Source organism: Corallococcus sp. bb12-1, assembly GCF_026626765.1.
Lineage (GTDB): Bacteria > Myxococcota > Myxococcia > Myxococcales > Myxococcaceae > Corallococcus > Corallococcus terminator.
On the sequence record NZ_JAPNJZ010000037.1, the window covers coordinates 1 to 115,343 of the forward strand.

Consider the following 115,343-nt stretch of genomic DNA (forward strand, 5'->3'; position numbering starts at 1 on the left):
ACGCATCCTCACCGTCCGGGACGCCATCCTTGTCCTTGTCCGTGTCCGTCACGGGGCAGCCGTTGTTGGCCGCGGTGCCGGGCTCGTTCGGGCACTTGTCCTCGTCATCCGGGACGCCGTCCTTGTCCGAGTCAGACGCAGGGCAGCCGTTGTTGGCCGCGGTGCCGGGCTCGTTCGGGCACTTGTCCTCGTCATCCGGGACGCCATCCTTGTCCGAGTCGGACGCAGGGCAGCCGTTGTTGGCCGAGGTGCCGGCCTCCTTCGGGCACTTGTCCTCACGGTCCACCACGCCGTCGCCGTCCGAATCCGTGTCCGGGCAGCCGCCGTTCTCCGCCGGGCCGGCTTCCAACGGGCACTTGTCCTGGCCGTTGCGCACCGAATCGCCGTCGTCATCCTGATCCGGGCACTCGGCCGGCGTGTGGCTCCGGCCGCTCTGGCACTTGTCCTCGCGCGGGGGCTTGTGCGCGTACGCGATGCCCGCCGCGAACCGGAGCGACGGCGTGCCAGGGATGTCCGTGAAGCCGTGGCCACCGATGGCGAACGCCTCGAAACCGGAACCCCCCAGCGGCAGGCGCACGCCGCCCAGCAGCTCCAGCGCGAAGTCTGACTCCACCAGGGACTCGGCGGCCTGGAGCGCGACCTCGGCCCGCAGGCCCGTGCCACGCGTCGCCACCACCACGCCCTGCTCCAACTCGGTGCCGACATCGCGACCGGGTTCCACCTCACGCGAGCGGATCCGCACGCCCGCGTTGGCTCCCAGGACCACGGGACCCACTTCGCGGCTCACGGCCACGCGGGGGGCAATCTGGAACCCCGCCCAGCCCTGCTGCCGGCCGAACGCGTCCGCGGTGCCACCCGGAATGCCGATGTCCAGGCCCAGGCCGAGGAACACCGGGTCTCCGTCCTCGCGACGCAAGAGCGCGTACCGGGCACCCAGCTCCGGCGTCCCCAGACCGAAGGACTTGGGCTCCGACACGCCGACCAGCGACTCCGCGCCATGTCCTGCCTGGTGGATGATCACCGGCAGCTTCGCGGACAGCTCCAGGTTCTCGATGGGCGACCACGCGCCCGCGAGCCAGCCGGAGGTCCGGTAGTGGATGATGGAACGCTCCAGCCCGTCGCTGCCCTTCAAGAGCAGGATGCCGCGCTCGTGGTGGGCCATGAGGAGCAGGCGGTAGCCGCCCTCGGGGAGCACGTTGCCGGTGTCCACCAGCATCGAGTCCGTGGCCCCAGGCGTGAAGCGCAGGCGCTCCAGGTCCAGGGGGACGAGGGGACTGGTGGTCTGGCCGAAGGCGGCGGGGGCGACGGCGGTGGCCAGCAGCGCGGCCAGCGCCCATCTCTGAGCCTGTGTACGCAAGGAGAGGTCCATTCGAGAAAGGAGGGTGCGTGCGAGACGTTCAGGTCCGGTGCGCATGATTCAGTGCACCCCGCTGACGGTGCGGCGGCGACGCAGACCGCTCCAGGACGCGAGCCCCGCGAGGAGCGCCAGCGCGGGCAGCGCGCCGTCGCCGGTGCTCTGGCAGCCACCACCGGCGATCTCCACCACGGTCGCCTGGACCCGGACCTGGAACGTGCATTGAGAGGAATTGCCGGCCGCGTCCGTGGCGGTGACGGTGACCTGCGTGTCACCCGCCCGGAAGGCGCTGCCCGACGCGGGCGACGACGTGATGGTCGGCGGGGACGACACCGCGTCCGTGGCCGTGGGCTCGAACGACACCGCCGCTCCGGACGCGCTGTCCGAGGTCACCGTCACATTCGAGGGGCAGGTGACGACGGGCGCGGTCGTGTCCTCCACCGTGACGCGGAAGGAGCACGCGGTCTGGGTGCTGGGAATGGTCGCGGTGACGACCGTGGTGCCCAGGGGGAAGCGGTTGCCCGACGCGAGCGAGTAGTCCACCGGGGTGCCCACCTGGCTGGGGACGGCGGGCGGATACATCACGATGGCGCCGTCCGCTCCGGTCGCTTCGGTCACGACATCGCTGGGGCAGGCGAGGGTCGGGCCGGCCGTGTCCGTGACGTTGATGGTGACGATGGCGACGTTGCTGTCCTGGGCGCAGTTGCTGGCCCGGAAGCCGAAGCTGTCCGAACCCACGTAGCCCGGCGTCGGCGTGAAGGTGAGGTTGGGCGGGGTGCCGCTCAGCGTGCCGTGCTGGGGCGGCGCGGTCACGGTCCAGGTCGCGACCGGGGAGTTCGCGGTGAGGGTGACGAGCACGGGCGTGTCCTTCGCCGTGGTGACGCCCTGATCCAGCGCCGTGGGCGCCTGGTTGGCGATTACCTGCACCATGCGTCCACCGGGGATGGCGTTGGCGAGGACGGAGAGCGCGTAGGTGCCCGGCGGAACGCTGGCGGGGACGCTCACCGTCGCGCGGGTGGAGGACGTGTTGCTGCTGGGGAGCGTCCAGAGACGTCCACCCTCCGCGGCCGTCAGTCGCACGAGCGGGAAGTCAGTGGGGGAGTCGCCGATGTTGCCGCCGCTCGCGCCGGAGATGCCCCGGAACAGGAGCCCCTCGAGTTCGGTCGCGCAGGTGGCCACCAGGGAGTCCGGACGGGTCACCACCGGCTTCCATGCCGGCTGGGCGCCGGTGCCTTCGAACAGCTCGGCGTTGGGGTTGCCCGTACCGCCCGCCACGAGCACCTCACCGGAGGCGAGGGTGATGGACACGAGTCCGCCCCTCACGGCCGGCGCGTTGGCGGTGCTCCAGGTGCCGAGCGTCGGATCATAGAGCTCCGCCGAGTCGGCGAGCGCGCCCGCGAGGGTGGTGCCGCCCGAGACCAGCACCTTGCCGGAGGGCATCAGCGAGGCGGTGTGGTGCCAGCGGGCCTGCGCGAGCGTCCCCGCCGGGGACCACGTGTTCGTGCCGGGGTCGTAGCGTTCCGCGGACGTGAGCTCCGCGGCGGCCGCGATGCCCGCCGTCGCGAGGACCTGACCGGAGGGCAGCAGCGTCAGCGTCAGCTCCTCCCGGGCCTGCGCGAGTGACGCGGCGGGGGCCCAGGTGTTGGACGCGGGGTCGTACAGCTCCGCCGTGGCGAGCGCGGCGCCACCGGTGCCATGGCCACCCACGACGAGCACCCTTCCATTGGGGAGCAACGCGGCGGCATGGCCCGCGCGGGCGGCGGCGAAGGGGGGCGTCACGGTCCAGGTGTCGGTGGCGGGCGCGTACACCTCCGCGGTGCCGAGCACCGTCGCGTCGCGCTGACCGCCGACCACGAGCACCCGTCCGTCGGGAAGGAGCGTGGCGGTGTGCAGATGGCGCGGCGTGGAGAGCGAAGCCGCCGGGGTCCAGGTGTTGGCGGTGGGATCGTAGCGCTCGGTGGTGGCTCCCGAGACGGCGGCATCGCGGCCGCCCACGACCAGCACCTGACCGGAGGCCAGCAGGGTCGCGGTGGCGCGTTCGCGCGGCGTGGAGAGGGCCGGCGCGGGGCTCCACGCGTTGGTCGTCCGGTCATACAGCTCCGCCGCGGCCGAAGAGCCCGCGGTGGCGAGGCCTCCCGCGACGAGCACCCTGCCCGTGGGCAGGAGCACGGCCATTGAATCAGACCGGGGCGTGCCCATGGTGCCGGCCGGGGACCACCGATTGACGGCGGGGTCGTACAGCTCCGTCTCCGCGATGCCGATGCCTACCGACGCGTCCTGTCCGCCCGCGATCAGCACCTTGCCGGAGGGCAGCAGCGTCGCGGTGTGGTTCTCGCGCCCGATGATCATCGCGGGTGCGGAGGTCCACAGTCCGGTCGCGGGGTCGTAGATCTCCGGGACGGTGCGCGCCACGTCGAATCCGACGGAGCCGCCCGTGACGAGGACCCTGCCATCGGGCAGCAGCGTGGCCTCGTGGTTCGCGCGAGGGAACGCGAGGTTCGCGGTGGCCGTCCAGGTGTTGGCCGCCGGATCATAGAGTTCGGATTGGGCGAGCGCGCCGGCGGTGCCGAAGCCACCCGTCAGCAGCACGCGGCCATCCGGCAGCAACGTGCTGGTGGCGTAGTGCCGGGGAACCAGGGGCGCCGCGGCGGGCGCCCACGTGCCGGCCGCCGGGTCGTAGAGGTCCGCGCCAGCCACCTCACCGCTGGAGGTGAAGCCGCTGACCGCGAGCACCCGACCGTCCTTCAGAAGCGTCGCGGCCTGCGCGTTGCGGGGCTCGGACATCGCTCCGGTGGAGAGGAACGTGTTGGTCGTGGGGTCGTACAGCTCAGCCGAGCTGAGCGGGGCGTTGCCAGGGCCCGTACCGCCCGCGATCAGCACCCGTCCCGAGTTCAGCAGGGTGAGGGTGGGGAGCGTGCGGGGCTGGGCCAGGTTGCCCGTCGCGGACCAGGTTCCCGACGCAGGGTCGTAGCGGCGTCCCTCAAGCTCCCCGCCAATCACGACGAACGCCTGCCCGTTGGGAAGCAGCAGTCCCTGGGTGACGTTGCCACTGATGCCGGGGGCGCCCGTGGCGCGCCAGGCGCCGGTGGCCGGATTGAAGAGCTCCGCCGCGTTCAAGAAGGTGGCGCCGTCATCCCCGTTGACGACCAGGAGCTCCCCGGTGGGCAGCAGCACGGCGGCGTGTCGGAAGCGCCCAGCGCCCATGGAGGCGGTGGCGGCCCAACCCGGGGGGGAGGCGAGACCGGCGTTCGTTGCGCCCGGGGAAGCCCCCTCGCCCGTGGGGTGCTCCTTCGTGCCACAGGCCAGAAGACTCAAGCCCGCCACGAACACCAGGACCCTGCTCCAGACAGCGTGCTGTGACCGCATCGAACAAACTCCGATCCGCGAGGGCCGGCACGACCAGGACCGCGTCCGCCCGCCGTGAACAACCTGGGAGCGCCTTACCAGTGGGGTGGGTGCACGGGCAACGCGTGAGAAAAATCCTTCACGGCTGATCCATGGGTTGCCCCAGGTGGACCTACACGGTCTCGTGGCCTTCCGGGGCCCCTCTCTCGAAGGCGGCCCGTCCCCGGAGCGCGTCGAATCAACCCTGGATTTGTCGACAACCTGCCCTTGGCTTCCTCACGGTTCGTGGGGCACGCGGCGACGCCAGAATTCCTGCTCGGGCCAGCGGCGCTCCAGCGCATACCAGGCCGCAAGATTGCGCCGGTACGCTGAGTCGATGTTGGCCAGGGTCCCGGCGTAGTCGCGCGTCGCGGTCGGGTCGCCGCAGAGTGCTCGGTCCGTGGCCTCCGCGGCGGCGAGGCCGGTGAACAGGGCATTGAACAGGCCCTGGGAGGAGAGGGGGTCGAAGCTCAGCGCCGCATCCCCGACCGCGAGCCAGCCCTCGCCCACCGGGGACGCCAGCACCGAACCGTGGGCGGTGATGACTCCGGGCGCGACCGTGGCATCGAAGCGGGTGTCCGCAAGCTGTTCGCCCAGGGTGGGGGACCGCGCCGCGTGGCCCAGCAGGGCGGACGCGGTGCGCAGGGCCTCGGCCGCGGGAAGGTCCGCATCCGTGTGCCAGGCCAGCACCCGGCGGCCGCCCGGCAGGCGCGCGGTGTACCACCAGCCGTCGGGCGCGGACTCCGTGTAGGTCATTGCGCCCCCGGTGCTTCCCTCCGTCCTCGCGCCGTGAAGCCACCCACAGATCAACCGGTCCCGGGCCCGCCTGTCTGCGCCGAAGGGCTTGAGCAGTCCCGACGTCCGACCGCCGGCATCGATGATCCACCGGGTGGCCACGTCCAGCACCCGGCCGCCGTGCTCCAATCGCAGACACCAGCCGTCCCCCGCGCGCTCCAGTCCCACGGGAGAGGCGGGCGCGAGCAGGGCCGCGCCCCGTGCGACGGCCGTGCGCCGCAATCGCTCCTCGAACCGGCGACGGTCCAGGTGCCAGCCCGGTCCATCCAGGTTGGCGAGCGCGTCTTGCTCCGAGGGTGTCTGTGTTCCCCAACGGCTGCGGGAGACGTGACAGGGGCTGTGACCGTCCGCGAGGAAGTCCGTCCAAAGGCCCATGTCGCTCAAGAGGCGCCGGGCGGCCGGGGCCAGGGACTCACCGATGCGGTCGGTGGGTTCGGGCCTCCGGTCCACCAGCAACACCCGGCGGAAGGGCGCGAGGTTCAGCGCGGCGGTGGCACCGGCGGGACCGGCGCCCACGATGACGACGTCAGCGGGCAGCATCCGGGGCTCAGCGCCGCAGGCCGCCCGGGAAGCGGCGCACCTTCTCGATGCCGCTCACGTCCACGTTCTCCGCGGAAGCCGCCTCACCGTGATGCACCCCCACCGCGCTCCCTGTCGCTGTCCCGAGCGACTTCTTCCGGTCGTCGGTGGGGATGACGTCCGGGATGGGCTTGTGCTGGTCCTCCACTTCGATGACCGCCGGGAAGGCGTCGGTGTCCGTCGGGCCCTTCCTCGCCTCGACGACGCCCAGGTGGTCGAAGTGTCGGACCATGTTGTTGATCTGGTCGGTGTAGCTCGTCGCGCCCAGCGGGTTGATCCAGGCGGCACGGTTGGCGAAGGCGGCGCGGCGTTCAGCCAGCGGCTTGTTCGCGTCCATGACGATCTTGTAGTTCTGCTCCGTCAGGACCTCATTGGGGACCCGCGCCGGCCAGAAGGACGGGACATAGGGATCGTAGGTCTTGTCGTAGCCGGAGCGGCAACTGGCTGTGTCCGTCTGCCAGGGCACCGCCATCCACCGCGTGATGCCTCCGGGCGGCTGGCCATACAGTGGGCCGTTGGGGATGGTGACATTGTCGGACGTGAGCACCTCGCCCAGGCCCGGCTCCTTCCAGCCGGGCCGCTGGTGGGCGAGCCGGAAGGGCTGCATGTACATGGATGCCTGGCGCATGGGCCAGGTCATCTCGCAGCCGGGATGGAACGCGTCCGCGAGGCAGAACTCCAGCGCCGCGCGGGTGAGCATGTCTCCCTGGTCCTCCAACGGCACGTCGGCGATCCTGGCCGGCGGCTTGCGGTCCGGCTCATGGTCGGCCACGAAATGGCCGATGGACCACAGCTGGAGCATGAAGAGCTGGGTGTCCGTCAGCGACGCGTACTGCCGGGGCGTCTGCGCGGGCGGGATGTTCATGGCGTCCCCGTACAGCCAGGGCCACGGGGTGGGCGACCAGGAATCCCTCGCGAAGTGCCTGAACTGGTTTGCCACCACGTGCCGATACTCGCGCTCCGCCGGACTGGGGTCCCCCAGGCGGGCCAGCACCTTCGGATCCGTGAAGTCGAAGCTCCCCTTCCAGCCGAAGCCCGCGGCGAAGCCCGCGTTGACCCATTGCAGACCGGCCAGACGCTGGAAGAGGGGCAGGATGTCGTGCGTGAAGGACGGCCAGAGCGGCAGCGGCAGCGTCCCCGCGCGGATGGACACGTCGCGCATCAGGTCCCACATCGTGCGGACCGACTTGCGCTGGGGCCCGTAGTTCGGGGGCGCCACGACGACCCAGGCGGGGACGACCTCCAGCGGCTTTCCGTCCAGCACCACCTCTGCGGTCACCGGGCCGTCCGACACGTCGTCGTACCAGCCTTCGTTGTTCGCGAAGGTGATGGCATACGTGCCGTCGTACGAGCGGGAGACGCCGTGACCGCCCAGCACCACCAGCCGTCCGCTCTCGTCGGTGCGGATGTCCCCCAGGTGGACGTCCAGGTCCATGAAGGTGCCATCGAAGCGCTTGGGCCGGGCATTCACCCCCTGCACGGACTGCGCGGCGGGCGTGATGGCCAGCCGCGAGCGGTCCGCCACGGCCGCGTTGCGCAGCGTGGTGGGCGGGGCCGACGACGCTTCAGGGATGTCGAGCGCCAACTGGAAGCCGTACCAGGCGGCCTTGGTGTTCGCCAACTGCACGGACCAGCGCACCTTCGCGCCGGACTTCGGCACCGACAGCTCCCGGAGGATTCGCCCCTCCGCGTTGACGCCGTAGACGCGGAAGCGCGCCGCCTGCCGTTTCAGCCGTCCCTTCGCATCACGGTAGAAACCCTTGTCCTCGGCGGGGGGCTCCGTCACCTCGGGGCCGATGAAGTACCCCTCCGGACTGCTGCCGACGCGAGCGACGCCGATGGACGGGTAGATGACCGCCTTCACGATGGTGTCATCCGGCATCGGGGGCCGGGCGCCGGGCTGGGGAGCGATGGGCCGGGGTTCGGGAGCGTCCTTCAGGGGCTGGCCGTTGGCGCGGTGCCGGGCCGCGGCGCCCGCGGCGTAGACCGCCTTGCGCACCACCGCGATGGAGGACGCGTCGGAGGGTGCGTTCTCCGGAGGGGTGCGCCAGATGTTGAAGGACAGGCCCTGGCCGTAGTCGGCCTGTCCGCGCTCACCGATGTCCTGGCGGGGCAGCACCAGCGTGGCGATCTGCACGAACGGGCTCTGCTTCTCCGACCAGCCGTCCATGGCCCGGTCCAGGGGCATGGTGGAGGGGTGGGTGCGGCGCTGGATCATGAACCGGAAGCGGTAGCCGTCCCGTGAAAGCCGGTGGGCCATGTCCGTGGCCAGGTAGTCCGGGGCGTCATCCGGCACGTTCTGGGGCGCGGTCTCCGGCTCCAGTCTGTATTTGACCACCTCCTTGCCCAGCTTGAACGGGAGGATGGCCCAATAGGTGGCGGTGAGGACGCTGCCCTGCGGCGCCGTCATCGCGTCCAGCACGGCCTGGGTGTCGGGATGCTGTTTGAGATAGCTGGGATAGTCCTTGAGGACGACGCCCGCATAGGTGAACTCACACATCGCCTTCGCGTCCTGCACGAAGAAGCGCGGGAAGTTCTGCAGGATGAAGTCCGCGGTGGTGCCTGGTTCGCCCAGCCCGTCCGAGCCGGGGACGCCGAACAGCTTGATGCCCACGCCCAGCGTGCTGCCCAGGTCGGGCAGGGTGGGGGAGGTGTCGCTGGAGAACCGCACCCAGGCTTCCAGCCGGTCCTGGGCGAAGATGCCCACCCGCAGCTTGCGGTCCACGCCGGGGAGGATTTCGAAGTGGCCATGCGCCACGCCGTGCAGCTTGCGGAACACGGAGCGCTCGGCGGGAGTCTGGCCCAGTTGGATGCGCTTCTCCTGCGTCATGCGCACGAACATCTCGATGAGGCGCTCGGTGGGCTGGCCTTCAAAGTCGAAACAGTCGGGAGGAGCGCCCTTCTCTTGCTTGGACACGGTGTTCCTCGGAGCGTGAGCAGGATTGACGGGGCGTGAAGACTGTCAGGCCTCCCGGCGCGCGGCAATCAGGGGGACCCCTGACGGGATTCCAGTCCATGACTTCCGCCATCTTCAAGGTGAGCGACAAGGCGCGTGACGCGCCCGTTCAGTCGAGGAAGCGGCGCCACCAACGCCGGGTTTCCTCTTCGGTGAAGTCGGACCAGGTGTTGAAGGGGCGGAAGGGTTGGAGCCAGGGCTCCAGGACCCGGGCGAGTTCACGGTATGCCAGCAGGGGGTTCGGTTCATCCAGCTTCGTGTCTCCCGCCAACGGGGCGGCCCCCAGGCTGACCAGGGCACGTCCGCCGGTGAGTTCCTGGACCGTGGTGTCAGGATTGCTCAGGCGCGAGCGAAGCGTCTGGGCACCGCCCACGGCTTCAAGCACGGAGGGACCCAGGAAGTTCAGCCAGTGCACGCCGTCGAGCTGGTTGCCCAGGTGCATCGTGGTGCCTGCGAACGGTACGTCCCAACCTGGATGCCGGATCAGCTCATTCTTGATGATGGGGAGGATCCTCGACTCTCCCCGGATAAAGGAGAGCGACAGTCCTGCATGGCCCGTCGTGAAGGGAAGATGCTCCGCGAGCGCCAAGGCGAGTTCTCGTACCTTGTCGGGGCCGTGGTCGGCGAGGAATCGGATCGGGACACTGACGCTCAGTCTACTGTGTTCGGACGACGTCTCACGCCATTGCAACCGGGCGCGGTAGCTGAATTCATAGCCAGAGGGATCAAATGTATCCCCGGCCAAAAGCATCCAGGTGTCATACCCCCGCTTGGTCAAGATGCGGAACCAGATGGAGTCCTCGTCCATGTCATCCACGAATCCAAAGCGAGAAGTTCCCAGATGCTTGCGGATGCTTGCCCAAGTGGGAGCTGTGAGTGGGAATGGAGCTTCGTCGATGTCGGAACTGTGGCCCGTCGTCAGTTTGTTGCCATCATTTCCAATGTGCTGGAGGTAGATGTCGAGCAACTCCCGCATGAACGGGGCCAATGCCCTGTGGTCATGCGGCAGGTAGAAGACGATTCGTATCACGAGCTGCACCCGTGGGAGCTGATCGGCGAAGTGTTCCGATGAGGAGTATTTATTCACGAACGACTCCTAGTTGAGGTGTGACAATCGCGGGATTGCACTTTCCTTTGAGTTGCTTGTGGAGAGTGATCTGTTCTCGTGTCTCGAAGTTGGAGAACGGATATTCTTTTTTGGATTTGATGCATGGAAATTTGAAGTCGTATACGCATTGGACCTGCCCAGGCTGTCCTGCGGCGTGAGTGACGATGTCGGGCTTCATTGAACCCGCCCATTGGTTCGTCAATGCGTATCCACCCGATTTTCCATGTGGGCCATAGCGCGGTTCGATGGAGATGTTGTCGGGAAAGAGTCGGAGGATTTTCTGCTGGACGCACTTGAACGCACGCTCGTGTTTCATGCGGCCCAGTTCCGTCTGCTGGAGGATGGGATCGCCCGCTTTGTCCTTCCCGACCTCTCGCAGGCACTCGGCATCGTCTGGACTCTTTCCCTCCCCATACTCCCGCTCGTTGATCTTGAAGTGCGCCTCCTTCGCGCACTCCACCAGCAGGTACTCAATCCGCGCCACGTCCGCGGCTTCCAGGACGCGCTGGGTGGCATGGGCCGCGGTCGCAGCCCTCGCGGCACGCCCCACCCAGGGCAGGATGGCGTCATTGCCCGTCTGGGAGTAGCAGGCGGGATTGCGAAAACAGACGTTCGTCGCGGAGTCCGCGGTCTGTTTGTACTGACCCGGTCCCGAAACACAGGACAGGCAGAGCAGGGCAACCCACCCACCCATCCACCGGCTCAAGCCTTCAATCATCCTCTTCGTCCATGTCATGAGCGGCCGCGTTGAACAGGCCAAACCCGCCGGCCTCCTCCCGCGTGATTCCCGCCCGCCGCAGCGCGGGTGACTCCTGCGTCTGTCCCACCGCCATCCAGCGCGGCGCGGCCAGCAGCACGCCATCCTTCGGCAGCACCGGCAGCAGGTGCTCCAGGTCGTCGATGATGAACTCCGCGTGCCCCACGCCCTCCGGCTCGCGCAGCCCCTCCGGGGAATGCCAGGGCCCCCCATCCAGGTGGCCGAAGGGAAAGCTCTCCGTCCCGCTCGCGCCCCCGTACCCGCCCTCCAACAACATCCGCACCCGCTCCGCGCTCCCCGCCACCGTCGGAAGGCAGACGCGCGTCAGCCAGTTCCACGTCGCGGAGCCCTCTCCCACGGGCCAGTCCAGCTCCACCGCGTCATCCGCCTTCTCCAGCAACGCGTCGATGTACGCGCACGCCGCCCGCGGCCCCAGCACACCGCCCCGCCGCGCCTCCTCCGCCGCCGCCTCCCACAGCTCCTCGCGGTAGTAGTGCGCGAAGTAGAACCCGGGCTCCATCAGCTCCGCCTTCGCACCGCGCGGAAGCTTCGCGAGCACCAGTCCGCTCGACAGGTACGCCGGCCCCGAGGCCCGGGGATGGAACTGGCTGAAGGCGGACCGGAACGCCCGCACCGCCACGCCCGCCTCCTCCGTGGACTCCATCCCGTCCGGACACCCCGCCCGCAGGTGGAAGTCGTCGAAGCGCAGGAACACGTCCACCCCGATGCCCGTCGCGTTCTGGCACAGCGACTCCAGGCACGCCGCCAGCGGATGCCCCGCGCCCACGCTCGCCGGGGCCTCCCACGCCGAAGCCGTGATGGCTCGGGACTCCGGCTCCACCCGGAGCGACAGCCGCACCCATCCCCCCTCGAACGGCGCCTCTCCATGGCGCACGTCCTCCCCTTCAAGCTGGCCCCGGTGTTCCTGCGCTGGAATCGTCATGCTAGGCAGCCATCCTTCCGCACCCGCCCCCTTCCAGGCCAGGAACCCGCGCCCCATGTCCGACCCATCGAACCCGCGCGACGGCGACTTCGAACTCGTCACCCTGCGCAACGGCCACCGCGCCGTGCGCCACCTGGGCCATGGGGAGGTCATGCACCCCGCCGTGGGCCCGTGGCAGGAGGCCCTGGGCCTCTACGTGGATCAACCCCGCCTCACAGACCGCCTGCGCCAGCCCGGCCCGCCGCTCGTCATCCTCGACGTGGGCCTGGGCGCCGCCACCAACGCCGTCGCCGCGCTCACCCGCGCCCGCGAATTGGGCACGGAGCGCGTCCGCGACCTGCACGTCGTCAGCCTTGAGGTGGACCTTGCCCCGCTGCGCCTCGCGCTCGCGGACGCCGAAGGCTTCCCCTTCCTCCAGCCCTTCCGCGCCGCCGCCGAAAGCCTCATGCGCGACGGCACCTGGGAGGAGCCCGGCATCCAGTGGACCCTGAAGCTGGGCGACGCCGTGCCCTTCCTGGACGGCGAGCTGCCCGTGGCCGACCTCGTCTTCTTCGATCCGTTCTCCCCCGCGTCCAACCCGGACATGTGGACCGAGTCCGTGCTGGCCCGGGTGCGCCGGCACTGCCGCGAGGACGGGGAGGGGGCCCTGCTGATGACCTACAGCGCGGCCACGCCCACCCGCGTCACGTTGCTGCTCGCCGGCTTCTTCGTGGGCGCCGGCGCTTCCACCGGCACCAAGGGGGAGACCACCGTGGCCTCGACCCGCCTCGAATCCCTGGTTTCCCCGTTGGGGGCCCGGTGGCGCGAACGCTGGGAGCGCTCGTCCTCGCGGGCCCCGCACGGGGCCGAACTCACGCCTGAGGTCGAGCGTCGCCTGCGGACCCATCCTCAGTGGCGCTGAGCGCCCCCTCGGACGGCGCTTCACTCCAGCGCAGGTGGAACGTGGCCGCCGTGCCGTCGAACTCCTCCGGCAGCGCCACCACCCGCCAGCCTCCGCACAGCGCCACCGCGCGCGCCAGCAGCCCCGCCGCGAACGTCGGCTGATCCGCCAGCACGTCGTTCATCCAGAGCTCTAGCGAAGTCGCGCTGCGCTCCACGATTTTGATTTCACTGAAGTTGTTGCCGGCGCGAAAGCCGAGGTCCGCGCGCAGCAGCATCCGGCGGGGGCCGGCGAGCTTGCCCACGCCCAGGAGGGCGCGGCCAAAGAAGGTGCCGAAATAGGCATCCATGAAGCGCTCGCCCAGCGAGTAGTACGCCGCTTCCGCGGGCACGCCGCCGTAGACGTGGCCGGCCGCGATGCGCAGGAACTCCCGCCACTGCTCCAGGGTGTAGGTGCGCTCCAGCTTGGCGTCGAGGTCCAGCCCCGCCCGCTTCAGGTGCTCGACGCACGCGGGCGTCAGGCGGTTCTCCAGCGCTCGAACGAACAGCGCGTCGACGGTCTGGGCGAAGACAAGCTTCTCTGGATTCATGGGCTGCACCCTACACGATGCCCCCCATGCGATGCTCCCCCACCTGTGCACTTGCGTTCAGTGTCGCAGCCCCCGAGTGTCAGGAACCCGGCGTGCGCCGCACGCGTCGTGAACTCCGGGTGTTTCGTGACCCCGCAGGCGCCGCACCCACGGCGCGCGCGACGAGCCCTCGCAGCCACTGGTGGGCCGGGTCTCCGTCGAACCGTTCGTGCCAGACCTGGATGGTGTCGAAGGAGGGGACAGGCAGAGGCGGGGGGAACACCTGGAGTGCATACGCTTCACTGAACGCGGCGATGAGGCGGCGCGGCGCGGTGAGGACGTAGTCGGAGCGTGTCACCACCAGCGGGGCGATGAGGAAGTAGGGCACGCGCAGGGCGATGCGGCGCGGGGGCAGCCCCCGCTGGGCCAGGACCCGGTCCACCGCGCCCACGCCGTCGCCGCGCGGGCTGATGAGGACATGGGACAGCTTCAGGTACGTGTCCAGGTCCAGCGTCTTGCGCACCAGCGGGTGGCCCTTGCGCACCACGCAGACGAAGTCCTCGGTGAAGAGCTTCTTCTGGCGCAGGCCGGGCCCGGACTCCACCGGCGGCGTGACGACGACCACGTCCACCTCGCCACTCTCCAGGAGCGCCGGGTAGGTGGTGCTCTCCACGTGTAGCACCGACAGGTCCACGCCCGGCGCCTCGCGGCCGAGCAGCTCCAGCGCGGAGGGCAGCAGCACCGAACCGAAGTAGTCGCGCGTGGCCACGGTGAAGCGGCGTGACGCGGTGGCGGGCTCGAAGGCGGGTTCGTTGCGCAGCGCGCGCTGGAGCTCCACCAGCCCCCGTCGCAGCGGCGCGGCGAGCTGCTCCGCGCGCGGCGTCAGCACCATGCCGCCCCGGCCCCGGATGAGGAGCGCGTCGTCCAGCAGCTCCCGCAACTGGCCCAGCGCATGGCTCATCGCGGACTGGGTGAGGCCCACGCGCGCGGCGGCGCGGGTGACGTGCGCCTCCTTCAGCAGCGCGTCCAGCGCCACCATCAGGTTGAGGTTGATGCCCGCGAGGTCCACCTCGTCGGGAGCCCACTTCCGGGTTTCATGAATGCGGCGCATGTGGCCATGCATAGCATGAGGTGGCCTCATGAAAGGCGCGGGGGCACTGTTGCGCCATCTCGCTGTCGCTGGAGGCAGTCCATGTCCATCGTCGTCAACACCCCGAATGGCAACATCGGTCGTCCCCTCGTCGAGAAGCTCCTCGCGGCCGGTCGCAAGGTGACCATCATCAGCCGCAACCCGGAGAAGGTGGCGGACCTGGCGAAGCTGGGGGCGAAGGTGGTGGAGGGCTCCATCGACGAGAAGGCCACGCTGGACGCGGCCTTCCAGGGCGCGGAGGCGCTGTTCTGGTTGTCGCCGCCGCTGGCCCGTCCGGACTTCATCACGTGGGCGCAGAACGCGGGGACGCAGGCCGCGGCGCTGGTGAAGGCGCACGGCGTGAAGCGCGTGGTGGTGCTCTCCAGCGTGGGTGCGCAGAACGGCCCCGGCACCGGCCCGGTGTCCGTGCTCAAGCCGGTGGAGGAGGCCTTCAAGGCCGCGGCCCCCCACGTCACCAGCCTGCGCGCGGGCTTCTTCATGGAGAACCTGCTGCGCGACGTCGCGGCCATCGCGCACGCGGGGGCCATCTACACCTCCACGCCGCCGGACAAGGCCTTCCCGATGGTGGCCGTGGCGGACATCGCCAGCAAGGCGGCCGAGGTCCTGCTCGACGCGTCGTGGACGGGCCACCGGAACCTGGGCGTCCACGGCCCCAAGGACATCACCTATCCGGAGGCCGCTGCCGTCCTGACGCAGGTCCTGGGTCGGCCGGTGAAGTACGTGCAGGTGGGGCTGGAAGACATGCGCAGCGGGATGAAGAACGCGGGCCTGCCGGAGTGGATGGCGGACTCGTTCACGGAGATGTACGCCGCCATCAAGGACGGGCGCATGGACGCGGCCGAGCCCCGCTCCCAGGACACCACCACGCCCACCACGCTGGCGCAGTTCGCGACCACCGTGCTCAAGCCGGTGGTGGAGCAGGCTCGCCCGGCGTAGCCGCGCTTCGCGCCTTCCAGGCCGTCGCTTGAAAAAGCACCCGGCTCCTTTCGCGGCTCCGGGTCCGCTCGCGCCACAGTGCCTCCGGCCCGGGGCAGCGTGTGCGCGAGCGTCTGGCTTCGGGCGTGTTTCCATCCGCCGGGGCTGGCTACGAGTACCAGCGCAATGGAGCAGTGAACCTCTTCGTCTTGCTGGACGTGCATCGCGCCTGGCGCCACGTCGAAGTCACGGACCAGCGGACCGCCAAGGACTTCGCGGTGCGGATGCGCGCCTTGGTGGATGTGCATTACCCGGAGGCGGAGACCATCCGAGTGGTACTCGACAACCTCTCCACGCACAGCCCTGGCGCCCTCTATGAAGCCTTCCCGCCCCAGGAGGCCCGGAGGATTCTGAAGAATCTGGAGTTCCACTTCGTCCCCAAACACGCCAGTTGGCTGAACATGGTGGAGATTGAAATCAGCTTGCTCACCCGCCAATGCCTGGACAGGCGAATCTCTGTGCCGAGGTACCAGCCGAGGGTGGCTGACTCAGCAGGCCGGAGGATGGTGCTAAGTCATTTCAAGCAGGCCGATTCGCTCATCAATGCTGGCGCGGCACACGGCGGAGCAGGGAAAAAATGGCGGGCGAACCTGCCCAACCTGCAAAGTTGAGGTTGAGGTACCGCCCAACTCCGGGAAGCCACGAGACTGGCACAACAGCCACCCAGGAGAGCCCTGGCATATTCGGTTCAAGCGCATGAGAGGTTCTGGAGCAACCTGGCAGGAACGAGCACCTGCAAGATCAAGACGTTGCCAGAAATGAGAAGAGGGGCTGATGGAAAATCCCCATCAACCCCCTTCTGATGATGCGAAACGAGGAACGACCAGCCTCGACAGCTGGCGTCAAAACGCCAGACGACTAACGCGCCTTCGGGCCGCCGCGAACGTGGATCTTGATCTTCATGTGGTGCCTCCTTTCGATTTGAACGCTACGTGTACTCAAAGCTGGATGTCAAATCGAACCAAAGAACAATGTGCGACGCATTGCGGCGATGCGGACGAAGTCCCGCGTCGCATCAAGGTGCCTGTATTCATGCAATGGGAGCGTGAATCACGAAGCAGTGGCCGAGGTGTTGACACGGCGCGACCATTAAGGCGACCTTGGTTCGCGGACCATGGCATATCCCTTCGAGCGGACCCTTCGTTCCCTGAACTACGAGTCGGACACGCGCCTCGTGTTCGTCGCTCTGATGGTGTTGTGCGCTGGCGGGCTCATCGTCTGGTCGCTGTTCGCCAAGGTCCCGCTCGTCAAGGCCAGCTCACAGGCCCGGATCGAGCCACACAACGCCGTCCATCGCATCGAGCCGCCCAGCGCGGGCAGGGTCGTGCTCTCGCTGCTCAAACTCGACCAGGAGGTCAAGGAAGGCGACCTTCTCATCGAGTTCGATGCACGGGTCGAGCGCCTCGAGCTCGAGCGGAGCAAGGCGACGCTCGCCGCGACCGAGAAGGAGCTCGCCATCATCCGCCAGCAGATCACCAACAAGCGCGAAGAGGCGGCTTTGACGGCACGGGTGGACGAGGTCGCAGTCAAGGAGGCGCTGGGGAGGGAGCAGGAGCTCGCGCCCAGGCACCGGCTCGCGGTGGAACGCGAGCAGCTGGCCCTCAAGAGCCCGACGGGCTCGGTTTCGGAGATGGAGAAGCTCGAGCGCACAACGGATGTCGACGCGCTCCGCTTCGCGCAGACGGCGCAGGGCCTGGCGCTCACCCGACTGCGGCGCGAGCAGAACGTGCGCCGTCAAGCCCTCGCCGCGCAGTTGCTGGAACTCGAGCGCGAGGAGCTGGGCGCCGAGGGGCGGATCCGGGAGCTCCAGGGCACCATCGACCGCCTCGAGTACCAGATCGAGCGGAAGCTGTATCGGGCGCCGGCCACGGGCCACCTGGTCGACGTGGCGGAGCTCGGCGCGGGAGCGTTCATCGCCGACGGGCAGCGGGTTGGCACCATCGTCGCGAGCGATGCCGAGGTGCGGGTGCGCGCCCGTTTCCCGAAGGAGGTCGTCGGATTGATCCAGCCCGGTCAAACGGCGCGCCTCAAGCTCGACGGCTACCCGATGACCATCTACGGGACGGTCCCCGCCAGGGTGACGGCCGTCGGGACCGAGCCCGGCCAGACCGCCACGCCCGAGGCCATCCCCGGTACGGTGCGCGTCGAGCTCAAGTTCGCACCGCCGGACGATCCGCGCATCCAACTGCGCCACGGCATGACCCTGACGGTGGAGGTCGAGGTCGCGCGGGCGTCGCCTGTCGCGCTGCTGATGCGGGCGGTCGGCGAATGGAATCCGCAGCCTGAAGAACAGCCCACGACCGAGTTTCGGCCCGAAGCCGAGGCCCGCTGACCATGACTCCTCCCAGGCGCCGGCGCTCGATCATTCCCGAGGTGATCCAGATCTCGGCGACGGATTGCGGCCCCGCTTCACTCAAGAGCCTGTTCGCGGGGATGGGCGCCGAGCTCAACTATCGCGTCCTTCGCGAAGTGTGTCAGACGGACGTCGATGGCACCTCGATCGTCACCTTGGATGAAGTCGCGAACCAGCTCGGGCTCGACGCCGAGGAGGTGATGCTTCCGCTCGATCACGTGGTGGTCCCCGAAGCCAAGGCGCTCCCCGCCATCATCGTCACGCTCAGCGCGGGAGGACGGCCGCACTTCGTGGTGCTGTGGAATCGCGTCGGCCCGTTCATCCAGGTCATGGACCCGGCGGCGGGCCGTCACTGGACCCGGATTTCGACGCTGCAGAGCCACCTGTACCAGCACACCACGTCCGTTCCGGCGACCGGCTGGCGCGAATGGGCCGGGTCCGAGGAGGCGGTCGCGACGATCGAGCGCCGCCTGCTGAACCTGGGTGCGACGCAGGCGCGGGCGCTGGTTGCCCGGGCGCTCGAGGACCCCGGGCATCTGTCGATCGCCAGGCTCGACGCCGCGTGCCGGGCGTCCGAAGCGATGATCCGCGCGGGCGCCGTCCGGCGAGGCCGGACGGCGGCGGGTCTGCTGCAATCCATGATTGCGAAGGACGATTCCGGCGAAGTGCCCATTCCCGCTGCCTATTGGTCCGTCCGCCCCAACCCCGAGGCGGAGGGCGAGCTGTCGATGACCGGCGCGGTGTTGATGCGGGTTCGCGGTTGGCGCGAGGCTTCGCGCGCAGGCGAAGACGCGCCGAGAGCCGTGCTCGCGAGCGACCTGGCGACGGAGCTCGTCGCCAAGCAGGTGAGCCCGGCGCGAACGCTGCTCCGCCTGCGAGGCGAAGATTCGTGGGTCGTTCCGGGCCTGATTGCGGTGGGACTGGTGTTCGCCACCTTCGGGCGGATCCTGCAAGCGCTGATGCTCCGTGGCGTGCTCGACCTGGGGCGCGACCTCGGCACGTTCGCGCAGCGTGCGACGGGCATGGCCGTTCTCGCGGGCGTCGCGCTCTGCTTCATGCTCATCCAAATCCCCGTTTCATTGGGATTGCTCGGCATCGGCCGCCGGCTCGAGGTGCGGCTGCGGAAGGCGTATTTCGAGAAGCTCCCCGAGATGGAGGACCGCTATTTCCAGAGCCGGCTCGCCTCCGACATGGCGTCTCGCACGCACCACATCCAGGCGATGCGGTCGCTGCCGCTCCTGCTCGCGCAGGCCTTGGTCCTGTCGCTCGAAGTCGCGAGCATCACTGCCGCGCTCATCTGGGCCGCACCGCACGCATGGCACATCGTGCTCGCGCTCGCGGCGGTCACGCTGCTCGTGCCCCTGGTCGCGCAGAAGCTGCTCTTCGAGCCCGACCTGCGCGTGCAGATGCACGCAGGCGCGCTCAGCGGATTCACCCTGAACGCGCTCGTCGGGCTCACGCCGATCCGGATTCACGGCGCCGAGCGGTCGCTGCGCCGCGCGCAGGAGACCTTGCTCGTCAGTTGGACCAAGGCGCGCTATTGGCTCCAGACGCTGTCGGTCGGGTTCGAAGGCGGGCTGATGCTGGTGAGCTACGGCCTCGTCATGCTGCTCGTCTATTCGTACCTCGCGGGCACCGATCGGGCTTCGCTGGTGTTGTTGGTCGTCTATTGGGCGCTGCGGTTCCCCATCCTCGGCCAGCGGTTGATGGTGCTGAGCCGCGCGTTCCCGAATGCGATGAACCGGGTTCGCCGGCTCCTCGACGTCATCGGCGACATCAAGGATCCGCCGGCCCGGCCCGAGGCGCCAGTGCAGGAGCCTGTCGCGCCCGCGGACGCCGCGAGCGGCGTTTCGATCGTGATGGAGAAGGTCCGCGTGAAAGGCGGCGGTCACACCATCCTCGACAAGGTTTCCTTGAACATCGCCCCCGGCGAGCACGTGGCCGTGGTCGGTGTCTCGGGAGCAGGCAAGTCGACGCTGGTCGGCCTTTTGCTCGGCTGGCTCCGGCCGGCGCGCGGCGAGATCAAGGTCGACGGGCAGGTGCTCGATCAGGCCGCTGTCGAGCGGCTGCGGCGCACCACGGCCTGGGTGGATCCGGCGATCAGTCTCTGGAACCAGAGCCTCATCGACAACCTCCGGTATGGCAACGACGGCGCGCACGGCTGGTCACTGTCGGGGGCGCTCAAGGGCGCCGAGATGCTCGACATCCTCGAGGCGCTTCCAGACGGGCTGCAGACGTCGTTGGGCGAAGGCGGAGGGCTGGTCTCGGGCGGCCAGGGTCAGCGCGTGCGCCTGGCGCGCGCGATGCTTCGCTCCGGCGTGCGCCTGGCCATCCTCGACGAGCCCTTTCGCGGTCTCGATCGCGACCGGCGCGCGCGGCTCCTCGCCGAGTCCCGGCGGCTCTGGGCAGACATCACGCTCCTCTGTGTCACCCACGACGTCGAGCACACCCAGGAGTTCGATCGCGTGCTCGTGATCGAGAACGGTCGGCTCCTCGAGAACGGGCCGCCGAAGGAGCTGCTCGCGAACAAAGAGTCGCGGTACGCCGTGCTCCTTCGCGCCGACCAGGAGAATCGCACGCTGCTCTGGGGCGGTGGGCGCTGGCGCCATTGGTGGCTTTCGGACGGCCAGCTGGTGGAGAGGCCGGCGCCGAAGCCGGTGGAGACGCCGGTCGCGGAGCCCGCCGCAGGCGAGTTGGAGCTGGTGGGATGACGCGCTCGCACTCCGACCTGTTGTGGCCGGTCGAGCGACTGCCCGACGCGCTGGAGCAACTGGCGCAGAGGCAAGGCTATGGCAGGGCTGCGGGCGAGATCGCTCCGCCCGCGGCGGCCGTCGAGCCGAGCCGGGTCTGGATGTTCGCGCTCGGAGATCGACTCGGCGTGGAGCTCGAGCCGATCACGCCGCTCTACCACGAGCTGCCCGACGTCCTCGAACGCGCCGCGCCCTGCATCCTCCAGGTCCGGCGAGACGGCGTCCCGTCCTATCTGGTGCTGCTGGGTGCGCGGCGCGGGAAGCTGCGCCTGCTCGCGCGCGACGCCACGGCGGTTTCGGTCCAGACGAAGAGCGCGCTCGCGCTCCTGCGCGAAGAGCAGGAAGCCACCGTCGCCGAGGTGGACCAGCTGCTCGGCGGCGTGGAGATGTCGCCCCGTGCGCGCGAGCACGCCCGCTCACAGATGCTGCTGCAGCGGCTCGGCCAGGCGCAGCTGCGCACCGGCTGGATCATGCGCCCCAGGCGCACCGCGAGCCGGCGGACGCTGCTCGGCGACATCCCGTCGCTCGCCGCCGGCATCCTCGTGAGCCACACGCTCCTCTCGCTGGTGCTGGCTGGCTCGTTCTGGTTGCTCGGTCGCGCCGCGCTCCAGGCCCACCTCGAGACCGGCTGGTTCCTGGGGTGGATCGCCGTGATCGCGTGCGCGATTCCGCTGCGCATGCTCGAGGTGTGGTGGCAGGGCGTGTTCTCGATCCGGCTCGGAACGCTGCTGAAGCAGCAACTGCTCGCGGGAACCCTCAAGCTGACCCCCGACGAGGTGCGGCTCGACGGCATCGGCCGCCATTTCGGCCGCGTCGCCGAGGCCGAGGTCGTCGAGCAGCTTGCGGTCGGCGGCGCCCTGCTCGCGGTGTTGTCGCTCGTCGACTTGATCCTGGCGGGCGTCATCCTCGTGCTCGGGGCGGGAGGGTGGCCCCAGGCGATGGTGCTCGTCCTGTGGGTCGTGGTCGCGTTCGTCCTCGCGCGCCGCCACTACGGCGTCCAGCGGGCGTGGTCGAGCGCGCGCGTCGAGATCACCCACGACCTGCTCGAGCGCATGCTCGGCCATCGAACGCGGCTGGCGCAGCTTCCACTCGAGCGCTGGCATGATGGCGAAGACGTCCGTTTGAGCGCCTACTCCGAGATCTCGAAGGTCATGGATCGCCGGACCATGCAGCTGACCGCGCTCCTGCGCGACGGCTGGTTGGTGCTCGCCCTGCTGACCTTGCTGCCGACGTTCAGCAGCGGTACGGCCAATGCCAGCGCGCTGGCGGTGTCCGTGGGCGGCATCTTGCTCGCGCTGCGAGCCTTCGACGAGGTCGCCGTCTACTTCCAGCAGGTCTCCCAGGCGGCGGTGTCGTTCGAGCAGATCCGCGACTTGTTGCTCGCGGTGGGCCGCCCCGAGCTCGAATCGAAAGTCCCTCTCGAAATGGAGGGAGGCAAGCCCACCGACGCCGCCGGCGGAACCCCTCATCCAGGCGCGGGGCGTGACCTTCCGGCACGACGCGCGCACCCGGCCGGTGCTCGAGAACTGCTCGTTCCAGATCGCGCAGGGCGACCGCATCCTGCTGGAGGGCCCATCGGGCGGTGGCAAGTCGACGCTGGTGTCGCTGTTGACGGGCCTGAGGACGCCGCAGGGCGGTGTGATGCTGCTGCACGCTTTGGACCGCGCGACGTTCGGCGCCTCGGGCTGGCGCAAGCGCATCACCGCCGCGCCGCAGTTCCACGAGAACCACGTCCTGTCCGGCAGCTTCGCGTACAATCTCCTGCTCGGGCGCGAGTGGCCGACCTCGCCCGAGCTGCGGACCAAGGCCGCCGCGCTGTGCAAGGAACTCGGGCTGGACGAGCTTGTCGCCAAGATGCCCGCCGGCCTCGAGGAGATGATCGGCGAGACTGGCTGGCAACTCTCGCACGGCGAGAAGAGCCGGCTCTACATCGCGCGCACGCTGCTGCAGGGGGTCGAGCTGGTCATCCTCGACGAGAGCTTCGCCTCCCTCGATCCCGAGACCATGCGGGTCGCGCAGCGCTGCGTCCTCAACCACGCGAAAGCCCTCGTGGTCGTCAGCCACCCATGAGACTTCGATTTACGCTCGCCCTCCTCGCGACGATCTGCTCCGGTTGCGAGCTGATCCGTCCCGTCGTCGTCGAACCGCCTCTGGCGCCGAGCAGCTACTCGACCGCCGTCGATCTGCGCACCGAGCCGCCCCAACCGTCCAGCGCACCCGAGGGCGGGGTTCCAAGCCCGCAGCCGTCGAAGGAGGGCGTGCCCGCGCAGCCAGCCGAGCCTGTCACCCAGGACGCAGTCTGGTGGACGGCGTTCGCCGATCCGGCTCTCGACACCGCCATCCAGGAGTGCTTCGGCGACAACCTGGCCCTGCGCGACGCGCGGGAGCTGATCTACGAGAACCAGCTCGACCCCAACGTGCCGCAAGGTTGGTGGTACCCGCTCCAGGTCGGCATCCTGAACCCGGCGGGGCTGCGTCATGTCGTTGCCAACCTTCCGCCCGCGCCGCCAACCCGGACCGAGTACAGCGTCGCCAACGTCGGTCTCGGCGTGGCCTACCAGGTCGACCTGTTTGGAGCCCTCGGTGCGCAGCGGCGCGCGGGATTGAACTTCGCCGAGCAGCAGCGGCAGCTCACCGAGGGCCGCGTCCAGGACCTCGCGGTGCGGATCACCCAGATCTGGTTCGACATCCTGGAGGCCCGCGCGCTCCGGGACCTCACGCTGCGGCAGATCGACTACAACAAGGAGCTGCTCCGGCTGATTCGAGCGCGGTTCGAGCAGCACCTCACGCCCCGGCTCGTGGTGCTGCAGCAGGAGCAGCTGCTGGTGAACCTCGAATCGCAGGTGCCGCTGATCGCCACCCGGAACGCGCTCTTGAATTCGGAGCTGAAGGCGCTGCTGGGCCGGGTACCCAGCCCCGCCGACGACGTCGTTCCACTCGATCGACAGCTTCCCGATCTCCCGCCCCCACCGAAACTCGGAACGCCGGGCGACCTGAACGTGAACACGCCCGAGATGCGGCTCGCGGAGCTGCGCGTCGCCGAGGTCGAGCACCGCATCAACGCGAACCTGGCGAGCTGGCTTCCGACGATCGAACTGGTGGGCAACGTGGGCGCTTCGAAATACGGCCTCTCGGAGCCGGTCCTGGGCGAGTCCGTCGTCGGGGTGGGCCTGACCTGGGCCCTGTTCGATGGAAGGCGAGTCACCGAGTACTTGCGACTGCCAATCCAGCTCCAGCGTCGCCATGTCCAATACCAGCTCGCGCTGCACACCGCGATCGGACGGGTGCAGGATGCCGTGGTCCAGGAGGAGAACGAGGCGACGAGCCTGCGCAGCCTGCGTGCGCAGGTCCAGCTCGGGCGGCAGCTCCTGGACGAGGCGAGGCGGCTCTTCGAGCAGGGGCAATCGGACTATCTGACGGTGCTCACCGCCCTGACGAATCTGGTCGGGCTCGAGCGCGCAAGTCTGCAAGCGCAACGGCTGCTGCTCAACCATCGCGTCGGGGTCTATCGCTCGCTCGGCGGCACCTGGTCGCGCGACGTCACACTGGAGCGGGAGTGAGAAGCCATGGCACAGCTGCAAGCGGATGAGATGCTCTACATTCCCAATCGAAGGCGGCTCACGCACGACCGGCTCGACGCAGGGAATGGCCAGCAGGTCCTGCACCTCTTCTATGGCGAGGTGGAGCTCATCTTCGACGAGCCGGACATCGCGCCCTTGGGCGAGAAGCTGCTCCAGGTCGAGCAATTTCAAGCCTCCGACGCCATGGCGTGGTCGGACGGCGCGCCCCATTCCTGGGACAAGATCCGGGACCTGCTCGAAGCATTGATCGAACAGCGGGTGTTGAGGCGGGTCTCGGATGCGCCCACGGGCCGCACCGCGGTGTCCTTCCCTGAGCGGTTGGGTGAGGTGCCAGCCGGGCGTGAGCCGCTCACGTTCAGCGCCCACGACAATCGTTGCCCCGTGCTGACCGAACAGGCGTTCGGACGGGCGTTCGAGCTCTCGAACCTCGAGGTGGTCGTGCCGGTCTACCGCGTGGCGCATCCGGCGCTCGACGGTGACGGCCGGCAAGTGGGCGAGAACAACGTCGCACCGCGCACCTTGTTCCTCGATCTCCCAACCGTGCGCAAGCAGTGCCAGTACGCGGGGAGCCGGTACCAGAACGAACTCCCGATGAACGTGACCGCGATGAAGGCCATGGCGCGTCAGTGGCCGGACCTGCTCTCGCTGACCGAGCAGTTCCGCAAGGCCTTCCTCGCGCGCATGCCGCCCCGGACCCCGGGCGTGCTCACCGCGGGCGAGCTCCACATGATGGTCGTCTGCACGCTCGCGTCGGTCGGGTACGTGCTGGTGAGGGGCACCCATCCGGTGCCGAACGGAGAGCTCGACAGCGGGCTCGCGGCCATGTTCCGGCTGATCGACGGAGTTCGCCTGGTCACCAACGACCTGGTGCGCGACGCCCCCGAGCAGCCCGTCACCGCGCAAACGATCGTGGACTATGCCGAGCGTCACGCGGTCTTCCATGGTCCGCACGGCGTGTGCGCAGGGCCGCCGGCGCTGATCAGCGAATATCTGCAGGTGTTGACCGGCTCGGCCCCGGCACCGATTGAGGCCCAGCCCGACATCGCAGCGCGCCTCGGCGATCTCGACGCCGCGATCGATTACGGCCTGCTCGGGCAGCGCGTCGAATCGGTGGTCCGCTTCCTCGGCGCGACCCAGGGGCTGCTCCACGAACGGCTCCGGGCGGCGTTCGCCGGACACCTCCCGCGCACCGCGCTGCAAGAGTGCGTGGAGGCGCCGATCGATGTCGCGCACTACCCGTTGCTCCGGGACGATTTCCCACTCGCAGAGACCTACCAGCGCGAGATCAAGCTCAGCCGCTGGTTGTTCGCGCGCATCGGCGAGGCGTTCCCCGGCACGCCACAGGGCACCTCGCTGGACGAGCTGGCGAAGCTGGATCCCGCCGAGCAGGCCACGAGCCAGCGGCGGCTGGCCGAGCTCTTCGCGCACCGGCTGCCGGGAGACGCGGTCGTGGCGGAGCCCATCTGCGGCGAGCTCGCTGGCGTCGCTGCCAGCGCGTTCGCCCTTGAGCGCCGGTGCCTGCGCGTCGTCGAGCGCGAGCAAGCGATGCTGAACCAGCGGCTCCGGCGCCCGGATCACCCCCTGACCGGCACAGACCTGGCTGTGTTCACGCGGCCGCGCAATGGCCCCCCGTTGGCGGAGACCCTCGCGCGCGGCCTGGGCGTCTCGGTCACCAGCGACTCTGCCTCGACCGTGCTGGGCTACGGTGAGAGCAGCCTCACGTTGAAGGACTAGAGGATTCGATGCATCCAGAGCTCGTCCGCCGCTTCCACGAACCGATTCGCGATGAGGCTGCGCGCCGGTATGGCCTGTCGCCCGAACAGCTCACCGAGCTCGCGGCCTTCGAGAACTTCGTCTACGAGGCGGAGAACGACGACGGCGAAGGCCTTATCTTGCGCATCTCGCACAGTACGCGGCGAACGATCGACTACACGCTGGGTGAGGTCGAGTTCGTTCGCTATCTGGCCGCCGCGCGCATTCCAATCGCCTCGCCGATCCTCTCCGATTCGGGGCAGTTCGTGGAGCGGATCGAAGACCGCGAGCCCGGCAGCTACTTCGTCGCCACCGCGTTCGAGCGCGCGCCGGGCATCGTCTTCGACGACGCGCCTCCGCTCAAGGAGCGCTACTGGAAGCCCCCCCTGTTCCGCGACCTGGGCCGGCTGTTCGCGCGGCTCCACAACCGCGCCGAGACCTACGCGCCTTCGAGCCCCAGGCTCAAGCGCCAGGAATGGCATGAGTACGACGTGGTCGACATCGACCGGTTCGCGCCCCCCGAGGAGAAGCTCGTTCGCGAGCGCACCGCGGCGATCATCGCGCGATTGAACCGGCTACCGCGAACACCGGAGAGCTACGGGCTGATCCACGCCGATCTCCACATGCACAACTTCTGCTTCGCCGAAGGGAAGATCACCGCGTTCGACTTCGACAACTGCGAGTACGCGTGGTTCGTCAAGGACATCGCGGTACTCCTCTTCTACATCGCGCGAGGCGAGGCTCGAGAGGCGCGCGACGAAGCGGCCGCTGCGTTCCTGGGGCCGTTCCTCGAAGGGTATCGGGAGCTCCGACGGATGGAGCGCGAGTGGCTCGCGGCCGTGCCGGACCTGCTCGCGCTCCAGCGCTCGATGAATTACGCGCTGTTCCACCAGTATCGCGACCCGGCCGTGCTCGACGAGAGCACGCTCGACCGGTGGGGGCGGTTCCGGCGCGACATCGAAGCGGACACACCCATCCTGCAGATTGATTTCAGCGTGTAACGGGCACCTCTCCAGCCTGCCGTGGAAGAAGGACCTGGCCCACCAGCTCGCCATCTGGCAGGGCGGCAATCACGACTGGCCCGTGTGGCGGGAAATGACTCAGCAGTACCTGCCCTGGTAGGCCCCGGGCCTTGGAGCCCGCTCAGGTCTCGAGCGGGCGCAGCGTGCCGGCGCTCACGCGGTGGAAGCGCCAGAGCAGCGCGAAGGCCACCGCGATGAGCCCCGCGCACAGGCCCCACCAGATGAGCTTGCCCGGGAAGGCTCAAGACGCTCACTCGGACACTCCTGGCAATCTGCTCGTCGGTGACTCCGACATGGGCTGCCAGCAGAATCTGCGCACGCTTGACGTGGCGCACCCGCCCAGTGCCGCAGCTCACCAGCGCCTCCAGCTCCGACTTCTCCTCGGCGGCCGACGCGCCTCTCTCCGCGGCGTGTTTGATCTGCCGACGTGCGGGATTTGGAGGGACGAACCTCCTTGTCAAAACGACGAGCGGTAGGCCGCTCCACGTCGCGCTGATGCCCGGCCAGCAGCCCGTTGACGAAATGCCCGGTCCACCGGATGTCTCTTGCGTGGGACGTCTGGTCGGCCGCCTGCTTCCAATACAGGACGAGGGGCCGTCCGCCGCGACGGCCCCTTCCTTCCATCTGGTGCACGATGGGGTCCGACCGGAAATTGAGCCTGAGCATGGCCACCCCACCGGAAGACGAGCGCACCATGGACGAGCAGCGCCCCCCCAAGGCCCCGGCACGGACGGACCCCTCCATCGACCTGCTCCACCAACGCGCCCGTCAGCCGCTGGAGTCGCTCTTCTCACCCCGCAGCGTCGCGGTGGTGGGGGCAAGCGAGCGGGCAGGCAGCGTGGGCCGCACCGTGCTGTGGAACCTCATCAGCAGCCCGTTCGGCGGCACCGTCTACCCCGTCAACCCGCAGCGCCCCAACGTGCTCGGCATCAAGGCGTGGCCGTCCCTGCGCGCGCTGCCGGAGGCCGTGGACCTGGCCGTCATCGTCACCCCCGCGAAGTCCGTCCCGGCCATCATCCGCGAGTGCGCGGAGGTCGGCGTCCGGGGCGCCATCATCATCTCCGCGGGCTTCAAGGAGACCGGGCCCGAAGGCGTGAAGCTGGAGCAGGAGGTGCTGAGCATCGCCCAGGCCGGGAACGTCCGCATCATTGGACCCAACTGCCTGGGCCTGATGCGCCCCACCACCGGCTTCAACGCGACGTTCGCCAAGGGCATGGCCCGGCCGGGCAACGTGGCGTTCATCAGCCAGTCCGGCGCGCTGCTCACCGCCATCCTCGACTGGAGCCTGCGCGAGTCCGTGGGCTTCAGCGCCTTCGTGTCCGTGGGCTCCATGCTGGATGTGGGGTGGGGCGACCTCATCGACTACCTGGCCGAGGATCCGATGACGCGCTCCATCCTGCTGTACATGGAGTCCATCGGCGACGCGCGCGCCTTCCTGTCCGCCGCGCGCGAGGTGGCCCTCACCAAGCCCATCATCGTCATCAAAGCCGGCCGCACCGCGCAGGCCGCGCAGGCCGCCGCGTCCCACACCGGCACGCTCGCCGGCAGTGACGAGGTGTTGAGCGCCGCGTTCCGCCGCGCGGGCGTTCTGCGCGTGGACTCCATCGAGGACCTGTTCCACATGGCGGAAGTGCTGGCCCGCCAGCCCCGGCCCTCCGGTCGCAGGCTCACGCTGCTCACCAACGCGGGCGGCCCCGCCGTGCTCGCCACGGATGCGCTGGTCGCGGGCGGCGGAGAGCTGGCCACGCTTTCCGCCGACACGCGCGCGCAGTTGGATGCGTTCCTGCCGCCGCCGTGGAGCCACGGCAATCCGGTGGACATCCTGGGCGACGCGGACGGTGAGCGCTACGCGAAGGCCCTGGAGGTGACGGGCGCGGATCCGAACAGCGACGGCCTGCTCGTCATCCTCACCCCTCAGGACATGACCGAGCCCACCAAGACGGCCGACCGCCTCAAGGGCTACGCGAAGCTGCCCGGCAAGCCCGTGCTCGCGAGCTGGATGGGCGGCTCCGAGGTCGCTGCGGGCGAGCGCATCCTCAACGACGCGGGCATCCCGACCTTCGGCTATCCGGACACCGCGGCCCGCGTCTTCAACTACATGTGGCGCTACGCGGACAACATCGCGGGCCTCTATGAAACGCCCACCCTGGCGGAGGAGCCCACCGGGGGAGGCCGCGACGTCGCACGCGCACTGATCGAGGAGGCCCGCGCCGCCGGCCGCACGCTCCTGTCGGAGTACGAATCCAAGCGCCTGCTGGCCGCCTACGGCATCCCCACCGTGGAGACGTGGCTCGCGACCTCCGAGGACGCGGCCGTGGAGAAGGCCCACGCGCTGGGCTTCCCCGTGGTGCTCAAGCTGCACTCGCTCACGGTGACGCACAAGACGGACGTGGGCGGCGTGCGACTGGACCTGCGCGACGAGGCCAGCGTGCGCCAGGCCTTCCAGGCCATCCGCGACGCGCTCATCGAGCGGGGCCTCCTGGACGCATTCGACGGCGTCACCGTGCAGCCCATGGCGAAGCTGGACGGCTATGAACTCATCCTGGGCAGCAGCCTGGACGCGCAGTTCGGGCCGGTGCTGCTCTTCGGCGCGGGCGGCACGTTGGTGGAGGTGTTCCAGGACCGGGCCCTGGGCCTGCCGCCCCTCAACACCACGCTGGCGCGGCGGATGATGGAGCGCACGCGGATCCACCACGCGTTGAAGGGCGTGCGCGGCCGGGCCCCGGTGGACCTGGGCGCGCTGGAGCGCCTGCTGGTGCGCTTCAGCCAACTGGTGGTGGAGCAGCCCTTCATCCGCGAGCTGGACATCAACCCGCTGCTCGCCTCCGCCGAGCGCATCATCGCGCTGGACGCCCGCGTGGTGCTGCACCCGCCGGACACCGCGGCCGCGTCGCTGCCAAGGCTGGCCATCGAACCGTACCCGCACCAGTACGCGGAGTTCTTCACGCTGAAGAGCGGCGAGCAGCTCATGCTGCGCCCCATCCGCCCGGAGGACGAGCCCGCGATGACGCGTTTCCACCAGGCGCTGTCCGAACAGACGGTGTTCATGCGCTACGCGGGCCTGATGAAGCTCAGCCAGCGCGTGGCCCATGAGCGGCTGGCGCGCATCTGCTTCAACGACTACGCGCGGGAGATGGCGCTCGTCGCCGAGCGGCGCTCACCGGACCTGAAGGATGGAGGCGAAATCCTCGCGGTGGGCCGGCTCACGCGCCTCAGGGGCACGAAGGACGCGGAGTTCGCCATCACCGTCAGTGACATCGCGCAGCGTCAGGGCCTGGGGGCGGAGCTGCTGCGGCGGCTGGTGGAGATTGGCCGGGACTGGGGCCTGCAGCGGATAGTCGCGGACATCCTCACGCGCAACCGCGGCATGCAGGCCGTCAGCAAGAAGCTGGGCTTCAGCATCCTCGAGAACGAGGAGCTGGCCCCGGACATGGTCAAGGCCGTGAAGGTGCTCGGCTGACCGTGCCCGGGGCTTGAAGGCCCCTACGGCATCACACGTCGTCGCAGGGCGTGCCCAGCCGCGCGCCCGTGTAGACGCCCAGCTCGTTGTAGATGAAGGGCAGGTTGTCGCCCACGGGCACCGCGCGCAGCTTCTGGCGCTTGCTCTTCACCACCCAGAAGGACGCCTCCTCACGGTCCACCACGAGGCGCAGGTCGCCGCCCTGGGTGGAGAAGATTTCGCCCTGCGAGTCGGTGACGACGTTGAGCATCTTCTGCGGCTTCACCTGGCCGCGCTGGCCCGTGAAGATGCGGAAGGACTTGTTGTCCTCGCCGATGCCGCGCTCCACCAGGTAGTACGTGCCCTTGTCATCTCGCAGCAGCGCGTACGGCTGGAACTTCATCGGGCTGGCCGCGAAGGTGGACTTGCGCAGCAGCTCCTTCGCCTTCTCCGCCTCCAGCGGCTGCTGGGGCAGGGCGCGGTCGCCGCAGCTGAGCGTGCACGTCTTCGAATCCTCGCTGAGCGCCAGCCGCGAAATCACCCGGTAGTCCACGCCGCGGAAGTTCGGGTTGGACTTGGGGGCGAAGAAGCGCGGCTCGAAGAAGTCCGCCTGCGTCGAGCTGTTGCTGCCGACGTTGGGCACCTGGACGAAGGACTTGCCGTCTCCGTAGTAGAGCTGACCGTCCGCCTCCGGGGTGGTGGGGACGAGGACGGAGTAGTGACCCTTGCCGTCCGTGCACACGCGGGTGGACTCCAGCACCATGCGCTCGCGCAGCTTCTTCTCCTGCCCCCAGGGCGGATCCATTGCGAGCGCGGCTTGCGGGGCGATGACGAACCCCAGGGCGATGACCATGTGTCGAAGTGACATGTTGTTCTGGGCTCCGGCCTAGAGGTTGTCGGTGAAGAAGGTGGTGGTCGCGTCGGGCTGGATCGTCTCACCCGACTTCACGGTCCAGATGACCTTCTGCGCTTCCAGCTTCAGCGCCGCCGCGGCGTCCACCCGGCACTCCACCGTCTGGACCTTCTGCTGGACGGTGCGCTTCGCCTCTTCGGACCGGGCGCACAGCTTCTGCAACGACTCCAGCGGGCCCGCGCAGTAGCTGGGGACGGACAGCTCGTTGAGGACCGGATCCGGGATGGTGTCCCACGCGATGGTGGCGGCCATCTTCGTGCCGCACGCCTTGTTCGCCTCGGCCAGGTTCTCACCCAGCTCCTTCTCCGCCTGGTCCGTCCAGAACTTCCGGTCGAAGGCGATGAAGGGCTTCAGGTCGCCGTCCTCCTCCGCGTCCTCGTAGCGCGCGAAGACCTTCTCCACCTTCAGCGCCGCGGTGCGGCCCGTGTCCGGCTTCAGGTGCGTGTAACCGGAGGCGCCCGCGGGGCTGAGGATGAGGTCCTCGAAGCCGCCCCGGTCGTGCACCGTGACGAAGCGCTGGGTGCGGCCGCGCCACTTCGTCCAATACCCGGTGCCGCGATCGCGATCCACGCTCGCGATGACGACCTTGCCGTCCAGCTCGCTCTTGGTGCCGTTGAACTCGAGCAGCGCCTTCTTCGAGTCGTGGGGCTCCAGCGGGATGATGGTGACCTGCTCACCGGCCTCGTTGGAATACACCTTGCCGGTCGCGGGCTTCATGCCCGCCACCGCGCTGTCGAGCCGCACGCCCCGGGCACACCCCAGGGACAAGGCCACGACGCTGACTGCCAGTAGAACTCTCACAGGGACTCCTTGAATGGGGGCGCGCTCGCCTTCCAGCTCCGCGCGCCAGGGACGACCTCAGAGGTCGATTTCGTACTTCTGACAGTATTGTCGGACCTTGGGACGCTCCGTTGCCGGCACCCGGGTCCAATTGGCCCGCGTATTCGCCAGGTCGCGCTGCTGGCAGTACACGCGGGTGAGCAGTGAGAACGACGCGCCGGTGACCTTCGTGCGCTGGCTGCGGCGGATGTGACGCAGTGCTTCCGCCGGGTTGTCCGCGTCCAGCGCACGCTGCGCCGCGGTCAGGTCCTCGCGGACACTGTCGGGCATCTTCTCCACGGCCTGGGACGTGGGGGGCTGGCCTCGCGTCACCTTGGCCTTGGTGCCCACGGGCGTGTCCATTGCGCCGATCGTGGGGTTGGGTGGATCCGCGTCCGGAACCGGCGTGGTCGAATTTTCGGGGTCCGCATCTGGCTTCTTCTGTTCCGGAGGCGCGGTCACCACGGCGACAGGCGGCGGCTTGACGTCGTCGGGCGGCGTGACGGCCACCGGGGGTGTCTGCACGGGGGGCGGCACCGTGATGGCCGTAGTCGTGCCCGCGCCGCGCCAGAAGAAGGCGGTGGTGAAGGCCGCGATGACCACGACGCCCACGGCCACGCCCACCAGCCACTTCGGTCGGGAGCGGGGCAGCGGCTGCGCGGCCAGCGACTCCGTGCGGGGACCCTGTGCTTGCGGGGACTCGTCCTGCCCGGCGTGGGGGCGCATGCCCACGGTGGGCACATGCTCCTGCGAGGGGGGCATGGGCGTGGGCACCGCTGACGGCGCGGAGGACACGGGGGCGGCGGTCTTCACGCGCGCGGGCTTCACTTCTCCCAGCGTCTGGAGCGTGCTGCCCGTCAGGTCCAGGATGAACGCGCCCACGTCCGGGTAGCGGTCCGCCGGACGCTTGGCCATCGCGCGGGTGATGGCCGTCACCACGTGCGGTGGCGTGTTGGGCGCCAGCGTCAGCAGCGGCGCGGGCTCCAGGTGGACGATTTGGTAGATCAGCTCCGCGATGTTGTCGCCGGAGTAGGGCGGCTGGCCGGCGAGCATCTCGTAGATCATGCAGCCGAACGAGAAGAGGTCCGTCCGCGAGTCCACGTCGCTGTTGTGGCCCATGGCCTGCTCGGGCGCCATGTACTGCGGCGTCCCCATCAGCACCGAGTCCAGCGTCTGCACCGTGCGCGAATCGATGAGCTTGGAGATGCCGAAGTCGAGCAGCTTCACCCGCTCGCTCACCACGCCGCCCGCTTCGGTGGGCACGAGGAACACGTTGCCCGGCTTCAGGTCGCGGTGCACCACGCCCGCGCGGTGTGCCGCCTGGAGCGCCGCGCCCATCTGCCGGGAGATGGAGAAGACCTCCTCCAGAGGCAGTTGCTTCCGCTTGCGCAACCGGCGCGACAGGCCTTCGCCGCGCAGGTACTCCATCACCATGAAGGGCGTTCCGTCCTCCAGGGTGTCGAAGTCCAGCACCTCCACGATGTTGGGGTGGCCCAGCCGGGAGGCGATCTCCGCCTCACGCCGGAAGCGCACCGCCACCTCCGGCGACAGCTCCTCCGCGCCGTGCAGCACCTTGATGGCCACCTGCTTGCCCGGCAGGCGCAGGTGGCGCGCCAGGAAGACCGCGCCCATCCCGCCCTTGCCCAGGACGGTGCCGATCTCATAGGTGGCGTTCAATATCCGCCCCGTGGTGAGGGGCTCGGACTGGGCGGAGGTGGGTTCGGTCGGCTTTTGCATCGGCGGTCCTTTTTCCTACTAAACCGGGCCGACATGATTGGAAAGCACCTGGGTCGAATCCTCCCCATCAGGTCGCCTGGACGGTCCTGAAGTCGCAGGTTCTGAGAGGGCGAGTCGCATTTTTCCCGGTGGGCGTAGAGCCCACGTCCTAGAGTTCGCCGGTGATGGATTCTTCCGATACTCGCGCCCCGCTCGCCGCCCTGTTGCCGAAGCCCGGCGAGCCCCCTCTCGACGCCGATGAAATCCTCAACCGCTTCGTGGGCTACGTGGCCACCAACGGGTTGAGCCTGTACTCCGCCCAGGAGGAAGCCATCCTGGAGCTCCTGAGCGACAAGCACCTGTTCCTCAAGACGCCCACGGGCTCCGGCAAGTCGCTGGTAGCCATGGCGCTGCACTTCAAGGCCATGGCCGAGGGCAAGGTGTCGTTCTACACGTGCCCCATCAAGGCGCTGGTGAACGAGAAGTTCTTCCAGCTCTCCAAGGCCTTCGGCCCGGAGAACGTGGGCATGCTCACGGGCGACGCGAGCATCAACCGCGAAGCGCCCATCCTCTGCTGCACGGCGGAAATCTTGGCGAACCTCGCGCTGCGCGACGCGTCCGCGCGCGTGGACGCGGTGGTGATGGACGAGTTCCATTACTACTCCGACAAGGAGCGCGGCACGGCCTGGCAGATTCCGCTGCTCGCGCTGCCGAAGACGCAGTTCCTGCTGATGTCCGCGACGCTGGGGGACACGCACATCATCGAGCAGAGCCTGGAGCAGCTCACCGGCCGCGAGGTGGCCACGGTGCGAAGCTCCGAGCGCCCCGTGCCGCTGGACTTCGACTACCGCGAGGCGGCGCTGCACGAGACCATCCAGGACCTCATTGCGCGCGGGAAGTACCCCATCTACCTGGTGAACTTCACGCAGCGCGCCGCCGCCGAGCAGGCGCAAAATCTCATGTCGGTGGACTTCAACACCAAGGAGGAGAAGGAGGAGCTGCGGCAGGCGTTGATGGACGCGCCCTTCGACACGCCCTACGGCAAGGACTTCCAGCGCTTCCTGCGCCACGGCATCGGGATGCACCACGCGGGCCTGCTGCCCAAGTACCGGCTGCTGGTGGAGAAGCTGGCGCAGCAGGGCCTGCTCAAGGTCATCAGCGGCACGGACACGCTGGGCGTGGGCGTGAACATCCCCATCCGCACGGTGCTCTTCACGCAGTTGTTCAAGTTCAACGGCGAGAAGCTGACGACGCTGAGCGTGCGCGACTTCAAGCAGATTTCGGGACGCGCGGGCCGCAAGGGCTTCGACACCGAGGGCAGCGTGGTGGCGCAGGCGCCCGAGTACATGGTGGAGAACATCAAGCAGGCGGCCAAGGAGGCCGCGGGCAAGAAGAAGACGCCCAAGGCGAAGCCGCCGCAGAAGGGCTTCGTGCAGTACGACAAGAGCACCTTCGAGCGGCTCCAGAACGGCATGCCGGAGCCGCTGGAGTCCCGCTTCGAGGTGAGCCACGGCCTGCTGCTCAACCTGCTCCAGAGCGACAAGACGGAGGGCAGCGGCGGCTACAAGCGGCTGGTGCAACTGGTGCGCCGTTCGCACAATTCGGAGTACACGAAGAAGAAGCTCCTGAAGGACGCCGCCATGTACTTCCGCACGCTGCGCGAGGCGGGCATCGTGCAGGTGGTGCAGTGGGAAGGGCGCTCCTCCACCGTGGAGGTGGCGGGCGAGCTGCAGCGCGACTTCAGCCTCAACCACACGCTGTCGCTGTACCTGCATGAGACGCTGGAGCTGTTGGATCCCGCGCTGGAGACGTACGCGCTGGACGTCGTCACGCTGGTGGAGTCCATCCTGGAGAACCCGGATGTGGTGCTCTACGCGCAGTTGCACCAGCTCAAGGGCGAGAAGATCCAGGAGATGAAGGCGCAGGGCATGGAGTACGACGACCGGATGGAGGAGCTGGAGAAGCTGGAGTGGCCCAAGCCCAACCGCGACTTCGTCTACAGCACCTTCAACGCCTTCGCGCGCAAGCACCCGTGGGTGGGCGAGGAGAACATCCGGCCCAAGGCCATCGTGCGCGACATGTTCGAGCGCTTCATGTCCTTCCACGACTACGTGCGGGAGTACGGCCTGCAGCGCAGCGAGGGCGTGCTGCTGCGCTACGTGGGAGATGTCTACAAGTCGCTGACGCAGACGGTGCCGGAGCGCTTCCGCAACGAGGAGGTGGACGACATCATCGACCACCTGCGCGCGACGCTGCGTCAGGTGGACTCCAGCCTCCTGGACGAGTGGGAGCGGATGAAGAACCCGGGCGCGCCCGTCGAGGCGAAGCCGGTGGTGGACCTGAAGCCCAAGGAGCTCACCGAGGACCCGAAGGCCTTCGCCGCGCGCGTGCGTGAGGAGCTGCACCGGCTGCTGCGCGCGCTGGGCCAGCGCCGCTACCTGGACGCGCTGGGCATGCTGGACAACGCCCTGGGCGAATGGACCGCGCCGAAGCTGGAGCAGGCGATGGCGCCGTACTTCGAGGAGCACAAGCTGGTGGTGCTCACGCCCCAGGCGCGCAAGCCGGCGAACACCCAGCTCAAGGAGGCTGGCACCCGTCAGTGGGAGGCCCAGCAGCGCATCATGGACCCGGAGGGCCACGGGGACTGGGTCATCGACGCGGAGATTGATTTGCGCGGCCGCCGCATGGACGACGGCCCCATCCTGATGCTGCGCCGCATTGGCGGCATGAGCGCGTGGACCTGACGGCCTGACGGGCGGCTGTCAGCTTGTGGGCGGCCTGGAGTCCCGGGCCGCCGCGCGCACGGTGTCCGCCGCCGCGTCCACCTCCGCGAGGATGCGGCGCGCGTGGTGGAGCAGGGCCTCTCCGGTGGGCAACAGGCGCATGCCCCGGGGAACGCGCTCGAACAGGGGCGTGCCCAGTTCGTCCTCCAGCGCGAGGATGTGACGGCTGAGCGGCGGCTGGGTGATGTGGAGCCGGAGCGCGGCCCGGCCCACATGGCCCTCTTCCGCCACCGCGACGAAGGACTGGAGGTGCGTGATGCTCACGCGCCCCAGGCTAGCGCGAGACCTGCGCGCCGTGCACGTGGCCGGACGATGCCAGAACAGCATTGGACGTTGCGAAGGGGCGGATGCCACCTTGCCCGCCATGGGCATTCCACTCTTCAAGGGCACCGAGGTTGAACGGCTGCGCCTCGCGGGACTCGCGGCGGCCGGCACGCTGGCGCATGTCGCCGGCAAGCTCCAGCCGGGCGTGACGACGGCGGACATCGACATGTGGGTTCGCGAGGACACGGCGCGCCGGGGCGGCACCCCCAGCCAGCTTGGCTACAAGGGGTTTCCCGCAACGGTGTGCACCAGCCGCAACCACGTGGTGTGCCATGGCATCCCGCGCCCGGATGAACACCTGAAGCCCGGGGACATCGTCAACGTGGACGTGACGACGTGCCTGGACGGCTTCCATGGGGACACCTCCGCCACGTTCCTCATCGGCGAGGTGTCCTCCGACGCGAAGCACGTCGTGGACGTGGCGCGGCGGTGCCGGGACGCGGGCGTGGCGGTGGTGCGACATGGCGCCCGGTTGGGGGACATTGGCGCGGCGGTGATGGCGCTGGCGAAGGCGGAAGGGTGCAGCGTGGTGGAGGAGTTCGGCGGCCACGGCATCGGCCGGCAGATGCATGGCCCGCCGCATGTGTCCCACGTGGGCAAGGCGGGGACGGGCATCACCCTGCGCTCGGGGATGGTGCTCACCATCGAGCCCATGGTGAACCTGGGCCGCCCGGACATCCGGATGATGCCGGACGGGTGGACGGTGGTGACGGCGGACGGCAGCCTGTCCGCCCAGTTCGAACACACCGTGCTCGTCACCCGGGACGGCTGCGAGGTGCTGACCCCGGGCGAGCTGTCCCTCCACATCCCCGGCGGGTGTTGAGAAGGGGGCGCTTGCGTCCGCCTGTCTGGCTGCGTGTCGAGCGGTTCTCGTTGGCAGCGTCAGGGCCGGTGATAATTTGCCGGCCATGAAGAAGATCCTGGTCGCGCTCCTGGTGCTCATCGTCCTGGCGGTCGCGGGCGTGGCGGGAGTGTATTCGTACGCGCAGAAGGCCGTCACGACGCCGCACGCCTCCGAAGATGCCACCCCGAAGGAATTCATCGTGAAGAAGGGCGCGTCCGCGCGCTCCCTGGGCCAGCAGCTCCAGTCCCAGGGCTTCCTGGACGACGCCCGCATCTGGCGCTTCCACCTGTGGCGCCGGGGCAGCCTCAACGTGAAGGCGGGCCGCTTCATGCTGAGCCCGACCTCCTCCGTGGAGCAACTGGCCACCGCGCTGGAGGGCCCACCGCTGCCGGAGGACGTGCCCTTCGCGATGATCGAAGGCTGGCGCCTGCGCGACACCGACCAGGTGCTCGCCGCGCAGGGCCTGATCAAACCGGGCGAGTACATCGCCGCGGCCAGCCGCTCGGAGCGCTTCACCGCGCCGTTCCCCCTGCCCACGCGCGGGCTGGAGGGCTACCTGTACCCGGAGACGTACGGCATCGTGGTGGAGGGCTTCAAGGTGGAGGCCTTCATCCAGCGGCAGTTGGAAACCTTCCGCGCCCGCTTCTACGACGCGCACAAGGCGGAGATCGACAAGAGCGGCCGGTCGCTGCACGACATCGTGGTGATGGCCTCCATGCTGGAGCGCGAGGAGCCCACGCCTTCGCAGCGCCCGCTCGTCGCGGGCATCCTCTGGAAGCGCGTGGACAAGGGCTTCGCGCTGGGCGTGGACGCGACGAGCCGCTACGAGCTGGCGGAGTGGAACGATCGCAAGGAGTTCCTCAAGAGGCTGCGCGACAAGTCGGACCCGTGGAACTCGCGCACCCGCATCGGTCTGCCGCCCGGCCCCATTGGGGCACCGACGGTGGACTCGCTGCTCGCCGCGCTGCGGCCGACGAAGAGCGACTTCTTGTACTACCTGCACGACGCGCAGAGGATCCTCCGCCCCTCGCGCAACGCGCAGGAGCACGAAGCGCTCCGCGCCAAGTACAACGTGTACTGAGCGCGCCACCACGTTCGAGGTGGAGCTGCCGCTCCAGCAGGCCTGACGGACCCGGGCGCGCTGGCTAGGGCGCGGGTTCCGGCGTCTTCTGGAACTTCTGCGCGAGGATGCGCTCGGCCGCGTCCGCGAGCAGATCGCGGGCCATGCGCGTCTCCTCGCCGAAGATGCCCGTGGACGTGCGCGCGTCCAGCACGTGCGTCGCGAGCAGCGAGAAGGCCGCGGCCTCGTCGAACGTCGCCTCGGAGGACAGGACGCGCTTGCCGGGATGGGGGTCCTCCTCGTGGAAGCGGCCCTCCCAGCTCTCTCCCAGCGTGATGGCGAAGTACTGCGTCGCCACGTTGCCGGGTCGCGACATGTGCGAGGCGGCGACCACCGCCCGGAGCTGCTCGCGCTCGTCGGACGTCATCTGCTGCTTCCACGCTTCGACCGCCGCGTGCATGGTCTCAATCTGATCCCTCGCCGCGTCCTCCGCGTTCTTCAGCAGGTCGGGCACCTGGGCGTGGATGAACGCGGAGAGGTCCTCCTGGGCCACGCGGTTCGCGGCCAGCACGGCGTCCACGAGCGCCTGCGAGGCGTCCAGTACGCGGTGCTGCCGCTCCAGGGCCTTGGCGGGAAGGCCCCGCGCCGCGAAGCTGTCGCGCACCTCGGTGATGAGCCTGCGCAGGGGGGTGAGCCGGACGCGGGTGTCGTCGTCGAGCGCATCCTTCAGCGGGGCCAGCAGCAGGTAGAGCGCGAGCGGGACGTGGGTGACGGCCTTGTACACGTGGTAGCGGCGCGTGCGCGAAGGCGCTTCGAAGCGCTGGCCGCCCTTGCGCAGGATGAGCAGGTCGTCGATCTGCGCGATGACCGGCCCCATGCGCGACAGCACCGCTTCCCGGCGCGCGGCGTACGCGTCCCGGAACGCCTGGTTGAGCACGGAGAGCGGATCCGCGGCCTCCAGCGCTACGGTGCGCGCGACCTCGGAAGGGGGCTCGGGGGGAGGGGAAGGGGAGGAAGGGCCTACGGGGCACTCGGCCATGGCGCGCACGCTAGCGCTCCCGGAACGCCCTTCGCGCGAGGCCCTTCGACGGGTGTCGGGATTCCTTCAACCGCGCATCCGCCATGCGACGAAGGCCGGCCCCGCGTGGATGCGGGACCGGCCTCCGGATTCAACGGTTCAGCGGGTCGCTTCAGTCAACCGGACGCACCTGCACCTGCATCACGGTCCCGGCCTTGTTCTCGCTCAGGACCTCGATGATGGTGCCCGTGGGGGGGACCTTCACGCCGGCGTACGGCTGCGTGGCGTACCAGAAGGTGTTCAGGTCGTTGAACACCGGCACCGCGGGCTGCGAGACGTAATCGTTGCGCGGGAAGCCACTGGGCTTGAGGGACAGCGGGAAGCTGGGCTGCAGGCCGAAGGTCGCGTCGTGCGTCTGCACGCGGCCGGACCAGTAGCGGCCGTCGCTGCGCTGCAGGGGCTGCGGGCGCGAGTCGATGGGCAGGATGCGGCCCTCACCCGGGTGCACGGACACGCGGTTGTCCGGCACGGACGTGTCCCAGTAGGTGATCAGCAGACCGGGGTTGTAGGCGTAGCGCTCGGCGTAGTCGATGAGGCCCTCCGCGCTGAAGCCGAAGTTGTACGGACCGGTCTCCAGGCCCGTGTCATAGCCGCGGAACTGTCGCCACTCGGCCAGGTAGTAGTTGTCGTAGTAGGTCTGGGTGCCGTCGTTCAGGAAGAACGTGGCCTGATCCCAGTACTTGCCGCCGTTCTCCGCGTCGTCGCCGAAGACGTACTTGTTCTTCGCCCAGAGCTGGAAGCCGTCCACCAGGAAGCCCCGGCCGAACTCCGCGCCGTCCGTCTTGTAGCGGATCTTCAGCGTGACCTTCTTGCCCGCGTGGGCGGACAGGTCGAAGGACAGCGGCACCCAGCCGTCGGACAGGCCGGTGATGCCATTGCCCAGGTTGTTGCCGAACGGATCCGACGTGCGGCTCACGGGGCTGGGCAGGTTGACGAACGGGCCGTCCTCCACCGCGAGCGCGACGTAGGCGTAGTCCCAGTCCTCCTCGATGTCGAACCACGTGGAGAACGTGAACGTGATGGGCGTCTTGTTCGGCAGCTTCACCGTCTTGAGGAGCACGCGGTCCAGGTTGTTGCCCGCGCCGCCCTGCCACGAGAACTGCCCTTCGATGGGCGCCACCGTGACCTGCGGACGGGGCTTCGCGGGCAGGTTCACCACCAGCGCCTGCTTCGCGTTCTGGGACGTCACGCCCGACGGACCCAGCTTGTGGTACGAGTACAGGCCGTGGGTCGTGGTGGCGTGATCCAACCAGCCCAACTGCAGCTTGTCCCAGGCGAAGAAGTCACCCGGCCGGCTGCCGATGTCCGTGGTGCCGTCGTTCAGGTACGAGCCCGACGACATGATGGTCCAGAAGCCCGTCCCGTTGTCCGCCGCGTTCGTCGTGTCGTAGTGGTCCGGCAGGCCCAGGTCGTGGCCGTACTCGTGCGCGAACACGCCCAGTCCGCCGTTCTCCGGCTGGATGGTGTAGTCGCCCACCCACTTGTCCACGTTCGTGCCGAAGCGCGTGCCGCCGTTCGGGTTGTTCGCGGGGCCCGTGCCGTCCGCGCTCAGGCCCGTGCTGTAGGCGAACCAGCGGTGGCTCCACACCGCGTTGGGGCCCTGCGCGCCGCCGCCCGTCTCCTCGCCCACGCCCGCGTGGACGATCTGGAAGTGGTCGATGTAGCCGTCCGGCTCGTCGAAGTTGCCGTCGCCGTCGTGGTCATACCGGTCCCACGTGTCGAACGTGTCCAGGTACGCCTTGATCTCCGCGGGCGTCTTGCCGGCGGCCACCTGGCCCTGCGTCCACGCCTTGATGGCGTCGCTGATGAGCGGCCACACGGAGTTGGAGCAGCTGGAGGAGCCGCACAGGTTGTTGCCGTAGCGCGCGGCGTTGTACGGCACGCGCACCCATTCAGACACGGCGCCGTTGACGATGTAGCGGCCCGACGAAGCGGCCTTGTAGAAGTTCGCCACGGAGTCCGCGCCGGGCGTCGTGTCGAAGTAGAGCTTCTCGTAGTGCGCGCGGTCGTAGTCCGGCTGCCAGATGGTGGTGTTGTCCACCGCCCGGTCCGGCTCTTCAATCAGGTTGTGCAGCGGCCCGGGGATGTTGCCGCCGGGGTTCGTGGCGGGGTTGCCGAACACCGGGTGGATCTGCGTTCCGTACTCCACCAGGATGACGAAGATGCGGTCCGTGCGCTCCAGCTCCAGCTCCACGAACTTGCCGTTGCCCAGCTTGTGCACCTTGCCCGGCTGACCGCGGCCTTCGATGCGCTCCTGGAGCGCCTGGGCCTTCAGCTCCTTCTGCTGTTCACCCAACCGGTGTGGCAGATCATCGGACACATCCTCCACGGCCACCTTGCGCAGGCCCGCGGACGGCGACGCGATGTCGGGTTGCGGCTTCTCGTACCAGGCGCGCTCCGCGTACGCCGATGGGGCGATCGCGAGCAGGCTCCAGGCAAGCCATGACGGGGGTTTCCGCATTGCCACTCCTTGGAAGGGATCCCGGTGGGGTCCGGGATGACCGAGGTTTTAGTGGAAGCGCGGGGAGCATTGGAAGACCGGGACGTTAAAAAATTCCCACAAGGACGGAGCGGGTTTCCGTCCTGCGGTGGGCGAAAAGCAAAGAATGGGTAGGTGGCGCTCCGCGTCGAGGGACTACGTTTCCGGTCGCTATGGCGCGTATTCGTCCCGTGGATCCCCCGCTCCGGCGGGATGTCCGGCTCTTGGGCCGGCTTTTGGGAGAAGTCCTGGTCGAACAGGAGGGGCAGGCCCTGTTCGACAAGGAGGAGGAGGTGCGCCACCTGGCCATCCAGCGTCGGCGCGGGCCGGTGGCGGGGCGGCGGGCGGCGGCGGCGGAGCTGGCGGCGGTGCTCCAGCGGCTGCCGTCGGAGCAGGTGGAGCCGGTGCTGCGAGCCTTCTCCGTCTACTTCCAGTTGGTGAACCTGGCGGAGCAGCACCACCGCCTGCGCCGCGCGAGGGCCCACGCGAGCCCCACCTCCACCCGGCCGCAGAAGGGGTCGCTGGAGGCGTCGTTGCTCGCGCTGAAGGCCGCGGGCGTGAGCGCGGACAAGGTGCGGGAGACGTTGGGGACGCTGAAGGTGACGCTGACGTTCACCGCGCACCCGACGCAGGCGGTGCGCCGCACGTTGCTGGAGAAGCTCTACCGGCTGGCGCAGCTTCTGGAGGAGCGCGACCGGGTGACGCTCACCCCGCGCGAGTCCGCCGCCAACCTCACGTCCATGCGCGAGGAGATCACCGCGCTCTGGCAGACGGACGAATTGCGCCGCGAGCGCCCCACGGTGGGCGACGAGGTGAAGAACGTCCACTGGTACGTGGAGGAGATGCTGTCGGAGCCGGTGGCCCGGCTGCCGGAGGCGCTGGACTGGGCCTTCGAGCGCGCCTACGGCGAACCGCTGGGAGTCCTGGACACGCCCGTGCGCATCCATTCGTGGGTGGGCGGCGACATGGACGGCAACCCGCTGGTGACGCCGGAGGTGTTCGAGGACACGCTGCGCGCGCACCGCGCCCGGGGCCTGCGCCTGTTCCTGCGCGACGTGGAGCTGTTGGGCGGCATGCTGTCGCAGTCGGAGCGGCACGCGCGGCCCACGCAGGAGTTGGAGCGCTCGCTGGAGGAGGACGCGAAGGCGCTGCCGGACGTGGCGAAGGCGCAGGGCCCGCGCACCTCCGGTGAGCCGTGGCGCCGCAAGCTGCGCTTCATGGAGGAGCGCCTGTCGCTGGCGCTCCAGCACGTGCTGGCCCGGCGCGAAGGCCAGCCGTCGAAGCTCGCGCCAGAGGCGTATCGCTCTCCGGAGGCGCTGGGCGACGACCTGGCGGTGCTGGAGCGGTCGCTCTTCGCGGCCCGCGCCGAACACGCGGGCCTGCGCGAGGTGCGCCGCATGTCCGAGCGCGTGCGCGCGTTGGGTCTGGGGCTGGGCGAACTGGAGGTGCGCGCGCCCGCGGAGGACGCGGTGAGCGCGGCGGCCTCCTTCAACGGCGGCCCTGCTCCCACCGAAGGGGGCACGCGGCTGCTGGCGGTGCTGGCGAAGCTGCGCGAAGGCCAGGACGAAGGCGGCGAATCCGTGTGCCGCACGCTCATCCTCTCCATGGCCTCCACCGCGGACGACGTTCTGGCGGCGTTCCAATGCCTGAAGCACGCGGGGCTCTGGGACAAGGAGCGCCAGTGCGCCACCGTGGACGTGGCGCCGCTGTTCGAACAACTGGGCGCGCTGGACTCCGGACCGGAGGTGCTGCGCACGCTGTTCGCGCATGTGGAGTACCGCCAGCACCTGAAGGGCCGGGGCGTGCAGGAGGTGATGGTCGGCTACAGCGACTCCGGCAAGGAGGTGGGCCTGCTGGCCGCGAGCGCCGCGCTGTACCGCGCGCAGGTGGCGCTCACCCACGTGGCGGACGAGCACGACGTGCCCCTGCGCCTGTTCCACGGACGCGGTGAGACGGTGGCGCGCGGCGGCGGTCCCGCCCAGACGGCCATCCTCGCGCTGCCGCCGGGCACCGTGGCCGGGGCCTACAAGGCCACCGAACAGGGCGAGGCGATGGACCACAAGTACGCCCGTCCGGAGCTGGCACAGCGCACGCTGGAGCTCGTGGTGGGCGGCGTGCTGCTGCACACGCTGGACGCGCAGCCGCGCCCGTCCCCCGAGGACGAGACGGCCTTCCGCGCCGCGTTCGACCTCCTGGCGGAAGAGGGCCGCAAGGCGTACCGGGCGCTGGTGTGGGACGATCCGCGCTTCGTGGAGTTCTTCATGACGGGCACGCCCGTGGAGGAGATCTCCGCGCTGCCCATCGGCTCGCGCCCCAGCAAGCGCAAGGCGGGCGGGCTGGACACGCTGCGCGCCATCCCGTGGAGCTTCGCCTGGACACAGACGCGAGCCATCGTCCCGGCCTGGTACGGCGTGGGCACCGCGCTGGAAGCGTACGCATCCACGCCCGAGGGCGCTGGGCTGCTCCAGCGGATGTACAAGGAATGGCCCTTCTTCCACACGGTCATCGACAACGTGACCATGGTGCTGGCGAAGACGGACATGGCCATCGCGGCGCGCTACGCGAAGCTGGCACCCGCCTCCACGCGGCCCCTGTGGCTGCGCATCCAGCAGGAGCACACGCGCACGCGCCGCGCGGTGAAGACGCTCACGGGGGAGGGGAAGCTCTTGGACAACAACCCGCAGCTCCAACGCAGCATCGCGCTGCGCAACCCCTACGTGGACCCCATGTCCTTCCTCCAGGTGGAGCTGCTCAAGCGCAAGCGCGAAGGGGACGCGGCCTGCGACCGGCCGCTGCTGCTGGCCCTCAACGGCATCGCGGCGGGGATGCGGAACACCGGTTAGAGAAGAGCCTCAACCCCTCAGTCAGGAGCGCGCGGGATGGCCCAGGAGACGTTCACCGTGGAGGAGATCAACCCGAAGCACGGCTTCGCACGCCTGCGTCCGGAGACGGGGCAGGGGATGCTCCACACCGCCCTCTATCCGGATCCGGAGCTCACCCACGCCCCGCCCTTCCAACTGCGCCAGGGCGACCGGGTGTCGGGCGAGCGCCGGGGGCAGACGGTGTCGGAGGTCTCCTGGGTGACGCGCGTGGAGCCGCCCTGGGAAGAGGTGGAGCGCGTGGCGGAGCTGCTCGCGCTCCTGGAGCGCTGGGAGATCCGCATCCCCTTCGAGGCCCGCGTCCTCGCTGAATATTCGTGGCGTGAGAGCAGGGAGGACCCGCTGCGCGACGAACTCCAGGCGCAACTGCCCACCTTCTTCGACTTCGACGGCGCCCATCCCTTCGAGGACCCGTCCCTGCTGGAGCGCCTGTCCGCCGCCATGCAGCCGTACCTGCCGGGCTTCTCCGTGCAGCCGGTGCAGGGCCAGCCCGCCGTGCGCGTGGAGCCCGGCGCCGTGGAGATCGTCGCCGGGGTGGGCAGCTGGGACATCCCCCAGCCCACCTTCGCCCCGATGATCGCGGAGGTGAACGCCCGGCTCGCCGCCGCCCAGGCCCCGGTGCGCTGGGTACCCACCCGCGAGGACTGGATGCTCGCGCCCCCCGCGCTGGCCGCGCTCCTCCAGAAGCACGGCCTGCTCGAAGGCACCTCCATCCCCACCTAGGGCTGGCGGGCGGTCCCGCTGTCACGCCGTACCATGGCGCGCCGCACCATAGTACAATGGGAGGTCAAACGATTATCTGATAGAGGACGGAGACATCATGGGTCTCCGTCACCTCGCCTCTGTCTTCGTGGGTTTTCTCCTCCTCGTCGGGTCCGCCTGTGGGCCCGAGCGCAGGCTGGAGGAGGCGGTGCTGCCCGCGCGTCCGTTCGTCTCCATCGACGGACAAGAGCCGGCGCAGCAGCGCCTGTTCGGCAGGGTGTCGAGCGACGCGGGCGTACCCCGGGTGGAGGTCTACGAGGACGGCCACTTCCTGGGCTTCGCCGACGTGAAGGCCGGCCGCTGGAGCCTGCCGTGGTGGCCGGGCCGGCGCGCGTTGACGTTGGAGGTCGTGGCGAGAGATCCGCTGGGCGACACGGCACGGGCCCGCGTGGACTTCCAGCACCTCGCGTTCGACGCGAGGCCCGGGCTCTACCAACCGGAGACGCTGCTGGTGTTGCCCACGCAGCAGGGCGTGCGGACGTACTTCACGCGGGACAGCTCCACGCCCACGCCCGCGTCCGCGCTCTACACCGGTCCCATCGCGCTCTTCGCCCGCGCCAGTCCGCCCGTGACGTGGGCCTTCGTTCCCACGACGCCCCCTTCCGCGCTGGAGGGCATGCGGTGGGACGCGCCCCTGGAGGAGCTTCCGCAGGCCTCGGTGGTGCGCTTCCGACAGTACGTGGGCGCGGAGCCGGTGGGCCCGGTGCGCACGCGCACGTTCGTCATCGGGCGGGGGCCGTACACGCTGCCGGTGCTGTCGCTCGTCACCGACGCGGCGAACTTCTTCGCTCGGGACCTGGGCATCTACGTCCCCGGCCTCGTGTGGGAAGCAACCCCGGAGGATCCGTGGGTGGGCAACTACACGCAGGACGGCAAGGAGTGGGAGCGCCCCGTCCACGTGGAGTGGTTCGAGACCTCCGGCGCACGCGTGCTCGCGCAGGACGCGGGCGTGCGCATCCACGGCTCCGGCAGCGCCGTGCTGCCACAGAAGAGCCTGCGGCTGTACGCCAAGGAGGACTACGGCCCGAAGACGTTCGCGGGCCCGGTGTTCCCTGGCTCGCCGGTGACAAGCTTCACGCGGCTGCTGGTGCGTGCGTCCGGGCAGGACCAGGGACAGACGCGGCTGCGGGACTGCGCCCTGCAGGGGCTGCTCGCCCAGACGCGGCTGGCGCTCCAGGCCTGCCGTCCCACGCTCGTGTTCCTCGATGGCGAGTACTGGGGCCTGCACGAGCTGCGCGAGCGCTACGACGAGTACTACCTCGCCTCCCACTACGGCGTGGACCGCAAGAAGGTCGTCATCCTGGAGCGCGACGGAGAGCTGGACGTGGGGGAGGACGGAGATGCCCGGCCCTACCAGGAGCTCATCGACTACGTGCGCACGCATGACCTGGCGGTGCCGGAGCACTACGCCCACGTGAAGGCGCGGATCGACGTGGAGGACTTCATCGACTACCAGGTGGCGCAGCTCTACCTGGGCAACCAGGACTGGCCCCAGAACAACGTGAAGTTCTGGCGGCTGCGCACGGGCGCGCCGGGCGCGCCCCACGGACAGGACGGTCGCTGGCGCTGGCTCTTGTATGACCTGGATTACGCCCTCCGCCCGGAGCCCGCCTTCGACAGCCTGGGGCGGGTGCTGGAGGATCCAACGCTGGAGGCTTCCACCGTCCTCTTGCGGCGGCTGCTCCAGGCCCCGGAGTTCAAGGCCCGGTTCGTCGAGCGCTTCCTCTGGCACCTGGAGCACACCTTCACCCCGGAGCGGGTGGTGGCGTACGTGGACGCGGTGGCGGAGCAACTGGCGCCGGAGATGCCCGGACACGTGGCGCGCTGGCTCCAGCCGGCCTCCGTGGACCTGTGGAGCGTGACCGTCGAGGAGCTGCGCGAAACGGCGCGTCAGCGGCCGGCGCTCATGCGCCAGTTCCTGGCCCGGCACCTGGGGCCGCTCTAGGGGTTCTTCTTCTCCGGGACTTCGCTGCCGTAGCTGCCGCTGCGCACGTCCACCAGCCGGCCGTCGCGGAAGATGGCGACCTGCATGAGCCGGTGGGGGCCGAAGTTGTAGGTCCACTCCTCGATGGTGGACGACGAGCCCACCTCCGTGGAGACCTCCTCGTGGGGCGACTTCTGCTTGTACCGGGTGCTGGCGTACTCGGTGCGCGTGCGCCGGGACATGGGCTCGCCGCACTTGATCAGCGCGTCGTCCGTGGTCGCGCCCTCGGACACGAGCTTGTTGTCGCAGCGCAGCGACGAGGCGTGGACGAGCGAGGGCAGGGCGAGGCAGGCGACGACGAGGCTGGCGGACAGGGCACGCATGAAAGGCTCCGGGAGAGAAGCGGAACGGGGGCAATGCTCGGACGCTGGGACCCCGAACCTATTCAAACGCGTCCTGTCGATTCCAGTCCGAGCCCCCGCCCGGGATTAAAGACCGCCCTTCGCCTTGAGCACGCGCACCACCTCGGCCGCCATCACCCGGTGGCCCTCCATGGACGGATGGATCTGGTCCACATCCAGGCCATCCAGGAACAGGTGCACGTTGCCCGGCTGGCGCATCACGGCCTCCAGGTCGATGACCTCCGCGCGCGTCTGGGTGCGGATCCACGCGTTGAATTCCACGCGCTGCGTCTTCACCACTTCGTAGTCGCCGTAGTTCGTCTTCTCCTTGGGCAGCAGCGTGCTGACCCACAGCCGGCACCGGGGCTGGAGCTGATCGAACAGCTGGGTCATCCGCTGCTCCAGCTTCTCCACCGTGATGCCTTCGGAGGCCAGGTCGTTGGTGCCCAGCAGCACGATGCAGTCGGTGAAGCCCTGCATCGCGAGCACCTCTTGCGGCAACTGGATGTTCGCGTCCCAGAAGCCCTGGCCGGACACGCCCGAGTTCGCCACCGGCAACCCGAGCCCCTTCTGCACCAGGAACGACCACGCGTTGCGCGTGTCGTTGCGCGTGTCGATGTAGCCCTCGGTGATGCTGTCCCCGATGGTCACGAACGCCCGGCCCGGCGCGCCCTCCACGTCCACCGTCGCGACGCCCAGCGCGTACTCCCAGGCTTGTCCTCCCAGCGCGCCCTGCGTCGTCGCGTACGCACCCGAGCGCGAGTAGCTGCCGGGGAAGGCCTGGATGAGGCTCGCGGCGATGTCGCCCCTGGCCTCGAAGGAGATCGCCACCTCGTCCTGGAACTCCACCGGGAAGTCCACCGGATCCGACGTCACCAGCGTGCGCGCGTTCGCGGTGAAGCCCGCGTGGCCATTGAAGGTGAGGGCCACCGGCGCGGAGGCCAGCGCTCCGTTGGCGCCCGCCTTCGCCACGGAGGCCCGCTGCAACGTCATGGCGCCGTCGCCCGAACGGAAGGTGATGCGCACCCGGCTGCCCGCGCGCCCCATGGGAATGCGCATGCGGTAGGTGGTGATGCTCCCCGCGTAGGTGTTCTCACGCAGCGCCTGGTGGAAGCCCGGCTGGAACATGATGGGTGGAGGCGCCGGGGGCAGAGGGGCCTGCACCGTGCGGCCATCATGCAGCGTCAGCGTGGGCGCCGCCTCCAGGGAGGGCGCGGGCGCGGTGACCTTCGAGTCCGTGCTGCCCGCACCCATGGAGGCCTCCGCACCGGGTTCCTCCACGCCGCCACAGCCCAGCATCAGGCCCAGGGCACCCACCCAGCCAAAGCGCAGCGCCTTCGTCAGACCCATGCCATCACCCTCCCGGCGCAAGACAATGTGCACGACTCCCGTTCCTGGCGACCTCGTGCTTCAAGGGGTGGGCCAATCGCCCGGGAGTCCCGAGTGCCGCGCGCTGGGAAACGGAGCCGGACGACTTCCGCCGCAAGGGTGGGAGGCCAGGGCACCCTGGCCCGTGGCCCTCCCCATCCGGGGCGGGAGTCTGCCGCCCCTGGGAAAACCAACGCCTTCCCCACGGACACGCGCCCGCTTCAGGGGACGCAGGCCCCGACGTCGCCGTTGTTGGTGAGCGCCCGGCAGGTGCCGCTGGAACAGGCGGGCGAGCCCGGCGGAACGCGGCACAGCGTCCGACACGTGCCGACGCCGTCGGACACCGCGCAAGTGCTCCCTGGTGAACACTGGTTGCTGAACTCACACGCGGCGCCCGGAGCCAGCGTGCCGCTGCCCGCGCACACCGGACCGTTGGTGGCCGGGTAGCAGCCCAGCGGACCCGCGCAGTCCTGGGCGAACGCGTCACACGCCGCGGACGGCGGGCCGCACACCAGCGGCAGTTCGTCCGTGCCGGCCAGGCGCAGCACCGTGTTGCAGTCGCCGGACGCGCAGTCGGACGTCGCGTGGCACAGCTTGCGGCAGAAGAAGCCGGTGCCGCCGTCGTTCAGCGCGTCGTCCTTGCAGAACAGGCCCGCGGCGCACGTGTCGTAGCGCTGTCCCGCGGGCGCGCTCGCCGCCTGGGTGCACGGCGCGCCTTCCGTGGCGGTGCCCGCGGCCACGCACTGGCGTTGCGCTTCCCCGCCGTCCAACGTCACGTAGGTACAGCGTTGCCCCGCCGCGCAGTCCTGCCGCACCGGATCACACGTGCCCGGGAAGCACTTGCTGCCCGTGCCGCCATCCGTCAGGTCCGTGTAGTGACAGCCCTGTCCCGCCGCGCAGCCTTCCTGCTTCACCACGTTGCAGGTGAAGTCCGAGCGGCCACCCCCGCCACCGTCTCCGGCATCGACAGTCCCGGAATCACCGGTGCTCGTCCCAGAATCCACGGCTGTCCCCGCATCAGGAGGAGGCACCGTCTCTCCATCGTCGCAGCCCGCCACCCAGAGCCCCATCAACAGGGCGCCACCCAACAACACGAGACGTGAAGACATCCGGAAACTCCTGGTGTGGAAGTAGTCTGGGACTTACACGAGCCGTTCCACGTCACGGGGCCCCTTGAACCGGGCCTGGAAACCAGCCGACACTTCCAGGCTCAGGACCGAGGGGGGTCAAGGTGCGCATGAACACGAAGTTGGATGAGCCATTGGAGCCAGACCCGTATTTGAACCGCCGCGCCGAGGAGCGCGTGGCGGCGCGGTTCGAGGTGCGCTTCGAGCAGGCGGAGGACGCGGCGCGCGCGCTGCGGGCGTACTCGCTCAACCTGTCGGCGGGTGGACTGTGCCTGCGCACGCGCAAGTCCTACGACGTGGGCTCGCAGGTGCGGCTGGCCATGATGGTGGACGGCGAGGAGTTCCACCTCACCGGCGTCATCGCCTGGGTGCGCGACGAGGCGGAGGCCATCGGCGTGCGCTTCATCGACGTGAGTGAAGAGGACCACGAGCGCCTGCGCCGCGTCATCGCGAGCTTCAAGCGCTGACCGGGCCGTGCTGCTCGAACCCGCTCCCGCGGTGAGGGGCGCCCGCGAATCGGGCCCCCATCCCGCGAGCCGGGAAGCGCGCTAGCGCTGCGTCTCGCTCTCGGCGTGACGGAACACGCCGGAGTCGCCTTCGACGTACCCGCACGCCTTGTAGAACGCGCGCGTCTCGTCGGTGACGTTGAGCGGGGCGATGAGCTGGAGCTGCTTGACGCTCAGCACCTTGCCGCGCTGCGCCACCTGCGCGAGCAGCGCGCGGCCCACGCCCCGGCGGCGCCAGCCCTCGGACACGACGAGCTCGTCCACGGTGGCCACGCGGCCGCGCAGCCGCAATTGCGGACGGTGGGAGAAGGACACCATGCCCACCGCGCGGTCCTGCGGGTCACCGGCCACGAAGATTTCAATCTCCGGATGGCTGATGACCCAGTGCACGGTCTGCTGGTCGGTGCCCTGGGGGTAGCCCAGCTCGCGAAGGAGCAGTGCCATGACCTCGGCATCACCTCGACGCGCGCGGCGGATACGGAAGGCGTTGGCGTCGGGAGCGGGGGTCATGGTGCGAACGATGGGCTGGGACAAGGCATCCGCGATACTAACGACAGGGCCGTCGGACCTCCAAAGAGGAACGACGGCCCTGGAAGACTTCACGTACGAATGCGCCGCCGCCCGGTGTGGGCAAGTGCCATCAGGGCTGCTCGCCGGCCAGTGAGCGGATGGCGGCGGTGATGTCCGCCTGCTGGGGCACCGACGCCATCTCCAGCGCGTCCGCCAGGCCGATGCCCGGGACGAACTTGCCGGCCACCAGCCGGGGCGGCGCGAGCAGCGAGTAGAACAGCTCCTCCACCGTGCGCCGGACCAGGTGCTCGCCGAAGTTCGTCACCTCGGTGTCCTCGTTCACGTACAGGACGCGGCCCGTCTTCTGGATGGACGCCTTGATGAGCTCCCAGTCGTAGGGCCACAGCGAGCGCAGGTCGATGACCTCCACGCTGATGCCGTCCTCCTTGAGCTGGTCCGCGGCCTTCGCGCACAGCGGCAGGGTGCGGCCGTAGCTGACAACGGTGAGCTGCGTGCCCTCGCGCACCACCTTGCCCTTGCCAATGGGCACCGAGAACGCCTCCAGCGTCGGCCACTGGGGCTTCCACTGCGAGCGGTCACCCAGCGGCGCGTCGATGAGCTTCGACAGCGCGCGGTCGTCGTCGGGCTCTCCCGGGATGCGCTCGTCGCCCTTCACGCGCAACAGCGCCTTGGGCTCCAGGAACATGACGGGGTTCGGGTCCTGGCAGGCGGAGATGAGCAGGCCGTACGCGTCCAGCGGGGTGGAGGGCATCACCACCTTCCAGCCGGGGATGTGGGTCATCGTCGCGTCGAAGGAATGCGAGTGGTACATCGACCCGCGGATGCCGCTGCCCACCGGCGTGCGCACCACCATGGGCAGGTTCCAGTCACCGTTGGTCGCCCAGTGCGTGTTGCCCGCGATCTTCAGCAGGTCGATGGTGTTGTAGATGTAGTCGCAGAACTGGATCTCCGCGACCGGACGGTTGCCCGCCATCGCGAGGCCCATGGCCGCGCCGATGATGCCGCGCTCGTCCAGGGGGCTGTTCCACGCCGTCTTCAGGCCCTGGGTGCAGGTGAAGACGCCGCCCAGCGGGGCGCCCACGTCCTCGCCGAAGATGTCGGTGACGCCCAGGTTCTCCTCGGCGTAGTGAAGGGCCATGCGGATGGCCTGTGCCATGTTCGCCATGGTTATTTCTTCTCCGCGTAGATGTGGTCCCAGATGCTGTCGCCGGAAGGTTGCGGTTCGTCCCGCACGGTGCGCGCCGCCGCGGCCAGCTCCTCGCTGTAGCGGTTGCGCACCTCCTCCATCTGCTCCCGGCTGAGGACGCCTTCCTGCTCCAGGCGCGTTTCGAACAGGCGCAGGCAGTCCTGCTCCTCGTTCACGAAGTTGGCGCCGGACGCGGACGAGTGCCCGTACAGGCGGGAGACCCGCGCTTCGATGAAGTACGGCTTGCGCTCCTTGCGCACGTACTCCATCGCCGCCTGGATCTCCTGGTAGGACTCCAGCGGATCATTGCCGTTGATGGTCTTCGCCGGGATGTTGAAGGCGCGCGCGCGGTCGCTGATGTTCGTCTCGCCGTGCTGGCCGTCCGAAGTGGTGGAGATGCCCCACTTGTTGTTGGTGACGATGATCAGGATGGGCAGGGGGTTGGCCGGACGGCTGCTCCACACGAGGCAGGTGGGGAAGTCACCCTCGGCCGTCCCCGCGTCGCCGCCGGTGACGATGGTGATGCCCTCGCCGCCGTGGCGCTTCTGGGCCATCGCCGTGCCCGGCGCGATGGAGTACTGCACCTCGATGGGCGAGGTGATGGGCGCGATGTTCTTCGAGCGCCGGGTGAAGTGGCCCGCGAAGTTGCGGCCGCCGGAGTAGGGGTCCGTGGCGGTGTTCTTCATCTGCCGCAGCGCCCCGATGGGCTCCTCGCCCATGGCCAGCAGCGTCGCGGACTGGCGGTAGTGCGCGTGCAGGTAGTCGTAGTCCAGGCCCTCGCCCACCTTCATGAGCAGGCCCAGGGGCACGTTGAAGGCCTCCTCACCGGGGCCGCCAATCCAGAAGTAGCCGTGGCCCTGCTTGTACATCTGGATGAGGCGCTCCTCGAGGACGCGCGCCTTCACCATCAGGTCGTGGATGCGGATGAGCTGCTCTCGCGCGAGCGAAAGCGGCGCGGAGTTGTCTTTGATCAGCCGGGGCCGTGACACGCGCGGAGGACCTCGAAAAAGGGAAAGGGGACGCCCCTATACTCCGAACGACGGCCCCCGACTCAAGGACCCTGTGGGGGGCGGTGTTGTCCGTCCTCCGTTCCGGGCCCGGGTGGCGCGACGCGGCAATGAGCACAACTCATCCAGGACCCTCCCATCCCCCTCGCTGATCCGCCCCGGCTCCCCCGCCGGGGGCCCGCAAGGGGCTGGTCGCCTGGACGGGAAGGGGAGGGGCGGACCGGGTGGAGGGCTGGAAGGTGGACTCCTCGCGTCAATGAGGAAGTGCGATACAGTCCGCCCCGCCCCGCCCGTGTACTCCCCCAGCGGGCCTCCCCAGGTGTGCCTTGTCCCGTACGAACACGCGCCTCGACCCCGCGCCTGATGCCTCCGACGCGTCCTCTGACGCACCGGCGGGGGCCACCCCGCCCCCACCCCCTGAGTACACCGGCACGCACTCCCGGGAGCTCACCGTCATGCCCGGGGAGCACACGGCCACCCGGATGACCGGGGCGGTGGGCGTGCCCGTGGACGGCACCCACACCCTCATCGCGCCGCTGGAAGCCGGAGAGCTGCCCAACGTGGCGGCCATCCGCGGGCTGCGGTTGGATCAACTGCTGCTGCTCACCACCGGGGCGATGGTCATCATCATCGTGGGCCTGCTGGCGGCGCTCTCCGCGAAGACGACGGAGTCGCAGCTCACGGAGGCCTCGGACCGCTTCACCCAGCGGCTCCAGTCCCAGGCGCGCGAACTCGGGCAGACGGTGAGCCACACCCTGGCGCTCACCTCCGCCACCAGCCTCCGGGACAACAACTACGCGTTCCTCACCGAGGTGGCGCGCTCCATCATCGCGGACAACCGCAACATCCTGCGCGTGCAGATGTTCGACGCGGACTCGCAGTTGGTCGCGGACAGCGACCCGGCCGCGAAGCTGGGCTCCTCCGGGGGCCGCACCGCCGAGCGCCGCTGGGCCAGCGCCTTCTTCAACGGGCAGCCCGTCTTCGAGTTCCAGGAGCCGCTCGACTACGGCGCGCAGGCCGGCAAGGGCGTCGTGGTCATCAGCTACTCGCTGGAGGAACTGCAGAAGCAACTGCACGAACTGGAGGAGGCCAACCACGCCGCGGTGCGTGCGAACACGCTGCGCATCGTGGGCCTGGGCCTGGGCTTCGTGGTGCTCGCGGGTGTGCTGGCCGCGTACCAGAGCCGCCGCATCACCAAGCCGCTGGGCGTGCTCACCCACCGCGTGATGCAACTGGCCGCCGGTGACCTGGGCGCTCGCGCGGGCACGGCGCCTGGCGCGGGCCGCGAGGTGACGACGCTGGGCGTGGTGTTCAACCACATGGCCGAGCGCATCAAGGTCCTGCTGGAGGACGTGCGCGCCAAGGCGCAGTTGGAGCGCGAGGTGTCGCTCGCGCGCACGGTGCAGGAGACGCTGCTCCCCGGCCGCGAGGCGGTGACGGTGGGGCCGCTGCGGCTCGCGGGGCTGGTGGTGCCGGCGGACGCGTGCGGCGGCGACTGGTGGTTCCGCGCCGCGCTGGATGACCGGCGCGTCGTCATCGGCATCGGGGACGTGACGGGCCACGGCTTGTCCACCTCGCTCGTGGCCACCAGCGCCACCAGCGGCTTCGCCTCCGCCATGACGCTGCGCGAGCCGTCGCAGGTGCACGCGCAGATGCTCATCACCGCGCTCAACGTGACGCTGGCCAACGTGGGCCGGGGCGAGCACCAGATGTCCAGCGCGCTCGCGGTCATCGACGTCTACAACGGGCAGATCGACTACGCGGCCGGTGGCCACCCCGCGGCGGCCGTCTTCAACCGCACCACCGGACAGATGGCGTCGCTGCCGGCGCGCGGGCCGCTGCTGGGCGCGAACGTCGCGGCGGAGTTCACCTCGCGCCAGGCGCAGCTGCGGCCCGGGGACATCGTCGTCTGGTACACGGACGGCCTCACCGAGGCGCGCGACGGCACCAACCGCCTGTACGGCACGCAGCGCCTGGCCGCCGCGCTCCAGGCCAACGCCCACCTTCCCGCCGACGCCCTGCGCGACGCGCTCCTCGCGGACGTGCGCGCCTACAGCGCCGGCCAGCCGCAGCGCGATGACATCACCGTCATCGTCGCCGAATTCAGCCCCGCCCCCTCGCCGTGATGAATCGCATGCGCCCATCCTCCCGCTCTCCGCGCCGCGTCTCCACCGCGCTCGTCCTGCTGGCCTCACTGGCCGGCCCGCCGACGGCGCTCGCGCAGTTCCGCCCGCCGCCCGCCACGGAGGCCCAGCGCCAATCGGAGCAGGGTGAACAGGCCCTCGTGTCCGCCAACGCCGCCGCCGCCAAGGGCGACAAGAAGGAGGCGGAGGAGAAGTTCCGCCGGGCGCTCCAGCTCTTCGAGCAGTCCCTGGCCCAGGAGCCCCAGTCCGTGGCGACCGCCGCGGGCCTGGGCAGCGCGGCCAACGCGCTCCAGGACTTCCAGCGCACGGTGGCGCGCGTGCAGCCCGTCTTCGCCCAGAATCCCGGGGAGCTGTCGCTCGCGTATCCGCTGGGCACGGCGTACTTCAAGCTGCGCCGCTTCAACGAAGCGGTGCCGGTGCTGGAGCAGGTGGCCGCCGCGGATCAGCCCGACCACCTCATCGTCCACTACTACCTGGCCAGCTACTACCTGTACGTGCAGGACGGGAACAAGGCGGTGACGCGGCTTCAGCGCTACCTGGCCCTACGCCCGGAGAAGCTCGCCGGCAACGACTTCCAGATCCACGAACTGCTGGGCAAGGCGCACCTCTTGCGCCGGGACGCGCCCGCCGCGCGCGCCGCGTTCGAGAAGTCGCAGGCGGGCCGGGCGGAGTCCGCGCCCGCGCAAATCGGCCTCGCCGCCGTGCTGGAGATGGAAGGCCGCGTGCCGGAGTCCCGCGCGCTGCTGGAGCGGCTGGTGACGAAGTTCCCCCAGGTCGCGGAGCCGAAGGAGCGCCTCGCGCGGCTGTACCTCTCCGCGGGGGACGTGCCTCGCGCGGAGGCCCAGGCGCTGGCGCTGGTGAAGCTGGGCGCCACGCCCGCCGCCCACCTGCTGCTGGGGGATGTGCGGCTCGCGCAGAAGCAGCCCTCGCAGGCGGAGGCTGAGTTCCGCAAGGTGCTGGAGCTGCAGCCGGGACTGCTGCTGGGGCAGATCGCCGTGGGCAAGGCGCTCCAGGCGCAGGCGCGTCATGAGGAGGCCATCCAGTTCCTGGAGACCGCGGTGAAGTCGGGCGGCGGCAGCCTGGAGCTGTGGGCGACGCTGGGCTCCGTCAACCGCCGCGCCGGCCGCTTCCAGCGCGCGGTGGAGGTGCACCGGCGCGTGGTGGAGATGGCGCCGCGTCAGGCCCTGGGCTGGATGCTGCTGGGCGCGGATCACTTCGCCACCGGCCAGTGGGATCAGGCCATCGAGGACTACGGCAGCGCGCTCCAGGTGCAACCCAACCACCCCGGCGCGAAGCAGTGGCTGGCCCGGGCGCTGGCCCACCGCGCGCGGGATCGCGCCGGCACGCAGCGCCTGGACGACGCCGTGCGCGACCTGCGCCGCGCGTACGACCTGGACCGCTCCGTGGCCATGGGGCGCCGCCTGGGCGCGGTGCTGCTGGAGAGCCGTCAGTACGCGGAAGGGCGCAAGGTGATGGAGGGCGCCGTGACGCTGCCGGGCGCGACGTGGCGTGAACACCTGCTGCTGGGCTACGCCCGGCTGGGCAGTGGCGACGCGCAGGCCGCGCTCGCTTCCTTCACCCAGTCCGGTGAGGCCACGCAGGAGCCGGATCAGCGCGCGGAGGCTTCCGCGGGCGCCGCGCTGGCGGAGGTGGAGCTGGGCCAGGTGGACGCCGCCGTGCAGCGGCTGTCGGACGCGGGCCCGTCCAAGAGCGCCGCCAAGGTGGCGGAGGCGAACCTGCCGCGCGTGCTGGTGCGCCGGGCCCTGGCGAAGCTGGAGGCGGGCGACCCCGCCGCGGCGAACCGGGACCTGGACGCGGTGGACCGGCTGGGCACGGGCAAGCGAGGGGACCTGGCGAAGCTGGCCACCTTCGCCCGGGCGCTCACGCGCGCGGAGGAGGGGAAGTTCGCGGAGGCCTCGTCCGGACTCAAGCGCGCGCTCACCCCCGTGCCGGAGTGGGCCTGGCCCAACACGCGCACTCTGGCGGACGCGTGGGTGCTGTACCGCCAGGGCAAGGTGGCGCCGTCGCGCAAGCTGCTCACCACCGCCCAGAAGAAGCCCATGCCCGGGCAGCCCCGCTGGATGGGCGCCCTCACCGGCGCGCTCTTGCGGCGCGAGGCGGCGATCGCGTACGCCTCCGGCAACATGAAGGCGTCGGAGAAGGCGCTGAAGGCCGCGCTCGCCGTGACGCCCGACGACGCGCTGGTGCAGCACAACCTGGCGTGCGTGGACTGGCGCCAGGGGGACGCGTCCGGCGCCGTCGCGACGTGGAAGCGCCTGGAGCCGAGCGTGGCCGTCGCCTCGCTCAACCTGGGCATCGACGCGCAGGAGCGCCGCCACGAGCCCGCCGAGGCCGTGGACGCCTGGCGCCGCTATCTGGCGGCGGGCGCGGGCCCCCGGGCCGCCCAGGTGCGGGAGTGGAAGGATCGCCTGCAGGGACTCTACGGACTGGGGGACGCCTCCGGCGCCGCCCCGGCCGGGGTCACCGCGGAGGAGACGCCGTGAAGAAGACGCCAACGCTTGTCGCGCGGTGCGGCCTCGTGCTGTTCGCCGCCGTGCTGTTCCTGAACGCCACCCCCGCGTCCGCGGCGCCGAAGAAGGCGACCCTGGGCGTGTTCCTCGCCACCACGCTGTCGGATGGCCAGGAGCGCTTCCAGTACGCCGAAGCGCTCGCCCAGAAGCTGGAGGCCAGCCTGGGCCGTCCCGTCGCCGCCCGCAGCTTCGGCCGCTACGAGGACTTCTCCAAGGCGGTGGGGGAGGGCCTCATCGACTTCGCCGTGGTGGACGCCTGGGCCGCGGTCCAGTTGGGCGCCAAGGCCCAGCCGGTGGCGTACGCGCCCCGCGCCGGTGAGACCCAGCAGCGCTGGGCCATCATCTCCACCCAGAAGGGCTCCGTGAAGGACCTGGCCGGCAAGCGCATGGCGCTGGTCAAGGGCGCGGGCCCGTCGGATCCGAAGTTCGTCTCCCACGTCGTCCTGGGCGGCGACCTGGACGCCCAGAAGCACTTCAAGCTGGTGCCGGTGCCCAACGTGGAGTCGGCGGTGAAGATGCTGGAGGCCAAGGGCGCGGAGGCCGCGCTCGTGCCGGTGGCGCACGCGCCCAAGGAATTGCGCGTGCTCTTCCGCAGCGGCCGGGTGCCGGGCGCGGTGCTGGTGGAACTCAAGGGCTCGGGGGATTCGCTCTCCCAGTCCCTGTCCGCCGTGGGCGCGGTGGCCCCCTTCGACGCCTTCGCGGCCATCCCCGGCCGTGAATTCGAGGACTTCCGCAAGCTCGTCACCCAGGGCCCGCCGCGCCGTCAGCCCGTCCTCGTGGACGCGGCCGACCTGCGGGTGGAGACCCCCGTCCTCGTGCAGTCCGAGTCCCTGGGCCCCGCGCTGCCGCCCTTCACCGACGACCTGGCCGTCACCTCCGAACAGCCGGATGACTGAGCGCGGCACGGTGATCCGCGAGCCCTACCCAGCGTGTCTTGCGACACGTTTTACCGGATCGACAGCCGCGACTTGGCCTTAGGCCAGTTATTGCGGTAGTTTGAGAAGTCGAGCGGAACGCTTCCGTTCAGGGGTGGAAACTCGCCCCTGCGGACGATTGCCAGTCGCAACGGCTCTGGACCCTGGCGAACGGAACCGCGGACATCGCTGCTTCCCCTCGTGGAATTGAGAACGATGGACTCGACTGTGTACGGTGTGCCGCGAAACAATGCGGTGAAGAGGTTTCCGGAGCGTCTGGGCGCGCGAGCGTGCATGACGTTGGTGGTCTGCGTCCTGGCCCTGCTCACGGTGGACCGTGCGGAGGCCCAGGAGGCAGCTCAGGATCCGGCGCCCAAGACGACGCGCACGAAGCCCGTCCGCAAGCGGACGACGCCCGCCGCGGGAGCCAAACCACCTCGCGTGGCGAAGCCCCGCAGGGGAGCGAAGCCGCCCGCGCCCGTGCCGGAGCCGGACGCGCTGCCGGCGGGAACCGGGCCCGTCACGGACGAGCCCGCCCTCGCCTCGGAACCGCCGGCCGATCCGCCGTTGGGCGGAAACCCGTACGCGTTCCCGTCCGTCGCGGAGCCGGCGCCCGTCGCGTCGCCGGCGTCGCCTCCGACGTCCATCCCGGCCGGTCCGCTGCCGTCGGATGCTCCGTCCAACCCGCAGCCTCCTGCGGCGTACGGGAATCTTCCCCTCCCTGGCACGCCGACGGACAACGTGCCGGATCGCGCGCCGTTCACGGAGCCCACGTCGGACCGTCCGCTGCCGCCCCCTTCCGGCCTGGCGGACCTGGACACGCTGACGCCCGACTTCGAAGACACCGTCAACCAGGTGCTGAGCGAGGCCGTCGTCACCACGGCCGGCAAGCGCAAGCAGCGCATCTCCGACGTGCCCCTCACCGTGTCGTGGATCCCCGCGGAGGAGCTGGAAGGCACCGGCCAGTTCTCGCTCTGCGAGGCCATCCAGTACTTCCCCGGCATGGAGTGCCGCCGGGGTTCCATGCGCAAGGCGGCGGTGAGCGCGCGCGGCCTGGGCTCCAACTACCTGTCCAACCGCCTCCTGCTGCTCAAGGACGGCCGCCCCTTGACGGATCCGTGGACGGGCCAGTTCTACGCGGATGAGACGACGCCGCTCGTGAACCTCAAGCAGGTGGAGGTCATCCGCGGTCCCGGTTCGTCCCTCTACGGCTCCAACGCCTTCAGCGGCGTCATCAACATCATCGAGCGCCAGCCCGGCGACCTCATCGCCAAGGGCCAGAACGTGGGCGCCGACGCGCGCATCCTCGCGGGCCAGGACAAGACGTGGCGCCTGCAGACCAACGTCGCCGGTCGCGGCGGTCCGGTGGAGGCGCTGCTCGGCTACTACGGCTTCGGCTCGGACGGCCCGCAGCTCTTCAACAACCAGCAGCTGGGCCAGACGGACACCAACGAGGACTCGCTGGTGCACCAGGTGAACGGCAAGGTCCGCGTGGGGTCCTTCGCGCTGGACGCGGACTTCACCGACGCCAACATCGGCCGTCCGGGTGGCCAGAACATCTCCACCGTGGGCAACTGCGGCCGCTGCCACTACACGGCGCAGGACAACGAGCACGTCCAGAACCTGAACGCGTCCATCCAGTTTGATCAGCCGGTGACGGACAACGTGCGCGTGTTCGCGCAGGCCTACTCGTTCTTCAAGCGCCGCGACGTGGCGCTGGAGAATGAGCTCACGGGCGCGCTGGAGAACACGCTGGGCAAGCGCAGCCGGCTGGGCGGCGAGGCGCGCGCCCTGTTCACGCTGGAGAAGCTGTCGCTCACCGTCGGCGGCGACGTGAAGGCCGACCAGGTGAACAACCAGAACGTGCTGCCGGGCCTGGGCCTGGACGACACGAAGCAGACCATCCTGGGCGGCTTCGTGGACGCGGAGTTCCGCGCCACGGACCGGCTGGTGTTCGGCGCGGGCGCCCGCTACGACAACTACCAGATCCCCGAGCGCGTCTGGGAGGCCCGCACGGATCAGATCTCCCCGCGCGCCAGCGTCGTGTTCCACGCCATCCCGGAGCTGCTCACGCTGCGCACCAACTACGGCCGCGCCTTCCGCGCGCCCACGCTGGCGGAGTTGGCCATCAACCAGCAGATGTACGCCGCGACGCTCCTGGGCAACCCCGGACTGCGCGCGGAGACGCTGGACACGGTGGAGGCCGCGGTGGACTTCTGGCCGTTGGATCGCCGGGTGCGCCTGACGGGCACGGGCTTCTACAACCAGGCCAACAACTTCATCAACCAGGAGCTCCTGTTCGGCTCCACGTCCCAGTTCAAGAACCTGGGCGACGCGCGCGTCGTGGGCTTCGAACTGGAGGCCGCGGCGCAGGTGCCGCAGCTCAACTCCTCCTTCGACGTCGCCTACCAGTTCCTGAACGCCAAGGCGCTGCCCCTGGATGGCGGTCCCAGCTACCCGCTGGACTACGCGCCCACCCACCGCGTGTACCTGCGCGGCCGGACCAACATCGGCAAGTACGCCTTCGTGGAGCTCTACGGCCTGTTGGTGGGCCCCCGCTTCGACCCGGGCTTCGTGGTGGACGAGAACTCCGGCACCTCCACCCGCGTTTCACTCCCCAGCTACATCACCGCGACCGCGCGTGTGGGCTTCAACGTCCACGAGCGCGTGGCCGTCTCCCTGCTGGGGACGAACCTCTTCAACGCGAAGTATGAAGAGTCCCACGGCTTCCCCGCACCCCCGCTGGGCGTCTTCAGTGAAGTCCGGCTGCATTACTAGGGCCTTGTTGGATACCGTTGCCCCCGTGAAGGACACCCCCCTGAAGTTGACGCCGGACACGTCGATGACGCCGGAGGCGCTGGACAAGGCCTCCGGGGTGCTCGCGCGGGACGGCCTGTTGCTGGGGCGGGGCGATGTCGCCGCGCCCCAGTTGGTGCTCTTCGACGGGCGCCTCACGCCCGCGCACGCGGAGCTGCTGGAGCGCAGGCCTCCGGCGCTGCTGCTGGCCACGCGGGATCCGGGGGGACAGCCGTCCCCCTGGGAGGTGCGGCTGTTGGGCGCGCTGCTTCGCGGCGGGGCGCTGCTGCCGCCGGAGGCTTCCGTGTCGCGCGAGGAGCTGGGCAGCGTGGCGGACGTGACAGCCGCGGGCGAACGCGCGGCTGAAGCGGTGATGCAGTCGGGGGGCTCGAAGGTGGCCGCCAGCCGGGTCGCGGATGTCGTGCATGAAATCGGCGTGAACGCACTGCTGGACGCGCCGGTGGACGACGCGGGGCAGCCGAAGTACGCCCACCGACGGGGACAGGTGCAGAGCGTGGCGGACGAGGATCGCTGCCTGTTGTCGTGGGCGGTGGTGGACGGCCGAGCGTGGCTGGAGGCGACGGACCGCTTCGGCCGCCTGACGACGTCCCCGCTGGTGCGGGTGGTGAAGGCGTGGGGTGAGAAGGCGCAGGTGGACGCTTCCGGCGGTGGCGCGGGCCTGGGCCTGCGGCGCATCCTGGAGCACAGCGACGCGGTGGCGGTGCGGGTGATCCCAGGGCAGAAGACGCAGTTCGCCTGTGGGGTGGACCTGGGGGATGCGCGCCGCAGGGCCGCGCAGCCCAAGTCGCTGCTGTTCTGTCTGGAACGAGGGTAGGCGGGTGGAGAGCCAAGCTTCCAATGCCAGCATCACCTCCCTGCGCGTGGGCAGCCTGCTGCACGTGCGCGTGGCCGGGGTGATCGACGAAACCTTCCCCCTCACCCCGTCCTCCAAGGGCCTCTCCGGCCTCGTGGTGGTGGACCTGGGCCTGGTGGAGCGCATCAGCTCCTTCGGGGTGCGCCGGTGGATTGAGTTCGTGGGCCACCCGCCGCAGGGCGTGGCGGGGCTGTACGTCATCAACGCGCCGCCGGTGGTGGTGGATCAGCTCAACATGGTGGAGGGCTTCGCGGGCGTCGCGCGCGTGCTCTCCCTGCTGGCGCCCTACACCTGCCGCTTCTGCAAGGAGGACCGGCTGCGGCTGGTCCGCCTGGTGGAGGAGGCGAAGATGTTGGATCAGGCGGGCGCCCCGGAGCACCACTGCCCGGTGTGTTCGCAGCCGTTGGAGTTCGCGGACGAGCCCACGGAGTTCTTCGACTTCGCGCGCCGCCAGCAGTTCTCCGCGGTGGACCCGGCGGTGCTGCGCTACCTGCGCTCCAGCATCCCGACGGAGCCGTCCGAACTCTCCTCGCACCTGAAGATCGTCCAGGACGACATCACCTTCATCACCCTGGCCAGCGTGCTGAAGGGCGACCTCAACGTGCGCCGGCTCGCGTCCGGCCTGGAGGGCCGCGTCGCGTTCGACTGCTGCCACGTGAGCACGGTGGAGCCGGAAGCGCTGCCGCGCATCGAACAGGTGCTGGAAGTCGCCGCACAGGGCGCGCAGGTGGTGCTCTGCCGCGTGCCGCCGCCGATGCTGGCCGTGCTGTCGAAGTCCACCAAGACGCTGCCGGTGAAGCTGGCCACGCTGTGGCTGCCGTGCGACTGCCGCAACTGCGGTCAGGTCACCCACCAGCGCATCCAGACCTCCGAGTACCTGGAGGTGCTGCGCGCCAAGGGCAGCATGGAGCGCGTGTGCCCCATCTGCGGCGGCAACGCCCGGGCTCCGGCGCTGGCGCAGTTCCAGGGCCTGCTGGCGCGTACGCCGCTCACCGACAAGGCCCACGACGACATCGAAGCGCTGGAGCAGCGCGCGCTCAGCCAGTACCTCTTCGGCGCCACCAACTCCGACCCTGGCAGCAAGAACACGTCGCCCACGGACGTGCATTCGCAGGGCAGCGGCCGGGTGCAGATCATCCGCCGGCTGGGGCAGGGCGGCATGGCGGAGGTGTTCCTCGCCAAGCAGCAGGGCGTGAAGGGCTTCGAGAAGTTCGTGGTGATGAAGAAGATCCTCGCGCAGTTCGCGGAGAACCCCGAGTTCGTCGACATGCTCTTCGCGGAGGCCCGCGCCAACGCGCGCCTCACGCACCCCAACATCGTCCAGACCTTCGACGTGGGCGTGACGGACGGTGTCGCGTACATCCTGATGGAGTACGTGCGCGGCCCGGACTTGAAGCGGCTGCTCACGGAGCTGCGCCGCAAGGGCATGGCGCTGCCCCTGGAGCACGCGCTGCGCATCGTCGCGGAGGTGGCCGCGGGCCTGCACTACGCGCACAGCTACGTGGACCCCTCCGGCACGGCGCACCCGGTGGTGCACCGCGACGTGTCCCCGCACAACGTGCTGGTGTCGCTGGACGGCGCCATCAAGCTGTCCGACTTCGGCATCGCGAAGGTGCAGGGCGAGGAGCAGACGCAGGCGGGCGTCATCAAGGGGAAGATCTCCTATCTCTCCCCGGAGGCCGCCAGCGGCCGCCCGCTGGACTGGCGCAACGACGTGTTCGCGCTGGGCGTGGTGCTCTTCGAACTGCTCACCGGACAGTTGCCGTTCCGCCGCGACCATGACGCGGCCACGCTCGCGGCCATCGTGCGTGAGCCCGCGCCGGTGCCCTCGCAGCTGCGGCCGCACATCCCCCAGGACGTGTCCGACCTCATCCTGCGCGCGCTGGTGAAGGACCCGGCGCGCCGCACGCCCACCGCGGCGGCGATGCGCGAGGAGATCGAAGCCGTCATCACCCACCACCGCCTCTCCTCGTCGCCCGCGTCGGTGGCGCAGTACTTCAAGGAGACGCTGGGGGACCGGCTGGTGGAGTACGCGCCTTCGACCGCCAGCGGCTCGGGAACGGGCTCCAACCCCCGGTCGCTGATGCCGGGCACGGGCTCGCACCCGAAGCCGCTGGGCCCGGGGTCCAGCTCCGGCTCCGGTTCGGGCGCCATGCGGGCTCCGTCGGACCTGTCCCGGCCGCCCGTACGCGGCTCGGGCAGCATGCCGCGCATGGAGGCCGAAATGCGGCCGCCGCCGCCGGTCGCCGCGCCGGACGCGGAGCGGGGCACCGAGGTGGTGTCGGTGCACTCCGAGCCGCCGCGCCCGCCGCCGGTCGCCGCGCCCGCCCCCCGGCCGTCGCGTCCCGCGGGCACGCCGCCGCCGCCGCCCGTCTCGCCGCTGCCGGCGCCCTCCCAGGTGCGTCCGCCGGCGTCCGCCAACGTGCCCACGCGTGTGGCGCCCATGCCGCAGCCGCCCGTGCGCCCGTCGGTCGCGGTGCCCTCCGTGGCACCCCTGGCGGCCGCGCCTCCGACGCCCGTGGCCCACGTGCCCCCTGTCGAGGCCCCCATCGCGCCCTCGCCGGTGCGCCCGGCCGTGGACAAGGCGCCAGTGCCGCCGCCCGTCCATGCCGTGCCGCCGGTCCCGCCGGTGGCCTCGCGTCCCCCGCCCGCCGCCGAAGCGCCTCCCGCGTCCGGCAAGGGGCTGACGCCCGGTCAGCGCAAGGGGCTGGTGGTGGGTGGAATCGGTGTGATCCTCGCGGGCCTGGCGCTGGTGTTCGTGCTGCCCGGCGGAGGCGTGGAGGTGCGCAACGCCCAGGCCGGCGAGCGCGTCTACGTGTCGGGCGTGCTGCTCGCGGCGGACCACTCCCTGCCGGAGAACCCGGGAGGGTGGCTCATCTCCACCGCCGTGGATGGCCGGCTGCACCGCTTCGGCAAGGTGTCGAAGGCGGAGCACATCGACCTGCGCACGCTCGCGGATGCCGCTCCCCAGGCGGACGCCAAGGGCATTCTCAGCGTCACCGGCCCCGCGGGTTGCCGCGTGGCGCTGGGCTCCCAGGTGCTGGAGAGCGCGACGCCGCTCGTCAGTTCGATGCCCGCCGGGCGCGAGTTCGAGGTGCGCGTCACCTGCGGCGGCAAGCCCGACGTCGTCCGCTGGGTGATGGCCGTTCCGGGCCAGAGCGTCGCGCTCGACGTGCCCTGAGCCGTACGCCGGCCCTGAGGGTCAGGGGCTGCCTCCATGAGGCCCCCCTTCGCCCTTGCGCCTGCGTCTACAGCGTCCGCAGCAGGTAGCGCTTGTAGTCGCCGTAGGCCGGAAGGTCGCTGCCCAGCGACCCGTCCACCTTCGCCTTGAGGGTCAGGGTGCCCCCCGAGAGTTCGAGCGTGTAGCCGGGGTCTTCCTTGTGGATGACGTGCACCGTCTTGATGCCGTCGCGCACGGCCTCCTTCCCAATGGTGTCGCCGCAGACGGCCTTCAGGTCGTCGATGAGGCGGTCGAAGATGCCATTGGAGATCATCTGGATGGCGGCCACGGAGGTGAAGCTCGCCTCATCGAGGGTGACCTGGAGGTCCGCGCCGCCCGCGGCCGCCCTCAGCTCCTCCAGCTTCGGCGCGAAGGACTCTTCCCTGAACGCCGCCAGCTCCTTCCGTTCCGCGAGACCCATGGTGCCGTTGCTCCGTGATGTGTCCGGGCGGAAGTGCCCGACGCCCCGGGACCGTCCTGGACGAGACCCCCGGCTGTCAACGCCCGGAAGCGGCGGGAGGCGTCCCGTCCTTCCAGGTCGCAGGAAGGGCGGTGCCCTCAGTCGTGCTTGCCCACGTGCAGGTCGCCGTGCTGCACGCAGACCCAGTGGAAGGCGCAGGAGCACGCCACCGCGCGCGCGTGCGTGCAGCAGCGGCCGCCGAAGTGCTCCGGCAGGGGCTCCCGTTCCTGCGCGGGCGGTTCCGGCAGCTCGCGCGGCGCGCCCCGGCCGGAGTCCGCGGGCACGGCGCCGCAGCAGCCCTTCGGCAGGCAGTCAGGGCACAGGGACAGCTCGCAGTGGGCGCACCAGTCGAACACCTCACCGGCGGTGCCACGGCGTTCACAACCTCCACAGGCATCGAACATGGGCGTCCTCCAGGCTCACTCCCAACGAAGGTAGAGGAGGGGTCCGACATCACGGGCCGTGCGAAGCAGAACAGGCGCTTCGGGCGGGGTAGGCGATGGATGGCCAACGCTCCGACCGCGCACCTTCCACGGGTGGACGCGACGCAGGCGGTACGTCGGTCCGTGATCCCTTGCGTCACGGGTTGGGGATTCGCATGGAACATAGGTCGTAGACGTGTTCCGGATATCCGGGGAGGACGCAGACATGCGCAGACACCGCCGTATCATCGGAGTGTTCGGCTCCGGAACGGAGGCCCATGAGGAGTGGGTCATCCCCCTGGCACGGTGGATCGCCGAGGCGGGCTTCGACCTGCTCACCGGGGCGGGTGGCGGCGTGATGAGCGCGGCGGCGGGGGCCTTCGTCCAGGTGGAGGGGCGGCGGGGGGCGTCCATCGGCATCATCCCCGGCACGGTGGGACCGGAGGGCCTGTACCAGCCCCGGGCCGGCTACCCGAACCCGGACATCGAGCTGCCCATCTACACGCACCTGCCGCTCAGCGGGGAGCAGGGCACGGACCCCATGAGCCGCAACCACATCAACGTGCTGACGCCGCACGCCCTGGTGGCACTGCCGGGGGGCGCGGGCACCGCGGCGGAGGCCGTCCTGGCGCTGCGCTATGGCAAGCCACTCATCCTGCACGGGCCACCCGAGGGCTTCCGGCGCTTCCCGGCGGAGGCCGAACGCACCACCTCCCTGGAGCGGGTGGCGGAATTCATGCTGGCGGCCACCCGGTAGCAGGGGGCCGCCAAACCCCTACAGGAGCGAGCAACCCGCCAACCCCGGACGGGGGGCTGGGGGAAGGCACCCCAAGGGGTGGGAAAAGATTTAGGATGCGAACGTGGGGCAGGGTGTGCCCAGCAAGCGGATGCCCAGCCGTTGCCACGTTCGCCACCATGATCAACCCCGACTATCCGTTGGCCAGCTGGTTTCTCGCGCTCTCCACGTCGCTCTTCCTGGTCGTCTACGCACTGCCGTTGCTGTTCGTCCCGCTCCGCTGGGCGCGCTGGTTCGGGTGGGAGCTGCCCACGGGGAACAACGACCTGACGGTCTACTTCGCGAGGTGCCTGGGCGGCCTCGCGCTGTCCGTCATCATCGCGGTGGTGCAGTTCATCCCGGATCCGAAGAGCCACCTGGTCATCTTCGAGCTCATCGGCCTCATTGGATTCCTGATGACGGCCGTGCACGTGTGGGGCGCGATAAAGAAGCAGCAGCCCTGGACGGAGACGGCGGAGATTCCCCTCTACGGAGCGGTGTGCGTGGCGGCCCTGTGGCTTCGCTACGCCTCGCTGTCCTGAGTCCAAGGCCCCGGGATGCCCTCCGAGCAGCACATCGATCCAGTCGTCGCGGCGCTGGCGCCCTACATGCCGGCGGCCATCCTCGCGCGTCTGGCGACCCATGAGGCGGATGCGCTGCCCCGGGTGGAGCCCGTGCGCGGCGCCATCCTGCTGCTGGACATCGCGGGCTTCACGCCCATCGTGGTGGGGCTGAGCGGCGCGGGGCCTCGCGGCATCGACGCGCTCCAGCGGCTGCTCACGAACTACTACACGGAGATGATCGACGTCGTCCGCGACCACGGCGGGGACATCTACCAGTTCGCTGGCGACTCCATCCTCGCGTGCTTCGAGGCCGCGCCCGCGGAAGCGGACGGGGACGTCGTGCAGCGCGCCGCGGTGTGCGCGCTGGGCGTGCAGCGCAGGCTCGCGCGCTTCGCCCGGCTGGAGCTGTTGGGCCAGCGCTTCGGCGTGTCGTCGCGCATCGGCATCGGCTTCGGTGAGTCGAACCGCATCGTGATGGGCGCCTCCGGCCTGTGGATGCACCCGGCGCTCGTGGGCGAGCCCCTGGCGCAGGCGGTGGGCGCGGAGAAGCAGGCCACGGTGTCGGAGGTCGTCCTGAGCCCCCGCGCGTGGAGTTCGCTCCCGGAAGGCGCGCGCAAGGGCGACGCGCGTGCGGGTGGCAACCACCGGCTGGCCCTGGACGCGCCGGTGGAGTCCATCAAGCGGCCCCTGCCCGCGGCGTCGGGAGGCTCGGAGCTGGTAGGGCGGTGCGCGCTGCTGCTGCACCCGGTGCTCTTCACGAAGATCACCACCGCGCACCAGGAGTTCTCCGGAGACTTCCGCGACGTCACCTGCTTCTTCGTGCGCTTCACGCACGCGCCCGCGGATGGGGACGCCACGTCGTTCACGCGCGACCTGAACGCCTACTACGAGTTCGTCCAGCGGGAGAGCGCGCACCACGGCGGCGTGCTGCTGATGACGGACTTCACGGACAAGGGCAACGTGCTCTACGTCCTGTTCGGCGCGCCCACCGCCCAGCAGAACAAGGAAGTGCTGGCGTGCCGGCTGGCCTGCAAGCTGCTCAAGTCGCGTGAGGCCTTCCCCTTCCTCGGGGATTTGCAGATCGGCGTCGCCACCGGCCACGCGTACTGCGGGGACATGGGCTCGCCATGGCGCAAGGGCTACTCGGCGCTGGGCGAGGTCGTGAACATGGCGGCGCGCCTGATGACGCACGGGCGCGGCGGCTCCGTGCACATCTGCGCGAACACGCAGGGCCGGCTCCAGCAGGGCGGCTTCGCCACCGAGTTCGTGGAGGACGCGAAGTTGAAGGGCGTCTCCCGCACGGTGCCGGTGTACCGGCTGTTGGGTGAGACGCGCCGCAGCCTCTTCATCAAGGGGCGGGGCGACATCATCGGCCGCAGGCGTGAGCTGGCCGTGCTGCACGAAGCGCTGGACGCGTCGCTCAAGGGCCGGGGCAAGGTGTGCGTGGTGTCCGGCGAAGCGGGCATCGGCAAGTCGCGCCTGGGCGCGCGCGTGCTGGAGGACGCGGAGGAGAACGGCGCCGGAGCGCTGTACGGCATCTGCTACTCCTACGAGATGTTCACCCCCTTCTTCCCCTGGAAGGAGGTGCTGCTCCAGGCGTTCGGGCTGCATGACTCGGACGACCTCGCGACGCAGATGGAGCGGCTGTCGGAGGGGCTGGACGGCCTGGTGGACGTGGGGCCGGAGTGGATCCCCGTGGTCGCGGGCATCCTCGGCATCGCGCTGGAGGAGACGCCCGACACGGCGTCCATGGACGCGCGGCGCAAGCAGCAGAAGGTGTTCCAGATCGTCCACCAGCTCCTGGAGAAGCTCAGCCTCGCGCAGCCGCTGCTGCTCTTCTTCGAGGACCTGCACTGGGCGGACAACATCTCCCTGGATCTGCTCCAGTACCTCGCGGTGCGCCTGGGCTCGCACCGCATCATGGTGCTGGCGACGATGCGTCCGGGCGATCAACTCCGGGGGCTGCGCGAGCTGCCGGAGTTCTGCCCCGTGGAGCTGTCCAGCCTGGACGACGACGACACGCGCGAGATGCTGCGCGCGCACCTGCGCCTGTCGCCGCCGGACCTCGCGCTGGAGGAGCGGCTGCTCGCGAAGGTGCAGGGCAACCCGTTCTTCATCGAATCCATCGTGGACGGCCTGGCGGAGCAGGGCTACCTGGGGCTGGCGGAGCCGGGCTCCACGCGGAGGGAGCTGAAGCGCGGCCTCCAGGACCTGCTGCTGCCGGACTCCATCCAGGACGTGGTGCTGTCGCGCATCGACCTGCTGTCGGAGACGGAGAAGCTGGTGGTGAAGGTGGCGTCCGTCATCGGGCGCGTCTTCACGCTGGATGCGGTGTCGGCGCTGGTGCCGGGTTCGCTCGTGAGCTCGAAGGTGCGCGAGGCCGTGGACACGCTGACGCGCCTGGGCCTCATCCTGCTGGAGACGGAGGAGCCCTACACCTGCCTCTTCAAGCACATCGTCATCCGCGACGTGGCCTACAACACGCTGCTGGTGTCGGCGCGCGAGGATCTGCACCGCAAGCTGGCGCGCTACCTGGAAGCGCGCGCGAACGACAACCTCGTCGGCTCCGCGGGTCTCCTGGCGTTCCACTTCCTCGCGGGCAACGTGGAGGACAAGGGCCTGGAGTACACGCTGATGGCGGCCCGCAGCGCGCGCGCCCAGTACGCCAACGACGACGCGCTCTACCACTACAACCGGGGCCTGGAGCTCTTGGGCACCGTCGTGCCGTTGGACCCGGAGGCGATGCTGCTCAAGACGCGCCGGGTGATGCAGGAGCTGGCGGAGACGCTGCTCCAGGCGGGCAACTACGCCGCCGCCATCATCATGTTCGAGCAGTGCCTGGTGGACGAGGAGGAGGTCCCCCAGCAGGCGGAGCTGCACCTGGGCCTGGGCCGCGCGCACCAGGAGAAGGGCGAGTCCAGCCGCGCCACGCACCACCTGGAGCAGTCGCTCATCCTCCGGGGGCGCAGCCTGCCGCGCAACCTGCCCGCGCTGGGCCTGCGCACGTTGGGCAACCTGCTGCTGCGCGGGCTGGCCACGCTGCTGCCCTTCATCCTCCGGCCCATTCCGGCGGCGCGCCTGCCGCAGTACCTCCAGCAGCTGAGCACGCTCAACTCGCTCATCCGCATCTACTACTTCGCGGACATCACCAAGCTCACCTGGGCGACGCTGGTGTCCACCAACATGGCGGAGCGCTCGCGCAGCGACTACGCCATGAGCATGGCCAGCGGCTACTACGCCACGCTGCTGTTCGGCGCGGGGCTGCTCAAGCGCTCGCGGCACCATGGCGAGCGGGCGCTGGAGTACGCGCGGCGCTCGAAGGACCCCGTGGCGGAGGGGCTCGCGCTCAGCCGCCTGGGCATCCAGGCCTTCTTCGCCAACGAGCTGAAGCGCTCGCGCGACTTCCAGGAGCAGGCCGTCTCCACGTTGCGCGTGGTGGGCGAGCGCTGGGAGCGCCAGACGTCCCTGATGATGCAGGCGACGGGTGAGTTCCTCTGCTCGCGCTTCAAGACGGCCGAAGAGCTCTACGAGCAGATGAAGACCATTGGCGTGGAGCTCAACGCGCTGATGCACCAGGGCTGGGCGCACTCCTGGGCGCCCATGTGCCGCTACCTGCTGGGCGAAGGCGACGTGGGCGAATTGTGCGCGGAGATGGAGCAGGGCCTGCGCATCAGCGAAGAGGTCGCGGACCTGGCCAACCAGTGCGCGAGCCTCAACCACCTGGCCAACGTCACCGTGCGCGAGCACCAGGTGGAGGAGGCGGCGTTCGTGGCGGTGCGCTGCTTCAAGAGCATCTGGAGCTATCAGGTGCTGGTGCCCTTCCTCCAGGTGGGGCTGGTGGACGCGGCGGAGGCGGCCCTGTTCGCGCTGGAGGAGGGCGCCACGGTGGTGCCGCGCAAGAAGCTGCTGCGCATCGTGCGGCTTGCCTGCATCAAGGCGCGGATGATTTCGAAGCTGTACCCGTACCTGAAGGGCCCGGCGCTGCGCGTGACGGCGCGCTCCCTGCGCCTGCGCAAGGGACCGAAGGCCGCGGAGCCGGTGTTCCTGGAGGCCATCGCCATCCTGGAGGCAAGCCCCAACCGCTGGGAGACGGGCGTGGCCTACTTCGACGCGGCGGTGGCGCTGCCGCACCGCCGGGACGCCTTCCTGGCCCGCGCGAAGGAGATCTTCGTGGAGGTGGGGGCGCTCGCGGAGCTGCGCCGCATCGACCGGCTCCAGGCCTCCGCGCAGGCGCTGCTGCCGGGCGCCACCTCGCGCCCCCCGCTCCGCGACGCGGTACGCCGAGACCTGAGCGTGATGTGAGCGAAGGCCTCCCGCACCTCGGGTGAGGCATAAGGCGGACCGTCAGTCAGCGCGGCAGGGGCGCTTGTACCGTCAGGCCCGGCTCCTACACTGGCCCCTTCCTCCTTGAACCTACACCGGGCCATGACTTCCGTTCCTCTCCGCTTCCAGGCCAGTCCCGTCATCGTTGGATACATGCTCGTGGTGCATGCCCTGGCCGCGCTGGCATTCTTGTTGCCCTGGCCCCCCTACGCGCTGCCGGTGGGGCTGGCGGTGTACGTGAGCGTCGGGCTGGGCACGACGGTGGGGCTGCACCGCCTGCTGTGTCACCGCGCCTTCGTCTGTCCTCGCTGGGTGGAGTACGCGCTGGTGACGGTGGCCATGCTGACGGCGCAGGGCAGTCCGCTGCTCTGGGCCGCGACGCACCGGCTGCACCACGCGAAGGCGGACGCGGAAGGGGACGTGCACTCGCCCCAGCGCGGCTTCTGGTACGCGCACATGGGGTGGATCCTCAACGAGGACTCCACCGACGACGACGGCTGGCGCTCGTGGTGCCGCGACATGGCGGGGGACCGGTACTACCACTGGCTCCTGCGCTACCGCATCGGGCCGCAGGTGCTGGCGGTGCTCTTCGTGGGGCTGACGTTCGGCTGGCGCACGGTGCCCGCGTACTTCTTCCTGCCGGTGGTGTGCTGGATGCAGAGCACCTACGCGGTGAACTCGGTGTGCCACGCGAAGTTCGGCTTCCGCGCCCACGACACGCGCGACAAGAGCCGCAACGTGTGGTGGGTGAGCGTGCTGGCGCTGGGTGAAGGCTGGCACAACAACCACCACGCCTTCCCCGCGTCCGCGCGACACGGCTGGGTGTGGTGGCAGTGGGACCCGGGCTGGCTCTTCATCCGGGCCCTCCAGTCGCTGGGGCTCGCGTGGGACGTGCGGCTGCCGTCCCGTTTGCGCTGAAGTCTCAGGTCACGAGCTGGGGCTTCAGTCCCAGCCGGGCCATCTCCCGCACGTCCCAGTCCTCGATGGCGTCCAGGCCCGCGATGTAGCGGCGCGCCGTGTTCTTCACCGGGTTGCGGATGCTGACGATCTCCGGGCCGGAGAAGAGGATGGTCTGCTTGTAGCGGGGCATGTCGCTCATCATCAGCTTGGACGCGTAGTGCTTCGCGATGTTGGGCAGGCTGCCCAGCGTGCGGCACAGCCGCAGGAAGTGCTCCACCACCTCCGACGCGTGCAGTTGCTTGGGCCGGTGGCACAGCGTGTAGCCGTCGTAGTCGCGGCTGGTGGTGCCGGGCAGCAGGCGGTCCTCGGCCTGCAGTTCGCGGAAGAAGGGCGTCTCCGGGTACGGGCACACGATGCCCAGGAAGGTGACGGAGAAGTACTTCAGGTCCGCCAGGTACTCCGGCAGCCGGTGCAGGTATTCGTTGGTGTCGCCGTCCGAGCCGACGATGAGCCCGAAGGACAAGAGGATGCCGGCGGAGAAGACGCGGCGGATGACAGCGTCTACTTCCGACAGCTTGTTCTGGCCCTTGTTCATCGCCTTGATGGAGTCCGGGTTGAGCGACTCCAGGCCGGTGTAGACGTAGCGGCAGCCCGCCTTCGCCATCAGCCTCACCAGCGACTCATCCTTGAGCACGTTGAAGGTGAGCGCGCAGCCCCACGTCTTCTTCAGCGGGATGAGCGCTTCGCACAGCTCGCGCAGGTACTTGGGCGAGCCGCCCAGGTTGTTGTCCAGGAAGATGAACGCGTCGTCCATCATCCCCATGAAGTTCGGGTTCCAGCGCATGCGCGTCTGGATTTCATCGATGACCGCGGGGATGGGCCGGAAGCGGTAGCGCTCGTTGCCGGTGAGGACGCAGAAGTTGCAGGAGAAGGGGCAGCCGCGCGACGCCTCGATGCCCGGCAGGCGCACCTTGTTGTGCTCGAAGTTGATGAGCTCGTAGCGGTACGGCCGGATGGCGGACGCGCCCAGGGACGGGCGGCTGTAGCGCGGCTGGAGCTCGCCCTTCTCGAAGTCGGCGACGAGCGCGGGCACGTTTGCCTCGGGCTCGCCGGTGATGATCGCGTCGAAGAACTGGGACGCGTCGTCGGGGAAGTAGCCCGCGTGACGCCCGCCCGCCACCGTCGTCATCCCGCGCTGGCGGAAGAGGGTGGAGAGCACCTTCGTGTGCTCGTAGTACGAGTGCAGGTACGAGAAGAAGACCAGGTCCCAGTGCCGGTCCAACGGGATGTCCGCTTCCTTCTCGTTGAAGATCTCCACCTCCGCGTGCTCCGGGCACAGGCCGGCGATCAGCTCCGGCACGGAGGACTGCATGATGGAAGGCTCCTTGATGCGCAGGCGGGTCGGATGCGTGTACGTGGCGATGATGGCGATTCGCATGCGTGCGTTTTCCGGAAGAAGACACGGAAGGAACGGCACGCGCCCGTTCACGAACACACCTGCAGGACTGCGTCCCCCTCCGTGTCCGAAGAATCACCCGGAGTCCTGGCGGCCGTAAAGGACCTCCCGCGTACACGACGCACTCCGCGTGCTTCCGGTGGCGGCGGACGCCCCCCTCGTTTCAGGAGGCACGACGCAAAAGAAGCGGGCCCCTCGTTCCGGATGTCACCGGACGAGGAGCCCGCCTGGAAGTGAAGCGCCCGTTGGGGCGAAGTCGCGCGCTCAGCCCACCAGCCGGACCACGGCCAGCGTGAGGCCGTAGACGAGGACGGACACGAACGCGGCGGCGGGGATGGTGAACACCCACGCCCAGATGATGCGTCCGGCGGTGCCCCACTTCACCGCGCGCCAGCCGCGCGTGGAACCCACGCCGACGATGGCGCCGGTGATGGTGTGCGTGGTGGAGACGGGGATGCCCAGCTCCGCCAGGGCGATGATGGTGACGCCGCCGCCGGTCTCCGCGCTGAAGCCGCCAATGGGCGCGAGCTTCGTGAGGCTGTGGCCCATGGTGCGGATGATGCGCCAGCCGCCGAAGAAGGTGCCCATGGCGATGGCGGCGTGGCAGGAGATGATCATCCACCAGTCGATGTGGAACGGGCGGTCGCGCCAGATGGTGCCGAAGAGCACCACCGCGATGATGCCCATCACCTTCTGAGCGTCATTGGTGCCGTGGCTGAAGGAGAAGATGGCGGACGACACCAGTTGGAGCCTGCGGAACCAGGTGTCCACGCGCAGGGGCGTCTGCTTGTGCACCGTCCAGGTGCTGATGACCATCATCGTGATGCCCAGGAACATGCCGATGAGCGGCGACAGCACGATGAAGGCCGCGATGCGCGCGATGCCCGAACCCACCAGGCCCTGGAAGCCCAGCACCGGCAGCGTGGCGCCAATCATCCCGCCCGCCAGCGCGTGGGACGACGACGAGGGCAGGCCCCACCACCACGTGAGCAGGTTCCAGGTGATGGCCCCCATGAGCGCGGAGAAGATGACCATCAGCACCGCGCTGGGGCCGGCGGCGCGGAGCATCTCGAAGTTGATGATGCCCTTGCCCATGGTGTTGGCGACATGGACGCCGCCCGCGAACGCGGCCACGAAGTTGAAGAACGCGGCCCAGGCCACGGCGAGGTTCGGCGACAGCACGCGCGTGGAGACGACGGTGGCGATGGAGTTCGCGGCGTCGTGGAAGCCGTTGATGAAGTCGAATACCAGCGCGACGATGACAATGAGGACGACCGCGGCGAGCAGCATTTCAGGAGTGCTCCAGCACGACGCCTTCGATGACGTTCGCGACACCCTGGCACTTGTCGGTGGCGGTCTCGATGAGGTCGTAGATCTCCTTCCACTTGATGATGGTCAGGGTATCCACGCCGCTCTTGAACAGCCGGCTCATGCCGGAGCGCAGCACTTCATCCGCCTGCGACTCCAGGCTCTTGATCTCCTTGCAGCCGGCGAGGATCTGCTCCGGCTTCTTGATGAGGCGCAGGGCCGCGACGACCTCCTGCACCTTCAGGGTGGAGAGCACCAGCAGGCGCGCCAGCTCCGCGGCGTCCGTCCGGGTGGAGTCGATCTCGTAGTACAGCAGGCGAGCGGCGGCCGCGTTCGTCAGGTCCAACACGTCGTCGATGCGCGACAGCAGCGAGTGGATCTGCGTGCGATCAAACGGGGTGATGAACTGCTGGTGCAGCCGGTTGAAGGCCGTGTGCGTGACGTCGTCGCCTCGGTGCTCCACGTCCTTGAGGGCCTGGACGCGCGCGGGCACGTCCCGGTAGTCGCTCAGGAGCTCATGGAGGATCTTGGCGCCTTCGACCGTGCGAGCGCATTGGGCGTCGAAGTCGTCGAAGAACTCATCCGACTTCGGCATCAGCTTTTCGAGCATGGGATTCCCTCGGCGCCTGGAGCGACAGGCGCGGTCCGCCGCGGGAGGTGGTTGCGCGAGGGTGTTGCCCTCCCGTGACGCGGCGTGACTACCCTACTTTCGGAGTTTCGCCAGTGTTCCGTGTAGAACTTCACGGATTCCAGAGGGTTGGGGACGACCGCGCCGGCTTGCCCGGCGGGCGCGCTTCTCCCGGAAGAGGATGACGCAGGGGCCTGTTCCGGATGGGGCTCCACGTCCTACAGTTGGAAAATCGGCAATTCGTCCCTGGTCCCTCTTGTCGCGGAAGGCGCATGACCCTGTTCCGGCACCCTGAAGATCGCATCCCGGTCCTGTTGTTCGCGTGCGTGTTCGCGCTCGATGTGACGGTGTTTCTCACGGCGAAGAGCTGGTGGTTCCCCGTGTTGTGGTTCGGCCTGGGCATCATCCCCAAGGGGTGGATCTGCTCCTGGAACCACCACCACCAGCACCTGACGATGTTCCGGCACGCGATTCCCAACCGCCTCCTGGAGATCATCTTCGCGTTCCAGACGGGCGTGACGTCGCAGGCGTGGTTCCTCCACCACGTCGTGGGCCACCACCGCAACTACCTGGACCAGACGAAGGACGAGTCCCGCTGGAAGCGCGATGACGGCACGACGATGGGGGAGATGGAGTACTCGCTGAAGACGATGCTCACCGCGTACCCGCGCTCGTACGAAGTGGGCCGCAAGCACCACCCGAAGGCGCTGCGCCTGTTCGTGGCGATGGCCGCGCTCCAGGTGGTGTTGCTCGCCGGCCTGTTCTGGGTGAACCCCTACAACGCGCTGTTCGTCTTCCTGCTGCCCATGGTGGCGTCGCTCTTCGTCACGGTGTGGGCGACCTTCTTCCACCACGTGGACCTGAACACGGCGGTGCACGCCGAGGCCTCGTACAACATCCTTCACCGGGGCTACAACCTGATGACGGGCAACCTGGGCTACCACACCGCGCACCACTCACGGCACGGCCTGCACTGGTCCAAGCTGCCGGAGCTGCACGCGCAGCTGGCCCGCGACATCCCCGCGCACCTGTACCGTCAGCCGGGCATCCCGTTCGTCTGGCTCGGCTCCGAAGCGAAGCTCGTGCTGAGCGAGCATGAGGTGGAAGCGCTCGCCGCTTCGACCGCGAAGGCCAAGGCGCCCGCGTCCGCGCCGGCTTCCGGCGAAGAGCTGGCGGCCTAGCTTCACGGCCCGCTGCCGGGCTCGCCCGGCTCGGCTGCCCGCTTGCGCGCCAGGTACTCGCGCACCTCTGCCGGAAGGGCTTCTTCCGGCAGGGCGAAGTGCTGCGTCACCACCTCCAGGATGTTGAGGTACTGGGGCAGCTCGAAGCCGTAGAACACCACCCGCCCGATGCGTGAGTCCTCCCGGGCGGACAGGTGGGTCTTCAGCGTCGTGCACGCCAGTCGCACGGGGTCGTTCACGCCCAACCCGCCGGTGCCCGCGCCCAGCGCCACCATGGCCACGGAGAGCGGCGTGCCGTCGTCCGGGAGCGACTCCAGCGCGTTCCACAGGTTCACGCAGCAGACCTGGATGCGCGCGAGGCTTGGCGCGGAGTTCGCGGACAGCCCGTGGCGGTAGTCCATCACCGCCACGTGCGCGACCGACTTCGCCCTCGGGTGTTCACCCGCATCCGTCACCAGCACCTGTCCCGGATCCATGGGTCCGCGGAAGCGGGCCTGGAGGGCCTCGGTGATGTGCTCCTGGTAGTCGGGGCCACACGCGAGCCGGATGGCCCGGGAGACCCCGGAGCCCAGCTGCACGTTCGTGTTGGAGGCGTTGACCAGCACGCGCTCGGAGCCGTCCGTCAGGCTTCCGAGCGCGACGTCGATTTCCGGGAGGGGCGCGCTCATCCTCCCAGTCTAATCACGGCTTCTTCGGCTCGGCCGGCTCGGTCGTGCGGTTGGCCGCGATGTTGATGACGTTGACCATCAGGTCCTTCACGCGGCGCGGCTTCTCGCCACCGTTGTCCTCGATGATCTTGTCGATGTCGTCATCCTGCCGGTGGTACTCGGGGATGAGGTCGCCGCCGCCGTTGGGGTTGGACAGGCCCTCGAAGAGGAAGAGCACGTCCTCGCCCTTGCGGCCAAAGGACGCGCCGTCCTGGCGGTCGCGGTACACGTTGATGTCGCGGTTGATGCGGTCGAACGGATCCGCCAGTTGCTGGTTCGCCTGGTCCACGACGTCCCGGAAGTAGTTGGGCTGACCCTTGGTGTTGGTGTCCACGACGGACAGGCGCTGATCATCCCAGCGACCCACCATGTCCGTGTTGATGACGCCGGCGATGTTCTTCAGCTCCAGGCCGGGGATGGGGTGGTCCACGAAGTACTGCGAACCCACGAGCCCCTTCTCCTCCGCGCCCGTCCAGATGAACAGGATGGAGCGATCCAGCTCGCCGCGCTTCTGGGCCTCCGCCAGCTCCGGCACCGCCGCCATCAGCACCGCGCTGCCGGACGCGTTGTCGTCCGCGCCGTTGTACGCCTTGCCCTGACGGTCCACGCCCACGTGGTCCAGGTGGGCCATCACCACGATGACCTCGTCCTTGTGCGGGCCGGTGCCGGGCAGCATCGCCATCGTGTTCACGGCCTGTCCCGTCGCCGTGGCCACCTGCCGCAATTCCTCCACGCTGCGCTGCGTCCCGGAACGGGCCGGCACCAGTGCCTGCCCGGAGGCCTTCATCGTGGACTCGTACTGGCGGTTGAGCAGCGCCAGCGTGTCCTTGGGCATCTTGTCGTCCAGGTAGAAGCCCTCTTCGAACGTCTTGTGCCCGAACTCCTTGTGCGCCCCGTGCGCCGCGCCGTGCGCCGCGCCCTCCGCCTGCGCGCCCGCGAAGGAGAAGACGTTGAACTTCTGCTGGAAGGGGTTCTCCGGGTTGTTCGAGTTCGGGCCCACGAGGCCGTACTTCTTCACGTGCTCCTGCACGTAGGCGGACGCCAGGTCCAGGCCTTCCGAAGGGCTGTTGCGGCCCTTGAGTTCATCGGAGGCCAGGTACTCGAGGTACTTCATCGGATCCGAGTCCGAGGAGACGGGCGGCTCGGTGGGCTTGGACGGGTCCGTCGGAGGCAGCGGCGCCGGGGTGGTGGGCGCGGGGGTGGTGGGCGCCGGCAGCGACAGCACCGGAGGCGGCGCGGGCAGGCGGGGCAGGGTGGAGCCGGGACGCGCACCGGACGACTCGAAGCCGTCCTTGAAGGAGATGGGGCGGTTCTTGGCCTGCGTCTGCGGGCCCCGGGCGTCCTGCGTGGACAGCCGCGAGACGGACGCGAGGGGGCGGGGGCTGTCGGGAATCTTCGTGGCCATGGTGGGGGAGTCCAGGGGAGGAACCGCGCTCCCCAGATTATCCGACCGAGCCGGTCATAAGTTGTGCGCCGCGGCATCTTCCCGCGCCGTCGCGGCCCATTCCTTGAATCCAGGTTTCAGGTTCGCGTCAGCCTGCTGCCCGCGCCGTCACCCCGTGTGACCCGCCTTGCTACAAATCCGCTGTTTCATGTGACGCCCGGTGCTACTCCTGGTTTCTCATTTCATGAAACACACGAGTGAAGACAGACATTCTCGGGGTGTTGGCGCAAGCGGTGCAGGGGTGGGCGGTGCAGTCCACCCCACGACGAGGTAGTGCATGCACCTGAAGATGACGGGCACCCTGCTGGCTTCCATGCTGCTGAGCATGGCGGGCTGCGCTGGCGGCGCCGACGACACCCAGACCTCCGGTTCGCTGAACGCTCAGGAGTCCGCTGCGGAGTCCCAGTGCATCAAGCAGTTCGAAGGCATCAAGAGCTGCGCGCTGGGCAGGGCGAAGCTTGCGTCCGGGAAGGAGGGCCTGTTGGTCTCCGGTCTCGCGACGAAGGCGGACGGTGTCGCCAGCACCTTCACGAAGGCGGTGAAGTGGGAGCAGCGCAGCGCGGTGAGCCTGGGCGCGAACGGCGGCCTGCAACTGGCCGCGCGTGACGGGGATCAGGTGGTCAGCACGCTGAAGATCACCCCGGGTCGCGAGGCGAACACGGCCATCATGACGCCCACGTTCACGGGCTCGCCGGGCGGTTCGCGCTACTCGATGAACGTCTATCTGGGCGGCGTGCTCCAGGGCTCTTCTCCCCAGCCGGCCGGCATGCAGATCGTCTTCACCAACTGGCGGGACTTCCTCCGCTGGGCGGAAATGCACCAGCACTTCCTGAACGACTACGACATCGACGGCCTGTCGAAGCGCGCGGCGTCGGACGTGGGCGCGTGCGTGTGGCGCGTGGGCGCGGTGAAGAACACCTTCACGGTGGACGTGAATGGCAAGCCCGTCGTCGGTGACGAGGTGGAGTTCGTGGAGACCATCGCGGATGGCGCCTACCCGTACCGTCACTTCACGGGCATCGACGTGAACGCGGTGGCCAGCGAGCTGATCATCCGTTCCGAGTCCATCACGCAGCCCGAAGGCGCGAAGTAGCACCTCCCGCCACACCCCTCCAGGCGCCGGACGGGACGTTCATTCCGTCCGGTGTCGAGGGGACGCCGTGGTAGCCTCGGGGGCCATGGGAAACATCGGTCCTGTCGGCAGCCGGGGCGTCACCCGCCCTGTTTCCAATCCAGCGGAGGACGTGGCGGAGGCCCGCCCCGCGGCGTCCGTCCCCCCCGCGTCCGCATCCGTCCCGACGGATCAGCAGGTGGCGCTCCAGCAGGACGGCTTCGAGCCGCCCGGAGCTCCTCCGCCGGTGGACCTCACGGGCACGGAAGGCCCTCGGCCCCTGGGACAGCGTGAGCGGGCCCTGGAGGTGACGCGGCAGAGTCCTCCGGGCTCCGTGGGCGCGGCCATCCGTCCGCTGCTGTCCGGCGCCATGCAGACGCTGGGCGCGGTGGGCTACGGGATGGGCGCCGCGCCGAGCGCCGCGACCCTGGCCGTTCCGGGAATGGCCGCGGCCCAGCCCGGCCTGCTCGAACGCGCCGCGGAGAACGGACGCGCGGGACAGGCCGCGGGCCGCGAGGTCGCCGCCGGCCAGGTGGGCGACTTCTACGAGTCCCAGCGGGAGCTGCTGAACCGGCCCGCGACCATCAGCAACATCATGGAGTTCGCGCAGCGGGAGACGGACTTCTTCCGCCAGCAGCCGCTCAGCGTGAGCGCGCCCGCGTCGGTGATGAGCGCGTCCACGCGGGCCTCGCTGATCATGACCAGCGCGGTCGCGCAGCGGATCATCCCGTAGCTCCGCAAGCGGCTGTCCGGCGTGAGCGCGCCCTCGTGGGTGATGGGCGCGTCCACGCGGACCTCGCCGCGTGGTGGCGCGGACCGCGATGCGAAGGGCCGGGAGGCAGGGCTCCCGGCCGGAAGCCCTACCGCCCCCCGGAGATGGAGGAGGTCGGCGTCGCCACGTTCCTGCCGCTGCCGCCGGTGCCCGTCGCTGGGCTCACCTTCGGCACGCGCGCGGCCTCCAGCGGGACCTTGCGCGCGGGCTGGAAGGTGGTGGGGACCTCATTCGCGTAGAGCAGCTTGTAGGCGCTGTAGCTGCCGAGCACGCGCTTGACGTAGTCGCGGGTCTCCTCGAAGGCGATGTGCTCCACCCACTCGTCCAGCTCCGCCTGGGGCAGGGCGCGGCGCCAGCGCTCCACCGCCGCCGGGCCCGCGTTGTAGGCGGCCACCGCGTAGGCGGGGTTGCCATCGAAGTGCTTGAGGAGCTGGCCCAGGTAGGCGGCGCCCAGGCGGATGTTCTGCCCGGGCTGGAGCAGGGACGCCTCGTCCACGCCGGTCATCTTCAGGGACTCCGCCACCTGCCGCGCCGTCGCGGGCATGAGCTGCGCGAGCCCCAACGCCCCGGTGGAGGAGCGGGCGCGTGGGTTGAAGCGGCTCTCCTCGCGGATGAGTCCCTGCAGGAGGTCCGGATCCACGCGCGCCGAGCGCGAATGGCTCTGGATGAGCGGACGGAACGCGAGCGGCCACGTGGCCTCCCACACCGGCCGCGACGCGGCGCTCAGGGGCCCGGAGGCTTCCTGGCGCAGCGACACGCGCGCCACCTGCCGCGTGGCCCGACCCCGGCCGGTGCGGCGCATCGTCTGGTAGAGCAGCCGCGCGGGCGCTTCCGCGAGGCCGCGCGTGTCCACCGCGAGCAGTTCCTCCACCACGCCCGGCTGGCCCAGGCGCAGCAACTCCACGCCCGCGGCGAAGCGGGCATCCTTCTGGAGCGGGCCGGGAGGCAGGGGCCAGACCTCGTCGGAGCCGGGGACCTGGGTCGGCACGTTCGAGACCGCCTTCGTCACCGCAGGGGCGGCGGAGGCCTCTGACAAGCGGGCGATCCGCTCCGGGGCTTGCTGCGCGAGCCGCGTCCGGGACAGCAGGCCGTACCACGCGGTGGGGCGCTCGGTGGCGATGAGCTCGTAGCGCGACAGCGCCTCCTCCTTCGCCCCGCCGGTCTCCTGGACGCGGGCCTGCCAGTAGCGCGCGCGCCAGAGGGCGTCGTCGGTGCGCGCGGTCTCCGGAAGCTGTTCCACCGCCATCAGCGACGCCAGGCCCTGCTGCGTCTCACCCTTGCGCGAGTGCAGCCAGAAGGCGCGGAACAGGGCCTCGGCGGCGAAGTTGCCGGCGGGGTAACGCTTCGCCAGCGCCTCGTAGTTCTTGAGCGCGTCGTCCGCCTGGCCCAGGCGCTGCTGCGTCCAGGCCTCGAAGAACAGCGCGTCGTCCGCGTAGCCGTGCTCCGGGTAGTCCTTCGCCAGCGTGGCGTACGTCTCCACGGCCGCCTCGGGGTGCACCACCGACTGTGAGTACGCCAGAAGGTAGAGCGCCTGGGGGCGCTGTTCGGGCGACTGGCACTCGCGCGCCACCGGCTCCAGCACCTGGATGGCGCGGCGGTGCTGGCGCTCCTTGCGCAGGGCGCGGCCCAGGGTGAGCTGGGCGCGGCAGGCCAGCTCATCCGGGAGCTCCGTGCGCGGACCCGAACGGGACAGGAGCGTCATGGCCGCCAGGTTCTGGTGCACCTCCACCAGCGCTTCGGCCCGGCGCACCCGCCACTTCATGGGCAGGGGCAGATCCCTCAGCATCGCCCGAGCGCGGTCCGCCGCGGGCGACATTGGCGCGGTGGCCCAGACCTCCAGCAGCGCGCGGTGCTCGGCGTTGTACTGGCCCGCCGCGCGAGCCAGGTCGCAGTACGCCAGCAGGGCCTTCATCCGGAGCGCGTCCGGTCCACGCGCCTGCCGGTTGTCGATGAACTCCTGCAGCGCGGTCAGCGCTTCCGGGATGCGCAGTTGTCGCTTGAGCACGCTCGCCATGGCGAAGCGGGCGTCCGGGTAGAGCGGGGAGTTCGAGGACACGGCGCCGTACTGCTCCGCCGCGCGCAGCGGCTTGCGCAGGCGCTCATGGGACTGCGCGGCCCGCATCAGGCAGTGGTCGCGCAGCGGCGTGTAGTCCTCCGCGAGCGCCGTGAACTCCTCGGCCGCGGTGGTGTAGTCCCGCGCGAGGAACGCGCTCTGGGCCTGGAGGTAGCGGCCGGGAAGGGAAGGGGGCGCTTCGGTCGCGAGCAGGGCCCGCGCGGACTTGTACCGGCCCCGGTCGAACTCCGCCCGCGCGCGGGCCAACAGCCCTTCGGCGAAGTACGAGGTCAGCTTCTCCGGTCCGAACGCCTCCGCCGTCAGCTCGTCCTGCGACGGCTGCGCGCTGGGCGTGTCGAGCAGGGCCTCCAGCTTCTCCTCCGACATCATGTCGCCGGAGTCGTCCTCACCCGGAGCCTGGGCCCATGCGGCGCCCGGCCCGAGCACGCTCGCGCATGCGAACAAGACCACCGCTGTTCCTCGAAGTGCGTCCATGCCAGCCCTCGTTCGTCCGCCAGGGACCCCGATGGATTGGCACTGCCGGTACGGTTGGGACCTGCCCGCCTGTTCGCCCGACAGGCACGCGTTGGCGAGTGGATACGCCGGGAGGAGCCCTCCACGGCGAATGCACGAAAGCCAACGCCCCGCCCGACCCGGAACTGGCACCGGGTGTGTCAGGACCTCCGGAAGCGGAGGGTGGGGTGCGCTATGGGACGACGCTCAGGTCGGACGGCGCGCGGGGTGCCACCTCGTACGTGGTCTCGTACTGCGCGGCCAGGCCCACCACGCGCAGCCGCTGCCCCACGGTGAGCGCCTGCAGCGCCGCCTTGTCGAAGCCGGCCGAAACGTGCACGAACACCTGCACCTCGCCGCTCCCATCGTTGATGTAGAGCTTGTAGCCGTAGGGCGAGTCGTCCTGGAACGCCTGGGTGATGGCGCCGGTGACGCTGATGAGTTCGCCCTCCACGGACTCGTTCACGCCGCCGGTGGTCACTTCCGCGGCGGACACCTGCTTCGTTCCGGAGAGCAGCTTCACGTCCCCGGCCACGGCCTTGAGGATGCGCAACTGGTTCTGCTCATCCAGCGTGCCGCTGACGCGCACGTGCGCGCCCAGACCGAAGGACTGCTTCGGATCCAGCTTGACGTAGATGCCGCCCGTATCGTCCTGCAGCGCGAAGCCTTCATCCCCCAGCGCGGAGACGAACGCGCCGGGCTGCATGGACACGTAGCCCTCCACCGTCACTTCCGCCCCGGTCCCCTGGTCGCGCGCCTCGGCGATGGGCGTGGCGTCGCTACAGGCGCCCAGCGCCAGCGCGAACACGCCTAGCAGCGCGAGGGCACCCCGGCGCGAAAGGGGTGAGGGGGAACGCATGGGCAGGGAAGGGGTTCGGTTCATGGCCGCCTTCTATCAGTCCGCCATCGACAAATTCCAGCTTGTCTTGTTTTTGTAGAATTGCAGATATTGGGTCGTGGCGGGTGGATGTCTTTTCCGGGTTTGTTTTGACACATGCTCCCAGGGCGCCGCCCTGCGGCGAAGGCCGGATGACGCATCCGGATGAAGCATGTGACAGGCGGACCCTGGGCCGGAAATGGATGTTATAAGATTTTGCTGATACGCGAATATTGTGCTTGGATCGTGAGGCAGCAACCCGCCCCCCGCCGCTTCCTCCCTCTCCATGAACCCACAGCTTTCGTCGACGTCTCCAGCGCTGCTGGAGGCGACGCCGTCCATGACTCGCGTCTGGTGGTTGGCCCTCCGCCCCAAGACGCTCATCGCTTCCATCGCGCCCACGCTGCTGGGATGGGCCTTCGCCTCCTCGGAGGGGAGCTGGAGGCCGGTGCCAGCCTTCACGTTCCTGATCGGCTTCGTGCTGATGCAGATCGTCAGCAACCTGGTGAACGACTACGCGGACTTCGAACGGGGCGCCGACACCGACGCGCGACTGGGCCCCGCGCGGGTGACGCAGAAGGGCTGGTTGAGCGCGCGTGAGGTGGCGAACGCCGCGGCCCTGGCCTTCACCGGCTCCTTCCTGGCCCTGCTGTTCCTGACCTGGGAGGGAAGCTGGCAGGTGTTCGCGGGCGGTGCCTTCTGTCTCGCGGGCGCGGTCCTCTATTCAGCGGGCCCCGTGCCGCTGGGCTACCTGGGCCTGGGGGACGTGCTGGTGCTGCTCATCTTCGGCCTGTCCGGGGTGTGCGGCAGCTACGTCGTGCTCTCCCACCAGGTCACGCGGGAGGTCGTGCTGGCGGGCCTGTCCATGGGACTCATCGCGTCCGGCATCCTGGCGGTGAACAACCTGCGCGACCGGCATACCGACAGGGTCGTGGGCAAGAACACCCTCGTCGTGAGGTTCGGCCGCCGCTTCGGGCAGTGGGAGTACACGCTGGCGGTGGCCGGCGCGTTCCTCCTGCCCGGCCTGGCCTGGCTGCTGCTCCCCGAACACCGCTCAGGGTCTCTGCTTACCCTGGGCGGGCTGCCCCTGGCGGCGAGGCAGATCCGGGCCATCTGGACGGAGGACGGCGGCGCGCTGAACCCGCACCTGGGAAAGACGGCGGGACTCGGGCTGGTGTTCTGCCTGCTGATGTCCGCCAGCTTCCTGCTGTAGCCCTACCTGATACGCCGGTGGACCGCGAATTGCGCGGACTCTCATAATGTGGTCAGTTCGGTCCGATGAGGTGTTCTCCTCCCGACCTTTCCCTGGGCTTCACGTCTTCGCGCCGCGAAGCACGGGGGGCGTGTGGGCCGGCGGGACGTGTGGGCCCGCGCGTGAGAGCACCTGGTTCCTTCTCCCCCCTGTCTGATCCCGGCCTCGTCTTCCATGATCCGCTCAATCCTGCTCAAGAGCGCGTGGTGCGCCCTCGTGGTGCCCCTGCTGTCGTGCAACCTCCTCAAGGTCACTGACGACGAGGGCTCCACCACCGGCCGCGGCGCCAAACGGTTCGACCCCTATCAAGGCCTCAATTCCGGAGCGGTCCGGCTGAGCCTCCAGTACATCAACGGCTGCGCCTTTCTTCCCAACGGCCAGATGGTCGCGGGGAACGGCACGCCCAATGTGCTGGCGGACGGCAAGCCCGGCCCGGCGTATCCGGGCATGTGCATCACGCCGCTCGGTCAGGATCCGCTGACGCTGTCGCCGCCCACGGGCACGCTGCAGATCCTGGCGGACACCCAGTACTTCCTGAACCAGTTCTCCGTTTCGGAGACCGTGGTCAACCAGCACACCAACCCCACGGACCTGAGCGGCGCCCTGACGTGGATCAAGACCCAGACGGCGTTCTCCGGCCTGGACTGGGGCAACGTCAGCCAGGGCCAGGACGAGTGGAGCTTCTACAGCCTCGCCGGCGCGGTGGAGGAGTGCTGGACGCGCGAGGTGCACTTCGGCAACGCGAACTGGCAGAAGGTGGCGGACGACACCATCACCGTGGAGGTGCTGGACGAAGCGGGCACCCCGCGCGCCAGCCAGACCTACCTGCGCTCGGAGCTGCTCGCGTCGTCGCCCTACGCGGGCCACTCGCGCTTCGCATGGCGTTCGGAGAACCTGAAGCCGCCGCGCTTCCCCGGTGACAGGGACCCCGGCACCGTGACGGGCATCGCGGGCGGCATGGCGCAGCCCGCCACGTACCGCACCGTCGCGCGCGTGGACATGGTGGGCAGCACCAACCCCTTCAAGGTGCTGCGTGTCCCGCGCCTGTCGGGTCCCGGCGCGCTCCGGGCGACCTGGAGCCAGCTGCCCAACCGGCCGTTCTTCTTCCCCGTCACCTACGTGCTCCCGGAAGACCGTCCCTCCACCTGCACCGACGACGCGGGCCAGCCCGTGCAGTGCAGCCCGGGCCTGGATTCGCGGCTGACGTTCGCGCCCCCGACCGAGGGCAGCTTCTACAAGCCCGGCGAGCCGGTGAGCATCTACGTCGACCTGCGCGACAGCGCGGGCAACCACCTGCACTCGGCGGATCTGCTGCCCAGCGCGCGGGAGATCATCAGCAACCAGTCCAACGGCATCATGACGTTCGTCCCGAACGTCATCGGCACCGTCATGGAGAACGACTCCATCTCCAACGTGGCCATCGCCGGCCCCATCCAGAACTTCAAGGTGCTGGGTGACCCGAGCGACAAGCCGCAGTTCGCGGCCCGTCCGTTCCCGTTCGCCTTCATCGATGACGCGACGCTGACCGGCCTGACGCCGGGGCTCGCGGACTTCAAGTGGCCCACGCGTCAGACCTTCACGCTGCCCGCGGACGCCCAGCCGGGCACCTACGTGGCGCTGGTGAAGTTCAACCGCGCCTCCATGGGCGAGCGCGTCGCCAAGCTGTCGCCGTTCTTCTTCCAGGTCGGCCAGGACGAGGCGACGTCGTACCCGGGCAACGTGGGCAACTGCCAGATCTGCCACCGCGGCGTGAACTCGCTGGACAACCTGCGCCACGGCCTGTCGGTGGACCACATCGAGAGCTGCAAGGTGTGCCACCACTACGACACCGACACGGTGGGCCGTACGCAGGAGATGGTGCACCGCATCCACATGAACTCGCCGCGCTACCCGGCGGACCGCGCGGACTGCACCGTCTGCCACCTGACGCGCAAGAGCACCGAGCGCCCCAGCCTGGCCCTGTGCGGTTCGTGCCACCCGTCGCAGCACGGTGACGAATACTTCCAGACCGCCTTCAAGCAGCGCGGCGCCGTGAACAAGTTCGGCAACTGCGCGCAGACGTGCCACGGCGGCGATCAGCTTCCCTCCAGCCACATCCTCCCGGCGAAGTAGGGGATGCGACGAGCCATGCAAAAGTCACTCTTCGTTGGAACGCTCCTCGGAGCGAGCCTGTTGGGCGTCGGCTGCCAGGAGTCCGGCACGCCCGCGTCGTCGACCTTCGTCCCTCGCCCCGTGTACGTGAACCGCGAGCCGGCGGGCCTCACCACCCGGTTGACGGGCTTCACGGTGGACCCGGAGGCCTACTTCATCAACCTGGCGATGTGCTCGGAGCTGTACGGGCCCGTCGTCAACGGCCGCAAGCAGTGCCCGCTGCCGCCGCTGTACGCGGAGTTCAGCCCGCTGTTCCAGCGCTCGACGGTGCGCCAATCGCTGGTGACGGTGCTGGACACGGTGCCGGACGCGACGGGCCAGCCGCCCCCGCCGCCCCCGCCGGTGATGGCCAGCACGGCCGGCCTCTGGACCATCGAGAAGGTGCCCACGCGCCCCTGGCCCAAGGGGCCCTTGCAGGGTCCTCCCCCCATCTACCTCGTCCTCTCGCTGGGGCAGGGCGCGCTGGCCAACGACGCGCTGACGCCGTTCCCGCTGCCCCCTGTGGCCGTGGGCAACTACCTGCCTACCGCGGCCGCACGTCCGGTGGTCACCGGCCACAGCGCGTGCGTGGGCCTGGAAGCCATCCAGGTGAGCGACAAGGGCATCGTGGAGGCGGTCGCGAAGTTCCTGAGCACGGAAGGCACGGCGGTGACGGTGGACGACCTGCTCAACCCGGCGAAGTACGCCGGCGTGACGGTCTTCTGGCTGTACCGTCCCGGCTTCCCCGTCTTCCGCGTGCCGGGTGAGAACACGACCGTGGAGGCCTCCGCGGGCCGTGTGCTGACGTTGGAGTGGGCGCCTCCGGGCGCGCCGCTGCCGCCTCCGCTGGCGGCCATCCAGTCCACGCGCGGCTTCTTCGTCGCCCCGGGCGCGCCCGTGAGCAGCCTGGGGCTCGTGGCCATCGTCCATCCGCCGCTGATGGGGCCTCCGGTTCCCGTGGTCTACACGCCGAAGGATCTGACCACGAGCACCGTGGAGAACCGGCCCTGGAAGACGGATCCGCTCGTGCTTCCCCCGACGCCGGGCGTCGTCACGTTCGCGGGACTCCAGTTGGCGGACGCGGTGCCCCTGAATCAGCCGAACATCCCCCCGCCGACCACCTGCGTTCCGTTCCAGTAGTCGCAGTCCCTTGCCACCAACGCCTCCCGCTTCGCCATCTCCTTCACCGGGGATGGCGAAGTGCTGAATCCACGCCGTACGGAGCAACGTTCCCCATGATGAAGAAGATCCTGCTGGCCGTCGGAGTGCTGGTCGTCCTGGTCCTGATTGGTGCCGGCTCCGCGATGGGCCTGGCCACCCACAAGGTGAATAAGACCTACGAGGACGTCGCGCTACCCAACATCACTCGCGATTCGTCGCCGGAGGGCATCGCGCGCGGCGAGCAGGTCTTCCGCGCCGTCTGTGCCGAGTGTCACGCGGGCGGAGGCAACACGAAGCCCGTGGGCGTGCGCATGCACGACTTCCCGCCAGATCTGGGGACGTTCTACTCGGCGAACATCACGTCGGATTCGGAGAAGGGCGTGGGCGCCTGGTCGGATCAGGAGATCGCCCGCATGGTGATCAACTCCATCGACCGCAACAACAAGTTCCGCCCCATGCCGCCGTTCCCCAACATGGGTGACAAGGACCTGGCGGCGGTGATCGGCTTCATGCGCTCCGGCCACCCGGACTTCGCGCCGGAGAAGGCGCAGCCGCCGCGCTCCGAGCTGACGCCCCCGGGCCGGATGGTGTTCTCGTTCGCCATGGGCATCAACGACAAGTCGCGCACCGCGGAGGTGCCGGTGCCCGCGAAGGCGGCGGACTCCGTGGAGTACGGCCGCTACGTGTCGGCCAGCGTCTACGACTGCGTCTTCTGCCACTCGGCCGGCTTCGGCAGCAGCGCGGAGAAGATGAAGGATCCGGCGACCGTCCTCGGCGGCGGCTTCGAGTTCGACATGACGCCGCTGGGTGGCGAGGGCAAGCTGCTGTCGCCGAACATCTCGCCCAGCGAGACGGCCGGCATCGGCAAGTGGACGCTGGATGAGTTCATCCTCGCGATGAAGAGCGGTGTGACGCCGGACGGCCACCTGCTGCGCGCGCCCATGCCCAAGTACCGCTACGCGGACGACGTGGAGCTGACGGCCATCTACACCTTCATCCGTTCGATGAAGCCGGTCGACAAGGTGGTGCCTCCTCCCGCGGGCGGCCGTCCCAAGGTGGATCCCGCCAACAGCGACCCGGAGAAGATGTTCAGCGCCCTGGGCTGCGCGACGTGCCATGCCCCCGGCAAGGCCTACGAGGCCAAGCTCCAGGGCGCGAAGGGCAAGCCCGTGGAGGAAGTGGCCAAGTGGATCCGCAACCCGGAGGCCTTCAAGCCCGGCACGCAGATGCCCACCTACGCGACCCTCGTGGACGAGAACAACGCGCTCGCGCTGGCCAAGTACGTGCTGGGCCGCACGGGTGGCACGGTCAGCGAAGGCACCAACCCCTGACCGTCGTCGTGCTCATGCCGGGCCGCTTCTCCTGAGGAGAAGCGGTGTCGCTCCCGCCGCCCCGACCTCGTGCCCCACGCCGCTGCTGGCCTGGAGGACCGGAGTCGGGGCGGTCTTCTTTGGGCCAGGGCCCGGACCTGGGTTGACGAATCTGTACACTTCCGGTGAATAAATGCGCGGATTCGACGTGGAGAAGGGGCAGCGGCGATGACGCCCAACGGTCGGGCGAACCCGCTTCCACCTCAAGGAACCTCCATGAACCCGATTGTCCGCGCCGTGCTGGCCTCATCCCTGTTCGTCTCGTCCGTCTCCTTCGCCCAGGGGGCGGAGATCAACATGCAGGTGGATGTCGATGATCAGGACATGCCTGGCGCGCGCATCCACGTGAAGGCGTCGGGTCCGGACGGCGAGGAGGGCGCCACCGTGAAGGTGCGTGGCGGTGGGACGCGCATGGACGTGCGCGTGACGGGGGGGATGACGACGACGGAGACGCACACGGAGACCCGGACGGAGCGGAACACGGAGTACGTGGCCCCCGTGCGTGAACGGGAAGTGCGTGAACGGGAGTCCGGGCCCTCGTTCCGCGACTGTGGCACCGGGTCGGACGAAGGCTGCACCACACGCCGGGACGGTCAGCTCCCGATGGATGCCAGCACGTGGAGCGGCTTCTACCAGTCGCTCAAGAGCGAGCCCAACGAGATCGTCCGCGAGGAGAAGGCGGAGAAGATGCTCAAGCGCGTCTACCTGACGGCGGCGCAGTTCGGCAAGGTGTTGGACCTGTTCCCCAATGAGATCACCCGCCTGGACGTGGCGAAGGTGGCCGTGCCCCACGTGGTCAATCCGCAGCACGCGCTGGGCTTCTCCTCCAAGTGGAGGAACTCCATCAGCGGCAGCGAGTACACGGACCTCATCACCGAGTAGTCGGCGCGAAGGCGCCACCCGGCCGACGTGAAGGGCCCCCGCGCCTCGTGAAGGCACGCGGGGGCTCGACACCGGGTGGACGCTACGGGACTACTTCCACGTGTCGTTGAGCGTCACGGTGCCGCTGGCGGGCGTCGTCGACGCGCGGTTGGCGCCGCTCTCCCAGACGACGTTCCCGGCGGCGTCCTTCTTGATGTACTTGTATTCAAACGCGGTGGAGCCGGGCAGGCCCACCGTCGCGTCCCACGTCGGGTAGTTGGCCGGCGAGAGCGCGATGGCCGCCGCCGGGCTCCAGCTTCCCAGCGCGGCGAGGCTGCCCACCACGAAGACGTTCTGGCCCTGCACGGTGCTCGCCGTCGAGCGGAAGGTGACGGCGGCCCCGCTCGTCGCGGTGGTGACGCTCAACGCGCTGCCCTGCGCGGAGGCGTTGCCGGCGTTGTCCCGGGCGCGCACGGTGTAGCTGTAGGCCGTGCCCAGGGTGAGGCCCGTGTCGGTGTACGCCGTCGAAGCGGGCGAACCCACGAGCGTCCCATTGCGATACACGTCGTAGCCCGCGATGCCGCTGGCGTCCGTGGACGCGGTCCACGTCAGGCTCACCGTCGTGGCCGTCTTGGACGGAGCGGTGAGGCCCGTGGGGACGCTCGGGGCGGTGGTGTCGGTGGAGGGCGCGCCCGCGGTGATGACGCCCGCGGTGAACGTGGAGGTGCCCTCGGGCAGGAAGTAGTTGAGCCCACCGTTGTTGTCCCACGTGCCGCTGCCGTTGTTGAAGACGGCCTCCAGTTGCGTGGCGCTGCCCAGGCTGACGGTGAGCTTCGCGTAGCCTGTGACCTCCGCGTTGGGCATGGCCACGCCCGGGGTCGTCGTCCACGTGCCGCCCGCCGGGCGGTAGTGCATGTACGGCGTGGTGAAGCCCTTCTTGTAATAGACGGTCGCGGTGCTGCCCGTGCTGGTGGTGACGGACAGCGCGGTGCTGGCCGCGGACGTGTTGCCCGCCGCGTCCTTCGCCTTCACCGTGTAGCTGTAGGCGACGTTGCTGGACAGCCCGGTGTCCGTGAACGCGGCGCTGGTGGGCGTGCCCACCTGGGTGCCGTTGCGGAACACGAGGTAGCCCGTCACGCCCACGTTGTCCGTGGAGGCCGTCCAGGACAGCGACACGGACGTGTCCGTCTTCGACGGCGCGGTGAGGCCCGTGGGCGTGGTGGGCGCCGTGGCGTCCACCACCGGTCCGCCCGGGGCGATGGTGCCGGCGTTGAAGGTGGAGGTGCCCGCGGGGAACAGGTAGTTCAGGCCGTTGTTGTTGTCCCACGTGCCGCTGCCGTTGTTGAAGACGGCCTCCAGCTTGTCCACCGCGCCCAGGTTGACAGTGTACTTCGCGTAGCCGGCCACCTCCGCGTCCGGCATGGCCACGCCGGGCGCCACGGTCCACGTGCCGCCCGCCGGGCGGTGGTGCAGGAACGGCGTGGCGAAGCCCTTCTTGTAATAGACGGTGGTGGTGTAGCCGGTGCCCGTCGTCACCGAGAGCGCGGTGCTGGCGGCGGACGTGTTGCCCGCCGCGTCCTGGGCCCTCACGGAGTAGGGGTACGTCGTGGAGGAGGACAGGCCCGTGTCCGTGTAGGTCGTGCCGGTGACGGACGCCACCTGCACGCCCTCGCGCGACACGAGGTAGCCGGCGACGGCGTAGTCATCCGTGGAGGCCGTCCAGGACAGCGCGACCGAGGAGCTCGTCACCGCTCCGGACGCAAGTCCGGTGGGCACCGACGGCGCGGTGGTGTCCGGAGCCTTCGTGGTGACGGCGAGCGCGCTGCTGGCGGCGGACGTGTTGCCCGCCGCGTCCCGCGCCTTCGCCGTGTAGCTATAGGCCGTGTTCGGCGTCAGGCCCGAGTCCGTGAAGGCCGGCGTGGTGCTGGTGCCCACCTGCGTCCCTCCCCGGAACACGAGGTAGTCCGCGACGCCCACGTCGTCCGTGGAGGCCGTCCACGTGAGCCTCACCGAGCGGTCCGTGCGTGTGGCCGCCACGAGCCCCGTGGGCGTGGAGGGCGCGGCGGTGTCCACCACCAGGAAGGGCGCGGTGCCCACCACCGTGCCGTTGATGTCCTCCACGTACTTGCCGCCGGTGAGCGTGTAGCGGCCCGCGCCCACGTAGACGGATTGGATCTCGCTGCGGGTGACGTTGCCGCGCGTGTCGGTGGCTTCGATGTAGTAGTCGAGCAGCTGGTCGCGGTAGCTGCCCACGGTGACGTAGTAGAGGTCGCCGGTCTCCTGCGCCGGCACCTTCGCCATCACCGCCAGGTGCGCGGGCTGCCAGGACACGCCGTTCATCGACGGGCGCAGGTCGCGGCGCTTGAGGGGGAAGTCCACCCACGCGCCCACGCGCGCGGTGTCGATGTTGGGGATGCCCGCGGCCTTCAGCGCCGCCGGATCGTAGACCTTGTGCGTGTTGTCCGTGGGGTCGATGGACTTCGCCGTGTGCACGCGCACGCGCGCCTTGATGCTGGCGATGCCGCTCACGTCATGGGCGTAGGTGTAGAGGCCGAACACGTTGTTGAAGTGATGCAGCGTCCAGCCCTCGGACTTGTCCGTGTTGGCGCTGCCCGGGTTGTACGGCCAGCGATTGGGCCACCACACGGACGGGCCGGTGCGGTCCTGCGTGAGCCGGTCCTGCACGTAGGGCTTGGAGAAGTAGAGCGACTGGTTGAAGGACAGCGTCGGCTTGACGATGTCGTCCACGTTCTCGTCGTAGTAGCCGAAGCCGGAGTCCATCGCGGGCAGCAGGAAGTACCAGGACAGCTCGGCGGGGTTCGCGCCGCCGGCCCAGTCATTGGCCGCGTCGCCCTTCACCGGGAACGAATACATCCACGGGTTCAACTGGTTGCCCGCGTGCGTCACCTGGCTGTCGATGGCGGTGGTGGGCTGCCAGTGGTTGGGGTGCGCGTCCAGCCAGATCTGCTCGGCCGTCTTCGCGTAGTTGAGGGCCGCCTGGAGCTGGGCGAAGTTGCGCTCCAGGTAGTGCCAGCCGTGCTCGAAAGACACGGTCATCCCTTCCTGCAGGCCGCTCAGGTTCGTCTTCGGCGCCAGGTTGAGGCCGGTGGCCGCGTTGAACGCGGGGAACTGGCCCTTCCAGATGCCCATGGGCAGACGCCAGTGGTGCCACTGCGGATCCGACGACGAATCGCGCGTGTCCACCCAGGAGCCGTCCTGCACGTGCACCACGTCGCTGGCGACCGGGGGGTGGGCCGCCAGGTATTCGCTGATGCCCAGACACTGCACGCCACCGGCGCAGGTGGCGCTGCGGCCGTTGTACCAGGTGTCGGACGAACCGGCCCGGCCGCCGCTGTTGTCGCCGTCATGGGCAATCACGAAGAACTGCCGCTGCGGCACCATTCCCTGGAAGCTCTGGAGGTTCACGACGTCCACTGTCGCGGAGCCCTCCCAGCCCTCCAGCCAGGAACCGTTCTGGTTCACCGGGATGCCCACCACCTTGGACTCGGCGCCCGTGGCGGCGTCCACGTAGCGCACCCAGTGCGGCGTGGAGGCGAAGGGGTACTTGTTGCGGATGGTCTGCTGCTCGTGCGCCATCTGCGCGCTCACCCAGCTGCCCACGTTGCTGGTGTTCCGCAGGTCCGCGCGGTTGGGCGGGGACACGAGCGTGTCCGAGCCCGGGTCGTTGAGGAACGGGTAGTCCTTCAGCGTGCGCGAGAAGTGGTTGTCACCGATGACGGACCACTGGATGCCCAGCTTCGCCAGCGTGGGAATCAGCCGTTCGGAGAACCCCAGCTCCGTGGGAAAGAAGCCCGGGGACGCCTGGAAGCTGCCGCCCAGGAAGTAGGGCTGGGCGAGCGTGGCGCTCTGGTAGACCAAATCCTTGAGGAAGTAGTCGTTGCCCACCAGCGGCCCCATGCTGTGGTGGCCGGTGAAGTGGATGAGATCCAACGTGCGCTTGCCGGTGGGCGTGCGCAGGGCGTCGTATTTCGCCTTCCACGGCGAGCCCCACGACGCGTTGTCGTAGCCCGCCACGTTCTTGCGCGTGGACAGGTCGTTGACGTTGTTCACCACGGCGCCGGACATCGTCACGTGCACCTGACCGGTGGACGCGTTGGTGCGCATGTCCTGCGCGACGTCCGGCGGCCAGTACAGGTACGCGCCCGTCTTCGCGTTGTGCGAGTAGTACGTCACCAGATCGTCGTGCGGCATGGGCGCGCCCGACGGCAGGAAGTACGTGTAGTTCGCCGGGGGCGACTGTTTGATCTGGATGACCTGCGCGTCGTAGGCGTAACGGATGGGACCGCCCACAGGCGTCGTCGCGTATTGCGAGACGTCGTAGTACGGCCAGAAGTTGGGCATGTGATTGTGATACACGTGCGCCGCGGCGATCGACTGCGACTGCGCACGTGTCACACCGGGGGACACAACGGACGTCACCGCCGCGAGCAACGCGACGGCCTTCAATCCACGCATGGGGGAGCCCTGTCTGGGAATCGCATGAATGCCGCGAATCCCGGACTTGTTCTAATGCGGTTCCCGCGTGTCTCAAAACAGGGGGAAGGAAATGGATTATGCCGGGACGCCCACTGTGAGGGTGGCGACGTAGCCCTTCGCCACGCTTCCCGTGACGGTGGCCATCTGGAGTTCCGTCCCATCGCTGAACACGTTGTCGGAGGAGAAACTGATCCGCGACAGGTTGCTCACGCTGGCGCTGTAGCCCGGTGTCGCGAACACCGTCTGGCAGACGTCCGTGGGCAGGGCGATCTGCGACGTCTTGATCTTGTTCTTCGACGAGGTGGCGGTGGAGAGGTTGGGGTAGGCCTCGAAGTGCAGGTGCGGCATGCGGCCGGAGTAGCAGGCGGGGAAGATGGAGGTGAAGGTGACTGTGCCCGTGCTGTCCGTCTCCTGCACGCCCCGCAGGTAGTTCTGCTGGGGGAGGGTGTACATGGAGTACTGGCCGTCCCGGTCGCAGTGCCAGAGATAGACGGCGTAGCCCTCCAGCGGCGCGCAGGTGCCACCGCTGTCCACCAGGGTGAGCTTGAGGGTGAAGGGGACGCCTTCCGCGGTGCCGGAGAGGCCCGCGATGCTGGAGCGGATGTCGCCGCGCACGATGCCGGAGAGCACGAGCGCGTTGGCCCCGTTGGAGCCATCCCCCGGATACGGTCCGCCGGTCTCTTCGGGGACGGAGGACTCGCAGGCGGAGCCGCTGCCCTCACTGCCTCCGCCACAGCCGACGAGCGGGAGGAGGGCCGCGCCCGCCATCATCCACTTCAGGAGCTGCCTCCGGTCCGTCCTCGCGGCCAGGAGCTTCAGGTCGTATTCGAGGCCCCGGTCGTGGTCGTGATTGTCGTCGCGCATGCTGCCTCCCAGTGATGCGCTGGAAGGTAGACGGACAATCTTGAGCAAGTCTTAAGCTCTGCCTGGCCTCACGCTCCGGGCGGCTCGATGCTGGTGGTGTAGGCGACCTGCCAGTCAGGGTGTCCGAGCGGGCTGACGTAGTTGAAGTCGCCTCCCAGCAGGGGGTTCAGGCCCAGCATCCCCAACTCGTCGGCGTTCGGCGCGCCCCGCAGCTGGCTCAGCGGGCCCGCGCCGAAGTAGCGCCCCAGGTCCCAGTCCGTGTCGTGGGCCATGGCGATGCGGCTCGAAGCGCCCGGGTACAGGCCCGTGGGGATGATGTGGGGGCCATTGCCAGCGGTGCCTCCGAAGGGATCGAACCGCACCTTGGACATGGGGGCGACTCGCGGGTGCGGCCCGGCGAGGGACCGGGGTGAGGGCATTATCGCCCCGGCGCGCCTGGAAGTTGACGGGCCGTCACGGTTCGTCCCGGAGGGGCGCTACGAAGGGGTGACGCCCGCGACCAGGTAGACGCGCAGCTGCCCGGAGTTGACGCCGTAGGCCACGTCCACGCCCAGCAGCGGCAGCACGACGTTGCTCAAATACAGGCGCAGGCCCGCGCCCACGCCCTGCGCCACGGTGGCGTTGTCGAGCCCGGACTTCGACTCCGGCAGGTAGCCGCGGATGACGCGCCCGTTGGCGTCCGTCAGGGTTCCATTGTTGGGCAGGTCGCGAAAGGCGATGACGCCCGTGTCGGAGAAGCCCACGCCCCGGAACGCCAGCGATTTGATGGAGAAGAGCGGGAAGTGGTACTCGGCGGTGAAGGTGAGCCGGGTGTCGCCGCGGAACTGGCGGTACTGGAAGCCGCGAAGGGTGTTGCCGCCCATCACCAGCTCCTGGTGGAAGGGCAGGTCCTTTCCCACGGCCAGCTCGCCGCGCAGGATGAGGTTCTGCTCGGTGAAGAAGCGCAACCCCTGCCGGTAGAGGACGCCGAACTTGCGGTAGCGGAACTCGCTCCACACCCCCGGGACGGACACCTCGTAGGAGCCCTCCAGGTTGAGGCCCTCCGTCACCGCGTGCAGCGTCTGGCGCGAATCCAGGCCCACCATGAAGCGCAGCGACGTGTCCCGCAGCGACGGGCCCGTGGAGAAGGCCTGCGTCGTCACCGGCTTCTCCGCGTCGGGCGACTGCGCGTCGATGCTGGAGAGGCGGTACTTGGCCGCCGCGCGCACGCGCTCGAAGAGGATGAAGCCCAGCTCGCTGGCGATCGACGCCGAGTTGAGCCGCGTGCGCCGGACGATTTCGGGGTCGTCCTGGCTGGCACCCGGAAGGTACTCGTCCACGCGATCGCTTCGCAGCTGTCCCTCCAGGCTGAACTTGAGCTGCGGCAGCCCGAAGACGAGCGGGTCCAGGTAGCCCATGAACAGGCCGCTCTCGCCGGTGCTGACCTGCGCGGCGGCGGCGAACTTCTTCGCGCGCCCGGCCAGGTTGTTCTCCGCGTAGAGCAGGCCGCCGCCGGTGTTGGCGGACGACAGCGCCACCGTGGGGGCCACCACCCACGACGCCTTGTCCTTCACCTCCAGCAGCAATCGCACGCGCCCGTCCTGCCGGGGCTCCGTACGCACATGCACTTCCTGGAACAGGCCCGTGGACAGCAGTCGCCGCTCCACCTTCAGCAGCTCCTCGTCGTCCACCATGTCGCCCACGCCCACCTGCGCGTAGGAGCTGATGGTCCCGTGCTTCGTCTTGCCCGGGCTGTCCACCACGACCTCCGCCACCTCCGCACGCCCCGGGAGTCCGGAAGTGGACGGTGTGACGTCTTCTTCAGCACGGGCTCCGGACGCGCCCAGGCCCAGGAGGGCCACGGCGAGGACCGACACGCAACGCAGGGGATTCAGGCGGACAGGCACGCCCTGCTCATACCCCCAAGTCGCAGCTTCGTGACGGGTTCGTCGTGACGGGCCCGTCACGGGCGCGTGATGTTCAACGTTCTGCTTCCATGCGCGCCTTCTCGCTGACAATGACGTTGCGCACGTGGTCTCGCAGGGCATGTACGTCCCCGGCGAAGCCCGCCGGGTCGATGGGCTCCAGCACGCGCACCCGGGCGTGGACCGCCTGCTGGATGACCAGCCCGTGCTTGGGCATGGTCCGCGCGGTGCCGGTGAGGACCACGGGGATGATGGGGCAGCGCTGCTGGATGGACAGCGTGAAGGCGCCGTCCTTGAAGGCCTTCACCTCGCCGTCCTGGGAGCGGGTGCCTTCGGGGAACATCAGGATGGGGACGCCGCGCGACAGCCAGTGCTCACACCCGGCCATCATCTGGATGATGCTCGCGCGGTCGCCGCGGATGAGCGGCACATAGCGGTTGAGGCGCATGTTCCAGCCGATGAGCGGCAGCTTGAAGTTCTCCGCCTTGGAGACCCACTTGAAGGGCCGGTAGAGGCCGAAGAGGACCAGGATGTCCGCCAGCGACTCATGGTTGGCCACCAGCACCGCCGCGCCCTTCCAGGGCAGGCGTTCGCGGCCCTCCACCCGCAGGTTCCACAGGGGGTTCACGTAGAAGTACAGCTGGGCCCAGAAGCACGAATACAGGTGGAGCACGCGCCCATTCGCGTCGAACGGGCGAGTCAGTGCCCACAGCAGGAGTGCTCCAAGGAACAGCACCGCGCTGGACAGCGCGAGGAAGGTCCAGAACGCGATCGATAGGAGGATTCGGATAGCACCCAGTCTGTCATGGATGTGTGGATCCACACACCGTAGGTGAGCATTAATCACACCCGACGCATCGGGCGCGAAGGAGCACGGGCCATGGGTTCAGCGCAGTCGGGTGAGCAGCAGGAGCTGTTCCTGGACGACCTCCAGGTGGGCCAGCGGTTTGTCAGCGGCACGCATGCCCTGGACGCGGAGCAGATCCGCGCCTTCGCCCAGCAGTTCGATCCACAGGGCTTCCACCTGGACGACGAGGCCGCGAAGGACACGCTTTTCGAAGGCCTGGCGGCGAGCGGCTGGCACACGGCCGCCATCACCATGAAGCTCAACGTGCAGGGCGGGCTGCCGTTCCGGGGAGGCATCGTCGGGGCGGGCGGGGAGCTTCGCTGGCCCAAGCCCACGCGCCCCGGGGACGTGCTCCACGTGGAGAGCGAGGTGGTGGAGATCACTCCCTCGCGCACGAATCCGGCCCGGGGCATCGCCACCGTGCGCAGCGAGACGCGCAACCAGAAGGGGGAGGTGGTGCAGGTGCTCACCGCGAAGCTGGTGTTGCCCCGTCGCCCGGCGAGCGGGTGAGCTGGAAGGAACGCTTTTCGGCGCTCCGGGCGGAGGTTAGCGTGCGGCTTCGCACCGACCGTGCCCGTGGTTCCCCGTCCCGCTCCCGAGGAGTCCTTCCATGTCCCGCGGCACCCCCGACTTCGACCTCGCCTCCGTGGACGCGGAGGGCTTCTACCGGGAGCTGAAGGAGATCCGCGCCCAGGTGGATGCCTCCCTGGGCGAGGCGGACGCGGCGCACCTGCGCAAGCTGGAGCGCTGGGGCCGGGTGGCCACGGGGCTGGGTGTGGCCACGGCGTGGATCGCCCCGAACCCGTTGAGCGCGGTGGCGCTGGGGCTGGGGCGCTCGACGCGCTGGCTGCTCATGCACCACGTGGGACACCGGGGCTACGACCGGGTGCCGGGCCTGCCCGCGTCGCGCACGAGCAAGGCGTTCGCGAAGGGCCACCGGCGCTTCCTCGACTGGCTGGACTGGATGCTGCCGGAGGCGTGGGTGTTCGAGCACAACGTGCTGCACCACTCGCACACCGGCGAGGACGCGGATCCCGACCTGCTGGAGCGCAACGCGGAGGGCACGCTGCGGGACACCAGCCGTCCCCTGCCGCTGCGCTACGTGCAACTGGCGCTCCTGGCCATCACCTGGCGCGCCAGCTACTACGCGCCGGAGACGCTGGGGTCGCTGCGGCGCAAGGGCCGGCGTGAAGGCGGCGGGCTGACGCGGGCGGAGGTGTGGGAGCTCATCACGCGCTGCTACCTGCCGTACGCGGCCGTCTACTTCGGCTTGTACCCGGCGGCGTTCCTGGTGCTGAGCCCGTGGGCGGCGTTCAGCGTGTTCTGCAACTCCGTGATGGCGGATGTCGTCACCAACCTGCACACATTCTTCGTCGTGGGGCCCAACCACACGGGCGAGGACCTGTACCGCTTCGACAGCGCGCCCGCGAACAAGGCGGAGCGCATGGTGCAGCAGGTGCTGGGCAGCGCGAACTACCGCACGGGCGGCGACCTCAACGACTACGCGCACCTGTGGCTGAACTACCAGATTGAGCACCACCTCTGGCCGGACCTGCCGATGCTGAAGTACGCCCAGGTGCAGCCCCAGGTGAAGGCCCTGTGCGAGAAGTACGGCATCCCCTACGTGCAGGAGAGCGTCTGGACGCGCGCGCGCAAGATGGTGGACGTCGTCGTGGGCAAGGCGTCGATGATGCGGCTGGCGAAGGTCGGCGCCCGGTCCACGACGGACGCGAGCGTGGACGCGGCGGCGGCTGAAGCCTCCGCGGCCTGATTCAGGCGGGCGGCGCGCGGCGACGGCGGGGCAGGGGGGCGAGCGCCACGGGCGTGGCCTCCACCGCCGTCTCCTCGTGGCGGATGGCCTCCGCGTTCACCACGCGCACGCCGTCCGGCTGCACGGGCAGCCCGATGGTCTCCACGAACAGGCGGTAGCTCTCCTCCAGCCGCCGGTGCAGGGTGATGAAGGTCTGGTGCGCGGTGCCGGGCATGTCCTCGGTGTAGGTGAAGTACCAGCGCAGCTCGTCCAGGCGTGCGTAGAAATGATCCACCACGGCCTGCTCCTTCTCGGACAGGTGGATGAGCTGGATGAAGGCGCCTTCGGCGTAGTGCGAGGACACCGTCTCCACCAGCGGGCCCCGGCTGCGCAGGCGGGAGAAGAGGATGAACATCTCCTCCCGGCGTGCGGCCAGGCGGCGCATGATTCCAGCGGCGTCCAGGGCGAGCAGGTTGCGAACGCGCGCGGTCGTCTCTTCGGCCTTCTTGCGGCGAGCCATGGTGCGACGCAGCCTATCGTCAGTGACCCTTCCTCCGTGAGGCCGGTGATGCCCGGAGATGGAGGGGGTGACGTCTTCCTCGTGGGAAGGCGGGCGACCGGGCCCGTGCCCGTCTCACGGTGATGCAGCGCGGCAGTGGAGCGCTTGTTACGGTGGGCCACCTATGGTGCTCAAGATCGTCCAGGCAGGGGAGCCCGTGCTGCGACAGCGCGCGCGGGAGCTGACCCCCGAGGAAATTGGCAGTGAGGACACGCGCCGGCTCATCGCGCTGATGCGCGACACGATGCGGGACGCGCCCGGCGTGGGGCTCGCGGCACCCCAGGTGGGGGTGGGCTTGCGGCTGGTGGTCATCGAGGACCGGGCCGAGTACCAGGCCGGCGCGACGCCCGCGGACCTGGCCACGCGGGAGCGGGCGCCGGTGGCGTTCCACGTGTTGATCAACCCGAGGCTGGTGGTGGAGGACCCCACCCCGGTGGAGTTCCACGAGGGGTGCCTGAGCGTGAACGGGCTCGCGGCGCTGGTGGCCCGGGCGCGTGGCGTGCGGGTGGAGGCGCTGGATGAGAATGGGCAGCCGGTGACGCTGTCGGCGCGCGGCTGGTACGCGCGCATCCTCCAGCACGAGGTGGACCACCTGGAGGGCACGCTCTACGTGGACCGGATGGAGACGCGGAGCCTCACGACGCAGGACAACCACCGACGGCATTGGATGGGCAGGAGCACGGCGCAGGTGCGCGAGGCGCTGGGGCTGCCTGAACGACAGACATCGATTCCCCCGGAGGACAAGTCATGAGCAACACGAAGCTGTTCACCCCCTTGAAGCTGCGCGACATCACGCTGCGCAACCGCATCGTCGTGTCCCCCATGTGCCAGTACTCGAGCGAGGACGGCTTCGCCAACGAGTGGCACGTGGTGCACCTGGGCAGTCGCGCGGTGGGTGGTGCGGGGCTGGTGATGACGGAGGCCACGGCCGTGGAGCCGGAGGGCCGCATCTCGCCGCAGGACCTGGGGCTGTGGAAGGACGCGCATGTGGAGACGCTGGCGCGCATCAACCGCTTCCTGCACCAGAACGGCGCCGCGTCCGGCGTGCAGTTGGCGCACGCGGGCCGGAAGGCCTCCACGCTCAGGCCCTGGGACACGGGGAAGCACGGCTCGACGGTGATGCCGGAGGAGGGTGGCTGGACGACGGTGGGGCCGACGGCCGAAGCGTTCGACGACGGCTATCCGAAGCCGGCGGCGCTGGATGAGGCGGGCATCGCGCGGGTGGTGAAGGCGTTCGGTGACGCGGCGGTGCGCGCGAAGGCCGCGGGGTTCCAGGTGGTGGAGCTGCACGCGGCGCACGGCTACCTGCTGCACGAGTTCCTGTCGCCGCTGTCGAACAAGCGGACGGACCGGTACGGCGGCTCGTTCGAGAACCGCACGCGCTTCGCGCTGGAGGTGACGCGCGCGGTGCGGGCGAAGTGGCCGGAAGGACAGCCGCTGTTCATGCGCGTCTCCGCCACGGACTGGGTGGAGGGAGGCTGGACGCCGGAGGACTCGGTGGCGTTGGCGAAGCTGGTGGCGAAGGAGGGCGTGGACCTCATCGACTGCTCGTCGGGCGGTGTGGTGCCCGGTGTGAAGATTCCGGTGGGGCCGGGCTACCAGACGTCACTGGCGGAGAAGGTTCGCAAGGAGGCGGGAATCCTGACGGGCGCCGTGGGGATGATCCGCTCCGCGTTCCAGGCCGAGCACGTGCTGGCCACGGGGCAGGCGGACGTCGTCATCCTGGCCCGCGAGCTGCTGAGAGATCCGTACTGGCCGCTGCGCGCCGCGAGCGAGCTGCACGCGGATGTCCTCTGGCCGCACCAGTACGAGCGCGCGAAGAACTGACGTGTGAAGTCGGGACGCCGGTTCAGTCGAGGAACCGGCGGTCCCACTGTTGGAAGGTCGCGGCGGGGAAGCCTGGGGGGCCGTTGGGGGGATGGAAGGCCCAGGGCTCCAGGACGCGGGCCAGCTCCCGGTAGGCGGGTAGAGGCTGGTCGGGGCCTCCGGGTTCCGGGGCCGGGCCCAGGGTGACAACGGCCCGGGACGCGTCCAGGGACTCCACGGTGGTGCCTGGGGTGTGGAGCTGGGAGCGCAGGAAGTCCGTGCCTCCCATTTCGCTCAGGGCTGGCTCCCCAATGAACGTCATCCAGTGTGGGACGCGCAGGCGGGTGCCGATGTGATGAGCGGTCATCTGAAGATCCTGGACGTCGACTCCTGGATAGGGGACCAGGAGGGGGACGAGATCTCTCATGACGTTCCCGAAATCCAGGAAGCCTGTGGCCGAAAGTCCGACGTGCCCCGAGCTGAAGGGCAGTAGCGCGGCCAGGGCGAGTGCCAGCTCCCTGACGCGTTGAGGGCCATGGGCTTTCATCCACGCCATGGGGAGAATGAATCGTACTGCGGTCACTGCGCCAGGGTAATGACGGAGTAATGGGCCATGGATGTCATGGCCCTTGTACTCGAATTCGTATTTGTCTGGATAGGGGGCGTCATTGGTGAGGGCAACAGAAGATCCTTTGGGGTTACGGAACTTCTTGTAGACGGTTTCCCATCCGGACTCATTCAGCTCCTGCCATTCACCCTCCGCGTCCGCGAAGTGGTTCAGGGCGCCCGCTCCAACTGTTTTGAGAAATTCCTGCAACGACAGTGATGCATTTTCAATAACTTCTGCTGTTGGTCTTGGAAGATAGAAGCAGATGCTCACGTCTTCTTGTGTGACCGCTCTGCCCTTGCGTGTGACCTGCATTCTTGAGGATTCCATGCTTAGATCCCTGCCCCCAGCCAAGGGACAACCTGATAAACGGCGGATTCGCCGAATGCTTGGCGGTACATGGCGCCTTGGTCGCTTCCTTCGTAGGTGTGTCCTGGCGGGTATTCTCGCCACTTGGGTCGCTTGGTAATGTCGACACAGGGGAACTTGAAGTCAAAGACAGCCAGGCTCTTCTCTGGATGGCCGGCATGAATCACCACGTCCGGAACCAGGGTGCCTCTCAGTTCTCCATGGTTTCCATTTTGTATGATTCGGTCCACGGCGGCTTGTGAGAGCCATGTTTTCTTCCTGCTCTTGGGGTCATATTTGTAGGTGGGTTCGATGCTGAACCCGCCGGGTCGAAGGTCTTTCAGCTTTTCTTCGGCACAGCGCAGGGCGACACGATGCATCTCCACCCCGAGCAGCATGGCCCGGGTGACGGTCTTCCCCTGGGGGTCGATGACCTCCTTCAAGCACTCTTCCCGGGTCGGGCTTCGGGTTCCGAAGTGCTCAAGGATGACATCTGTCCGGGCCTTGTCCGCGCATTCCTCCATGGCCTCCGTGACCTGCTCCAGCAGCGCCTCATCCAGGAGCTTCGCCGCCGCGACCGCCGAACCTCCCGCGGTCCCCACGGCCCGGATGGCCCGGGGGAGGATGGACTCCTGTCCGGCGGCCTGGGCGCAGTAGGCGGGTTGGGTCCGGCAGGCATTCGTCGCGGAGTCGAGCTTGAGCCGACCCTGCCCATGCCCGCAGCCCTGGAGCAGCACCGCGATGCCCGCCAACCCCACCGTCCACAGCGGCTTCCAACGCACGGGCGCCTTCCTTCCGAAGTCCGCATAAGCTTTGCCGCATGCTGACCGAGGTGCAGGCAGGACCCTATACCGTGCGCGGTATCTCCGTGGGCGGCGTGTACACGTCGCTCCTCGTGCCGGAACTGGGAGTGCTGCTGGATGCTGGCGTTCCCATCCGCTCCTTCGCCGGCACCGACCGCATCTTCCTGAGCCATGGCCATGCGGACCACGCCAGCGCGCTGGGGTCGCTCCTCGGCATCCGCGCGCTGGTGGGGAAGGGCCCACCGCAGGTCTACCTCCCCGCGGAGATTGAAGCCCCCGTCCAGGAGGCCATCGCGGCGCTGGGGCGGCTGCACCGCATGAAGGCGGACCTCCACACCGTCCCCATGCGTCCCGGTGACACCCTCAAGGTTCAGCAGGATCTGTGGGTGCGTGCCTTTCGCACGCACCACCCCGTGCCCTCGCTGGGCTACCAGTTCATCCGCCGCGTCTCCAAGCTCAAGCCCGAGTACCGCGAGCTGCCCCCGGCGGAGATCGGCCGCCGTCGCCAGGCCGGTGAGCCCCTCTTCGATGAAGTCGAACGTCTGGAGCTGGCCTACTGCACCGACACGCTGTCCAACGTGTTGGAGCGCCAGCCATCCCTGTTCGACAGCCGCGTGCTCATCCTCGAATGCACGTTCATCGACGCGGAGCGCACCGTGCGCGATGCGCAGGAGCGGGCCCACATCCACCTGGAGGAGATCGCCTCCATGGCCGACCGCTTCCAGAACGAGGCCCTGGTCCTGATGCATTTCAGTCAGGCTTACAGCCCCGCGCAGGTCCACGCGACCCTCAAGGCCCGCCTGCCCGCATCGCTGCTGGAGCGTGTGCGAATCTTCGCCCCGGACTCCGGCCGCTGGTTCGGTTGACCTCCTGCGCGGGCCTTGCTGAAAGGCAGCCATGACCTCGCCTTCCGTCGCGTCTCCCTCCTCCCGACACGTCCTCATCGCGGGGGCTGGCATTGGAGGGCTCACGCTGGCCTGCGCCCTGCGCCGCGCCGGCCTGCGCGCCACGGTCCTCGAACGTGCGGACGCGTTTCGACAGGTGGGTGCGGGCATCATCGTGCAGATGAACGCCTCGCTCGCCCTGCGCCGCATCGGGCTGTGCGACGCGGTGGTGGCCGCCGGGGAGCGGTCCGTGGATTCCGTCGTGCTCGATATGGCGGGAGCGCAGCTCACCCGGGTGGACGTGGCCTCGCTCCAGCGGGAACTGGATGCTCCGATGGTGGCGCTGCACAGGGCCCGTCTCCAGTCCGTCCTGCATGCCCATGCGGGCCCGGAGGACACCGTGCGCCTGGGCGTCGCGGTGACCGGCTTCCAGGACGACGGAGCCCGCGTCACCGCCTCCCTGTCCGATGGCACCTCCGTGTCCGGTGACGTGCTGGTGGGAGCGGATGGCTTGCGCTCCGCCGTGCGCACAGGCCTGTGGGGGGAACAGCCCACCCGGTACTCCGGCTACACGAGCTGGCGCGGCGTGTGCCCGGCCGCGGACCTCGTCTCCCCGGGGCACTTCTCCGAGTCCTGGGGGCCCGGCGCGCGCTTCGGCATCGTGCCCATCGGTCACGGCGAGGTGTACTGGTACGCCACGCTCAATGCTCCGGCGGGAGCGGAGGATGCACCGGGACAGACGCTCGCTGTCCTGCGCGAACGCTTCTCCGGGTGGCATGCCCCCATCGCTGCCCTGCTGGATGTGACGCCTCCCGAGCGCGTCATGCGCACGGACATCCACGACCGTCCTCCGCTGCGGCGCTGGAGCCGGGGCCGGGTGACATTGCTGGGCGACGCCGCGCACCCGATGACGCCGAACATGGGCCAGGGCGGCTGTCAGGCCATCGAGGATGCCGTGGTGCTGGCGGAGTGCCTGGCGGCGCCCGGGGCGGTGGAAGACGCGCTGCATGCCTACGAGGCCCGCCGGCTGACGCGCGCCAACCAGATGGTTGAGCGCTCACGACAGATGGGCCGCGTGGGCCAATGGGAGAATGGCGCCGCCCGCTTCGTGCGCGATGCACTGCTGCGGCGCATGCCCGTGAGCATGGCCGCGCAGCAGCTCCGGGACATGGTGAAGGCCGCGCAGTGATGCGGCGGCCCTCCGAGGCCAGGACCCCGTCCGTCAGTCAACGCTCGATTCGGCCACGACTCCACGCTCCACCGCGAATCGTCGGGCCTGACGCCGAGCCGTCCCATTGGCCCGGGTAGCGTGCCCGGATTGCCAGGGACAGGAGTTCCAGGCCGGGGGCATGGATGCAAGGACACATCGTGGGAGGATTGCTGGTCATCGCGTCGCTGACCGCCTGTCAGCGCGCCGAGCCTCCGGCAACAACCCAACGGGAGACACCCACGGAGGCTCCCGCCGCGCCGCGTGAGGAGGCTCCTGCCGCCGCTCCTGTCGATTCCGGGACGCCTGCCGCGACGGATGACCATGCCGAGGTCAACGCCCGCATCACCACCGTGCTGGGCGACCCCGCGAAGTACGAACAGGCGGTGGCCTCGTTGCAGCGAGCGGTGTCCGCGCACGACGCCAGTGCCGTCGCGGCGATGGTCGCGTATCCCTTCACCGCGAGCATCGGCGGCAAGAAGGTGAAGCTCGCCAATGCCAAGGCCTTCATTGCCCGCTACGACGCGATCGTCACGCCCGCCGTCGCGCAGGCCATCACCGGGCAGCGCTACGCCGACCTCTTCGTCAATGCCAAGGGGGTGATGTTTGGCAAGGGCGAGGCGTGGCTCAATGGCACCTGCAAGGACTCCGCCTGCAAGGACGTTGACGTCCGGGTGGTGGCGCTCCAGCCCGCCCAATGAATTGGACCTACCGGTTGACGGACGCCAGGAACGGCAGCACCCGAGGCAACACCTTCGCCGCCTTCGCCCAGGCGCCACCGTGGTCCGCGTGCTCGATGCTCGCGAAGTCCGCGCCGGCCCGCTCCGCCACGGCCTTCATGGGGTCGTGATACGGATCCTGGGCTCCGCAGTACAGGAGCCCAGGCCTTCCGGACCGCACCAGCGCATCATCCAGGCCTGTCGTGTCCTCGCAGGCCTTGAGGCACCACCGCAGCGCCTCCAGGTCTCCCGCTTCGATGGCCTCCGCCAGCTCCGGTGCGCGCCGCGCGCCCATCAGCAACACCTGGAACCAGTCCACCTCCGGCTCCGACGGGACCTGCTTCGACAGCGCCGCGTAGGCCGTGCGCAGGCCATTGACAGGATCCCAGCCGCCCACCACGTACGACGCGAGCCGCTCCGGCGCGAAGGCCGCCAGCCCACACACCGTCCAACCCCCCATCGAATATCCCCACGCATGCGCCTGGGAAATCGACAGCGTGTCGAGCACTGACAGCACGTCCTCCACGCGGCGTCGCAGCCCGTAGGCTCCGGGCTCGTGTGGGGTGTCACTCTGGCCGTGCCCCAGCGAGTCGAACGTCACCACCGTGTACGTGTCCTTCAACGCGGGCACGTACCCCTTGAGCGTCCAGTGCGAACCCAACTGGAGCAGGCCGTGCAACAAGAGCAGGGGAGGGCCATGACCTTCGACCTCGTAGTGGATGCGGCGGCCGGACTTCGTCGCGAAGGGCATGGCTCCCGGGCTCCTCTTGTCTCGCGGTGGCTACAGGCCCGACACCTTCGCGGCGCTGGACACCGTGAAGCCGAAGGCCACCGTCTGGCGTGAGCGCGGCGGCAGGTTCAGCTGGAAGCGCACGATGCCTTCCTCGCTCACCTTCGTGGGCGCGGGCTTCGCGGCGTCCTTGAGCAACGCCACCTCCACCGCCTCCACCTCCGACACCGGCATGCGCTCCTCCACCGCGAGGTCCGCCGGCTTCGCCCCCATGTTGGAGACGAACAGCTTCACCCGCTGCGTGCGCGTGCGCCGGCCGGTGATGCGCGCGACGTCCTCACCCACGTCCACCTGCCGCGACACCCGCAGCGAGTCCTCGCTGCCGAAGCCCAGCTTCACCCGCTCGCCCCGGCCGGAGAACTTCAACTGCGCGCGGCCCACGTAGCCCTTCTCGCGCACCAGATCCACTGGGCCCGCGAGCAGCACCGCCGGCCCCGTGTTGTCGAACCTCGCCACCCGGTGCACCAGCGGCGACTGCTCCGGACACGCCACCAGCTCCGAGCTCGCCGGTGCGGTGAAGACGAACAGCGCCACGCGGTGGGCCTCGCCGTCCGAAGGCACCGTGGCCTTGTGGGTCGCCGCCAGCGTCACCGGTTCGCCGCCGTCGTCCATGCCGGGCAGCGCATCCGCGGCCTTCGTGGCCCCGGCCTCGCCCGTCGTCTGGAGCGCCTCCTCGCGGATGGACACGTCCACCACCTGCTTCTCGCGCACCGTCTTGTCGCGCAAGGACAGCCAGTCGTCCTGGAGCCGGGGCGGCGTGGCGCCCAGCGTGGGCCTCGCCGTGGAGAACGCCAGCGTCACGTCCTTCCACGTCTCGCCCGTGTTCTGCCAGACGACGGCTTCGCACTCCACCGTCACCGTCGCCGCCTCCGGCGTGGAGTGCAGCGCCGCGCGGTAGGCCGGGCGCCAGGCCGCGCAGGGCACCAGGTACGTCAGCGTCAGCGTCGCCGTGCCTCCCGCCGCGTGGCTCACGTCCAGCTCCGCGCGCACGTCCAGCGTGGGCTCCGGCCGCTCCGTGCGGGACAGGATGTCGCGGGTCTCCTGCTCGTGCTGACGCTGGAGGCGGGCCTCGTGGCGCCGCGCCTGCCGGAGCGCGTCGTCCGTCGCCGTCTGCTCCTTGCGAAGCGTGTCGAGCTGCTCCTTCCACCGCGCGGGGTCCGCCTCGCCCGCGCCGGTGCGCTCGGCGATGGCGCGCAGCACGTCCGCCCGCGCGGCCTGCATCAGGCCCCGCTTCACCTCCAGGCGCCGCACCTCCGCGTGGGCCAGCTCCATCGCCTGCTCGTGTTCGAAGGCACGGCGGGCCAGCTCCGAGTGCTGTTCCCGCAGGGCTTCCGGAAGCACGGCGCGCATCGAGCGGCGCAGGCCGGCCTGCGTCACCATGCCGCCCGTCAGCTTCGCCTGGAGCGAGCGGTCCACCGCCACCGCCGGCAGGCCGTCCACGATGAGCCGGGTGGCGCCCTGCGGCAGCGTCACCTCACCACTGCGTTCAATGAGGGCCCGGTCCTCCAGGACCGTCACCTTGACCAGGGGCAACAAGATGGAAGTGCGCATCACGTCCTCCGGTTTCCGCCGAGCAGCATCTTGCTGGCGGGCAGCTTCACGATCCACGTCGCCTTCAGGGAACGCTTCTCTCCGGCGGGAATGCTCACGCGCCAGACGCGCTCACCCTCCACCGCCGCCTCGCCCGGGATGGGCAGGGGCTTGTGCCACGGCGGCACGACTTCCGTCTCCTCGACCTTGATGTCCTTCTGCGACTCCGGCACCGCGCCCACCCGTTCGGAGACGCAGATGTCCACCGGCCGGTTGAGGTGGTTCGCCAGCTCCACCGACACATGGTGCGTGAGCACCGTGCTGTTGCCGAACATGCCGCCCGTGGCCTCGTCGAAGCGGGTGTTGCGCGCCACCTGGAGCGCTTCCTCCACGCCCAATCCCAGCCGCTGCGTCTCCCCCGGCCCCATCGTGGGCAGCGGGGACGTCATCAGGAACTCATCCTCCAGCGTCACGTCCACCGGGCCCGCGAGCAGGGGGTGGGGCGTCGGATTGTCCAGCCGCACCGTGCGGAAGACGCGCGGCTCCACGGAGGGCACGCTCACGTACTCGGCCTTGAACTCCACCGGCAGCGTCAACATGGGCACCGTGTGCCACGCCCCGTCGGACGGCACGTCCGCGCTCGCGTCCGCGTCGAAGCGCGCATCGAAGTGCCGCGCGGATTCACGTGGAGGCACGGCCCAGGTGGGCGGCGAAAGCACGTTCACGGCGTCAGCGCTGGCCATGGCCACCGCCACGAGGCTCACCACGTCCACCTGCACGCGCACCGCCGACAGGGCCAGCATCGCCTGGGTGACGTGCGCCGGACGGGGCTGCAGCCGGCCGCGGTGATACGCGACACCGGGAGGGGCCAGCATCAGCGATTCGTAGTCGAGCAACCCCTCCGCGGGCTCCAGGCTGTCCTCGGAGCGCTCCTGCTCCTCGGGCATCGCCAGGTCCGCCATCGGCGCGTCGTCGAAGTCCACTTCGGCCTTGCGCTTCTTGGCGCGCTCCATTCCCCCGCCCCCCTTGGGCGAGGCCGCCATGTTCCGCGACTGGCGAGGGACGGCCATCTCCCCGGTGGCGCTCCCACCACGAGGGGCGGACGGCGCACGGCCGCCCACCATGGGGGCTCCCGGACGCCTCGGGGGCGGGGGCGGCATGGACATGGCGGGAGCCGCCGCCGACGGGCGGGGCGCGGAGCCGGGAGCGCCTCCGAAGGAAGCCTCCTTCTCGTAGGAGACCTCGTCGTCCTCGAGCCCTCCTTCCTCCTCGGAGGACTCGTACACCGGCATCTCCTGGGGCATGGGCTCGGGCATCAGGAGGGCGGGTGAGGGTGGGGCCCGCACGGCGTCGTAGCCCGCGAACAGCTCGTCCAGGCCCGGGGCGGCCTCGCGCCATCCCGAGCGCGCGGGCGGAGGCTGACTGCGCCCGATGCGCAGCGACTTCAGCTCCGGCACCTCCGCTCTCCGCTCCAGGTCCGCGGTGGAGACGGAGAGTCGCACCCCCGTCCAATCCTCGCCGGTGCGCTGGAGCACGGCGGCGCGCATGCGCAGCGTGCCTTCCTCCAGCGTGCGGGGCAGGCGCAGGTCATACGTGGGCACCCACCGCGCGCCCGACACGGCGTACTCCAGCACGAGGCGCGCATCCGTGTTCGCGGGCAGGGGACCGGACAGCGTCAGTTGCGCCGCGCGGAACAACTGGGCCCGGTCGCCCCTGAGCGCGGAGGACAGCTCCTGGACGCGGCGGCGGCGCAGCTCCACCTCCGCCGTGGCGTCGCGCTGCTGTCGCTCCAGCTCCAGCCGCTGGGCATGCAGCGCCGCCAGCTCCGAATCCACGAAGCCCGCCAGCGACAACATCGAGGTCAGGGGCGCCTCCCTCGGGGGATGGCCCTTGCGCGCGGGCGGGAAGACGGGCGTCAGCCGCTGCATCGCCTCCAGCTCCACGCGCACGCGCTCCAGCCGACCGTGCACGTCCGACAGCGCGGTCTCCGCCGCTTCGAGCGAGTGCTGCTCCGCGGGCAGGTCCGACTCCGACGGCAGCCGCACCTCGAAGGCGGGACGCAGGTCGCGGACAAGCAGGCCGGCCGGGCCCTCCACGACCCGCGCGCGCAGGGAATGGGCGCGCAGGGCCAGTGGCAGGCCCTGGATGCGGACCTTGTCGGGCAGGTGGCCCTGTTCAGGGGACAGCACGAACGCGCGTGTGCACAGCGCTCCTTCGGCATGAACCGTGACGGATTCCAGGATGGACGGTACGACGCGCATGGGCCCCCTCTTCCATGGAGAGGGCCGCACGCTAACCGACGGCCCCGCGAATGGCGACGGCGGCCACGCGGACCTTTTCGACGCGGCCTCACGCACCGCGCCGTCAGGCCACCTGTCAGGTCAGAACGCGCGGTTCACGGCGTAGCCGCAGATCCGGTGCTCGGCTTTGTAGGTCGCGGGCCCGGGGATGCCGTCGATGGGGCCCGTGTAGCCGAAGCTCCGGCCCACCGTCTGCACGCGGGTCCAGTAGATGGAGCCGGGGATGCCATCCTCCTGCGCGGAGGTGCGGGGGCTGCCCCGGTTGTTCAATTCGCGCGCGGTGATGCGCACGCGGACCTTCTCCGTGTTCGGCCCCGTCACCCCGTCGATGGGACCCGTGTAGCCGAAGTCGCGCTGGCCCACCGTCTGGATGCGCTTGTAATAGATTTCACCCGGGATGCCGTCGAACTCCGTGGACGTCTGCGGCAGGCTTCCTCCCGGAGAGCCCCCGCCCCCCGCGATGCGTCCGCCCGCGTAGTCCATGGACCAGCCCAGGTAGCGCGCGCCCGTCTTCGACGAATAGCCGGAGACGCTGTTGACGCCAATCGCATCCCCCCAGGACTGCGACAGGTTGTACGTCGCCATGAAGACCGTGCCACCGCCGCCGTTCAGGTCCGCGCCCACGTGCCCCGCCGACCCGATGTCCCACCAGTGGAAGGCGCCGATCTTCGCCGTCGCCGCATTCGTCGAGATGATCGTCGACGCCCGGTAGGCCTGGATGGCCGTGGGCCGCACCGCGGAGTCGGGGAGCTGCCCGAAGCGGACCATCAGCGAACCGCACCACTGGTTCCACGTCCCCCCGTCACGCTTGGGATTGGCGGCGGCATAGGCCCGGGCCCGATCGTAGATGGGGGAGTTCGCCTCGCCCTCCACCGTCCCAATCCCAGACGCCTCCGGTGCGGACTCCTCCACCACGTTCCCGCCACAAGCGGCCAACAGCAGGACCGCGGATACCAGCAGGGCAGGGGTCCTCGTCATCCAGTTCGTGCGCATCGTCTGTCTCCAGGAGAGGGATTCAATGGGGTTGGAATTAACCAGCAAAACATACTATACGTGATTTTCTGTGCTGGAGCTGGTTTCGCGTGGGCGTGCGGTGATTCGTGCGAAGGTCGCGGGCCATGCGAACGTC

Annotated in this window: 85 protein-coding genes and 1 pseudogene (1 of these 86 running past the window's edge); 43 read left to right on the top strand and 43 right to left on the bottom strand. The window is 69.4% G+C overall.

Annotated elements, in window-relative coordinates; genetic code table 11:
- The 7 genes from OV208_RS40545 to OV208_RS40575 all read right to left on the bottom strand — a co-directional run.
- On the bottom strand, positions 1 to 1,357 hold a 1,357-nt coding region (locus tag OV208_RS40545; protein ID WP_267579343.1), incomplete at its 3' end, for a thrombospondin type 3 repeat-containing protein.
- Positions 1,358 to 1,417: 60 nt separating this feature from the next.
- Positions 1,418 to 4,720 carry a kelch repeat-containing protein gene (locus tag OV208_RS40550; RefSeq protein WP_267579344.1) on the bottom strand — a complete coding sequence of 1,101 codons (3,303 nt, stop codon included), beginning with the start codon at positions 4,718 to 4,720 and terminating at the stop codon, positions 1,418 to 1,420.
- Between the two features lie 255 nt (positions 4,721 to 4,975).
- Entirely contained in the window at positions 4,976 to 6,073 is a 1,098-nt protein-coding gene (locus OV208_RS40555) for an NAD(P)/FAD-dependent oxidoreductase (protein ID WP_267579345.1), read from the bottom strand.
- A 7-nt stretch (positions 6,074 to 6,080) separates the two neighbouring features.
- On the bottom strand, positions 6,081 to 9,029 hold the full coding sequence (locus OV208_RS40560; protein ID WP_267579346.1) for a LodA/GoxA family CTQ-dependent oxidase: 2,949 nt from the start codon (positions 9,027 to 9,029) through the stop codon (positions 6,081 to 6,083).
- A 148-nt stretch (positions 9,030 to 9,177) separates the two neighbouring features.
- A complete protein-coding gene (locus OV208_RS40565; protein WP_267579347.1) occupies positions 9,178 to 10,155 on the bottom strand; it encodes a type VI immunity family protein in 978 nt (325 codons plus the stop codon).
- Positions 10,148 to 10,894 (bottom strand): hypothetical protein, encoded by a 747-nt coding sequence (locus OV208_RS40570; protein ID WP_267579348.1) that lies wholly within the window; start codon positions 10,892 to 10,894, stop codon positions 10,148 to 10,150. Before OV208_RS40570 ends, OV208_RS40565 begins: the two co-directional genes overlap by 8 nt.
- A complete protein-coding gene (locus OV208_RS40575) occupies positions 10,887 to 11,876 on the bottom strand; it encodes a hypothetical protein (RefSeq protein WP_267579349.1) in 990 nt (329 codons plus the stop codon). The genes OV208_RS40570 and OV208_RS40575 overlap by 8 nt, the downstream gene beginning before the upstream one ends.
- A gap of 55 nt (positions 11,877 to 11,931) precedes the next feature.
- Between OV208_RS40575 and OV208_RS40580 the strand changes: the two genes are divergently transcribed.
- On the top strand, positions 11,932 to 12,777 hold the full coding sequence (locus tag OV208_RS40580; RefSeq protein ID WP_267579350.1) for a tRNA (5-methylaminomethyl-2-thiouridine)(34)-methyltransferase MnmD: 846 nt from the start codon (positions 11,932 to 11,934) through the stop codon (positions 12,775 to 12,777).
- On the opposite strand, the gene OV208_RS40585 is transcribed toward OV208_RS40580, so the two are convergent.
- Positions 12,728 to 13,345, bottom strand: a complete 618-nt coding sequence (locus OV208_RS40585) for a DUF2378 family protein (protein ID WP_120532884.1) — start codon at positions 13,343 to 13,345, stop codon at positions 12,728 to 12,730. The two genes, OV208_RS40580 and OV208_RS40585, sit on opposite strands and share 50 nt — an antisense overlap.
- Before the next feature lie 79 nt (positions 13,346 to 13,424).
- Positions 13,425 to 14,435, bottom strand: a complete 1,011-nt coding sequence (locus OV208_RS40590) for a LysR family transcriptional regulator (protein ID WP_267579351.1) — start codon at positions 14,433 to 14,435, stop codon at positions 13,425 to 13,427.
- An 81-nt stretch (positions 14,436 to 14,516) separates the two neighbouring features.
- On the opposite strand from OV208_RS40590, the gene OV208_RS40595 reads away from it, so the two are divergent.
- From OV208_RS40595 to OV208_RS40610, 4 genes and pseudogenes are all read left to right on the top strand, one after another.
- On the top strand, positions 14,517 to 15,410 hold the full coding sequence (locus tag OV208_RS40595) for an NmrA family NAD(P)-binding protein (RefSeq protein ID WP_267579352.1): 894 nt from the start codon (positions 14,517 to 14,519) through the stop codon (positions 15,408 to 15,410).
- 149 nt (positions 15,411 to 15,559) lie between these two features.
- Positions 15,560 to 15,904 (top strand): annotated as a pseudogene (locus OV208_RS40600) (transposase); the annotation flags it as partial.
- Between the two features lie 659 nt (positions 15,905 to 16,563).
- Positions 16,564 to 17,781, top strand: a complete 1,218-nt coding sequence (locus OV208_RS40605; RefSeq protein ID WP_267579353.1) for an HlyD family secretion protein — start codon at positions 16,564 to 16,566, stop codon at positions 17,779 to 17,781.
- 2 nt (positions 17,782 to 17,783) lie between these two features.
- Positions 17,784 to 20,513, top strand: a complete 2,730-nt coding sequence (locus OV208_RS40610) for an ATP-binding cassette domain-containing protein (RefSeq protein ID WP_267579354.1) — start codon at positions 17,784 to 17,786, stop codon at positions 20,511 to 20,513.
- A gap of 455 nt (positions 20,514 to 20,968) precedes the next feature.
- Here OV208_RS40610 and OV208_RS40615 read toward each other — a convergent pair whose 3' ends face one another.
- Positions 20,969 to 21,655, bottom strand: a complete 687-nt coding sequence (locus tag OV208_RS40615; RefSeq protein ID WP_267579355.1) for a hypothetical protein — start codon at positions 21,653 to 21,655, stop codon at positions 20,969 to 20,971.
- A gap of 148 nt (positions 21,656 to 21,803) precedes the next feature.
- Here OV208_RS40615 and OV208_RS40620 point away from each other — a divergent pair, with 148 nt between their 5' ends.
- The 5 genes from OV208_RS40620 (at position 21,804) to OV208_RS40640 (ending at position 30,367) form a co-directional block, all read left to right on the top strand.
- Positions 21,804 to 22,622 carry an ATP-binding cassette domain-containing protein gene (locus OV208_RS40620; RefSeq protein WP_267579356.1) on the top strand — a complete coding sequence of 273 codons (819 nt, stop codon included), beginning with the start codon at positions 21,804 to 21,806 and terminating at the stop codon, positions 22,620 to 22,622.
- Positions 22,619 to 24,112, top strand: a complete 1,494-nt coding sequence (locus tag OV208_RS40625; RefSeq protein WP_267579357.1) for a TolC family protein — start codon at positions 22,619 to 22,621, stop codon at positions 24,110 to 24,112. Before OV208_RS40620 ends, OV208_RS40625 begins: the two co-directional genes overlap by 4 nt.
- A 6-nt stretch (positions 24,113 to 24,118) precedes the next feature.
- Positions 24,119 to 25,867, top strand: a complete 1,749-nt coding sequence (locus OV208_RS40630) for a hypothetical protein (RefSeq protein ID WP_267579358.1) — start codon at positions 24,119 to 24,121, stop codon at positions 25,865 to 25,867.
- 8 nt (positions 25,868 to 25,875) lie between these two features.
- Complete coding sequence (locus OV208_RS40635) at positions 25,876 to 26,886, top strand: phosphotransferase enzyme family protein (protein WP_267579359.1); 1,011 nt, start codon at positions 25,876 to 25,878, stop codon at positions 26,884 to 26,886.
- A 715-nt stretch (positions 26,887 to 27,601) separates the two neighbouring features.
- Positions 27,602 to 30,367, top strand: a complete 2,766-nt coding sequence (locus tag OV208_RS40640; RefSeq protein WP_267579461.1) for a bifunctional acetate--CoA ligase family protein/GNAT family N-acetyltransferase — start codon at positions 27,602 to 27,604, stop codon at positions 30,365 to 30,367.
- Positions 30,368 to 30,398: 31 nt separating this feature from the next.
- Here the strand turns inward: OV208_RS40640 and OV208_RS40645 are convergent, their stop codons facing one another.
- The 3 genes from OV208_RS40645 to OV208_RS40655 form a co-directional block, all read right to left on the bottom strand.
- On the bottom strand, positions 30,399 to 31,214 hold the full coding sequence (locus OV208_RS40645) for a hypothetical protein (protein WP_267579360.1): 816 nt from the start codon (positions 31,212 to 31,214) through the stop codon (positions 30,399 to 30,401).
- An 18-nt stretch (positions 31,215 to 31,232) separates the two neighbouring features.
- Positions 31,233 to 32,033, bottom strand: coding sequence for a hypothetical protein (locus OV208_RS40650; protein WP_267579361.1), 801 nt, complete (start codon positions 32,031 to 32,033; stop codon positions 31,233 to 31,235).
- 84 nt (positions 32,034 to 32,117) lie between these two features.
- Positions 32,118 to 33,815 (bottom strand): serine/threonine-protein kinase, encoded by a 1,698-nt coding sequence (locus OV208_RS40655; protein WP_267579362.1) that lies wholly within the window; start codon positions 33,813 to 33,815, stop codon positions 32,118 to 32,120.
- 164 nt (positions 33,816 to 33,979) lie between these two features.
- On the opposite strand from OV208_RS40655, the gene OV208_RS40660 reads away from it, so the two are divergent.
- A complete protein-coding gene (locus OV208_RS40660) occupies positions 33,980 to 36,538 on the top strand; it encodes a DEAD/DEAH box helicase (RefSeq protein ID WP_267579363.1) in 2,559 nt (852 codons plus the stop codon).
- Between the two features lie 18 nt (positions 36,539 to 36,556).
- Here the strand turns inward: OV208_RS40660 and OV208_RS40665 are convergent, their stop codons facing one another.
- The gene (locus tag OV208_RS40665) at positions 36,557 to 36,841 is read right to left on the bottom strand and encodes a LysR family transcriptional regulator (protein WP_120540309.1); all 285 of its coding nucleotides are present in this window, start codon (positions 36,839 to 36,841) and stop codon (positions 36,557 to 36,559) included.
- Between the two features lie 100 nt (positions 36,842 to 36,941).
- Between OV208_RS40665 and map the strand changes: the two genes are divergently transcribed.
- Both map and mltG read left to right on the top strand, forming a co-directional pair.
- Positions 36,942 to 37,724, top strand: a complete 783-nt coding sequence (gene map, locus OV208_RS40670; RefSeq protein ID WP_267579364.1) for a type I methionyl aminopeptidase — start codon at positions 36,942 to 36,944, stop codon at positions 37,722 to 37,724.
- Between the two features lie 85 nt (positions 37,725 to 37,809).
- Entirely contained in the window at positions 37,810 to 38,826 is a 1,017-nt protein-coding gene (gene mltG, locus OV208_RS40675; protein WP_267579365.1) for an endolytic transglycosylase MltG, read from the top strand.
- Between the two features lie 64 nt (positions 38,827 to 38,890).
- On the opposite strand, the gene OV208_RS40680 is transcribed toward mltG, so the two are convergent.
- Complete coding sequence (locus tag OV208_RS40680) at positions 38,891 to 39,844, bottom strand: hypothetical protein (protein ID WP_267579462.1); 954 nt, start codon at positions 39,842 to 39,844, stop codon at positions 38,891 to 38,893.
- Positions 39,845 to 39,995: 151 nt separating this feature from the next.
- Positions 39,996 to 42,344 (bottom strand): immune inhibitor A domain-containing protein, encoded by a 2,349-nt coding sequence (locus OV208_RS40685; RefSeq protein ID WP_267579366.1) that lies wholly within the window; start codon positions 42,342 to 42,344, stop codon positions 39,996 to 39,998.
- A 191-nt stretch (positions 42,345 to 42,535) separates the two neighbouring features.
- Between OV208_RS40685 and OV208_RS40690 the strand changes: the two genes are divergently transcribed.
- The 3 genes from OV208_RS40690 (at position 42,536) to OV208_RS40700 (ending at position 47,948) form a co-directional block, all read left to right on the top strand.
- Positions 42,536 to 45,205, top strand: coding sequence for a phosphoenolpyruvate carboxylase (locus tag OV208_RS40690; RefSeq protein ID WP_267579367.1), 2,670 nt, complete (start codon positions 42,536 to 42,538; stop codon positions 45,203 to 45,205).
- A gap of 36 nt (positions 45,206 to 45,241) precedes the next feature.
- A complete protein-coding gene (locus OV208_RS40695; protein WP_267579368.1) occupies positions 45,242 to 45,964 on the top strand; it encodes a hypothetical protein in 723 nt (240 codons plus the stop codon).
- Positions 45,965 to 46,061: 97 nt separating this feature from the next.
- Positions 46,062 to 47,948 (top strand): CotH kinase family protein, encoded by a 1,887-nt coding sequence (locus OV208_RS40700; protein ID WP_267579369.1) that lies wholly within the window; start codon positions 46,062 to 46,064, stop codon positions 47,946 to 47,948.
- Here OV208_RS40700 and OV208_RS40705 read toward each other — a convergent pair.
- From OV208_RS40705 to OV208_RS40715, 3 genes are all read right to left on the bottom strand, one after another.
- Positions 47,945 to 48,310: a DUF2845 domain-containing protein gene (locus OV208_RS40705; RefSeq protein WP_267579370.1), complete on the bottom strand. Its 366-nt coding sequence runs from the start codon at positions 48,308 to 48,310 to the stop codon at positions 47,945 to 47,947. The two genes, OV208_RS40700 and OV208_RS40705, sit on opposite strands and share 4 nt — an antisense overlap.
- Before the next feature lie 105 nt (positions 48,311 to 48,415).
- Complete coding sequence (locus tag OV208_RS40710; RefSeq protein ID WP_267579371.1) at positions 48,416 to 49,678, bottom strand: SGNH/GDSL hydrolase family protein; 1,263 nt, start codon at positions 49,676 to 49,678, stop codon at positions 48,416 to 48,418.
- Positions 49,679 to 49,917: 239 nt separating this feature from the next.
- Positions 49,918 to 50,805: a hypothetical protein gene (locus tag OV208_RS40715; RefSeq protein WP_267579372.1), complete on the bottom strand. Its 888-nt coding sequence runs from the start codon at positions 50,803 to 50,805 to the stop codon at positions 49,918 to 49,920.
- 128 nt (positions 50,806 to 50,933) lie between these two features.
- On the opposite strand from OV208_RS40715, the gene OV208_RS40720 reads away from it, so the two are divergent.
- Positions 50,934 to 51,290: a TIGR02266 family protein gene (locus tag OV208_RS40720; protein WP_267579373.1), complete on the top strand. Its 357-nt coding sequence runs from the start codon at positions 50,934 to 50,936 to the stop codon at positions 51,288 to 51,290.
- Positions 51,291 to 51,371: 81 nt separating this feature from the next.
- Here OV208_RS40720 and OV208_RS40725 read toward each other — a convergent pair whose 3' ends face one another.
- From OV208_RS40725 to OV208_RS40735, 3 genes are all read right to left on the bottom strand, one after another.
- Positions 51,372 to 51,773 (bottom strand): GNAT family N-acetyltransferase, encoded by a 402-nt coding sequence (locus tag OV208_RS40725; RefSeq protein WP_233595233.1) that lies wholly within the window; start codon positions 51,771 to 51,773, stop codon positions 51,372 to 51,374.
- A gap of 196 nt (positions 51,774 to 51,969) precedes the next feature.
- Positions 51,970 to 53,025: an alpha-ketoacid dehydrogenase subunit beta gene (locus OV208_RS40730; protein WP_267579374.1), complete on the bottom strand. Its 1,056-nt coding sequence runs from the start codon at positions 53,023 to 53,025 to the stop codon at positions 51,970 to 51,972.
- Between the two features lie 2 nt (positions 53,026 to 53,027).
- The gene (locus tag OV208_RS40735) at positions 53,028 to 54,035 is read right to left on the bottom strand and encodes a thiamine pyrophosphate-dependent dehydrogenase E1 component subunit alpha (protein WP_267579375.1); all 1,008 of its coding nucleotides are present in this window, start codon (positions 54,033 to 54,035) and stop codon (positions 53,028 to 53,030) included.
- A gap of 344 nt (positions 54,036 to 54,379) precedes the next feature.
- Here OV208_RS40735 and OV208_RS40740 point away from each other — a divergent pair, with 344 nt between their 5' ends.
- From OV208_RS40740 to OV208_RS40765, 6 genes are all read left to right on the top strand, one after another.
- Positions 54,380 to 56,179, top strand: coding sequence for a PP2C family protein-serine/threonine phosphatase (locus OV208_RS40740; RefSeq protein ID WP_267579376.1), 1,800 nt, complete (start codon positions 54,380 to 54,382; stop codon positions 56,177 to 56,179).
- A gap of 8 nt (positions 56,180 to 56,187) precedes the next feature.
- Positions 56,188 to 58,701: a tetratricopeptide repeat protein gene (locus OV208_RS40745; protein WP_267579377.1), complete on the top strand. Its 2,514-nt coding sequence runs from the start codon at positions 56,188 to 56,190 to the stop codon at positions 58,699 to 58,701.
- Complete coding sequence (locus OV208_RS40750; protein WP_420715104.1) at positions 58,698 to 59,624, top strand: PhnD/SsuA/transferrin family substrate-binding protein; 927 nt, start codon at positions 58,698 to 58,700, stop codon at positions 59,622 to 59,624. The genes OV208_RS40745 and OV208_RS40750 overlap by 4 nt, the downstream gene beginning before the upstream one ends.
- A 312-nt stretch (positions 59,625 to 59,936) precedes the next feature.
- Positions 59,937 to 62,420, top strand: coding sequence for a TonB-dependent receptor domain-containing protein (locus OV208_RS40755; RefSeq protein WP_420715105.1), 2,484 nt, complete (start codon positions 59,937 to 59,939; stop codon positions 62,418 to 62,420).
- Positions 62,421 to 62,445: 25 nt separating this feature from the next.
- On the top strand, positions 62,446 to 63,273 hold the full coding sequence (locus OV208_RS40760) for a hypothetical protein (RefSeq protein ID WP_324291460.1): 828 nt from the start codon (positions 62,446 to 62,448) through the stop codon (positions 63,271 to 63,273).
- A 4-nt stretch (positions 63,274 to 63,277) separates the two neighbouring features.
- On the top strand, positions 63,278 to 66,493 hold the full coding sequence (locus tag OV208_RS40765; RefSeq protein ID WP_267579379.1) for a serine/threonine-protein kinase: 3,216 nt from the start codon (positions 63,278 to 63,280) through the stop codon (positions 66,491 to 66,493).
- 67 nt (positions 66,494 to 66,560) lie between these two features.
- Here OV208_RS40765 and OV208_RS40770 read toward each other — a convergent pair whose 3' ends face one another.
- Together OV208_RS40770 and OV208_RS40775 are read right to left on the bottom strand one after the other, a co-directional pair.
- Positions 66,561 to 66,953, bottom strand: coding sequence for a hypothetical protein (locus OV208_RS40770; protein ID WP_267579380.1), 393 nt, complete (start codon positions 66,951 to 66,953; stop codon positions 66,561 to 66,563).
- A gap of 137 nt (positions 66,954 to 67,090) precedes the next feature.
- Complete coding sequence (locus OV208_RS40775; protein WP_267579381.1) at positions 67,091 to 67,396, bottom strand: hypothetical protein; 306 nt, start codon at positions 67,394 to 67,396, stop codon at positions 67,091 to 67,093.
- A 244-nt stretch (positions 67,397 to 67,640) separates the two neighbouring features.
- Here OV208_RS40775 and OV208_RS40780 point away from each other — a divergent pair, with 244 nt between their 5' ends.
- From OV208_RS40780 to OV208_RS40795, 4 genes are all read left to right on the top strand, one after another.
- The gene (locus OV208_RS40780; RefSeq protein ID WP_267579382.1) at positions 67,641 to 68,171 is read left to right on the top strand and encodes a molybdenum cofactor carrier protein; all 531 of its coding nucleotides are present in this window, start codon (positions 67,641 to 67,643) and stop codon (positions 68,169 to 68,171) included.
- Positions 68,172 to 68,329: 158 nt separating this feature from the next.
- Entirely contained in the window at positions 68,330 to 68,731 is a 402-nt protein-coding gene (locus OV208_RS40785) for a hypothetical protein (RefSeq protein ID WP_267579383.1), read from the top strand.
- Between the two features lie 15 nt (positions 68,732 to 68,746).
- Positions 68,747 to 73,054, top strand: a complete 4,308-nt coding sequence (locus OV208_RS40790) for an AAA family ATPase (protein ID WP_267579384.1) — start codon at positions 68,747 to 68,749, stop codon at positions 73,052 to 73,054.
- Between the two features lie 123 nt (positions 73,055 to 73,177).
- Positions 73,178 to 73,993, top strand: coding sequence for an acyl-CoA desaturase (locus tag OV208_RS40795; RefSeq protein WP_267579385.1), 816 nt, complete (start codon positions 73,178 to 73,180; stop codon positions 73,991 to 73,993).
- 4 nt (positions 73,994 to 73,997) lie between these two features.
- Here OV208_RS40795 and OV208_RS40800 read toward each other — a convergent pair whose 3' ends face one another.
- From OV208_RS40800 to OV208_RS40810, 3 genes are all read right to left on the bottom strand, one after another.
- Positions 73,998 to 75,413 (bottom strand): B12-binding domain-containing radical SAM protein, encoded by a 1,416-nt coding sequence (locus OV208_RS40800; protein WP_267579386.1) that lies wholly within the window; start codon positions 75,411 to 75,413, stop codon positions 73,998 to 74,000.
- Positions 75,414 to 75,695: 282 nt separating this feature from the next.
- Entirely contained in the window at positions 75,696 to 76,721 is a 1,026-nt protein-coding gene (locus OV208_RS40805; RefSeq protein WP_267579387.1) for an inorganic phosphate transporter, read from the bottom strand.
- 1 nt (position 76,722) lies between these two features.
- On the bottom strand, positions 76,723 to 77,349 hold the full coding sequence (locus OV208_RS40810) for a DUF47 domain-containing protein (protein WP_267579388.1): 627 nt from the start codon (positions 77,347 to 77,349) through the stop codon (positions 76,723 to 76,725).
- A 290-nt stretch (positions 77,350 to 77,639) separates the two neighbouring features.
- Here OV208_RS40810 and OV208_RS40815 point away from each other — a divergent pair, with 290 nt between their 5' ends.
- Complete coding sequence (locus OV208_RS40815; protein ID WP_267579389.1) at positions 77,640 to 78,548, top strand: fatty acid desaturase family protein; 909 nt, start codon at positions 77,640 to 77,642, stop codon at positions 78,546 to 78,548.
- A gap of 2 nt (positions 78,549 to 78,550) precedes the next feature.
- Here the strand turns inward: OV208_RS40815 and OV208_RS40820 are convergent, their stop codons facing one another.
- Positions 78,551 to 79,216, bottom strand: coding sequence for a macro domain-containing protein (locus OV208_RS40820; protein ID WP_267579390.1), 666 nt, complete (start codon positions 79,214 to 79,216; stop codon positions 78,551 to 78,553).
- 13 nt (positions 79,217 to 79,229) lie between these two features.
- Positions 79,230 to 80,660: a M28 family metallopeptidase gene (locus OV208_RS40825; protein WP_267579391.1), complete on the bottom strand. Its 1,431-nt coding sequence runs from the start codon at positions 80,658 to 80,660 to the stop codon at positions 79,230 to 79,232.
- 316 nt (positions 80,661 to 80,976) lie between these two features.
- Between OV208_RS40825 and OV208_RS40830 the strand changes: the two genes are divergently transcribed.
- Both OV208_RS40830 and OV208_RS40835 read left to right on the top strand, forming a co-directional pair.
- Complete coding sequence (locus OV208_RS40830) at positions 80,977 to 81,792, top strand: hypothetical protein (protein ID WP_267579392.1); 816 nt, start codon at positions 80,977 to 80,979, stop codon at positions 81,790 to 81,792.
- 85 nt (positions 81,793 to 81,877) lie between these two features.
- Complete coding sequence (locus tag OV208_RS40835; RefSeq protein WP_267579393.1) at positions 81,878 to 82,543, top strand: hypothetical protein; 666 nt, start codon at positions 81,878 to 81,880, stop codon at positions 82,541 to 82,543.
- 127 nt (positions 82,544 to 82,670) lie between these two features.
- Here the strand turns inward: OV208_RS40835 and OV208_RS40840 are convergent, their stop codons facing one another.
- Both OV208_RS40840 and OV208_RS40845 read right to left on the bottom strand, forming a co-directional pair.
- Positions 82,671 to 85,130: a transglycosylase SLT domain-containing protein gene (locus OV208_RS40840; protein ID WP_267579394.1), complete on the bottom strand. Its 2,460-nt coding sequence runs from the start codon at positions 85,128 to 85,130 to the stop codon at positions 82,671 to 82,673.
- A 211-nt stretch (positions 85,131 to 85,341) separates the two neighbouring features.
- Complete coding sequence (locus OV208_RS40845; protein WP_267579395.1) at positions 85,342 to 86,031, bottom strand: DNA-binding protein; 690 nt, start codon at positions 86,029 to 86,031, stop codon at positions 85,342 to 85,344.
- Between the two features lie 334 nt (positions 86,032 to 86,365).
- Between OV208_RS40845 and menA the strand changes: the two genes are divergently transcribed.
- The 5 genes from menA to OV208_RS40870 all read left to right on the top strand — a co-directional run bounded on the left by menA (position 86,366) and on the right by OV208_RS40870 (position 92,820).
- Positions 86,366 to 87,238, top strand: coding sequence for a 1,4-dihydroxy-2-naphthoate octaprenyltransferase (menA, locus tag OV208_RS40850; RefSeq protein ID WP_267579396.1), 873 nt, complete (start codon positions 86,366 to 86,368; stop codon positions 87,236 to 87,238).
- A 213-nt stretch (positions 87,239 to 87,451) separates the two neighbouring features.
- Positions 87,452 to 89,389 (top strand): hypothetical protein, encoded by a 1,938-nt coding sequence (locus tag OV208_RS40855; RefSeq protein ID WP_267579397.1) that lies wholly within the window; start codon positions 87,452 to 87,454, stop codon positions 89,387 to 89,389.
- A gap of 15 nt (positions 89,390 to 89,404) precedes the next feature.
- A complete protein-coding gene (locus tag OV208_RS40860; RefSeq protein ID WP_267579398.1) occupies positions 89,405 to 90,547 on the top strand; it encodes a hypothetical protein in 1,143 nt (380 codons plus the stop codon).
- 95 nt (positions 90,548 to 90,642) lie between these two features.
- A complete protein-coding gene (locus OV208_RS40865; RefSeq protein WP_267579399.1) occupies positions 90,643 to 91,899 on the top strand; it encodes a c-type cytochrome in 1,257 nt (418 codons plus the stop codon).
- A 255-nt stretch (positions 91,900 to 92,154) separates the two neighbouring features.
- The gene (locus OV208_RS40870; RefSeq protein WP_267579400.1) at positions 92,155 to 92,820 is read left to right on the top strand and encodes a DUF4476 domain-containing protein; all 666 of its coding nucleotides are present in this window, start codon (positions 92,155 to 92,157) and stop codon (positions 92,818 to 92,820) included.
- Positions 92,821 to 92,910: 90 nt separating this feature from the next.
- Here the strand turns inward: OV208_RS40870 and OV208_RS40875 are convergent, their stop codons facing one another.
- The 5 genes from OV208_RS40875 to OV208_RS40895 form a co-directional block, all read right to left on the bottom strand.
- Entirely contained in the window at positions 92,911 to 97,275 is a 4,365-nt protein-coding gene (locus OV208_RS40875) for a carbohydrate binding domain-containing protein (RefSeq protein WP_267579401.1), read from the bottom strand.
- 96 nt (positions 97,276 to 97,371) lie between these two features.
- Positions 97,372 to 98,160, bottom strand: coding sequence for an intradiol ring-cleavage dioxygenase (locus OV208_RS40880; RefSeq protein WP_267579402.1), 789 nt, complete (start codon positions 98,158 to 98,160; stop codon positions 97,372 to 97,374).
- A 68-nt stretch (positions 98,161 to 98,228) separates the two neighbouring features.
- Positions 98,229 to 98,531 (bottom strand): hypothetical protein, encoded by a 303-nt coding sequence (locus tag OV208_RS40885; RefSeq protein ID WP_267579403.1) that lies wholly within the window; start codon positions 98,529 to 98,531, stop codon positions 98,229 to 98,231.
- A 105-nt stretch (positions 98,532 to 98,636) separates the two neighbouring features.
- Positions 98,637 to 100,046 carry a BamA/TamA family outer membrane protein gene (locus tag OV208_RS40890; protein WP_267579404.1) on the bottom strand — a complete coding sequence of 470 codons (1,410 nt, stop codon included), beginning with the start codon at positions 100,044 to 100,046 and terminating at the stop codon, positions 98,637 to 98,639.
- A gap of 73 nt (positions 100,047 to 100,119) precedes the next feature.
- Positions 100,120 to 100,800: a lysophospholipid acyltransferase family protein gene (locus OV208_RS40895; RefSeq protein WP_267579465.1), complete on the bottom strand. Its 681-nt coding sequence runs from the start codon at positions 100,798 to 100,800 to the stop codon at positions 100,120 to 100,122.
- Between the two features lie 144 nt (positions 100,801 to 100,944).
- Between OV208_RS40895 and OV208_RS40900 the strand changes: the two genes are divergently transcribed.
- Together OV208_RS40900 and OV208_RS40905 are read left to right on the top strand one after the other, a co-directional pair.
- On the top strand, positions 100,945 to 101,421 hold the full coding sequence (locus OV208_RS40900) for a MaoC family dehydratase (RefSeq protein ID WP_267579405.1): 477 nt from the start codon (positions 100,945 to 100,947) through the stop codon (positions 101,419 to 101,421).
- 100 nt (positions 101,422 to 101,521) lie between these two features.
- Positions 101,522 to 102,682 (top strand): fatty acid desaturase family protein, encoded by a 1,161-nt coding sequence (locus OV208_RS40905; RefSeq protein WP_267579406.1) that lies wholly within the window; start codon positions 101,522 to 101,524, stop codon positions 102,680 to 102,682.
- Between the two features lies 1 nt (position 102,683).
- Here the strand turns inward: OV208_RS40905 and OV208_RS40910 are convergent, their stop codons facing one another.
- On the bottom strand, positions 102,684 to 103,181 hold the full coding sequence (locus tag OV208_RS40910) for a hypothetical protein (RefSeq protein WP_267579407.1): 498 nt from the start codon (positions 103,179 to 103,181) through the stop codon (positions 102,684 to 102,686).
- A 163-nt stretch (positions 103,182 to 103,344) separates the two neighbouring features.
- On the opposite strand from OV208_RS40910, the gene def reads away from it, so the two are divergent.
- Positions 103,345 to 103,971 (top strand): peptide deformylase, encoded by a 627-nt coding sequence (gene def, locus OV208_RS40915; protein ID WP_267579408.1) that lies wholly within the window; start codon positions 103,345 to 103,347, stop codon positions 103,969 to 103,971.
- The gene (locus OV208_RS40920; protein WP_267579409.1) at positions 103,968 to 105,047 is read left to right on the top strand and encodes an NADH:flavin oxidoreductase/NADH oxidase; all 1,080 of its coding nucleotides are present in this window, start codon (positions 103,968 to 103,970) and stop codon (positions 105,045 to 105,047) included. The genes def and OV208_RS40920 overlap by 4 nt, the downstream gene beginning before the upstream one ends.
- 22 nt (positions 105,048 to 105,069) lie before the next feature.
- Here OV208_RS40920 and OV208_RS40925 read toward each other — a convergent pair whose 3' ends face one another.
- On the bottom strand, positions 105,070 to 105,948 hold the full coding sequence (locus OV208_RS40925; RefSeq protein WP_267579410.1) for a type VI immunity family protein: 879 nt from the start codon (positions 105,946 to 105,948) through the stop codon (positions 105,070 to 105,072).
- A 17-nt stretch (positions 105,949 to 105,965) separates the two neighbouring features.
- Positions 105,966 to 106,763, bottom strand: a complete 798-nt coding sequence (locus OV208_RS40930) for a hypothetical protein (protein ID WP_267579411.1) — start codon at positions 106,761 to 106,763, stop codon at positions 105,966 to 105,968.
- A 38-nt stretch (positions 106,764 to 106,801) separates the two neighbouring features.
- On the opposite strand from OV208_RS40930, the gene OV208_RS40935 reads away from it, so the two are divergent.
- The 3 genes from OV208_RS40935 to OV208_RS40945 all read left to right on the top strand — a co-directional run bounded on the left by OV208_RS40935 (position 106,802) and on the right by OV208_RS40945 (position 109,576).
- A complete protein-coding gene (locus OV208_RS40935) occupies positions 106,802 to 107,650 on the top strand; it encodes an MBL fold metallo-hydrolase (RefSeq protein ID WP_120540785.1) in 849 nt (282 codons plus the stop codon).
- A gap of 31 nt (positions 107,651 to 107,681) precedes the next feature.
- Positions 107,682 to 108,857, top strand: coding sequence for an FAD-dependent monooxygenase (locus tag OV208_RS40940; RefSeq protein WP_267579412.1), 1,176 nt, complete (start codon positions 107,682 to 107,684; stop codon positions 108,855 to 108,857).
- A gap of 164 nt (positions 108,858 to 109,021) precedes the next feature.
- A complete protein-coding gene (locus tag OV208_RS40945; RefSeq protein ID WP_267579413.1) occupies positions 109,022 to 109,576 on the top strand; it encodes a hypothetical protein in 555 nt (184 codons plus the stop codon).
- Between the two features lie 7 nt (positions 109,577 to 109,583).
- On the opposite strand, the gene OV208_RS40950 is transcribed toward OV208_RS40945, so the two are convergent.
- The 4 genes from OV208_RS40950 to OV208_RS40965 form a co-directional block, all read right to left on the bottom strand.
- A complete protein-coding gene (locus tag OV208_RS40950; RefSeq protein ID WP_267579414.1) occupies positions 109,584 to 110,345 on the bottom strand; it encodes an alpha/beta fold hydrolase in 762 nt (253 codons plus the stop codon).
- Between the two features lie 30 nt (positions 110,346 to 110,375).
- Entirely contained in the window at positions 110,376 to 111,935 is a 1,560-nt protein-coding gene (locus OV208_RS40955; RefSeq protein ID WP_267579415.1) for a DUF4139 domain-containing protein, read from the bottom strand.
- Entirely contained in the window at positions 111,935 to 114,175 is a 2,241-nt protein-coding gene (locus OV208_RS40960) for a DUF4139 domain-containing protein (RefSeq protein ID WP_267579416.1), read from the bottom strand. Before OV208_RS40960 ends, OV208_RS40955 begins: the two co-directional genes overlap by 1 nt.
- 120 nt (positions 114,176 to 114,295) lie before the next feature.
- Positions 114,296 to 115,207, bottom strand: a complete 912-nt coding sequence (locus tag OV208_RS40965) for a hypothetical protein (protein ID WP_267579417.1) — start codon at positions 115,205 to 115,207, stop codon at positions 114,296 to 114,298.
- Between the two features lie 125 nt (positions 115,208 to 115,332).
- Between OV208_RS40965 and OV208_RS40970 the strand changes: the two genes are divergently transcribed.
- On the top strand, positions 115,333 to 115,343 hold the beginning of the coding sequence (locus OV208_RS40970; protein WP_267579418.1) for an alpha/beta fold hydrolase. 982 nt of this gene lie beyond the right edge of the window; only the first 11 of its 993 coding nucleotides appear in the window; the start codon lies at positions 115,333 to 115,335; its stop codon lies off the right edge, out of view.

Bases quoted from the DNA above. Each gene is read 5' to 3' on its own strand.
- OV208_RS40815 (WP_267579389.1), top strand. From the start codon at position 77,640: ATGACCCTGTTCCGGCACCCTGAAGATCGCATCCCGGTCCTGTTGTTC.
- OV208_RS40785 (WP_267579383.1), top strand. From the start codon at position 68,330: ATGATCAACCCCGACTATCCGTTGGCCAGCTGGTTTCTCGCGCTCTCC.
- OV208_RS40555 (WP_267579345.1), bottom strand. From the start codon at position 6,073: ATGCTGCCCGCTGACGTCGTCATCGTGGGCGCCGGTCCCGCCGGTGCC.
- def (WP_267579408.1), top strand. From the start codon at position 103,345: ATGGTGCTCAAGATCGTCCAGGCAGGGGAGCCCGTGCTGCGACAGCGC.
- OV208_RS40725 (WP_233595233.1), bottom strand. From the start codon at position 51,773: ATGGCACTGCTCCTTCGCGAGCTGGGCTACCCCCAGGGCACCGACCAG.
- OV208_RS40960 (WP_267579416.1), bottom strand. From the start codon at position 114,175: ATGCGCGTCGTACCGTCCATCCTGGAATCCGTCACGGTTCATGCCGAA.
- OV208_RS40635 (WP_267579359.1), top strand. From the start codon at position 25,876: ATGCATCCAGAGCTCGTCCGCCGCTTCCACGAACCGATTCGCGATGAG.
- OV208_RS40715 (WP_267579372.1), bottom strand. From the start codon at position 50,805: ATGTCTTCACGTCTCGTGTTGTTGGGTGGCGCCCTGTTGATGGGGCTC.
- OV208_RS40700 (WP_267579369.1), top strand. From the start codon at position 46,062: ATGGGTCTCCGTCACCTCGCCTCTGTCTTCGTGGGTTTTCTCCTCCTC.
- OV208_RS40885 (WP_267579403.1), bottom strand. From the start codon at position 98,531: ATGTCCAAGGTGCGGTTCGATCCCTTCGGAGGCACCGCTGGCAATGGC.
- OV208_RS40780 (WP_267579382.1), top strand. From the start codon at position 67,641: ATGCGCAGACACCGCCGTATCATCGGAGTGTTCGGCTCCGGAACGGAG.
- OV208_RS40655 (WP_267579362.1), bottom strand. From the start codon at position 33,815: ATGCAAAAGCCGACCGAACCCACCTCCGCCCAGTCCGAGCCCCTCACC.
- OV208_RS40730 (WP_267579374.1), bottom strand. From the start codon at position 53,025: ATGGCGAACATGGCACAGGCCATCCGCATGGCCCTTCACTACGCCGAG.
- OV208_RS40615 (WP_267579355.1), bottom strand. From the start codon at position 21,655: ATGCCAGCGCTCGAGTGGAAGCTGCGCCAGCCGCGTTCGATGGCCGAG.
- OV208_RS40880 (WP_267579402.1), bottom strand. From the start codon at position 98,160: ATGCGCGACGACAATCACGACCACGACCGGGGCCTCGAATACGACCTG.
- OV208_RS40705 (WP_267579370.1), bottom strand. From the start codon at position 48,310: ATGCGTGCCCTGTCCGCCAGCCTCGTCGTCGCCTGCCTCGCCCTGCCC.
- OV208_RS40710 (WP_267579371.1), bottom strand. From the start codon at position 49,678: ATGGGTCTGACGAAGGCGCTGCGCTTTGGCTGGGTGGGTGCCCTGGGC.
- OV208_RS40795 (WP_267579385.1), top strand. From the start codon at position 73,178: ATGACTTCCGTTCCTCTCCGCTTCCAGGCCAGTCCCGTCATCGTTGGA.
- OV208_RS40950 (WP_267579414.1), bottom strand. From the start codon at position 110,345: ATGCCCTTCGCGACGAAGTCCGGCCGCCGCATCCACTACGAGGTCGAA.
- OV208_RS40805 (WP_267579387.1), bottom strand. From the start codon at position 76,721: ATGCTGCTCGCCGCGGTCGTCCTCATTGTCATCGTCGCGCTGGTATTC.
- OV208_RS40835 (WP_267579393.1), top strand. From the start codon at position 81,878: ATGGGAAACATCGGTCCTGTCGGCAGCCGGGGCGTCACCCGCCCTGTT.
- OV208_RS40965 (WP_267579417.1), bottom strand. From the start codon at position 115,207: ATGCGCACGAACTGGATGACGAGGACCCCTGCCCTGCTGGTATCCGCG.
- OV208_RS40855 (WP_267579397.1), top strand. From the start codon at position 87,452: ATGATCCGCTCAATCCTGCTCAAGAGCGCGTGGTGCGCCCTCGTGGTG.
- OV208_RS40900 (WP_267579405.1), top strand. From the start codon at position 100,945: ATGGGTTCAGCGCAGTCGGGTGAGCAGCAGGAGCTGTTCCTGGACGAC.
- OV208_RS40550 (WP_267579344.1), bottom strand. From the start codon at position 4,720: ATGCGGTCACAGCACGCTGTCTGGAGCAGGGTCCTGGTGTTCGTGGCG.
- OV208_RS40860 (WP_267579398.1), top strand. From the start codon at position 89,405: ATGCAAAAGTCACTCTTCGTTGGAACGCTCCTCGGAGCGAGCCTGTTG.
- OV208_RS40660 (WP_267579363.1), top strand. From the start codon at position 33,980: ATGGATTCTTCCGATACTCGCGCCCCGCTCGCCGCCCTGTTGCCGAAG.
- OV208_RS40690 (WP_267579367.1), top strand. From the start codon at position 42,536: ATGGCGCGTATTCGTCCCGTGGATCCCCCGCTCCGGCGGGATGTCCGG.
- OV208_RS40830 (WP_267579392.1), top strand. From the start codon at position 80,977: ATGCACCTGAAGATGACGGGCACCCTGCTGGCTTCCATGCTGCTGAGC.
- OV208_RS40590 (WP_267579351.1), bottom strand. From the start codon at position 14,435: ATGCGCCGCATTCATGAAACCCGGAAGTGGGCTCCCGACGAGGTGGAC.
- OV208_RS40745 (WP_267579377.1), top strand. From the start codon at position 56,188: ATGCGCCCATCCTCCCGCTCTCCGCGCCGCGTCTCCACCGCGCTCGTC.
- OV208_RS40810 (WP_267579388.1), bottom strand. From the start codon at position 77,349: ATGCTCGAAAAGCTGATGCCGAAGTCGGATGAGTTCTTCGACGACTTC.
- OV208_RS40865 (WP_267579399.1), top strand. From the start codon at position 90,643: ATGATGAAGAAGATCCTGCTGGCCGTCGGAGTGCTGGTCGTCCTGGTC.
- OV208_RS40720 (WP_267579373.1), top strand. From the start codon at position 50,934: ATGAACACGAAGTTGGATGAGCCATTGGAGCCAGACCCGTATTTGAAC.
- OV208_RS40955 (WP_267579415.1), bottom strand. From the start codon at position 111,935: ATGCGCACTTCCATCTTGTTGCCCCTGGTCAAGGTGACGGTCCTGGAG.
- OV208_RS40605 (WP_267579353.1), top strand. From the start codon at position 16,564: ATGGCATATCCCTTCGAGCGGACCCTTCGTTCCCTGAACTACGAGTCG.
- mltG (WP_267579365.1), top strand. From the start codon at position 37,810: ATGAAGAAGATCCTGGTCGCGCTCCTGGTGCTCATCGTCCTGGCGGTC.
- OV208_RS40925 (WP_267579410.1), bottom strand. From the start codon at position 105,948: ATGCAGGTCACACGCAAGGGCAGAGCGGTCACACAAGAAGACGTGAGC.
- OV208_RS40770 (WP_267579380.1), bottom strand. From the start codon at position 66,953: ATGGGTCTCGCGGAACGGAAGGAGCTGGCGGCGTTCAGGGAAGAGTCC.
- OV208_RS40940 (WP_267579412.1), top strand. From the start codon at position 107,682: ATGACCTCGCCTTCCGTCGCGTCTCCCTCCTCCCGACACGTCCTCATC.
- menA (WP_267579396.1), top strand. From the start codon at position 86,366: ATGACTCGCGTCTGGTGGTTGGCCCTCCGCCCCAAGACGCTCATCGCT.
- map (WP_267579364.1), top strand. From the start codon at position 36,942: ATGGGCATTCCACTCTTCAAGGGCACCGAGGTTGAACGGCTGCGCCTC.
- OV208_RS40640 (WP_267579461.1), top strand. From the start codon at position 27,602: ATGGACGAGCAGCGCCCCCCCAAGGCCCCGGCACGGACGGACCCCTCC.
- OV208_RS40680 (WP_267579462.1), bottom strand. From the start codon at position 39,844: ATGGCCGAGTGCCCCGTAGGCCCTTCCTCCCCTTCCCCTCCCCCCGAG.
- OV208_RS40580 (WP_267579350.1), top strand. From the start codon at position 11,932: ATGTCCGACCCATCGAACCCGCGCGACGGCGACTTCGAACTCGTCACC.
- OV208_RS40610 (WP_267579354.1), top strand. From the start codon at position 17,784: ATGACTCCTCCCAGGCGCCGGCGCTCGATCATTCCCGAGGTGATCCAG.
- OV208_RS40875 (WP_267579401.1), bottom strand. From the start codon at position 97,275: ATGCGTGGATTGAAGGCCGTCGCGTTGCTCGCGGCGGTGACGTCCGTT.
- OV208_RS40595 (WP_267579352.1), top strand. From the start codon at position 14,517: ATGTCCATCGTCGTCAACACCCCGAATGGCAACATCGGTCGTCCCCTC.
- OV208_RS40570 (WP_267579348.1), bottom strand. From the start codon at position 10,894: ATGATTGAAGGCTTGAGCCGGTGGATGGGTGGGTGGGTTGCCCTGCTC.
- OV208_RS40775 (WP_267579381.1), bottom strand. From the start codon at position 67,396: ATGTTCGATGCCTGTGGAGGTTGTGAACGCCGTGGCACCGCCGGTGAG.
- OV208_RS40920 (WP_267579409.1), top strand. From the start codon at position 103,968: ATGAGCAACACGAAGCTGTTCACCCCCTTGAAGCTGCGCGACATCACG.
- OV208_RS40800 (WP_267579386.1), bottom strand. From the start codon at position 75,413: ATGCGAATCGCCATCATCGCCACGTACACGCATCCGACCCGCCTGCGC.
- OV208_RS40755 (WP_420715105.1), top strand. From the start codon at position 59,937: ATGACGTTGGTGGTCTGCGTCCTGGCCCTGCTCACGGTGGACCGTGCG.
- OV208_RS40935 (WP_120540785.1), top strand. From the start codon at position 106,802: ATGCTGACCGAGGTGCAGGCAGGACCCTATACCGTGCGCGGTATCTCC.
- OV208_RS40585 (WP_120532884.1), bottom strand. From the start codon at position 13,345: ATGAATCCAGAGAAGCTTGTCTTCGCCCAGACCGTCGACGCGCTGTTC.
- OV208_RS40825 (WP_267579391.1), bottom strand. From the start codon at position 80,660: ATGGCCACGAAGATTCCCGACAGCCCCCGCCCCCTCGCGTCCGTCTCG.
- OV208_RS40695 (WP_267579368.1), top strand. From the start codon at position 45,242: ATGGCCCAGGAGACGTTCACCGTGGAGGAGATCAACCCGAAGCACGGC.
- OV208_RS40625 (WP_267579357.1), top strand. From the start codon at position 22,619: ATGAGACTTCGATTTACGCTCGCCCTCCTCGCGACGATCTGCTCCGGT.
- OV208_RS40630 (WP_267579358.1), top strand. From the start codon at position 24,119: ATGGCACAGCTGCAAGCGGATGAGATGCTCTACATTCCCAATCGAAGG.
- OV208_RS40575 (WP_267579349.1), bottom strand. From the start codon at position 11,876: ATGACGATTCCAGCGCAGGAACACCGGGGCCAGCTTGAAGGGGAGGAC.
- OV208_RS40910 (WP_267579407.1), bottom strand. From the start codon at position 103,181: ATGGCTCGCCGCAAGAAGGCCGAAGAGACGACCGCGCGCGTTCGCAAC.
- OV208_RS40840 (WP_267579394.1), bottom strand. From the start codon at position 85,130: ATGGACGCACTTCGAGGAACAGCGGTGGTCTTGTTCGCATGCGCGAGC.
- OV208_RS40945 (WP_267579413.1), top strand. From the start codon at position 109,022: ATGCAAGGACACATCGTGGGAGGATTGCTGGTCATCGCGTCGCTGACC.
- OV208_RS40645 (WP_267579360.1), bottom strand. From the start codon at position 31,214: ATGTCACTTCGACACATGGTCATCGCCCTGGGGTTCGTCATCGCCCCG.
- OV208_RS40905 (WP_267579406.1), top strand. From the start codon at position 101,522: ATGTCCCGCGGCACCCCCGACTTCGACCTCGCCTCCGTGGACGCGGAG.
- OV208_RS40620 (WP_267579356.1), top strand. From the start codon at position 21,804: ATGCCAGCGCGCTGGCGGTGTCCGTGGGCGGCATCTTGCTCGCGCTGC.
- OV208_RS40820 (WP_267579390.1), bottom strand. From the start codon at position 79,216: ATGAGCGCGCCCCTCCCGGAAATCGACGTCGCGCTCGGAAGCCTGACG.
- OV208_RS40685 (WP_267579366.1), bottom strand. From the start codon at position 42,344: ATGCGGAAACCCCCGTCATGGCTTGCCTGGAGCCTGCTCGCGATCGCC.
- OV208_RS40790 (WP_267579384.1), top strand. From the start codon at position 68,747: ATGCCCTCCGAGCAGCACATCGATCCAGTCGTCGCGGCGCTGGCGCCC.
- OV208_RS40845 (WP_267579395.1), bottom strand. From the start codon at position 86,031: ATGAACCGAACCCCTTCCCTGCCCATGCGTTCCCCCTCACCCCTTTCG.
- OV208_RS40870 (WP_267579400.1), top strand. From the start codon at position 92,155: ATGAACCCGATTGTCCGCGCCGTGCTGGCCTCATCCCTGTTCGTCTCG.